This window comes from Leptospira wolbachii serovar Codice str. CDC, assembly GCF_000332515.2.
Lineage (GTDB): Bacteria > Spirochaetota > Leptospiria > Leptospirales > Leptospiraceae > Leptospira_A > Leptospira_A wolbachii.
This window is the reverse complement of sequence record NZ_AOGZ02000016.1, coordinates 171,205-259,627: the sequence shown is the minus strand read 5'-3', so window position 1 is coordinate 259,627 and position 88,423 is coordinate 171,205. Positions and strand designations below refer to the sequence as shown.

Annotated in this window: 81 protein-coding genes and 1 pseudogene (1 of these 82 cut by a window edge); 44 read left to right on the top strand and 38 right to left on the bottom strand. The window is 40.4% G+C overall.

Going from position 1 to position 88,423, the window contains the following annotated elements; genetic code table 11:
• The 13 genes from LEP1GSC195_RS18665 to LEP1GSC195_RS18605 form a co-directional block, all read right to left on the bottom strand.
• On the bottom strand, positions 1 to 1,752 hold a 1,752-nt coding region (locus tag LEP1GSC195_RS18665), incomplete at its 3' end, for a heavy metal translocating P-type ATPase (protein ID WP_015682926.1).
• Positions 1,749 to 2,240 carry a FixH family protein gene (locus LEP1GSC195_RS18660; protein ID WP_232227859.1) on the bottom strand — a complete coding sequence of 164 codons (492 nt, stop codon included), beginning with the start codon at positions 2,238 to 2,240 and terminating at the stop codon, positions 1,749 to 1,751. The genes LEP1GSC195_RS18665 and LEP1GSC195_RS18660, both read right to left, overlap by 4 nt.
• Positions 2,240 to 3,559 (bottom strand): cytochrome c oxidase accessory protein CcoG, encoded by a 1,320-nt coding sequence (gene ccoG, locus LEP1GSC195_RS18655; RefSeq protein ID WP_040507250.1) that lies wholly within the window; start codon positions 3,557 to 3,559, stop codon positions 2,240 to 2,242. The genes LEP1GSC195_RS18660 and ccoG overlap by 1 nt, the downstream gene beginning before the upstream one ends.
• A 2-nt stretch (positions 3,560 to 3,561) precedes the next feature.
• Positions 3,562 to 4,092: a c-type cytochrome gene (locus LEP1GSC195_RS18650; RefSeq protein WP_015682825.1), complete on the bottom strand. Its 531-nt coding sequence runs from the start codon at positions 4,090 to 4,092 to the stop codon at positions 3,562 to 3,564.
• Positions 4,093 to 4,097: 5 nt separating this feature from the next.
• A complete protein-coding gene (locus LEP1GSC195_RS18645) occupies positions 4,098 to 4,247 on the bottom strand; it encodes a hypothetical protein (RefSeq protein ID WP_002991638.1) in 150 nt (49 codons plus the stop codon).
• A 4-nt stretch (positions 4,248 to 4,251) separates the two neighbouring features.
• Positions 4,252 to 4,947, bottom strand: coding sequence for a cytochrome-c oxidase, cbb3-type subunit II (ccoO, locus tag LEP1GSC195_RS18640; RefSeq protein WP_015682919.1), 696 nt, complete (start codon positions 4,945 to 4,947; stop codon positions 4,252 to 4,254).
• Positions 4,947 to 6,377: a cytochrome-c oxidase, cbb3-type subunit I gene (ccoN, locus tag LEP1GSC195_RS18635; RefSeq protein ID WP_040507249.1), complete on the bottom strand. Its 1,431-nt coding sequence runs from the start codon at positions 6,375 to 6,377 to the stop codon at positions 4,947 to 4,949. Before ccoN ends, ccoO begins: the two co-directional genes overlap by 1 nt.
• A 192-nt stretch (positions 6,378 to 6,569) precedes the next feature.
• Positions 6,570 to 7,541: an LA_0442/LA_0875 N-terminal domain-containing protein gene (locus tag LEP1GSC195_RS18630; protein WP_015683037.1), complete on the bottom strand. Its 972-nt coding sequence runs from the start codon at positions 7,539 to 7,541 to the stop codon at positions 6,570 to 6,572.
• A gap of 208 nt (positions 7,542 to 7,749) precedes the next feature.
• Positions 7,750 to 9,192, bottom strand: a complete 1,443-nt coding sequence (locus tag LEP1GSC195_RS18625; RefSeq protein WP_015683022.1) for a glutamate synthase subunit beta — start codon at positions 9,190 to 9,192, stop codon at positions 7,750 to 7,752.
• Complete coding sequence (gene gltB / locus LEP1GSC195_RS18620) at positions 9,185 to 13,762, bottom strand: glutamate synthase large subunit (protein ID WP_015682819.1); 4,578 nt, start codon at positions 13,760 to 13,762, stop codon at positions 9,185 to 9,187. The genes LEP1GSC195_RS18625 and gltB overlap by 8 nt, the downstream gene beginning before the upstream one ends.
• A 407-nt stretch (positions 13,763 to 14,169) precedes the next feature.
• The gene (locus LEP1GSC195_RS18615) at positions 14,170 to 14,706 is read right to left on the bottom strand and encodes a shikimate kinase (protein WP_015682878.1); all 537 of its coding nucleotides are present in this window, start codon (positions 14,704 to 14,706) and stop codon (positions 14,170 to 14,172) included.
• A gap of 37 nt (positions 14,707 to 14,743) precedes the next feature.
• Entirely contained in the window at positions 14,744 to 15,598 is an 855-nt protein-coding gene (locus tag LEP1GSC195_RS18610; protein WP_015682830.1) for an HDOD domain-containing protein, read from the bottom strand.
• A 6-nt stretch (positions 15,599 to 15,604) separates the two neighbouring features.
• Positions 15,605 to 16,108, bottom strand: coding sequence for a chemotaxis protein CheD (locus LEP1GSC195_RS18605; RefSeq protein WP_015683003.1), 504 nt, complete (start codon positions 16,106 to 16,108; stop codon positions 15,605 to 15,607).
• 60 nt (positions 16,109 to 16,168) lie between these two features.
• Here LEP1GSC195_RS18605 and LEP1GSC195_RS18600 point away from each other — a divergent pair, with 60 nt between their 5' ends.
• From LEP1GSC195_RS18600 to LEP1GSC195_RS18590, 3 genes are all read left to right on the top strand, one after another.
• Entirely contained in the window at positions 16,169 to 17,392 is a 1,224-nt protein-coding gene (locus LEP1GSC195_RS18600; RefSeq protein WP_015682940.1) for a TraB/GumN family protein, read from the top strand.
• 41 nt (positions 17,393 to 17,433) lie between these two features.
• Complete coding sequence (locus LEP1GSC195_RS18595) at positions 17,434 to 17,808, top strand: hypothetical protein (protein WP_015682855.1); 375 nt, start codon at positions 17,434 to 17,436, stop codon at positions 17,806 to 17,808.
• Between the two features lie 75 nt (positions 17,809 to 17,883).
• Positions 17,884 to 18,330: a four-helix bundle copper-binding protein gene (locus tag LEP1GSC195_RS18590; protein WP_015682904.1), complete on the top strand. Its 447-nt coding sequence runs from the start codon at positions 17,884 to 17,886 to the stop codon at positions 18,328 to 18,330.
• 81 nt (positions 18,331 to 18,411) lie between these two features.
• Here LEP1GSC195_RS18590 and LEP1GSC195_RS18585 read toward each other — a convergent pair whose 3' ends face one another.
• The gene (locus LEP1GSC195_RS18585; protein WP_015683026.1) at positions 18,412 to 19,260 is read right to left on the bottom strand and encodes an esterase/lipase family protein; all 849 of its coding nucleotides are present in this window, start codon (positions 19,258 to 19,260) and stop codon (positions 18,412 to 18,414) included.
• Positions 19,261 to 19,375: 115 nt separating this feature from the next.
• Between LEP1GSC195_RS18585 and LEP1GSC195_RS18580 the strand changes: the two genes are divergently transcribed.
• From LEP1GSC195_RS18580 to LEP1GSC195_RS20320, 3 genes are read left to right on the top strand one after another with little or no spacing between them, the layout of a single operon-like run.
• On the top strand, positions 19,376 to 19,741 hold the full coding sequence (locus LEP1GSC195_RS18580; protein WP_015683011.1) for a hypothetical protein: 366 nt from the start codon (positions 19,376 to 19,378) through the stop codon (positions 19,739 to 19,741).
• A 1-nt stretch (position 19,742) separates the two neighbouring features.
• On the top strand, positions 19,743 to 21,155 hold the full coding sequence (locus LEP1GSC195_RS18575; RefSeq protein ID WP_015682948.1) for a UTP--glucose-1-phosphate uridylyltransferase: 1,413 nt from the start codon (positions 19,743 to 19,745) through the stop codon (positions 21,153 to 21,155).
• On the top strand, positions 21,152 to 21,409 hold the full coding sequence (locus LEP1GSC195_RS20320; protein ID WP_040507248.1) for an LA_0364 family Cys-rich lipoprotein: 258 nt from the start codon (positions 21,152 to 21,154) through the stop codon (positions 21,407 to 21,409). Before LEP1GSC195_RS18575 ends, LEP1GSC195_RS20320 begins: the two co-directional genes overlap by 4 nt.
• Here LEP1GSC195_RS20320 and LEP1GSC195_RS18565 read toward each other — a convergent pair.
• On the bottom strand, positions 21,399 to 21,989 hold the full coding sequence (locus tag LEP1GSC195_RS18565; protein ID WP_015682882.1) for a TetR/AcrR family transcriptional regulator: 591 nt from the start codon (positions 21,987 to 21,989) through the stop codon (positions 21,399 to 21,401). The two genes, LEP1GSC195_RS20320 and LEP1GSC195_RS18565, sit on opposite strands and share 11 nt — an antisense overlap.
• A 120-nt stretch (positions 21,990 to 22,109) precedes the next feature.
• Between LEP1GSC195_RS18565 and LEP1GSC195_RS18560 the strand changes: the two genes are divergently transcribed.
• Entirely contained in the window at positions 22,110 to 22,541 is a 432-nt protein-coding gene (locus LEP1GSC195_RS18560) for an acyl-CoA thioesterase (RefSeq protein ID WP_015682853.1), read from the top strand.
• Between the two features lie 14 nt (positions 22,542 to 22,555).
• On the opposite strand, the gene LEP1GSC195_RS18555 is transcribed toward LEP1GSC195_RS18560, so the two are convergent.
• Genes LEP1GSC195_RS18555 through LEP1GSC195_RS18545 form a run of 3 tightly spaced genes read right to left on the bottom strand, consistent with a single transcriptional unit; the run spans position 22,556 to position 26,281 of the window.
• A complete protein-coding gene (locus LEP1GSC195_RS18555) occupies positions 22,556 to 24,967 on the bottom strand; it encodes a fibronectin type III domain-containing protein (protein WP_015682856.1) in 2,412 nt (803 codons plus the stop codon).
• A gap of 1 nt (position 24,968) precedes the next feature.
• A complete protein-coding gene (locus LEP1GSC195_RS18550) occupies positions 24,969 to 25,610 on the bottom strand; it encodes an energy transducer TonB (protein ID WP_015683036.1) in 642 nt (213 codons plus the stop codon).
• An 11-nt stretch (positions 25,611 to 25,621) separates the two neighbouring features.
• Positions 25,622 to 26,281: a MotA/TolQ/ExbB proton channel family protein gene (locus tag LEP1GSC195_RS18545; protein ID WP_015682892.1), complete on the bottom strand. Its 660-nt coding sequence runs from the start codon at positions 26,279 to 26,281 to the stop codon at positions 25,622 to 25,624.
• A gap of 122 nt (positions 26,282 to 26,403) precedes the next feature.
• Between LEP1GSC195_RS18545 and LEP1GSC195_RS18540 the strand changes: the two genes are divergently transcribed.
• The 7 genes from LEP1GSC195_RS18540 to LEP1GSC195_RS18510 all read left to right on the top strand — a co-directional run bounded on the left by LEP1GSC195_RS18540 (position 26,404) and on the right by LEP1GSC195_RS18510 (position 35,943).
• A complete protein-coding gene (locus LEP1GSC195_RS18540) occupies positions 26,404 to 28,266 on the top strand; it encodes a hypothetical protein (protein WP_015682950.1) in 1,863 nt (620 codons plus the stop codon).
• A 12-nt stretch (positions 28,267 to 28,278) separates the two neighbouring features.
• Entirely contained in the window at positions 28,279 to 31,482 is a 3,204-nt protein-coding gene (locus tag LEP1GSC195_RS18535) for an efflux RND transporter permease subunit (protein WP_015683001.1), read from the top strand.
• A gap of 73 nt (positions 31,483 to 31,555) precedes the next feature.
• Entirely contained in the window at positions 31,556 to 31,918 is a 363-nt protein-coding gene (locus LEP1GSC195_RS18530; protein ID WP_015682956.1) for a PilZ domain-containing protein, read from the top strand.
• A 49-nt stretch (positions 31,919 to 31,967) separates the two neighbouring features.
• Entirely contained in the window at positions 31,968 to 33,215 is a 1,248-nt protein-coding gene (locus LEP1GSC195_RS18525; RefSeq protein ID WP_015682842.1) for a sensor histidine kinase, read from the top strand.
• Positions 33,212 to 33,850 (top strand): response regulator transcription factor, encoded by a 639-nt coding sequence (locus tag LEP1GSC195_RS18520; RefSeq protein WP_015682891.1) that lies wholly within the window; start codon positions 33,212 to 33,214, stop codon positions 33,848 to 33,850. Before LEP1GSC195_RS18525 ends, LEP1GSC195_RS18520 begins: the two co-directional genes overlap by 4 nt.
• A 118-nt stretch (positions 33,851 to 33,968) precedes the next feature.
• The gene (locus LEP1GSC195_RS18515) at positions 33,969 to 35,246 is read left to right on the top strand and encodes an ankyrin repeat domain-containing protein (RefSeq protein ID WP_015682860.1); all 1,278 of its coding nucleotides are present in this window, start codon (positions 33,969 to 33,971) and stop codon (positions 35,244 to 35,246) included.
• Positions 35,247 to 35,259: 13 nt separating this feature from the next.
• Positions 35,260 to 35,943, top strand: a complete 684-nt coding sequence (locus LEP1GSC195_RS18510) for a hypothetical protein (protein ID WP_015683006.1) — start codon at positions 35,260 to 35,262, stop codon at positions 35,941 to 35,943.
• 492 nt (positions 35,944 to 36,435) lie between these two features.
• On the opposite strand, the gene meaB is transcribed toward LEP1GSC195_RS18510, so the two are convergent.
• From meaB to LEP1GSC195_RS18490, 4 genes are all read right to left on the bottom strand, one after another.
• Entirely contained in the window at positions 36,436 to 37,548 is a 1,113-nt protein-coding gene (meaB, locus tag LEP1GSC195_RS18505) for a methylmalonyl Co-A mutase-associated GTPase MeaB (protein ID WP_015682989.1), read from the bottom strand.
• 94 nt (positions 37,549 to 37,642) lie between these two features.
• Positions 37,643 to 39,781 carry a methylmalonyl-CoA mutase gene (gene scpA / locus LEP1GSC195_RS18500; protein ID WP_015683029.1) on the bottom strand — a complete coding sequence of 713 codons (2,139 nt, stop codon included), beginning with the start codon at positions 39,779 to 39,781 and terminating at the stop codon, positions 37,643 to 37,645.
• A gap of 1 nt (position 39,782) precedes the next feature.
• Positions 39,783 to 41,594: a methylmalonyl-CoA mutase family protein gene (locus LEP1GSC195_RS18495; protein WP_015683051.1), complete on the bottom strand. Its 1,812-nt coding sequence runs from the start codon at positions 41,592 to 41,594 to the stop codon at positions 39,783 to 39,785.
• A 1-nt stretch (position 41,595) separates the two neighbouring features.
• Positions 41,596 to 41,904, bottom strand: coding sequence for a hypothetical protein (locus LEP1GSC195_RS18490; RefSeq protein WP_083901935.1), 309 nt, complete (start codon positions 41,902 to 41,904; stop codon positions 41,596 to 41,598).
• A 65-nt stretch (positions 41,905 to 41,969) separates the two neighbouring features.
• Between LEP1GSC195_RS18490 and LEP1GSC195_RS18485 the strand changes: the two genes are divergently transcribed.
• The 5 genes from LEP1GSC195_RS18485 (at position 41,970) to LEP1GSC195_RS18465 (ending at position 45,352) form a co-directional block, all read left to right on the top strand.
• A complete protein-coding gene (locus tag LEP1GSC195_RS18485; RefSeq protein ID WP_015683048.1) occupies positions 41,970 to 42,638 on the top strand; it encodes a lysoplasmalogenase in 669 nt (222 codons plus the stop codon).
• A gap of 58 nt (positions 42,639 to 42,696) precedes the next feature.
• The gene (locus LEP1GSC195_RS18480) at positions 42,697 to 43,452 is read left to right on the top strand and encodes a ferritin-like domain-containing protein (RefSeq protein ID WP_015682947.1); all 756 of its coding nucleotides are present in this window, start codon (positions 42,697 to 42,699) and stop codon (positions 43,450 to 43,452) included.
• Positions 43,452 to 43,934 (top strand): DUF2505 family protein, encoded by a 483-nt coding sequence (locus tag LEP1GSC195_RS18475; RefSeq protein ID WP_015682920.1) that lies wholly within the window; start codon positions 43,452 to 43,454, stop codon positions 43,932 to 43,934. Before LEP1GSC195_RS18480 ends, LEP1GSC195_RS18475 begins: the two co-directional genes overlap by 1 nt.
• Before the next feature lie 55 nt (positions 43,935 to 43,989).
• Positions 43,990 to 44,850: a DMT family transporter gene (locus LEP1GSC195_RS18470; RefSeq protein WP_015682871.1), complete on the top strand. Its 861-nt coding sequence runs from the start codon at positions 43,990 to 43,992 to the stop codon at positions 44,848 to 44,850.
• Between the two features lie 106 nt (positions 44,851 to 44,956).
• On the top strand, positions 44,957 to 45,352 hold the full coding sequence (locus tag LEP1GSC195_RS18465) for a hypothetical protein (RefSeq protein WP_015683018.1): 396 nt from the start codon (positions 44,957 to 44,959) through the stop codon (positions 45,350 to 45,352).
• Positions 45,353 to 45,573: 221 nt separating this feature from the next.
• Here the strand turns inward: LEP1GSC195_RS18465 and LEP1GSC195_RS18460 are convergent, their stop codons facing one another.
• Together LEP1GSC195_RS18460 and LEP1GSC195_RS18455 are read right to left on the bottom strand one after the other, a co-directional pair.
• Positions 45,574 to 45,963, bottom strand: a complete 390-nt coding sequence (locus tag LEP1GSC195_RS18460) for a DUF302 domain-containing protein (RefSeq protein ID WP_015682928.1) — start codon at positions 45,961 to 45,963, stop codon at positions 45,574 to 45,576.
• Between the two features lie 83 nt (positions 45,964 to 46,046).
• Complete coding sequence (locus tag LEP1GSC195_RS18455) at positions 46,047 to 46,487, bottom strand: hypothetical protein (RefSeq protein ID WP_015682889.1); 441 nt, start codon at positions 46,485 to 46,487, stop codon at positions 46,047 to 46,049.
• Between the two features lie 140 nt (positions 46,488 to 46,627).
• Here LEP1GSC195_RS18455 and speE point away from each other — a divergent pair, with 140 nt between their 5' ends.
• From speE to LEP1GSC195_RS18400, 11 genes are all read left to right on the top strand, one after another.
• Positions 46,628 to 47,473, top strand: coding sequence for a polyamine aminopropyltransferase (gene speE / locus LEP1GSC195_RS18450; protein WP_015682824.1), 846 nt, complete (start codon positions 46,628 to 46,630; stop codon positions 47,471 to 47,473).
• Positions 47,474 to 47,479: 6 nt separating this feature from the next.
• Positions 47,480 to 48,733 (top strand): hypothetical protein, encoded by a 1,254-nt coding sequence (locus LEP1GSC195_RS18445; RefSeq protein ID WP_015683046.1) that lies wholly within the window; start codon positions 47,480 to 47,482, stop codon positions 48,731 to 48,733.
• Positions 48,723 to 49,454: a hypothetical protein gene (locus tag LEP1GSC195_RS18440; RefSeq protein ID WP_015682893.1), complete on the top strand. Its 732-nt coding sequence runs from the start codon at positions 48,723 to 48,725 to the stop codon at positions 49,452 to 49,454. The genes LEP1GSC195_RS18445 and LEP1GSC195_RS18440 overlap by 11 nt, the downstream gene beginning before the upstream one ends.
• Positions 49,451 to 50,320 (top strand): hypothetical protein, encoded by an 870-nt coding sequence (locus tag LEP1GSC195_RS18435; RefSeq protein ID WP_015682838.1) that lies wholly within the window; start codon positions 49,451 to 49,453, stop codon positions 50,318 to 50,320. The genes LEP1GSC195_RS18440 and LEP1GSC195_RS18435 overlap by 4 nt, the downstream gene beginning before the upstream one ends.
• Positions 50,317 to 51,144: an orotidine-5'-phosphate decarboxylase gene (gene pyrF / locus LEP1GSC195_RS18430; RefSeq protein ID WP_015683002.1), complete on the top strand. Its 828-nt coding sequence runs from the start codon at positions 50,317 to 50,319 to the stop codon at positions 51,142 to 51,144. Before LEP1GSC195_RS18435 ends, pyrF begins: the two co-directional genes overlap by 4 nt.
• Before the next feature lie 26 nt (positions 51,145 to 51,170).
• Complete coding sequence (locus tag LEP1GSC195_RS18425; RefSeq protein WP_015682946.1) at positions 51,171 to 52,442, top strand: NAD(P)/FAD-dependent oxidoreductase; 1,272 nt, start codon at positions 51,171 to 51,173, stop codon at positions 52,440 to 52,442.
• Between the two features lie 8 nt (positions 52,443 to 52,450).
• Positions 52,451 to 53,254, top strand: a complete 804-nt coding sequence (locus LEP1GSC195_RS18420) for a DUF1365 domain-containing protein (RefSeq protein WP_015682930.1) — start codon at positions 52,451 to 52,453, stop codon at positions 53,252 to 53,254.
• Positions 53,211 to 54,524: an SAM-dependent methyltransferase gene (locus LEP1GSC195_RS18415; protein WP_015682975.1), complete on the top strand. Its 1,314-nt coding sequence runs from the start codon at positions 53,211 to 53,213 to the stop codon at positions 54,522 to 54,524. The genes LEP1GSC195_RS18420 and LEP1GSC195_RS18415 overlap by 44 nt, the downstream gene beginning before the upstream one ends.
• Before the next feature lie 101 nt (positions 54,525 to 54,625).
• Positions 54,626 to 55,081 (top strand): SRPBCC family protein, encoded by a 456-nt coding sequence (locus tag LEP1GSC195_RS18410; protein WP_040507259.1) that lies wholly within the window; start codon positions 54,626 to 54,628, stop codon positions 55,079 to 55,081.
• A gap of 58 nt (positions 55,082 to 55,139) precedes the next feature.
• Entirely contained in the window at positions 55,140 to 55,502 is a 363-nt protein-coding gene (locus tag LEP1GSC195_RS18405; protein ID WP_015682885.1) for a PLU-1-like domain protein, read from the top strand.
• An 83-nt stretch (positions 55,503 to 55,585) separates the two neighbouring features.
• The gene (locus LEP1GSC195_RS18400; RefSeq protein WP_015682921.1) at positions 55,586 to 56,647 is read left to right on the top strand and encodes a DUF1574 domain-containing protein; all 1,062 of its coding nucleotides are present in this window, start codon (positions 55,586 to 55,588) and stop codon (positions 56,645 to 56,647) included.
• On the opposite strand, the gene LEP1GSC195_RS18395 is transcribed toward LEP1GSC195_RS18400, so the two are convergent.
• Complete coding sequence (locus LEP1GSC195_RS18395) at positions 56,601 to 58,121, bottom strand: peptidase MA family protein (RefSeq protein ID WP_015682984.1); 1,521 nt, start codon at positions 58,119 to 58,121, stop codon at positions 56,601 to 56,603. The two genes, LEP1GSC195_RS18400 and LEP1GSC195_RS18395, sit on opposite strands and share 47 nt — an antisense overlap.
• Here LEP1GSC195_RS18395 and LEP1GSC195_RS18390 point away from each other — a divergent pair.
• The 6 genes from LEP1GSC195_RS18390 to LEP1GSC195_RS18365 are packed head-to-tail and all read left to right on the top strand — an operon-like array spanning position 58,116 to position 64,807.
• Positions 58,116 to 58,763: a hypothetical protein gene (locus tag LEP1GSC195_RS18390; protein ID WP_015682866.1), complete on the top strand. Its 648-nt coding sequence runs from the start codon at positions 58,116 to 58,118 to the stop codon at positions 58,761 to 58,763. The genes LEP1GSC195_RS18395 and LEP1GSC195_RS18390 overlap by 6 nt on opposite strands.
• Positions 58,764 to 58,797: 34 nt before the next feature.
• Positions 58,798 to 60,273, top strand: coding sequence for a nucleotidyltransferase family protein (locus tag LEP1GSC195_RS18385; RefSeq protein WP_015683043.1), 1,476 nt, complete (start codon positions 58,798 to 58,800; stop codon positions 60,271 to 60,273).
• Positions 60,263 to 61,303 carry an NAD-dependent epimerase/dehydratase family protein gene (locus LEP1GSC195_RS18380; RefSeq protein ID WP_015682959.1) on the top strand — a complete coding sequence of 347 codons (1,041 nt, stop codon included), beginning with the start codon at positions 60,263 to 60,265 and terminating at the stop codon, positions 61,301 to 61,303. The genes LEP1GSC195_RS18385 and LEP1GSC195_RS18380 overlap by 11 nt, the downstream gene beginning before the upstream one ends.
• Before the next feature lies 1 nt (position 61,304).
• The gene (locus tag LEP1GSC195_RS18375) at positions 61,305 to 62,027 is read left to right on the top strand and encodes a glycosyltransferase (protein WP_015682898.1); all 723 of its coding nucleotides are present in this window, start codon (positions 61,305 to 61,307) and stop codon (positions 62,025 to 62,027) included.
• On the top strand, positions 62,000 to 63,568 hold the full coding sequence (locus LEP1GSC195_RS18370; RefSeq protein WP_232227858.1) for a hypothetical protein: 1,569 nt from the start codon (positions 62,000 to 62,002) through the stop codon (positions 63,566 to 63,568). Before LEP1GSC195_RS18375 ends, LEP1GSC195_RS18370 begins: the two co-directional genes overlap by 28 nt.
• Before the next feature lie 15 nt (positions 63,569 to 63,583).
• Positions 63,584 to 64,807, top strand: a complete 1,224-nt coding sequence (locus LEP1GSC195_RS18365; protein ID WP_015683005.1) for an AZOBR_p60025 family cell surface glycopolymer formation protein — start codon at positions 63,584 to 63,586, stop codon at positions 64,805 to 64,807.
• Here the strand turns inward: LEP1GSC195_RS18365 and LEP1GSC195_RS18360 are convergent.
• Complete coding sequence (locus LEP1GSC195_RS18360; protein WP_015682854.1) at positions 64,804 to 66,279, bottom strand: PDZ domain-containing protein; 1,476 nt, start codon at positions 66,277 to 66,279, stop codon at positions 64,804 to 64,806. The genes LEP1GSC195_RS18365 and LEP1GSC195_RS18360 overlap by 4 nt on opposite strands.
• 4 nt (positions 66,280 to 66,283) lie before the next feature.
• Positions 66,284 to 67,831, bottom strand: a complete 1,548-nt coding sequence (locus LEP1GSC195_RS18355) for a S1C family serine protease (RefSeq protein WP_015682936.1) — start codon at positions 67,829 to 67,831, stop codon at positions 66,284 to 66,286.
• A 31-nt stretch (positions 67,832 to 67,862) separates the two neighbouring features.
• On the opposite strand from LEP1GSC195_RS18355, the gene LEP1GSC195_RS18350 reads away from it, so the two are divergent.
• Positions 67,863 to 68,900 (top strand): ATP-binding protein, encoded by a 1,038-nt coding sequence (locus LEP1GSC195_RS18350; RefSeq protein WP_015682884.1) that lies wholly within the window; start codon positions 67,863 to 67,865, stop codon positions 68,898 to 68,900.
• 39 nt (positions 68,901 to 68,939) lie between these two features.
• Here LEP1GSC195_RS18350 and LEP1GSC195_RS18345 read toward each other — a convergent pair whose 3' ends face one another.
• The 5 genes from LEP1GSC195_RS18345 to LEP1GSC195_RS18325 all read right to left on the bottom strand — a co-directional run bounded on the left by LEP1GSC195_RS18345 (position 68,940) and on the right by LEP1GSC195_RS18325 (position 74,499).
• Positions 68,940 to 69,473 (bottom strand): adenine phosphoribosyltransferase, encoded by a 534-nt coding sequence (locus tag LEP1GSC195_RS18345; RefSeq protein ID WP_002980766.1) that lies wholly within the window; start codon positions 69,471 to 69,473, stop codon positions 68,940 to 68,942.
• Between the two features lie 95 nt (positions 69,474 to 69,568).
• Positions 69,569 to 70,459 carry a protease HtpX gene (gene htpX / locus LEP1GSC195_RS18340; protein ID WP_015682963.1) on the bottom strand — a complete coding sequence of 297 codons (891 nt, stop codon included), beginning with the start codon at positions 70,457 to 70,459 and terminating at the stop codon, positions 69,569 to 69,571.
• A gap of 85 nt (positions 70,460 to 70,544) precedes the next feature.
• A complete protein-coding gene (locus tag LEP1GSC195_RS18335) occupies positions 70,545 to 72,164 on the bottom strand; it encodes a membrane protein (protein ID WP_015682833.1) in 1,620 nt (539 codons plus the stop codon).
• Complete coding sequence (locus LEP1GSC195_RS18330; protein WP_002980620.1) at positions 72,161 to 72,619, bottom strand: ClpXP protease specificity-enhancing factor SspB; 459 nt, start codon at positions 72,617 to 72,619, stop codon at positions 72,161 to 72,163. Before LEP1GSC195_RS18330 ends, LEP1GSC195_RS18335 begins: the two co-directional genes overlap by 4 nt.
• On the bottom strand, positions 72,616 to 74,499 hold the full coding sequence (locus LEP1GSC195_RS18325; protein ID WP_198012817.1) for a polysaccharide biosynthesis protein: 1,884 nt from the start codon (positions 74,497 to 74,499) through the stop codon (positions 72,616 to 72,618). The genes LEP1GSC195_RS18330 and LEP1GSC195_RS18325 overlap by 4 nt, the downstream gene beginning before the upstream one ends.
• Before the next feature lie 83 nt (positions 74,500 to 74,582).
• On the opposite strand from LEP1GSC195_RS18325, the gene LEP1GSC195_RS18320 reads away from it, so the two are divergent.
• On the top strand, positions 74,583 to 75,062 hold the full coding sequence (locus tag LEP1GSC195_RS18320) for a hypothetical protein (RefSeq protein WP_015682900.1): 480 nt from the start codon (positions 74,583 to 74,585) through the stop codon (positions 75,060 to 75,062).
• Here the strand turns inward: LEP1GSC195_RS18320 and hrpB are convergent.
• Positions 75,044 to 77,509, bottom strand: a complete 2,466-nt coding sequence (gene hrpB, locus LEP1GSC195_RS18315; RefSeq protein WP_015682972.1) for an ATP-dependent helicase HrpB — start codon at positions 77,507 to 77,509, stop codon at positions 75,044 to 75,046. The two genes, LEP1GSC195_RS18320 and hrpB, sit on opposite strands and share 19 nt — an antisense overlap.
• A gap of 119 nt (positions 77,510 to 77,628) precedes the next feature.
• On the opposite strand from hrpB, the gene LEP1GSC195_RS18310 reads away from it, so the two are divergent.
• A complete protein-coding gene (locus LEP1GSC195_RS18310; RefSeq protein ID WP_015683014.1) occupies positions 77,629 to 78,492 on the top strand; it encodes a methylated-DNA--[protein]-cysteine S-methyltransferase in 864 nt (287 codons plus the stop codon).
• Positions 78,493 to 78,508: 16 nt separating this feature from the next.
• Here the strand turns inward: LEP1GSC195_RS18310 and LEP1GSC195_RS18305 are convergent, their stop codons facing one another.
• Positions 78,509 to 79,246, bottom strand: coding sequence for a lysoplasmalogenase family protein (locus tag LEP1GSC195_RS18305; RefSeq protein ID WP_015682949.1), 738 nt, complete (start codon positions 79,244 to 79,246; stop codon positions 78,509 to 78,511).
• Between the two features lie 28 nt (positions 79,247 to 79,274).
• Here LEP1GSC195_RS18305 and LEP1GSC195_RS18300 point away from each other — a divergent pair, with 28 nt between their 5' ends.
• The 5 genes and pseudogenes from LEP1GSC195_RS18300 to LEP1GSC195_RS19635 form a co-directional block, all read left to right on the top strand.
• Positions 79,275 to 79,910, top strand: a complete 636-nt coding sequence (locus LEP1GSC195_RS18300; protein ID WP_015682902.1) for a hypothetical protein — start codon at positions 79,275 to 79,277, stop codon at positions 79,908 to 79,910.
• A 205-nt stretch (positions 79,911 to 80,115) separates the two neighbouring features.
• Positions 80,116 to 81,630, top strand: a complete 1,515-nt coding sequence (locus LEP1GSC195_RS18295) for a choice-of-anchor D domain-containing protein (protein ID WP_040507255.1) — start codon at positions 80,116 to 80,118, stop codon at positions 81,628 to 81,630.
• Between the two features lie 16 nt (positions 81,631 to 81,646).
• Complete coding sequence (locus LEP1GSC195_RS20195) at positions 81,647 to 83,692, top strand: S8 family serine peptidase (RefSeq protein ID WP_015683021.1); 2,046 nt, start codon at positions 81,647 to 81,649, stop codon at positions 83,690 to 83,692.
• A gap of 109 nt (positions 83,693 to 83,801) precedes the next feature.
• Positions 83,802 to 84,047, top strand: a complete 246-nt coding sequence (locus tag LEP1GSC195_RS18285) for a hypothetical protein (RefSeq protein WP_015682952.1) — start codon at positions 83,802 to 83,804, stop codon at positions 84,045 to 84,047.
• A gap of 218 nt (positions 84,048 to 84,265) precedes the next feature.
• Positions 84,266 to 84,464, top strand: a pseudogene (locus LEP1GSC195_RS19635) (helix-turn-helix domain-containing protein); the annotation flags it as partial.
• A gap of 598 nt (positions 84,465 to 85,062) precedes the next feature.
• Here LEP1GSC195_RS19635 and LEP1GSC195_RS18280 read toward each other — a convergent pair.
• The 4 genes from LEP1GSC195_RS18280 to sthA all read right to left on the bottom strand — a co-directional run.
• On the bottom strand, positions 85,063 to 85,608 hold the full coding sequence (locus LEP1GSC195_RS18280) for a hypothetical protein (RefSeq protein WP_015682831.1): 546 nt from the start codon (positions 85,606 to 85,608) through the stop codon (positions 85,063 to 85,065).
• Positions 85,609 to 85,688: 80 nt separating this feature from the next.
• Positions 85,689 to 86,729, bottom strand: coding sequence for a FecR domain-containing protein (locus tag LEP1GSC195_RS18275; protein WP_015682910.1), 1,041 nt, complete (start codon positions 86,727 to 86,729; stop codon positions 85,689 to 85,691).
• A 4-nt stretch (positions 86,730 to 86,733) separates the two neighbouring features.
• Positions 86,734 to 87,231 (bottom strand): RNA polymerase sigma factor, encoded by a 498-nt coding sequence (locus LEP1GSC195_RS18270; RefSeq protein WP_084597436.1) that lies wholly within the window; start codon positions 87,229 to 87,231, stop codon positions 86,734 to 86,736.
• Between the two features lie 125 nt (positions 87,232 to 87,356).
• Positions 87,357 to 88,423, bottom strand: the 3' portion of a protein-coding gene (gene sthA, locus LEP1GSC195_RS18265; protein ID WP_015683044.1) for a Si-specific NAD(P)(+) transhydrogenase. Its footprint extends 337 nt past the window's final position; the window shows 1,067 of its 1,404 coding nt (coding positions 338-1,404); its start codon lies off the right edge, out of view; its stop codon occupies positions 87,357 to 87,359.

Sequence of the window (88,423 nt, the reverse complement as noted above, 5' to 3'; positions counted from 1 at the left end):
ACGCGTAGACTGGCCAGGGATGTTTTCCAAATGGAGAAGTTGGATGGATCCTGCTCTTTTGGTAACAGAGCTAAAAGGTTCTAGATACTTCACAAGTGATTTCGCTAAAGGATGGTTCACTTCTTTTTCGATTCGATAAACAAGTGGTAGGTGGTCATCGGACACTGATACTTGGCGTACTAAAAATTTACCTTCGGTCAGAGTTCCTGTTTTGTCCAAAAAGATGGTATTTGCCTTAGCTAGCGCTTCCACAACAGATGGATTTTTTAAGAGTACACCTTTATCCGCATTGAGAATATGATTGGTGACAAGGGCTGTAGGGACTGAAATACCCAAGGCACAAGGGCAGGCAACAATCAAAACAGAAATAGTTGTGACAAGGCTTTGTTCTAAGTTCCCACCCGATACATAATACCAAACAAAAAAACAAAGGAAAGCAAGACCAAAGACAACGGTAATAAAATACGAAGCAATTCTCTCGGTAAGGATTTGTAGTTTTGGTTTGAGATGCAGTGCTTCTTCTAAGCGAAGTTTAAGGGAAGAGAGTGTGGAGGCGTGGTAATCAGAACCGGCAACAATCAAAGCAGGATTATCCATGGCGAGAGAACCTGCAAGGATATTGTCCCCTTGTTTTTTCCGAATTGGTAAGGACTCACCAGTAAGAAAGGATTCATCCACATAAGTTTGTTCGGAGATCAAGATGGCATCCACTGGAATTCGTTTCCCGGGGGCCACACGGATTTTATCTCCAATTTTGATTTCACTACTAGAGATTGTTTCTTCTCCTGAGTCTGTCACTCGAATGGATGTCTCCGGAAGTTTACAAAGTATCGATTCCAATTTATCGGAAGCAAAAACTCTGGCTTTCTCTTCGAAGTACTTTCCAATCAAAATAAAAAAGTAAATCATTGCCACTGAATCAAAATAGACTTCGCCCACATCAGTGAGTGTTACATAAACAGAATAAAAATAGGCCATAGAAATTCCCAAAAACAATAGGAAGTCCATGGACAGAGTTCTCCGTCTAATGCTTGTTAAGAATCCAGACATAAAAGGATATCCTGAATATAAATAAGCAGGAGTGGCAAATACCCAAGAGGCATAGTGGAAGAGACGTTTGATATCCAAATCAATTCCAGTGAAATATCCTGAATATAAGGCAACACTTAAGATCATAATATTTCCAAAACAAAACCCGGCCACACCGATACGAAGGAGTAGGGTTTTCAGTTGTTTTGTTTTTTCTAGTGTTCCTTCCGTGGGAGAGAAGAGAACGGGTTTATACCCAATGGCGCGGATGAGGGTTAGGATTCGCGATATTTTGATTTTAGTACGATCAAAACGGACTCTGGCTCTCCCAGAGGCAAAATTGATTTGAGCCGAGAGGATTCCTTCCTCTTCATTTAAAACTTTTTCATTGATCCAAACACAAGCAGAACAATGAATATTTGTGATTTGTATTGAAACTTCAGAATGATCTCCTGATTTACGAACGAACTTTTCATATACGAGTTCGTTTTCAAGATCCGCATCGTTTTCTTCGATTCGAACAGGATCGAGTTTGGTATTACCTTTTAAGTTGTAGTAATAACTTCCACCGAGTGAGTTGATGATAGAATAAACGGTTTCACAACCTTCGCAACAAAATACTTTTGTATCGTCCCCGACCTTTGCTTCAATCCGTACCAATCGGATGGGATTTCCACAATGGTCACATTCTGTTTTGGTTAGGACCGAAAGGCTTTCGTTCATCGAACGGAGATCTTTCCTTCTCTTTCAAAGGATTTGCCATCAATATCAGCAACCAATCGCAAATTCCATGTTCCCTTTTCTAAAAGAGGGATTTTGCCACTAAATCCATTGGCATTTGGCTTTAAGTTGTAATGCACTGTGTTCTTTGTAGTTGCGTTTCGTTCTAAATATACAACCACAGACTTTGCAGAAGTAACAGTCCCACCTTTTTCCAGTTGGACTGATATTTCGGATTCACCAAACGGAATGAGGTTTAAGTTGTCCCAATTGGATTTTAAGACATACCCTTGTTTCAAAAGTTCCTTTTGGTTTTCGATGGCTTTTTCATAGTTGAGACCGATTTCGTAATAGTTTTTATCCATTACCGGTTCGAAGTTTTTATAAGTAAGGCGAATAGTATAAAACGTAGCTGCCACAAGAGCAGTGAAACTAAAGAGAACCACATACATGGCATTTCGTAAACTTGGGTGTAATTCTTTAAACATCATTACCTCCTTGGTAATGTTAAGGAGAGTTTTTTCTCCAATCGTTCATCTGGATCTTCTGCATTGTTTAATACAATAGAACCTGGTAAATATCCTTCATTCAACTCTTGTTCTGTGAGAGATTGTGTCTCTAAAACCACAGAGATACTTTTGATTTCGCCTGATCCCAATTTGAATTGGTTGTTTTCTTCACCGGAGCGAATCAGGATTTCTTTTCCATGCCTTGTATCAAAAGCAGAGAGTTGGAATTCCTTTTCTACAGGTGCAATGTTTTGAATGCGCAGAGCAACGAAAGCTCTGATTTTATTATCGGGGATTAAGATAGGTGGCATGGACTTATTGGATGCAGCAATCATCGACATAGGACTGCGAGTGATGAGTTGGATGATCGCACCCGTAATGACGACTGTTAAAAGAATCGCATATACAACAGTTCTTGGACGAATCCATTTGATTTTAGCACCAGTTTCTATTTGTTTAAGAGAGAAGTATCCTATCAGCGTTTTTTTGTTTTCTTTTGCCATGATGGATGTGCATGCATCTACACATTTCCCGCAGGCCACACAACCTACTTGAAGACCATCTCGGATATCAATCCCAGTGGGGCAGACAACAACACACATATTGCAGGAGATACAATCCCCAATTTTTGTTTTTCCATCCCGACGAGGTTCTCCTCGTTTGAAGTCATAGGTAACGTTCCAAGAATGTTCATCCATAAGGAGAGTTTGGAACCTTGCATAAGGGCAAGCATAACGGCAGAACTGCTCTCGGATAAATCCGATGTCGATGAACATCGCCGCTGTAAAGAATGCAGTAAAATAAAAGTAGGTTTGTGAAAATGCCGCAAAACTTAAATAGTCAGCTAACATTTCGTAGGGGCTTACAAAGTAAGCAATCCAATGGAAGGAAGCAATAAAGGACACAACAACCCAAAGAAAATAAACAGTGAATTTTCCATGGAGAGATGCATCCTTCTTTCCATATTTTGAATCCAAAACAAACCGACCAATTCTATCGAATAGATCGGTGTAGATTGTTTGAGGACACCCCCATCCGCACCAAACACGGCCGATGACGGAGGTGAAAAAGAAAAGAGAGAGTCCCATCGTTAGAAGGAAAAACCATAAGATTAGCCCTTCTTGTGGGATAAAAAGACCGCCAAACAAGTGAAACATCCTATGAGGAATGTCCAGTCGAATGAGTGGGCTACCTTCTGGTAACACCACCCAAGGTGCGATTAAAAATAAACCCACAAGAAAACTCATAACGAAATTTCTTCGTGTTCTTACCTTACCTGTTTGTGGTCTTGAAATGATCATCTTTATTTAGCCTTTACCAAACTACTGTTTTTAGTGGCAAGCCATGCCATCACGGCATACACTTTTTCGGCACCTAAACCTTCCCAAGCTGGCATTCCACCTCGGTTGAGTTTTTGTCTTTCTGGGCCAATCCCTTTCATGATGTTGTTAAACACTTCTTTGTCAGTGTTTCCATGAATCCAATCTTTATCAACAAGGCTTGGTCCCACAGCACCTTCTGCAGTTGGGCCATGGCAAGCGGAACAAATTTGTTTGTAAGTTCCTTCACCTTCTTTGATAGCAACTGCGTCATCACGGTAAGGGTTTGATCCATCTTCTGAGTTCGCAACAACTGCTTGTTTGGCTGGAAATTGCGCTTCGTGTTCTGCAACTTCTTTTTCAAATGCAACTTCTTGTGGCCATTCAGAATACCAGTGAAAGTATACAACATAACCGATGGAAACGATGATACTGATCAGCCAAACCAATTTCCACCAAGTGGGCATCGGGTTGTCGGCTTGGAAGATTCCGTCTACTTCTTTTGGTTCTTTCATTCGTATTAATCCTCCTCAAGCATTCTATACTTGGGTTTCTCCATTTCGTCTTTAGTACGTTTTTTATAAACGTAGTAGGTGATGTAAGAGATTGCGATCACGAGGATCGGCAATCTCAGACTTTTATAAACGAGTAGAATGTCTGCATCGTTCATGATTTTACTTCATACCTTTTTGCAACTCTGCGGAATCTTTTCCCAGTTTTTGCAAATAAGCAACGAGTGCTTGTCCTTCGGTTTTGTCCTTTAGAAGAGACGGTGCATTGGCAAAGTCTTCTTCAGTATAAGGAACTCCGATGGACTTGAGAGCTTTCATGTTAGATACAACTTGTTCTACATCTATCTTATGTGATTCTTCGAATAACCATGGATAGGCTGGCATAATAGAGTTAGGTACTCCACCCACAGTTCTTGGGTTGATCAAATGGTTTTTATGCCATTCGTCAGAACGTAACATTTGGGATTCATGAGCTAAGTCTGGACCTGTCCGTTTGGATCCCCAAAGGAAAGGGTGGTCATAAACATACTCTCCACCTTTCGAGTATCCAGTTCTTCCGTAAGCCTTTGTTGGGTCAAAACGATCCACTTCCCATTTGAATGGTCGAACCATTTGAGTATGGCATCCGATACATCCTTCTTTTTGGTAAGTGTCACGTCCTGCAAGTTCCAATGCGGAATATGGTTTTACAGTGGAAATTGGAGTTACCGTTTTTGTTAAGAAAAACGGTGGGATGAGTTCAAATAGTCCACCAATCACAACGGCAATCGTTGTATATAGAGTAAACTTAATACCTTTTGTATCCCAACGGTCTGCAATTTCTGAAAACCAATCTAAGAATTTGTTAAATCCAAACATTATGATTTCACTCCTATACGTAAGTCTTGTTCTACAAACCCACTGTCTTTGTTTTGAATGGTTTTGATAAAGTTATACACCATTAATATAATCCCTGTTAGATAGAGTGTTCCTCCGATCGCACGGAAAAGTCTAAATGGTTTTAAGAACTCAACGATTTCCACCCAGTCTTTATAAACGAGTTCGCCGTTTTCGCCGACTGCTCGCCACATAGAACCTTCAGTAATTCCAGATACCCACATAGAAATGATGTAGAGTAGGATACCGAGAGTTCCGAGCCAGAAGTGTGCGTTTGCGAGTTTTTCGCTGTAGAGATTGGAATTCCAAAGTCTTGGCACTAGGTAGTATAGAGCTGCAGCAGACATAAATCCCACCCAACCTAAAGTTCCTGAGTGAACGTGACCAATGATCCAGTCAGTGTTGTGTCCAAGAGCGGAAACCGCACGAATGGAAAGAAGTGGACCTTCAAATGTAGACATACCGTAAAAAGTTACAGCAGCTAACATCATTTTGAGGGTAGCATCCACTTTGATTTTATCTTTTGCTTGGGTCAGTGTAAGGAATCCATTCAACATACCACCCCAAGAAGGCATCCATAACATGATGGAGAATACCATCCCTGTTGTTTGTAACCATTCTGGAATTGGAGAGTAAAGTAAATGGTGAGGACCTGCCCAGATATAGATAAAGATTAACGACCAGAAGTGAATGATCGAAAGTCTATGAGAGTATATGGGTTGTTTGATATGTTTTGGGAGGTAGTAGTACATAAGTCCCAAAAACGGAGTTGTAAGAACAAAGGCTACTGCGTTGTGTCCATACCACCATTGGATGTTGGCATCGAACACACCTGCATATACCGAGTAGGATTTTAAGAATCCTGCTGGGATCACAATGTTGTTTACAATAAAAAGAAGTGGAACCGTAACAAAAGAAGCAATGTAGAACCAAATAGCTACATACATTTGTTCTTCTTTTCGTTTGATTACCGTCATCAAATAGTTTGCAAAGAAAATTACATACCATACAACAAGCAATAAGTCGATAGGCCATTCTAATTCGGCATATTCTTTTGATTGACTGTATCCAAGAGGTAGTGTAATCGCTGCTAGGACAATTGTTAGGTTATACAATGCCAGGTGTATTTTGGAAAGTGTGTCATTCCACATTCTAGTCCGACACAATCTTTGTACTGTATGGTACGCTGTGGCGAAGATAACACTCAATGCAAATCCAAAAATGGCTGCATTGGTATGTAGAGGTCGTAACCTTCCGAAGCTCGTCCAAGGTAATTCAAAATTCAGCTGTGGATATACAAGCTGGAAGGCAATAATGACACCAAATGTCATTGATGCGACGCCCCAGACTAACGCTGAAATGATAAACCCTTTTACGATAAAATCGTCATATTGAGTTTTTTCCGTAGCCAATGTTTCTCTCCTTAATCTTTATCAGTTCTGTATGTATAGAGAACTAATTCCTTTATACACAAAAGACGAAGAAAAGAAAGAAAAACAGAATTTGGTTCGTTAAATCCCCCTTGATTTTTGTCAAGGGGTTAGTTGAGATTTAGAATGAGTCTAATGAGGGTTTATTGAAAATGTCTTACTTTCTAACAGCGGTTAGAAAGTAAATTCATATCCTAATTGCGTACGGTGTTCGATACCTCGATCACCTGCGATGGCAGTGGGGTGGTAGCCAACACGATCTACAGAAGAATGCATGAAGAATTTTTCTTTGCGAGTGTCGTCCATACTTAACCCAGAACCTGTTGGGTGGAAGTAGTAGGCATCAAATATGTTCCATATATAAACTAAAAGAGTTGCAGCACCAATATATTGCATGTCTTGGTAATGTTTTTCTACAGATTCTCTTTGTCCTTTGAAGGGGCCGAATTGGCTGGCAACGACAGCTTCTGCAGGAGATACCGTTGCTGCAGATTGTGGAGAAAAAGCAGCTCGGAAATATCCGTTTGTAGTATAAGGATTATCTAAATTATTGTAATCGCGTTTAGCATTTAAATACATACGGTGTTTGTCGTATGTAAAAAAAAGTCCGACAGCAATGATGGATGGGTAAACAATGGCTTGTACTTTTCGGCCTTGTTTCCATTGACCCCAACCAGGAAGGACTGCAGATCGCCAAGTGGCACCTGTCCTTGTTAGGTTCTTTCTGTCTGCTTCTGCAAGTCTAGCTTCTTCTTCTTGTTTGCGTTTGGCTTCTGCATCAGCCGATGCATTTTTAGCAGCCAATTCTTTTTCTAAACGAGCAGCTTCCTCTTGTTCTTTTTTCAGCCTTGCAGCTTCTTCTTTTTCTTTTTTAAGTCTTTCTTTATCTTCTTCTGCTTTTCTGAGTTTATCTTCCTCTGCGGCAGTTAGGTGGTCTTTATACACCACCTTAAGGATGTCGGTTTTGTTGAGAACAACGATGGTTCCATCTTCTTTTCGAATTTTTAGCTTATATTGGTCTTGTTCGACCACCTTACCTTGGAGAGTCCCCCCTTTTTTGAGAAGGATGTTTTCTGCGGATAGGTTACCGGCGATCACTACCAAAAGTGTTGCGATTTTTATGAATTGTGTAATAGTCAGTTTCAAGGGTATCTCAGGTGTTGGAATATTATATAACAATCTCAATAGTGTTACTTGCTACGTTTCAATTGATCTCTCCAATGATTTCTGCAATTTGGAAGTTAGGCAAGAATTTTTTTGCCAAAGATGGCTCTAATGTAAACCCACATTTGGAAACAAATTATCCCTGTTACGACAAGGTATGTTCCAAATGTGGTTCTTAAGAAAAGAGGTTCTACCCCTCTACTTCTTGCATTAGAAAGTGGTGTACTTGGTCTGCACACTTCCTTCCTTCGGAAATGGCCCAAACAATGAGGGATTGCCCTCGCCTTACGTCGCCACAAGCGTACACTTTCGGTACAGAAGTTGCAAAAGATCCCGGTTTTGTTCCGAAATCCGCTTTTACGTTCCCTCGACCATCTAGTTCCAGTCCTTCTTTTTGCAAGTCAGCAAGTAATCCTTCTTTCACTGGATTTACAAATCCCATCGCAAGAAAAACTAAATCCGCCGGCCATTCAAATTCAGTACCAGGAACTGGGTTGAATTTTCCATTTTCCTCTTTTACTTCCGATCCGTAAATGGCAGTGACTTCCCCTTTATCATTGGATTTAAAACCCATAGTGGAAACGGCCCATTTCCGATTCACACCTTCTTCATGTGAGGTGGAAGTCCGGAGCATTTTTGGATAAAGAGGCCAAGGTGTGGAGGAGTCTCTTTCTTTCGGCGGTTCTGGGAAAAGTTCAATTTGTGTGACTGATTTGGCACCATGGCGATTAGAAGTTCCAACACAGTCAGAACCAGTATCACCACCGCCTATCACGATGACATGTTTGTCTTTCGCATTTATGATTTCGATATCGTCACCAGCAACATGTTTGTTGTTTTTGGACAGAAACTCCATTGCAAAGTAAACGCCTTTGTTTTTTCTTCCTTCTACGGGGAGATCTCTTGGAACTTCGGATCCACAAGCAAGGACAACCGAATCAAAATCAGCTAATAATTGCTTTGCGGTAATGTCTACACCCACATTGACATTGGTTTTGAAAGTCACACCTTCCGCCTCCATTTGTTTCATGCGGCGGTCAATATGTCTTTTTTCCATTTTGAAGTCTGGAATTCCATAGCGGAGTAGGCCACCAATACGGTCATTTTTTTCAAAGATAGTGACTGTATGTCCAGCACGAGCTAACTGTTGTCCTGCGGCAAGACCTGCTGGTCCCGATCCTACAACGGCAACTTTTTTACCCGATTTGGATACAGGAGTTTGTGGGATGACCCAACCTTCTTCCCAAGCCCGATCAATGATGGTTCTTTCAATAGACTTGATAGAAACAGGCGGTTCAATGATTCCTAAAGTACAAGCAGACTCACAAGGAGCAGGGCACAACCTTCCTGTAAATTCAGGGAAGTTATTTGTTTTAGAAAGATTTTCCCAAGCCTCTTTCCAGCGACCTCGGTATACGAAGTCATTGAATTCAGGAATAAGGTTATCGACAGGACAACCTGTATCCCCATGGCAAAAAGGAATTCCGCAGTCCATACAACGAGCGCCTTGGTCTTTGGCAACAGTCTCTGGAAAGGGTTTCTCGAACTCTTTGTAGTTCTTCACCCGTTCCTTTGGTTCAATCTTCTGAAGGTATTCTTTTTTAAATTCTAAAAATCCTGTTGGTTTACCCACGAGCTGTTACCCCCTCTTTGTTTGGTTTCCCTGATGCATTTTCTTCGGCCATTTTTTCTAGAGCTTTTTTATAATCTCTCGGAATCACTTTGATCATTTCTTTGACGACCGTATCCCAATTGTTTAAAACTTCTTCGGCTCGTTTGGAACCGGTATAAGCTTTATGATCTTCTACCATCTTTTTTACTTCTGCAATTTCTGATGCATCAGTTAACGGATCTAAGTCGACCATCTCTTTGTTGATGAGTGATTCTTTGTTTTTCTTTGGATCCCAAAGGTAAGCAATCCCACCAGACATACCCGCAGCAAAGTTTCGTCCAATGTCTCCGAGGATAATGACTCGTCCACCGGTCATGTATTCACAACCGTGGTCACCTGTCCCTTCTACGATGACATGAGCTCCTGAGTTACGAACACAAAAACGTTCGCCGGCAATTCCATTCACATAGGCATTCCCACTGGTCGCTCCAATAAAACATGTGTTACCGATAACGATATTTTCTTCTGCTTTGTAAGGGGCCGTTTTGGGGGTTTGGAAGATGAGTTTTCCACCACAAAGTCCTTTGCCTACGTAGTCGTTTCCTTCCCCTACCAAACGAAGAGTCATCCCTTTTGTAACAAAAGCACCAAACGATTGTCCTGCGGTCCCTGTGAATTCGATATCGATCGTGTCTTCGGAAAGACCATCCACTCCATATTTTTTAGTCACTTCGTGACTTAACATGGTTCCTACCGAACGATTTAAGTTTACGATAGTAGTTTGGATTTTGACCGGTTGTTTGTGGTCAATCGCAGGAAGAGCCTTACGAATGAGTTCGTTGTCAATTTGTTCATCCAAGTGGTGGTTCTGTTCTTTCGCACGGAATAAACCCGTTGGAAATACGGGAGTTGGTCTATGGAGAACTTTTGTAAAATCAAGTCCACGTGCCTTCCAATGGTGATGCGGTCGTTTGAATTTAATTTTTTCCACTTGTCCGATCATTTCTTCAAAAGTTCTGAATCCAAGTTTTGCCATGATCTCGCGGACTTCTTCCGCAACAAAGGTCATAAAGTTCACAACGTGTTCTGGTTTGCCTGTAAATTTACTTCTTAAGAATTCATCTTGAGTGGCAACGCCGACAGGACAAGTATTCAAGTGGCATTTACGCATCATGATACAACCTACAGAGACGAGTGCAGAAGTAGAGAATCCAAATTCTTCCGCACCTAGGAGGGCTCCCACAACCACATCTTTTCCTGTCAGTAGTTTCCCATCGACTGCCAGATACACACGGTCACGAAGGCCGTTGGCAACAAGGGTTTGGTGGGTTTCAGAAAGCCCAAGTTCCCAAGGGGTTCCTGCATGATGGATGGAAGAGATAGGGCTTGCACCCGTTCCCCCTTCATGTCCTGCGATGAGGATATGATCGGCATGAGCTTTGGCAACACCAGCCGCAACAGTCCCTACACCTGATTCAGAAACCAATTTTACCGATATACGAGCTCTAGGATTTGAGTTTTTCAAATCGAAGATGAGCTGTTTTAAATCTTCAATCGAATAAATATCATGGTGAGGAGGAGGGGAGATCAGTGTCACCCCTGGAGTGGAATAACGTAGCCATCCAATGTATTTGTCTACTTTGTGCCCCGGAAGTTGTCCACCTTCTCCTGGTTTTGCGCCCTGTGCCATTTTGATTTGGATATCATCAGCATTGGTGAGGTATTCCATAGTTACACCAAAACGTGCAGAGGCAACCTGTTTGATCGCCGAACGCATGCTATCTCCATTAGGCAAGGTTTTAAACCTAACAGGGTCTTCGCCACCTTCCCCGGTATTGGATTTTGCACCAATTCGGTTCATGGCAATTGCAAGTGTAGTATGTGCTTCCCAAGAAATGGATCCATGACTCATGGCTCCTGTTTGAAAACGTTTCAGAATGGATTTTACAGATTCCACTTCTTCAATTGGGATTGCTTTGGATCCTTCGAAGTCTAGTTGGAATAAACTTCTAAGAGTGATTGCCTTCTCGTTTTGGTTATCGATTAGGCTTGAAAACTCTTTAAAAGTTTTGTAGTCGTTGTCCTGAGTTGCCTTCTGTAATTTATGTACAGTAATTGGAGTATAAAGATGGCTATCGCCATTTTTACGGTAGTAGTGAACTCCACCTGGTTCCAAGTTATTTGGGAAGAATGTCGGATCATAAGCCGCTTTGTGTCGACGAACCGTTTCTTCTTCTAACATCTCAAGCGACAACCCTTCGATTCTGGATTGTGTTCCTGCAAAGTAAGTATTCACTAACTCGGAATCAAGTCCCACAGCTTCAAAGATTTGCGCACCACAATACGACTGCAATGTGGAGATTCCCATTTTTGAGAACACTTTGAAGAGTCCTTTCCCAATGGATTTGATGTATTTCTTTTTTGCATCCTTGTAATTAGGAACTTCTGGGAGTAAACCTTGTTGGGAAAGATCGGCAATGGTTTCAAAAGCAAGGTATGGGTTGATGGCATTGGCACCATAACCACATAACAATGCAAAGTGGGCCACTTCTCTTGGTTCCCCTGATTCTAATACAATTCCTGCTTTGGTCCTAAGTCCCTCACGGATCAGGTAGTGGTGGAGTCCTGCCACTGCCAGAAGCGATGGGATAGCTGCTTTTTTCTCACCCACACCATGGTCAGTTAAGATAATGAGGTTTACGCCTTGTTCCCGAACGGCTTTGGCTGCATCGGCACAAACACGATCGAGCGAGTTTCTCATGTCATGTTTTTTGGAGGGATCAAAAAGGATGGCAAAGGTTTTGGCTTTGAAATGGCCTTCACTGATTTGTTTGATCTTTTCAAAATCTTCGTTTGTTAGGATCGGATGTTCCAATTCCAAACGGTGAGCATGTTCTGGTTCTTCGGAGAGAAGGTTTCCTTCTGGCCCAATGTAAGTTGTAAGTTCCATCACCAATTCTTCTCGAATTGGATCAATCGGTGGGTTTGTCACCTGGGCAAAATTTTGTTTGAAGTAACGGAATAGGGGTTGTGGCTTTTCACTTAAAACGGCAAGGGAAGAATCTACACCCATAGAGCCTATGGGCTCTTCTCCAGAAACTCCCATTGGTTTGATGATAGTAAATACATCTTCGTGAGTATAACCAAAAGCCCTTTGGCGTTCCAAAATGGTTTCGTGTTGTGGTTGTTTTACGTTTTCAGGATCTGGTAGAGATCCCAAACGAATCATATTGTCTTCTACCCATTTGCGGTATGGTTTTTGAGTGGCGATTTGTTTTTTGATTTCTTCATCGTCCAGGATTTGTCCTTTTTCCATATCGATGAGAAGCATACGACCTGGACGAAGACGGTCTTGGACTAAAATTTCTTCTGGGGGAAGGTTGAGAACGCCTGCTTCCGAAGACATGATCACTTCATCGTCTTTTGTGACGACAAATCTGGCAGGACGAAGTCCATTTCTGTCAAGCGTGGCACCAATGATACGACCGTCAGTAAAGGCAATGGCAGCAGGTCCATCCCAAGGTTCCATAAAGGTTGCATGGTATTCGTAGAACGCGCGTCTGTCGGCATCCATTGCTTTGTTTTTAGACCAAGCTTCTGGAATCATCATCATAACGGAGTGAGGTAAAGACCTTCCTCCCATTACAAGTAGTTCAAGCACTGTATCAAAAGTTGCTGTATCTGATTGGCCTTCCATTACGATCGGAAGCATACGGCGAAGTTCATCCCCGTAAATGGGAGACTGCATCACCATCTGACGAGCGGCCATCCAGTTCATGTTCCCACGAAGTGTGTTGATCTCTCCGTTATGTGCAATTTGACGGTAAGGGTGAGCCAAATCCCAAGTAGGGAAGGTGTTCGTCGAAAACCTTGTATGAGTCAAACAAAACGCAGAAGTTAAATCAGGAGATTTTAAATCTTCATAGAATTTTTTAACTTGGTCACCAAGTAACATCCCTTTGTAGACAATCGTACGTGAGGAAAAACTAGGAACGTAGTACTGAGAACGATCCAGTTTCATTTCTGCACGGATACGTCTGTCGATTAGGCGACGGATAAGGAATAGTTTTCTTTCGAAGTCGTCAGAGGTTTTTATTTTTTTGGATTTTTTACCAATGAATACTTGTTTGAATACCGGGATAGTTTTAGAAGCTACAACCCCCGCGTATTCTTTGTTAATCGGAACATCTCGGAATCCGAGGAACTCCTCTCCTTCATCAACGATAATTTTCTCGATTACGTTTTCGACGGCGGTTCTGACTTCTGTGTTTTGCGGAAGGAAAAGAAATCCTACGGCATAATCGCCTTCTTTTGGAAGAGTGAAGGGAAGATTCTTTCTAAAAAATGCATCGGGAATATTGATCATGATCCCTGCACCGTCTCCGGTTTTTGGATCGGCTCCTTCGGCTCCTCGGTGTTCGAGGTTACACATCAGGCGGATCCCTTTGTCGACGATGTCACGGGAACGTTTGCCTTTAAAATTTGCGATAAAACCAACACCACAGGAATCTTTGTCCATGGCAGGATCATACATACCTTGGGCCTGTGGGCCGAGTGGCGGAAGGATGGGTGGTTGGTTAGATTTTGACATACGTACCCTACTCTAAAGCAATTACTGTACCTTGTTTTTGAATTTGGATGTACTGTCCAATTATTTTGTTTTCAGCAAAATGATTTATTTTTAGGCAAAACCAAACACCAGAAAACGTTCTCTTTGTGTGCGATATGCATATAATATAATCACTTGGATTACTTTATGAACTGGATTGAATTCTGTCTAAAAAATCTTGGAGTACAAGAAACAAGCGAACTGCAACTTCCATAGGAAAATCGCTTAAATCCCAGCACCCTTTTTCCGAAAGCGGTGGGTTACTTTGTTAGTTTTAAGGCAAGGTCCGAGTAGGGGAAAATAGGTTTTCTCCCGAGGTTCCCAGGCGGGTTCGCAATGATCAGAAATCGAAGGTTTTACTTAAACGTACCGTTCCAATATTGGTTCCATTATTTAGATTTGATTCCTAACCAATCTAAGATGTGTTCGGCGGCTTCCTCTTTCGAAAGTTTAGATAAATTCAGTTTGAAATGGGCTGCTTCTTGGTAGATGGGTAATCTTTTTTCCAAAATGGACCTGTAGGAAGTTTCTTTCGAGAGGTCGGGTCTTGTGGAGTCTCCCTTTACTTTTTCGATAAGTTCTTCAAGCCCACGTTCCAAATAAACGATCCTTCCTATACTACGAAGTAGATCCAATTTTCTTTGACTTGGAACTTCGTTACCAGACTCGTCCAGATCAAATAGGATACCACCACCACAATCCAGAATGATCCCATCAGCATTTTGTAATTTTTGCAAAATAGAATATTCTAATTCTCGGAATGCTTTCCAACCAGATTTCTCTACAAATTTGGGGATGGGAATTCCTCCAGCTTCGTAAACAGCGGTGGAATCGGTAGAAACAACTGGAAATTCTGTCTTTTTGGAAAGAGAACGAGAGACTTTGGATTTTCCAGCGCCCCTTGCTCCAATAAAGATTATATTCATAAACTCTGACTCAAAATTGTGAGGCTAAAAATTAAAACTATACGTTTAACAAATCAGCAAGCCCGGCTTGTAAGTCAGGGATGTGAACGAAATAGGTTTCGATATCTGCTTCTGTAACGCCTGTTTGGCTGAGTGCAAAAGGAGAAATAGGAACGGACTCACCACCAATATCGATTCCAATTCCAGAAACGACTATAAGGATACTTGCAATATGTACAACAGAAGTGAGAACAGGATTGTTTTTGGAGTTTTCCGGTGTAAGGTAGTTGGCTACTACGTCAGTCAATTCTTGCGGGAAGTTCCACCGTTTCAAAAGATTTTCAGACACTTCCATATGCGTGTATCCAAAATACTTTTTTTCCAATGCAGGGAAAGGCTCTTGGTTGTCTTTTAGATCCGCTTTGAGCTGCATCATGACAGGGCTAAAGAACTGAGCGAGGACAATTTTACCCACACTGCAGAGGAGTCCTGAAGTAAAGGCAAGGTCCTTGTCTATTTTCAGTTTTTTGTGTTGGACAATTTTACTCGAAAGCTCTGCCACAAGTAGAGAGGAAGTCCAAAGTTGTGCTGCTTCCAATTGATAACTATTTAAGTCTTGCGAGAGGATCCCTTTGGCAGCGGTGAGAAGGACAATTTCTTTTACCGTTTTGATTCCAAGAGTCATAAGAGCCTCTTGGACTGTGCGGATCGGTTTGGATGCCCGGTAGTAAGCAGAGTTGGAAAGTTTAATTACGTTTGCAGTGATTGCTGGATCTTTCGAAATTTCCTGTGCAAGATCCGCAATATTTACGTCGGGTTTTTGGAGTTTTTCCAATACCTTCGAAACAACCGACGAAATGGCAGGTAGTTTATTTACGTCTTGTAATACTTCATCAACCTTTGATTTTAGCATATTCGCCTAACGCACCTTATAAAGGTATTTTTCCATACCAGCTTTTTTTAACAAAACTCGTCCGTCGTCACAGTAAAGACTAATGGTTCTTCCTTCGTTCCCTGCCACATCTTCTACTATGACGGGAATTTTCTTCTCTTCCATGAATTTTTTAACAATAGCGATGTTCTGTTCCCCTATGTTTTGTAAAAATTGGGAGTTGATCCCCTTAAACATGGACGCTCCTCCAAACATTCTGCAAGAATATTGTCCTATGTTAGATCCTTGTTGTTTCATCATTTCGATTAGGATGGGTAGGGCAGTTTCCCCGTATTTATGCGGGAACTTAGTGGCGTCTTTGCCTGTTGGATCTTTGGCAAGCATGATATGGGAAATGGCTCCCACTTTCTGCTCAGGATCATACAAAACGATTCCTATGCACGAACCCAATGTAGTTCGGAGCACATCCGTATCTTTTCCGACCTTGATGTCGGCAATTCCGACATTGATGATTTTGGATTTTATAGACATTCTACTTGTTTCTAGAGAGTGGAACCGTTACTTAGGTATTATAGATAGTAACCTTTCCTTATGCGTTCAATCAAAAAATCAACTCCCACAAGAAAATCTACCAAAAAAGGTTTCAAAACAACGGAACCTTATCTCTTCCAAACCATCGGAAAAACGGAAGTCCACATTCTGGGAACAGCGCATGTTTCCAAACAAAGTGTAGATGAAGTCGAAAAAATGATCCGAACATTAAAACCCGATGTCATTTGTGTCGAGTTATGTGAGTCTCGAATGAAGTCGGTGGAAGATCCCGACTATTTAAAAAAATTAGATATATTCAAAGTATTTAAAGAACGAAAAATGTGGTTACTTTTATCCAGCCTCATCCTTTCTTCTTTCCAGAAAAAAATCGGCAATAAAGACATCAAACCTGGTGATGAAATGCGTAAGGCAATCACCATGGGCCGATCTTTAAAAAAACCTGTAATGGCAGTAGACAGAGAAATCCAAACCACGCTCAAGAGGTCTTGGGGGAACGTAGGTTTTTTCTCTAAAATGTATCTATTCAGCGCTCTTCTTGCATCACTTCTTGTTCGCGAGGATGTTTCAGACGATAAAATCGAAGAGATGAAGTCTGATGACATTCTCAAAGACCTGTTCTCTCAAATCCCAAAAAAATATGAATCAGTCAAACATGTCATCATTGATGAAAGGGATGTGTATTTAGCTGAAAAAATTCGCCAAGCGACAGAAGGTAAGTCAGTTAAAAAACTTTTGGCAGTAGTGGGTGCGGGCCATTTAGCTGGAATTGAAAGAAATCTTCATACGGTAAACGACTTGTCCGTGTTAGACGAAATTCCCAAACGCAATTGGTGGGACAATATTAGTATCATTCTGTATCCTGTGTTCTTCGCTGGACTCATTGGTTATACTACTTGGAGCCAAGGTGGGGAAGCCGGTATGGATTTGTTTTCGAAACTGATTTATATCAAAGGTGGTCTTGCGGCTCTCGGGGCACTCATTGCACTCGCTCATCCGATCTCTATCCTTCTTGCCTTCATCACAGCTCCTATTGGAACTTTTGTCCCGATCTTCAAAGCAGGTTGGGTGAGTGCTCTTTCGGAATCGTATTTGCGTAAGCCCCTTGTGGAAGACTTTGAACATATTGCCGAAGATTCAGAAACTTTTGTTGGTTTTTGGAAAAACCGTGTCCTCCATATCTTCCTCGTTTTTTTCCTCCCTCAATTTGGATCTACGATTGGAACCTTTATTGTTGCAGGAAAAGGCTTGAAGAATTTATTTTAGGAATGTACAATTGGTTCGTCTAAAGGATGAAGAAAAAGAGCATGAAACGAAAATTTGCAATTGGATTCATTCTAATTTTCCTTGCTTATCTGGGGTGTAAATCCTCAGTTTTCGGATTTTGTACCTCTGCAGAAAAATTTGTGGAACGGGCCTCAGTTCCCCCTTGCCACCAAACGGACGAATCTAAAGAAAATGCAGCCGATTCTTGTGAATGCCCACTTACACATGAAGAACTCCAATCTTCCACTGCGGCTGATTTTCCCATTTGGAAACAGATCAAACTTGTTGTATGGGATGGATTTACGGCTTCCGAACAAACATATTCCTTACACACACAATCCGCACGGTGGTTCGTTTCGGGCCTTCGCGGTTCTCCTCCTTTTTCCCCCACTCGCACTGTTCGACTCCTAATTTGAGAGTGCCACACCTAAATGATTAGGTGAATGGATTGTACATTTTATTAGCTACTATTTTAACAGAGGTTATACGATATGAATCGCAAAGAATTATTACAAAAAGCTGGAATGGCAGTTGCTGTTTCGGGAATTTTATCTACCCTTTCCGCAGAGGACCACGACCATTCTACGATGTCCATGCCAACGGCAGGAAAATCAAAATATTCCAAAGCAATGATGGCTGCCCTTCATTGCCAACTTGCTGCTGAGGTTTGCCTAAGTCATTGTCTCACAGAATTGGGAAAGGGAGATAAGTCATTGGCTGCTTGTGCCACAAGTACAAGAGAAGTCATTAGTCTATGTGATTCTTTTGTGAAACTGGCAAGCCAGTCATCTACTTACACAAAGAAGTTAGCAAACTTATGTGTTGAAGTTTGTGAAGCTTGTGCGAAGGAATGTGATAAACATGCCAACCATCACACAGTTTGCAAAGAATGCCGAGACAGCTGTCTTGCTTGTGTCAAAGAATTAAAGAAAGTTTAATTAACTATCAGAAAGACTTGGTAGGCAACTGTCCGCCGTTTGGCGGGCAGTTGTACATAGAAATCTTCTAGGTTAGAAAATTTAACGTTTTTTAGCCTTTTTTTTGGCTTTCGGTTTTGCCGTAGATTTTGATTTTTTGGCTGGTGTTGTTTTTTTTACAGCGGACTTCTTCTTTACTGCTAATTGTTTTTGGTTCTTTTTATAAACCGATGGTTCATACTTCGAAAAATCTACTTCGATCTTTTTAGGGACTGCAAATTCAGGATTTGCCTTGGGAGGAGAGATGATCGCAATACTATCTTTTGGAGTACCCAAAAATTCTCTGAGTGTACGGATGTTTTCATTCCTACGTACTAGGTTATAATTGCCAGGGATATCAAACCATAAGTCACGGCCTTGGCCAAACTCTGTACTTTCTTGTGGAGGAAAGGAAAAGTCTTCGATGGCAGAGAGAGGTTGGAAGAGGGGAAAAGATAACGCATTTTTATAATTTGTTTTTACCCAATCGGCTTCAAATCCCCAATAAGATTGTCTTGTGTTCGTAAACCTGTCAGAACCATGGAAAGGAGTTCCGAGAGTGATGAGTCGTTTGACTTTTCGTCTGGCTTCATCAGGTAAAATTAAAACGAGTAATCCGCCGGTGTTATGAGCAATCAAAGTCACTTCGTTAGGCGCTGTAAGAATCTGGTTGGCAAGGTATTGGACGGCCTCTTCTAAAGATAAAGGGTCACGGAGAGTAGAAAGGATTCCTACTTTGAATCCCAGGTTGTCCAAGTTGGATTTGAGTCTAGAATAGTAAGAACGTCCAGCGCGAAACCCAGGAACAATCAATATGTTTTTGTCCTTATTATTCTCCACAAACAAATGGCTGGGAAGATAAAATGACAACAACGCCCAAAAACGTTCCAGATATTCTATGAATCGAAACATGAATTAAATGATTCTGTCAGACTCAATTCTTGTCTATGAAAATCAATTCTAGCGCCAGAAGAATTCCTGAATTGACCGATAACCGTACTCACATAGGATTGCCTTTTAGAATCGTATGCGTCATAGTTTCTCGCTTATTTTACTTTTAGGGTTTTTTCCTACGGTCCTTTGGTCCAATCCGGGAAATTATGAAGAAGCAGCGAAGCTTTTACCCCAAATTTGGGAAACAAAATACCCCCTTCCTTATGGAAAACTTACGAAAAAGGACCCTTTGAAACAAGGAATTCGGCAAGTGCCCCGTAAGAAGGGAAAGTATTGGATGTATAATTTCGAAGTTTTTATGCCAAAATACGAAAGGAAAGAAACCGTTGCTGTTCCGAAAGAAGACGGCCGTAATATCCTCGTATTTTTTTTGTGGAATCCGGGGATATCGGAAGAACCTCACCGGATTGAACTTGGAGAACCGCACGAAGGGAAATGATATGGAGAAACAAAAATCGGATCAATTGATCACAGAAACCATGAAAGCCGCCGGCCTATCGGATGCATTCATTGCCGATTTTATTACTAAGGTTGATGCTGTTCGAAACGGTGAAACGGGGATGGTGCGTTGGGAAGAAGTAGGAGATTTGGATCCCCAAACCGATGAAATTTCTTTAGAATCCATTCATTCTTCTTATCCTACAGACCTAAGCCTACTGTCCAAATTGGTGGTAATCAAACTGAATGGGGGACTTGGAACGAGTATGGGACTCGACAAAGCAAAATCACTCATTCCCATCAAAGGTTCCATGTCTTTTCTTGCTGTGATGGCAAAACAAATTGAATACATTCGTTCTGAATATGGGATCGATGTTCCTCTTCTTTTTATGGATTCTTATAATACACAAAAAGATTCGCAAATTGAATTAGAGAAAAATGGATTCAAACAAACTTTGCGAACTAGTTTTTTACAAAACAAAGTCCCTCGTTTGGATGCCGAAACCTTCGCCCCTATTCAAAACAAAAATGAAAAAGAAAATTGGTGCCCGCCCGGTCATGGCGACATTTACTTTACTATGGTGCAAGAGGGGATTTTGGATGAATTACTCTCTAAAGGTTTTGAAATTGCCTTCCTTTCCAATGGAGATAATTTAGGTGCCACTGTCGATCCACATATCGTCAGTTACTTATTAAAAGAAGATATTCATTTTGCGATGGAGATGACTCCAAAAACTCTGGCTGATAAAAAAGGCGGAGCCATTTACAGAAAAATTGTGGGTGGGAAATTCATAAAGTATGAGTTATTAGAAACAGCACAAGTTCCTAAAGAACATGAAAATGAATTTAGTGGCCTTGGCAAATTTAGAACTTTCTCCACAAACAATCTTTGGATCAATCTTCGTGCCTTAAAAGAAAGATTCAACCAAGGAAATTTCTCTTTATCTCTGATTGTTAATCCCAAACAAGTCGATGGTAAATCAGTAATCCAACTGGAAACAGCGATGGGAAGTGCTGTTGGAAATTTTCCTAAATTCAAAGGAATCATTATTCCTAGGGATCGATTTGCCCCTGTTAAAAAAACAGAAGATTATTTGATTCGTCGCTCCGATGCCTATATACTCAATTCTGACTTTTCTCTCACCATGGCAAAGGAAAGAAAATCTGCAGGTCTTGGTGAGATTTTAGTACTTCTGGATGAAACTCATTATAAAAAGATACATCAGTTTGATTCTTTGTTTAGGGAATATCCCTCTCTTCTTTACTGTGAAGAGTTAGTGGTTTCTGGTGAAGTTCTATTTGATATTCCCATCACTATTAAAGGAAAAGTTAAATTTCAAAATCTTTCGGGTGGATTAAAAACAATCTCTTCACTTGGTAGAAATGAATTTGAAAACGAAACCATCTCTTTATGAAGTATAGTTTTTTTATCTTTTTTATAATTGGTTTTGTGCATTGTGGCTCGCCACTTTCATTTCGTTCAGCTTGTTACGAACGTAACAAATGTTCTACGATTGAAGGTGCTTGTTTTTTGCGGAACGATGCATTCTATAAAATTGCAACGAATAGTCCAGAATATAGTGCCCCTGACATGGCTGCTCTCGTTGGAAGCTGTATCGGGTTAGAGAAAACTTGTCGCAAGAACTGTGAAAGTGGAACTATTTTTTAGCTCCCAACCTTAATTGTTGGCCCATTTGGGCGAACATACGTTTCAAATAGACTTCGTTCAAAGATATCCGCCAGTTAATAAGCGCCCCTTCATAGATATTAATCAGGTCACGTGCGAGCTCCGTTGGATCAATTGATTCTTCCAATAAGCCATTTGATTGCCATCTTCCAATATACATTGCGAATAGAGTCTCCCATCGAAATACAATAGATTTGAATTCATCACTGAACGGCTGCTCGCCGACTGGGAATTGACATGAAAAGATGGCAATGGGACAACCCTGATAATAAGAGCCATCTTCATTAATTTGGATGGCAACTGCCTTAGACATTTCGGAGATAAAATCATCTGGTGTATTGGATTCCCTGAGGATTTGGCGAAACCAAATTAGGACGTCAGCCCCATAGGCCTGGATGACACGAATTCCCAAATCTCGTTTTGAGGGGAAGTGGTCGTAGAAAGAAGCTTTTGCCGTTCCAGATTCTCGGATGAGTTGGTTGATGCCTGTGTGGTAGTAGCCTTGTTGGTAGAATCTTTTTTTGGCGATTTCAAGGATGCGGTATCTAGGTGAGCCTTTCATGGGATTTGAGTATTGGGGGAGGGGGGAATTTGTCAATCCTTGCAGACCGTTCTGTCTGTTTTTTGATTTACAGACAGAACGGTCTGCGGGAACCTATCCCTACCCCCAGGAGAGCCCACCATGCCTCACACTACCGAAATTCCAGTCCTCTGGAGCCATCTGGATGCCAACGGACACGTAAACAACGGAATCTACCAATCCTATTTTGATGAAGCAAGGATCCAAGCCTTAGAGAACGAAGGATTCTCCATCAAGGAAATGAGAGAGAAAAAAGTTGGACCAGTGATGCTAAAAGCGGAGTTGTCTTACCACAAGCCCCTCCACCATCCCGATGCAGTACGAATTGAAACTGGATTTCGCGATATGTCAAAAATCAAAGGGAAGGTGATTCAAAACATGTATCGGATTTCGGACGGTGCCCTTGTTTGCGAAGCTATTTTTTCGGCTTTATTTTTTGATTTTGAAAAGAACAGGCCTTGGAAAATTCCTGATTCATTCCTTGAGAAGTTTAAAGCAGATGGGATATTAAATCGTAGCCAATCCCATCCTTAATCTTTCGTTTATTTTTATTCTCTAATAAAGGAAAGTTGGCTTTTTTCAGGAACGAGTCCCTTGTCTTCAAATTCACCTGATAAAGATTCATAGTTAGGTGAAAGTTTTATTTTCCACTTACCTTTTTCTTCGAGTAAGTCAGAATCTACAATATTTTTGCCACGGAAGATTTCGTTTTCATTCCATTTCATGATGATGTTTCCTTCCACATCTTCAGCTTCAATGGTCAAACGAACTGGTTTTACTTTGTTTTTTCCATCCCAGTACATAGCGGTCCAAGGACCGATAAACTTTTGTATGGCGGACTCTCCAAAAGTTTTAACTTTTTTTACATCAACGACTGTATCAGAAATGACTGAAGTGACAGGTTTTGAAAATAAACTCTCTCCGACACCTTTAGATACGGACTGAATGGCAAAAAAATAGAATTGGTTTTTCGTTAAGTTCTGTAATTTAAAATTTGATTCCGAAGTTTCTTTGACAAGACTCCAATCTGGATCATTTTTTTTACGCATATAAACTTTATAGGATGTTGCTTTAGGAATCAAATTCCAACTAAATAAAAATTCACCAGTTTTCCGGTTCTCGGAAACAGTCAACTCAGGAGGTTTTAAACCCATGGATCTACCTGCTACGAGAGATGGAAATCCAATGTCCGGCTCTGATGGAAGGCTAAATAATTCTCCTTCAAATTCAGAAGCAACAGCATAAAAAGATTCTTTTTCGTATGTGTCATTATCTTTGAATTGGAGCTCCAACGTCTTTGCAATTTCTTTCCATTGCCCGTTTGTTTTGCGGAATATGTGATAGGATACGGCACTCGGAGAACCTTCCCATTGCAAAATGGTTGCACCAGCATACAATCCTTTTGATGCGGTTAAATTTTTAGGTCTAGGTTTTAAAACTTCGGAAGGATCCAAGTGAGCAGAAACATAATTACTAGATTCCCCAACCAATTGGTTTCTTTCTGGGATTACTTGATAAATTTCACTATCACCGTTGCGGCTGGCTTTTAAATCGATATATGTAGTTTTTTCTGTTTTGCCAAGGAATCGATAGATCCGTGCCACCGGATTCCATTTGTAAACGGTATAGGTTGTGGAGATTGGTTGCGGGTCCCACTCTAATAAAATTCGATCATTTGTGGATGCGACTGAAGCACGAAGGTTTGTTACGGGTAGGATCCCTGCGGGTTTAGTTGGATCGACCGCATAACCATCGTTTGAATCAAGAGACGGTTTTGAAAGGAAGTTTTCATCCAGACTCGCCACTCGGTAATTGTAAGCAGTGTTTTTTTGGATTCCAAAGTCTTCAAAGAATGCTTGTTTGGAAAGTCCTACGAGTTGGTATTTACTGTCTATTTTTCGTTTGCGATAAACTTCATAACCGATAGCTCGTTTCTCTCTAGACCAACTGATCCGAATGCGATCGGAAAAGTCCCCTCGAGAGGCAAAAACTTCTTTAGGAGGAAATAGATTGTGTTCACCATACTCTAACGATTCTAATGCATCATTTAGTTTATTCTGTGTTAGGAGTTCGTTTTCAATTTCCGAATCGGCAACATAAACGGACTTCGTATATTTGGGAAAAGTTTCATAAGAAATCCATAGATACCCTTGGTCTCCCCAGGTTGTTCCCCAAGAATTCCATACTTTGAATGCTTTCTTTTTATCGTTATAACCTAAAATAACAAGGGATTGTGCCCCTAGAACTTCCCCAGCCCCTATCTCGAAGATGGAATCTGGTTTTGGATCTCTGAAATTTTCATAAACCAAATATCCAATGAGAACTGGTCTTTTTTCGGCTAACGCTAGTTTAATAGAAGTTAGATCGTGTGGCTCAATTCTATAAATCCTTCTCAGTCTGGCCTTTCTACCGGCTTCGACAATATTTGCTTTTGGCCTAGTACGGAAACTAGAAGAAGATTCATTCATCTGCTCCATGGAAACAGAACCTCTGCTTTCTGCAAGGATCAGCGCATCCAGAAGAGAGACGGCTTGGTCTTTTCCACTGTTGAGTTGGTTGTAAATAAAGTTAGGCGAGTATAATACCTTTTGCCCATTGGCAGAAGAGGGCCCTACCGAAGAAAGATTGCGGATTCCTTTTTTTTTAGCTTCTAAATAAGAAATGAGTCCATATCCAACCGTATAACCAACATTATCTTTATAGAGTCCTTGGTCTCCTGGTAGCGGAAACTCTGCACTGAGATCGGAACTTCCGGGTAGGTCGGAACTTGTCATTTCGGAGTGGAAGGATGGAATGGTTTGGTAGAGTTCGAAAGGATCGGGAACAAGGCCTGGTTTTCTTGCGGAGGATTTGGATTCTGTTTTTCCAGTAATGGGTTTGGGCTGGAATCCAAAAGTAATAAGGGAAACAGCGATGAAAATGGTTCCAATCGCAATTCGATGTTTGGTGTTCCGTAACATTTCAGTCCTCTTCTAAATCAAAGCTGATTGGGAGTCTATGTGCCATTCGTGTTGGTTTTCCTTTGTCGTATCCAGGAGAAAACCGAGCTCTTTGGATGATCCGAATAGCAGCTTCATCAAATCCATATCCTGCTCTACCAGAAACAATTTTAACACCTTGTAATCCACCGTGTTCATCCACTTGGACCATCACCACCACTGTTTTTTGGCTGATGTTGGCTGCTTTGGCAGCTTCAGGAAAATAAGCTTTCAAATCAAAATCAATGATGGGAGTGGGCGGTCGATCTCCATTGAAAGAAAATAAGTACCCATCTTTGTCAGTCCCATTCCCAGAGAGTTGGTTGGGATTCAAATCTGAATTGTCAGGTTTTTCTTCTGCGTCTTTGTTTGATCCTTCCACCCATTCTTGTTTTTCTACGGGAGCCGGGCTCGATGTTCCGCCGATCAGTTCCGGTGGAATCTCTTCAAAAGAAACATCCATATCTTCCATCGATGTTTCTTGGAAGGCAGCATTGCTGGGAAGGGTAAGTATAAAATAAATCAAATAACAAAATACATGCAAACCCACCGAAGCAAAAAGACTGGCTCGAAAGAGTCCGAACCGCCTCAGTTTGTATTGCAGATACAAGGTAAATGACTTCATAATACTACTTACTAGTGGTGGATATTCGGAGTAGAACTAGAAGACTGGTTGTGTTTTCCGCTAGTGATGAAACTTGCATGGATTTCTTTGGAAAGGATTTCCAAGTGACCAATGATGAGTTTCATTTTACGAGTAAAGTAATTGTTTGCCATCACCACTGGAATTGCAACTGCAAGTCCCGCAGCCGTAGCAAGTAGGGCAGTGGAAATACTACGCATCACCACTTCTGCTCCCGAGTTACCAAGAGTTCCTAATCCATAAAATGCCTTGATGACTCCAAGAACCGTTCCTAGTAGTCCGATGAAGGGAGTGTTATTTCCAAGAGTGTTGAGAATCGGAAGTCTTTCTTCCAGACCCAAACGTTCCTTAAGGATTTTCCCTTCCATCAATTCTTCTAGACCTTTGTGGTTTTCCTTCTCTCGTTCCAAAACGAAATGCATGAACCGAGTGTAGGAATTCTCCATAGGATGGGTTTCCAATAGTTTTTCCGTACCTTTTAGGTCTCGGTGGCGAACAAGAAGAGTGAGCGAATCCAGAAGAGACTCTGACTCTTTGTTAAAATTACGTTTATAAACAATCAACCTTTCAATAAATACGGCAATCGCGAGAATACTCGCAAATAACATAACGAGGAATATGATTTTTTCCCCAAGGTCTACGAAATCTTGCATTTGGAACCTTCTAACGGACAGAATTCTTTACCTTGGACTGCAATCAAAGAGAAAAATTACAGAAAAAGAACTTCGGTTGATTCCAAGTCGACCCCAAAGAAAGAATGATTCCAAGGATTGGTATGAAGGCAAAAGACATTCTTCCCAGTTTTTTGGGGCTCATTTTCATCGTTTTAGGCGTTTCTTTGGTAGTGTTCTATGCTACAAAGTCATGGGAAACATTCCTTGGTCTCTGTCCCAACAAAGATTTTTTGTCTTGGGATGAGAATATCCGATTGAACCAGGTGCTTGACCAATATGTCGACTTTCGGAATGGAAGTTGGTTTCGAGGGATTATGCCTTTTTTGGAAAGTCCCACTTGGCCACCACTTCGATCCCTATTAACATTTGTTACGCTATATTTACCAATTGATGCTTATGAAACCTATCGTGATTCTTTTTTAGGACTTTTGTTTTTGATTTTGGTATATCCTGCTTTGGTTTACATTTCGTACCGGATAACAAAGTCTCTACTTTGGTCTGGAATCATTTCAGGACTTATTTTTATTCTTACCATCCAAACAGGAGAGGTGCCTGCGTATTCTCTTTCTTCTATGTTGGAAACCCAGTCTATGTTCTTTCTTTTGTTTTCTATTTATGCCATCTACCGATTGTATGATATGGATAATCGGGAATCGGAAATTGATTCCGGAACCAAGTGGCTTGTTTTCTTTTCTCTATTCGGATTTTATTTTACGAAATACCCGTATGGGATTTTATTCTTTATGGCATGTTTTGCCTATGAACTCTTAAGATCCACATCCACATACAAAGATGCTTTACTCTATCTATTAAAGAATTATGCCAGAGGCATTCGGCTATTATACCTGATTTTCGTTGTGCTTATGGTTTTTTCTTTACCAGTACTACGAGTGGTCACAAAGATCAATCTAAACCAAAAAGGATTCAAACAGTTTATGTTTGGAATCACCTTTGTTCTGTTTGTGGATCTTTCTGTTTATTTTTTCCGCAAACGGGATGCAATTCAAAAAGTATTTCCGAAAACCGCAGTGGTTCTATGGGTTTATGCCATTTTCCCTGCCTTTTTATGGTTATTTATGAACCCGGACCGCGTGAATGCACTCATTGATGCTCAAATGATTGTGAATGCCTACACTCGTAGTTTTTTCTTAACTCTTTGGACAGAGCCTGGCCTGGATCCCTCCACACCAGGGGTATTTGACTTTATCTGGGGATTTCGAACCCTCATCCTTTTTTCTGTTTTGTCTTTGGTTTACTTTTTATTTCGATCGGGAACCAAATTTCAAACAAAATTAAAAGATCCCCTTCTTGCAGGAACACTCATTCTATTTTTAGAACTTCTGATTTTAGAACTCACTACGGGAAACAAACAACCAAGACATGTTTTACAATTCATTCCTTCCATTGGTCTTGTAGGATATCTTTGGATTTTGCGTTTGTACGAACTCGCTGATAACAAAATGGAAAGATTGGCTTCTGTTTCTGTTTTTTTACTTACTTCCCTTTTTGTATTTTCCAATTCTATTTATTCGCAAGGCATTTTGTCGGGAGAGTTTTATGAAAAGAAAATGTTTTGTTATCGAGGAATGAATGCGAGTGATTTCCAACCAGCAAGAGAGATCGCCGAACAGATATCACCCGATAAAAAATATGTTCTCATCAACGCATTTCATTTTGAGGAAAAATATGGCTCTCGTGGCCGTGTGCTTGCTTCCGATTTCGATCTTGCTATGAAACTAAAGACTTATAAAACAGGGATGGTACGAAACGACCACAAATACCGATGGAAAGAATGGACAGATTTTGATTCCGTTCTTTTATTAAGTGATGTTTGCCCTGATAGTTTTGTAGAAGAAAAATTTGAAAACCGAACAAAAATCTTGAATAGTAAGGCAACGTTACTGTCTACTTATAGAGAGAGTTCCGGTATTGCTTGTCTTCAAGAATATAAATTGCTCAAATAGAGAAAAAGAATTATGAGTATTGCTTCCTTTTCCATCAAACGACCCATTTTCATATCTTCATTAGTCATCATCATGGTGATTACTGGTTTTATTTCCCTGAAACGAATTGGCGTCGATCTTTTCCCCGACATCAACATTCCCTTCGTTGTCGTTTCTACTGTATATCCTGGGGCTGGTCCAGAAGAGATAGAAACATCTATTTCTAAACCATTGGAAGAAGAACTCAGTTCCATTTCTGGCCTCAAACGGATCACATCGAGAAACCAAGAGGGGATTTCTATGGTGTTTGCGGAATTCAACCTAACCACAGACATCAAATACGCCGAACAACAAGTTCGGGATAAAACAGCTCGTGTGAAACCACTCTTTCCTGAATCTTCAAAAGAACCACTGGTGCAAAGGTTTGATCCTTCTGACCAACCTATCATGAGGATCTCACTTTTTGCTGACCTCCCAGAAGGTGAACTCTATGATTTGGCAAAAGAGAAAATCAAAACCAAACTCGAACAAGTCAACAACGTAGGTGCGGTAAAAATCATTGGTGGTTCTCGTAGAGAAATTCATATCGAGCTTGATCGAAATAAAATCAATGCCTTCCAAGTTCCGGCCATCTCCATTGGGAACCAAATCAAAAACTCTGGTGTCAACATTCCTGCGGGAAAAGTAGAAGGTGGCGATAAAGAAACTTCGTTTCGAACGGTTGCCAAATATGAATCGTTATCTCAAATTGAGAACACCGTTGTTTCTTTTGGTGGAGAGTTTGGACGAGGGGTTCTTGTCAAAGATTTAGGGCAAGTGAAAGATACTCTCCAAGATCGCCAAACGCTTGGTATGTTGTATGCGCCAATCAGTGCAGAAGAACACGATGAACCTTCCATTATTGGGAAATTATTATTCAAATACGATGCTCCTAAAAAAGAGAGGGTCCAAAAGAAAGCCCTTTTCTTAGATGTGTATAAACAATCGGGAGCGAACACAGTCGAAGTCGCCGATGGAATCCTAGGCAAAATTGACACCATTAATGCTCAAATCAAAGATCTCAAAGGAGCACCTAAAGTTATTTTAATTCGAGATGGATCTAAATGGATCCGTGCGAACATTGAAGACGTAACCATCGCGATCATCCTTGGGATTTTGCTCGCGGTTATCGTAGTGTATCTTTTTCTCGGGAACGTCCGCTCCACCCTCATCACTGGTATGGCACTCCCTAACTCCATGTTAGGTGCTTTTATCATTATGTATGCCATGGGTTTTACCATGAACGTAATGACCCTACTTGCCCTATCCCTTGCGGTAGGACTTCTCGTAGATGATGCCATTGTGGTTCGGGAAAATATCTTCCGTAAACTGGAAGAAGGGGAATCCGTCATTGTTGCGGCAAGGAAAGGAACAGAAGAAGTAACTCTTGCAGTTATCGGAACTTCCTTAACGGTCATTGCTGTATTTCTTCCTATTGGTTTTCTTTCTGGAATTGTAGGTCAGTTTTTTAAACAATTTGGGTTAACAGTGGTTTTTGCGATGATCATCTCGCTCTTTGATGGTCTGACCGTAGCACCGATGTTATCCGCTTATTTTGCCGGGAAAACAGACATCCATAAAAAGAAAAACATAGTCCTTCGTAACTTTGATAAATTTCAAGATTTTCTGGACAGAATGTACGGAATCATCATGAAGTTTGCTTTGAAAAAACCATGGGCCGTTATTTTACTTACTTTCCTTACCTTAGTTACTAGTATCTTTTCGCTTGCCTTTGTAAAAAAGACCTTCTTACCTGCGAACGATCAAGGTGAGTTTATGGTGAATGTGGAAATGGCTCCAGGAACTTCCTTACATGGAACGTCCGAAACGGTAGAACAAATCCAAAACGAAATCATTAAATCGATTCCTGAATTAGAACTCCTCGCTACGGTTGTGGGAAATAGTGATGGGGAGTCCAATATTGCCACCATTGGTGTTGCCCTCCTTCCTGCCGAATACCGTAGGCGAACCACAGGGGATGTGAAAGACCAAATCCGTGAGTTCTTAAAGGCCTACCCACATGCTAGACCGAAAGTGAACGACTATTCGGCGATAGGTGGTGGGGTACAATACCCATTCAACTTGAACTTAAAAGGGGAAAACTTAAAAGATCTAGAAGCCTATTCCTTTAAAGTAATGGAAGAACTGCGTAAGGTTCCGGATTTAACAGACGTGGATACAACCTACCGAACGGGGAAACCAGAATTTCAAGTGGTGCCAAACCGTGCTAAAATGCAAACAGTCGGTGTGGTTGCTGGTGTGATGGGAGCAGAGCTTCGTTACCATATTGAAGGTGGGGAAGTGGCTAAGTATTTAGAAAACGGAATCGAGTATGACGTTCGCCTTCGGCTTAAAGAGGAACAACGAAATCTTCGTAAGTCCTTCTATGAAACCCGAGTGCCAAACATCCAGAACCGACTCATTCCTCTCAGTGCCATTGCGGAAGGAAAAGAAAGTAGCTCTCCTGCAAGGATCATTCGAGAAGACAGGTCCCGTGTAGTTCCTATCAATGCAAACCTTGCTCCGGGAGGAGCCATTGCTTCCGCATCGGAATCAGCAGCAAAAATTTTAAAAGATAAATTGCCGCCACCTCCGGGAATCACATATTCCTTTGTGGGTCAATCGGAAGACTTTAAGGAGCTTTTACAAAACATAGTCCTTGCTTTCGGTATGGCACTCATCTTCATCTATCTTGTGTTAGCTTCTCTTTATGAGTCTTTTATCACACCGATTACGATACTTTTTGCCATCCCTCCAGCCATCTCCGGAGCATTCTTTGCTTTGGCTCTCACAGGTGAGATGCTGAATTTATTCAGTATGATTGGGCTCATTCTCCTTATGGGACTTGTGGCCAAAAACTCCATCCTTCTTGTGGATCACGCCATCCTTGCCATGAAAGAACATGGAATGACTAGAGATGAAGCCATCTTTGATGCGGGATCTAAAAGACTACGTCCCATCCTTATGACATCACTTGCGATGATTGCGGGAACTCTACCGATTGCTCTGGGAATTGGAGAAGCATCTAAATCGAGAACAGCGATGGGAATTGCAATCATTGGAGGACTTGTTCTTTCGACTCTCATCACTCTCATTGTGGTGCCAGCAGTGTTTGGATACATTGATCGTTTGCGTGAAAAGATCGAAGGAGCCTTCCGCCCCGATTTCGAAATCCGACCAGAAGATTTAGAGGACTAACCAGAAAACTTACTGATTCCCCGGGATAAATTTAAACTTGCCCAAACTTTGAATTCGGCGTTCCCTTGCTTACATGTCCAGCGAACGCCGAATTTACAAACGTATCTCCGAAAAAGTCCATCTCACATACCGGGTGATCCAATCGGGGGCCGGCTCGGCCCAGTTTTTACCCAAAGATAAGGGGGAAGGAGAATCCCAAGACATCTCAGAAGGCGGACTATTGTTTCGAACCAAAGAACCCATGTCTCTTGGAACAAGGTTGGAATTAGAATTAAGATTCCCAGACGTAAAGTACGTTTTGTACCCAAAGGCAAAGGTCGTACGTTTGGAAGAATTTGGAGAGGGCGCTTTTTATGAAGTGGGTCTTGAATTTAACCAAATGTTCGACGATGATCAAAAACTTTTGTTAGAACACATTAGCCGATTAGAAATTTAGAATTCAATGTTCGCCTATCTTGAACAATTGATTGGTGTTTAGGTAGAGCATGCCCGTGTTTCACAGGCTTTTTGTCTTTTTCCGAGGGAATCCTCTCGATCCTATTTCCCTTCTTGCCGTTTATTCCGAAATCATCAGTAAACTGTACTTCCTCGGTTTTGCTTATTGCCTTGCTTACATTCAGAGTGTGTATTTGGAATGGAATGCTCTGGATCAGACCAATTGTATTCTTTCAGCCATTGAGTTGGTATTCAGCATTATCCTTGTTTGTACTTCTTTTTTCTATAGGCATATTTTTCGGATCGCACCGATTCTTGTCCGTTTGACTTTTTTTCTTTTGGTTCTAGTAGAAATCGAAACAGGATTTCACGATCCCGTTATTCCTTATTTTGATCCAAGGAATTGGTTAACCATTACAGCTCTTCTTGCCACATCTTCTTTCTTTTACCCCGGACTTGTATGGCAGTACATTTTAGAATGGTCTTTTGTTCTCTTAATTTATATTTTCCGAGTCTACTTTGCCAACCAAACCGTCATTCCAGAAGAAACCTGGCGAGAGATGTCTACGATTTTCCCTTTGTTTCTTGTGGCTTTCTTTTTGAACCATTGGTGGTTTCGAACTCGGTATATTGCTGCTTATCGTGGTATGCTACTGGAAGAGAAACGCAGAACATTTTTTCAAGATATTCATGATAGTTTGGGTTCCCAACTTACCGACTTGGTTCTACTCAGTCAAAGGATGGAAAAAACTCCATCCGAGATTACACATACGCAGTTACAAAAACTAAAACAACTTTCTGAGTCCGCCCTTCAGTCCTTACGTACTCAAGTTCAAGAAGAAGACCAAAGAGAATTGTTTCAAGAGTCCATGTTAGATGGACTAAAACTTTCAATCAAAAAGAGATACAAACTTGCCGGCCGTGAGATAATGTTGGAATGGAATTCTGTTGGAGAAGAAACCATTATCAAAATTCGAGATCCAGAAATAGCTCACCATATCCTTCAAATCTTCAAAGAAATCACAACCAATGACTTGCGACATGGGACTGGAACCTCCACTTGGCGGATAGAACGAACGAATGAACATTTGTTATTTCAATTTGTTTCTGAATTACAAAAAGTTTCGGAAGGAGAAGAAAATTTTAAACTCACAACATTTAAACAAAATTTCATTGAATCCGGAGTCGGCGAACGAGGGTTACAACAAAGAATTAAATCTTTAAACGGGGAGATCTCCATCCAAGAATCACCTTATCAAATCAAAATGAAACTTCCTATTGGACTCTTCGATCTATGAAACCTATTACTATTGGAATCATCGAAGATAATTTGGATTTTTTGTCATCCTTATGTGGGGTATTAAAAGAAAATCCGAATTTAAATTTAACCACTTGGAATTCTGCAGAAGAGTTTTGGGCCGACGAACCGAAGGAATGGGATCTTCTTATTTTGGACATTGGACTTCCCGGCATGAGTGGAATCGATGTACTAAAAACTTATCATACTGCTGAATCGAGAAAGAGTCTAGTGATATCTTCCTTACAAACCGATGATGCTATCTTTTCTGCACTTCGCAATGGAGCTTCCGGATACATTTGGAAGTCCGAACTGGATTCATTGCATGATACCATCCAAACTTTACTCGATGGGGGGAGCGTAATTTCTCCTTCGATTGCCGCAAAAGTATTGTTATCTTTTCGAAAACCCCAAACCAATTTGGATCCCCTCGGGGTTGGGGTGGAAGTGTTAACACCGAGAGAGAGGCAAATTTTGGAGCTCATTGTAGAAGGGGACAACCCCCAACAAATTGCCTCTTTATTTGGAACGACAGTTGGGACGGTTCGCCAACAAATCAAGGCGATCTATAAAAAACTCCAAGTGAATACAAGAGTCCAAATGCTAAAAAAAGCCCGCCAATTCGGAATCTTTTAGTTCTATTTATACCACTTGGGATATTGAACTAAAAGAATTTTCTGTTATTCTGGTTCGATGTCCCTTTTTCTATATAAATTACAAAGCGTACGCATCTTTTTAATTTTTTTGTTTTTTTTTGCAGGCTTTAAGCAATTGTGCCACACCCATCATAAAGGCAATTGATGCCAATGACATAGCTAAAATCCAGCAAGAACTTGATAAAGGTGCAGATATAAACGAATACAAGGTATTTTATTATACACCCATTATCAGAGCTGTACTTGCAGGCAAAAAAGATTTGGTTGAATACCTAATATCAAAAGGTGCCGATCCCAATGGAAGGGGTTCTGGTCAATGGGGGCCTAACCGGTTAATTCCCACGATTTATATTGCGACTACGTTAGGTGATGGCGATATGGTCAAATTACTGTTGTCCAAAGGAGCAAATCCAGCGTTACGGGCCGAGTATCAATGGACGAGGTCTGAGGCACCTTATCATAATTACGAACCGAAAGGAAATGCTTTGAATGCAATTGTAGAAACCACAAAAGCGTATGAACAATTTGTGCAAAGTGGAAATGTAGCACCTGATAATACTTCCGAATTTCAAAAGGAATTTAAAGTATACCAAACCAACAGTACAGAAATTGCAAAAATTCTGATTCGAGACAAAAGGGTATTGGATGATTCTGAAAACTTAGCTTCCGCTTTTGTGGGCTTTCTCAAAATCAAACAAACTGATATTGCGAATCTGATTTTCGATTCTATCCCCCAGAAATCAATTGATAATCGAATGTACCATCAAATCATTCAAATTTATCGCTCCGATTTTCTCAAAAAATTATTGGCAAAATCGAAACCTCTGACACCACTTCCTGGCGAATTCAATCTATTCGAATATGCAGTCTTTATGACTGGCGGAGGAGACAATTGTTTACCAAACACATCAGGTGGAGCCATCAAATTTGACCATTTCAAAAATGAAGAGGAAAGAATTCGTCACGCTAATTACGCGAATTATCAAATGGTCGTGGAAACTTTGTCTGGAATATATAGCGCTAAAGCAGTGGATAACCATCGTCGAAACTATATTACCCAGCAAATCCTGAAAAACAACTTATACCAATTCTCTTGTCTTACAGCCTTAGTAAAAACAAACAAAATCAATATCAATTCCCCAGATAAATATGGTTGGGCACCAATCCATTATGCCGTCCTTTATTCTTCTTACGAAGAAATTGAAAAATTACTTTTGTTAGGCGCAAATCCAGATATAAAAACTAAAGAGGTTCCAGAAGACCAAAGATCGGTTTACTTAAGAAATGGATTTATCTATCATCCGCGCCCCAATATTTCAGCAAAAGAAATGGCATTAACTACAAATAGCAATTATCAAAGGTTATTTAAAAATTAAAAAGGAAAAACAAATGAAACTTTTGCATTTCATCATTATCACTTTCTCTGTCGTTAATTGTGCATCCAATATGCTTTTGTTTGTGGACAAAACTCCATTGCCAGACGGGGTTCATAAAAATACAAAACCATTCATAAAAGAAAAAGTTCAATTGGTGATTGTACGTAAAGGGGCCTTATGCACGGACAGTCCAGTCGAATGTAAATCTAGTATCACTGGTTTATATCCAGAAAGTTTGTATTCAAAATATGGGGAAGGGTCTTCCTCGTCCGTTTATGGTAGCAAAGCATATTCTGCATTGATGAAACATTTACCTAAAATGGTATCCAATTATGAGATTCGCTCCTTCCAGTCTATTGTAGAATGGGATTATTTTAGAAATGAATATAAACCGAATGTGATGGTGATCACAATTGGAGAGGATCCTTCTATGCATTGGAGTATGTTCGTTTCTGTGGCCACTATTGCGATTGTTCCCGGTTACAATCCCATCCAACCGACTACCGAAATAGTCTATTATGATAAAAATGGAGTTGGGAAGGAAATTCAATATACGACTTTTTCACGAGGGCATGTGTGGCACCATCTTACTTTTTTTGGTTGGGCTTATGTCTATTCACATATTATTTCAGAAGATATGTATGATGCCTATTTTGAAGAAGTTTTTAGTACAGCGGTTCCACTGAAGGAAAAATGAGAGGGACACTGTCTCAGAAATAGGCAGTAGAAGGTGGTGAAGCGGGCGAATGTTTGAATGTACCTCGACAATTTATACCATCTGGTAAATGGACAAACCTCTAGGAATAGGATATCCTAGACTAATCGACTTACCAAAATACAAAGAAACCGGACTAGAGTGTATCGATTGGATCTCTGCTCTTTTAATGAAACTAAGACTGGTTCTGTGGTTTGGAGTCTACTTTGCCCTTGTGTTTTTTATGAACTGGGTTTTCTAGTCTGCATTGATCTAGGAAATCAGAGAACATAAAAAACAAAGAAAAGTCTAAACCATACAGTCCTTTTTTATACTATTTGGTATATAGACAAATTCCTTTCCATCCGGTACAATGCAGTCTGAATGCCGATCTATTTTACTATTGGATCGGTTTTGTAGCGTATGATTTCCATTAACATTCCAGTGCTTGAGGCAGATGCCATTTGCGAAAAGAAGCGCAAGTGGCATTTTTTTTCAATCCATCAGATGTTTGATTTCTTTGAGAAGAGTGGACTTTCCGGACATTAGCTTTTTCTCAGATGCTTTGATGGATTCTTTTTTGCCAGGCCTAGCAAAGAATTGTTCAAGGACTACTTCTTTGAGGGTTTCTTCAAACCACATTCGGGTTTGGTCTGCTCGATTTTTCGCATAATAACCGTTTGTTTTTGTGGTGGAAATATAATCCAAAATCAGTTTCCAGATTTCATCAATTCCCTTTCCGCCAATGCTACTGCAAGTAGTGGCTCTGGGTGTCCATTTGGATTCTGGAGCAGGGAAGAGGTGGAGGGCAGATTCGTATTCGACCCTGGCCCGCATCGCATAAGGTTCATTGGGTCCATCGGCTTTATTGATGGCGATGAGGTCAGCCATCTCCATAATTCCCCGTTTGATTCCTTGGAGTTCGTCCCCGGCGCCGGCAAGCATGAGTAATAAGAAAAAATCCACCATGGAGTGGACCTGTGTTTCCGATTGTCCCACACCGACTGTTTCAATGATGATGGTATCAAACCCTGCGGCTTCACAAAGGTACATGGATTCGCGTGTTTTTCTAGCTACCCCTCCCAAAGAACCGCTGCTAGGCGAAGGCCGAATGAAGGCATTGGCAGACTTGGATAGAACCTCCATCCTTGTTTTGTCTCCCAAAATAGAACCTTTGGTTCTTTGGCTACTGGGATCAATGGCAAGTACTGCGAGTTTGTGATTTTGTTCTAGGAGATAACTCCCAAAACTTTCGATGAAAGTGGATTTCCCAACGCCGGGAACTCCTGTGATTCCAATCCGAATGGAATTGCCAACCTTAGGCATCACAAGTTCTAAAATGGCTTGGGCTTTGTCATTATGAACTTCCAAGTTACTTTCTACTAGAGTGATGGCCTTGGCAAGATGGGTTCGGTTTCCCGATAGAACTCCATCGGCTAATTCTTCTACTGTGGTTTCTTTTCGGGAAAGTGTTTTTCTTTGGTCCCGAATGTAAGGAGAAATGGCAGGGGCATCTGCAACACCGGGATTTACCGAAAGAGCAGACTTTGGATTTGGATCCGGTTCTTTCGTTTTCTTTTTGCCCATATCCTCTTTTGGTGTTTCCATAATGGTTTTATATCTTACCTGCGGAAATTTAAAAAAACACCGACTGTCACTATGGACAAATCGGTGTTTGGTGGATAGAGATCCTTTTGTAACCTTAAGCGGCTCTTCTTTCGCCGAGGAGGAGATTCAGAATTTGTTTGGCAGCTTCTGAAATCACAGTTCCCGGTCCAAAAATCGCAGTGGCCCCAGACTTATAGAGGAAGTCGTAGTCTTGGGCTGGAATCACTCCGCCGACCACCACAAGTACATCTTCCGCACCGAGTTTCTTTAATTCCTCAATCACTTGGGGAACCAAAGTTTTGTGGCCGGCAGCAAGAGAAGACACTCCTAAGATATGGCAATCGTTTTCGACAACTTGTTTGGCGACCTCTGCGGGAGTTTGGAAAAGAGGCCCGATATCAACGTCAAAGCCCATATCCGCAAAACTAGTAGAGATCACTTTGGCACCACGATCGTGTCCGTCTTGGCCCATCTTGGCTACCATGATCCGTGGACGACGTCCTTCCAGTTGCGCAAATTCATCAGCAAGGGACCTTGCTTCCAGGTACCCTTTGTCTTCGGAAATTTCGGAGGAATACACTCCTGAGATGGAACGAATCACTGCTTTGTACCTCCCAAATACTTTTTCCATGGCATAAGAAATTTCGCCGAGAGAGGCACGTTTGCGAGCAGCATCCACTGCCAGCTCTAAAAGATTCCCCTCACCAGTTTCGGCACATTTGGTAATGGCATTTAACGCAGCTTCTACGGCAGAACTATCTCGATCTTTTTTCATTTGTTCCAAACGTTTGATTTGGGCAATACGAACAGCGGTATTATCAATGTCTAAAATATCAATGGGAGCTTCTTTATCCAAACGGAAACGGTTCACTCCCACAATCACATCTTTGCCTGAATCGATCCGAGCCTGTTTTCTTGCAGATGCTTCTTCGATTCGCATCTTAGGAATTCCCGTTTCAATTGCTTCTGCCATGCCACCTAACTTTTGTACTTCGAGGATGAGGCTCCAAGCTTTGTGTACCAGATCGTTTGTGAGTTTTTCTACATAAAAGGAACCACCCCAAGGATCGATCACACGGTTGATGTTTGTTTCTTCTTGTAAGTAGATTTGTGTATTTCTTGCAATCCTTGCTGAGAAGTCGGTAGGAAGAGCAATGGCTTCATCCAACGCATTGGTATGTAAGGACTGAGTGTGGCCAAGGGCTGCGGCCATTGCTTCGATACAAGTCCTTCCTACGTTGTTGAAAGGGTCTTGTTCGGTGAGGGACCAACCCGAAGTTTGGCAGTGGGTCCGGAGCGCCAAAGATTTGTTAGACTTTGGTTTGAATTGGTTCACAATTTTTGCCCAAAGAAGACGACCCGCACGCATTTTGGCAATTTCCATAAAATGGTTCATCCCAATCGCCCAAAAGAAAGAGAGGCGAGGAGCAAACTCATCTACAGTGAGTCCAGAAGCTATTCCTGTTTTGATGTATTCCCAACCATCTGCAAGGGTATAAGCAAGCTCCAAATCAGCAGTAGCGCCGGCCTCTTGCATATGGTATCCCGAGATGGAGATGGAGTTAAACTTGGGCATGTACTTGGAAGTATAACCAAAGATGTCTGCGATGATTTTCATAGAGTGTTTGGGTGGGTAAATGTATGTGTTACGCACCATAAACTCTTTCAAAATATCATTTTGGATGGTGCCGGAAAGTTTGTCTTTGGAGACTCCTTGTTCTTCTGCGGCAACGATATAAAAGGCAAGGACTGGAATGACGGCCCCATTCATAGTCATGGAAACTGACATTTGGTCGAGTGGGATTTGGTCGAAGAGGATTTTCATATCCAATACCGAATCGATCGCCACACCAGCCTTTCCCACATCTCCTACCACTCGTTCGTGGTCTGAGTCGTATCCACGGTGGGTGGCAAGGTCAAAGGCAACGGAAAGTCCTTTTTGGCCGGCAGCTAAGTTTCTACGATAAAAAGCATTGGATTCTTCGGCAGTGGAAAATCCTGCATACTGGCGGACCGTCCAAGGTTTATTCACATACATGGTGGAATAGGGTCCGCGTAAGTAAGGCGGAATTCCTGCAGCATAGTTGAGATGTTCCATTCCTTCCAAATCAGTTTTCGCATAACGAGATTGAATGGAGATTCCTTCTGCTGTTTGCCAAAGGGAAATAGCCTTTGGGTCTGGTTTATTGGAACCGAAAGAAAGAGGGAGTTTTGCAAAATTAGGTTTGTTCATTTTATTTCCCGATCCATTTGGTTTGGGCTTTTTCCATAAATTCCACGATGTTTCGTTTCATGTGGATGAAATCATCGATCCCGAGAGATTCTGCTTCTTTGATGAGGTCTTTCGGATAACCGGCAAGTAACTTCCAAGAGTTTGGCAATTGGGTCTTCATCTCCGAGGTAAATTCGGAAAGGTAGGTCGCATACTCTTCGTCAGACGAACATAAGACTACAATGTCGGCACCCAGTTCTTTGGCCCGAGCAACTCCTTCCTTGACCGAAGGAAATCCAAGCGAATCAATAATTTCATACCCAAGGCAACCGAGAAAATTCGAACTAAAACCGGCCCTTGCTTTCCGCATGGTTAAGTCACCTAGGGTAAGTAAAAATATCTTTGGGAGTTTTTTCCCAGAAGCCACATAGGCATCGGTAATATTTCTCCATTTGTCAAATTCATACGAAAGGCGAATGGGGGCCAAACGTGCGTAAGTTGACTCAGTGGAAAAGTGATTCAGTTTTGTTGTCTCTTCTAAAGATTTTGTAAGCTCAGGATGTCTTTCTGAGGGAAGCGGGTATTGGTTTGTACCAAGTAGGATTTCTTTTTTGGTAGCAAGGGCATCTCTTTTTTTGTCTGCCCGTGATTTGATTTCTTTTTGGATATTTCCTTTTTTTAAGGCCTCTCCAAATCCACCTTCGGTTTCCAAAGTTTGGAATTTGGCCCAAGCAGTTTCTGCTAGTTTTTTGGTAAGGACTTCCAAATAATAAGATCCAGCCGCAGGGTCTTCCACTTTGTCGAGAAAGGACTCATAACGAAGGAGAAGTTGTGAGTTTCTAGCAATTCGTTTGCCTAACTCTTGTTGTGCGGAGTATTCAGAGTCGAATGGCAACACAGAAACAAAATCTGCACCACCCATGACCGCAGACATAGCCGCTGTAGTTCCTCGTAACATGTTTACATAAGGATCGTAGGCTGTGAATTGGAAACTTGAAGTTCTTGCTACGATGAGAGCCGGAACGGTTTCCCCAAGCCCAGGTTTGTAGGCATTTAAAATTTCCGTCCAGAGGATTCTCATGGCTCGGAACTTTGCGATTTCTGTGAAGTAGTCGGAGCCAATGCCCATCCAAAACCAAATGTTGGAGGCAGCATCTTCAATGGAAACTCCAACATCTATATGACGGTTTAAGTAATCCACTCCCCAAGAAAGAGAATAGGCCAATTCCTGTCCGATGGAAGCACCTGCATCACGTAAGTAGTAACTGTGAATTCCCACACCAGCAAATCCTTTGGATCCAGAAAGTGTAGAAAATGATTTTCCAATGTTTGTTTCTTCTGTTCCTAGTTCCCCATACAGAAGTGCAATTCCATAAGGATCAAAATCACCAAGTACAGTGTTATGCGAAGACGTGAGTTTTTTTAGTGAGTCAACAAAGGATACCGTTCTTGTTGTTAGAGAAACTATAAGCGGAAGATTTCCCGTAAGGCCGGCAAGTTTTTCTAGGTCAGTAGATGAGTTGATTTTTAATCCGAATGGATTTCCTTTTTCTTCATGGGAAATAAGGATCGCAGCATCGGCACCTTTTTTGGGAAGGTCGTTCAATTCCGATTCAGAGGTAATTGTTTCCGTGACATTCCATCCGGGGTTTCGTTTGTAAACTCGTGGAATGTCAGTGGTATCTTCTTTGCGGTAGAAGGGTTCGATTTTGAAACCTTCTTCTGTTTCCCAAGTGACTTTGTCCCAAGGGTTGCCTTTTAAATCTTTCAGGATTTGGTTTTTCCAATCCTCAGTCGAAACTTCAGGAAAGTCTGAAAATAGAAATTCGTTCAATTTATTCCTCTACGATTTGGTAATCTTCCATATAACCTGGGAAGTCGCCTAACCCACGTGTGAAGGTAAACTTAGCAGGATAAACAACTAGACGTCTACCAGACTGCAAGAAAGTACCCGACATCAGTGTGAAAGGGGAGGCGACAATAAAGGCAGCGGTCCCAACTAAGGTTCCGGCAAGTCCCATGGGGCGTGCCAAAATCAAATCGATCAACATTTCGCCACCAGAGGGCACTTCTCTTGCGGACAAAGTCTGGGTCCATAAGAGACAAATTAAGAAAAGGATGGACAAGGGTCGTGTTTGTTTCATAGGCTGATCACTCGGGCTTTCATCTGATGAAATCTCGAGAATGATATCCCTGTAAAGTAAGAAATATGGCTAAAGAAATTGTTTTGTTTGTTCTCTATTCTGTTGTGCATCTTTTTGCGATCGCTACGATCACAAAAGAGGATGCCTTCTATCTCCCTTCGAAAATCATTCCCATTCTGATCCTCATTGTAGCGCTCTTTCGCTACTTTCCCCAATTGGAAAAACGAGGGAAATTGATTGCGGTTGGCCTTGTGTTTTCCCTTTTTGGAGATAGCTTTTTAGCCTTACCAAAACAAGGATACTTTGTTTTTGGGTTGGGTTCCTTTCTCATTGCACAATTGATCTACTCTTATGCGTTCACGTTGGACTCAAAAATTAAACCCCTGCTTGCAATCCCATTTTTACTCTTTGGGTCTTCTTTTTTTCTTGTACTGGTTCCAAAACTTGGATCGCTTCTCATTCCAGTTGGTGTATACATTTCAGCAATTTGTTTGATGGGTTGGCGTGCTGCTGCTAGAAATTCTGTGTCCAAACCTTTCTACTTGGGCCTACTTGGTGCATTGGTATTCATTTTATCCGATTCTATTATTGCCTATTCTATGTTTTTAAAACCAGAAATGGACAGATTCACTGCATCTATGGGAATTATGGTAACTTACTATATTGCTCAAGTGCTCATCTACTCAGCTACAAAGGCAGAAGAGTTGGATTTTCAATCTGTGAAAAATACTTGATTCACTTAAAACTCACTAGTATCGTATCTATGGTTTTTAAAAACCGGGGAATGGGATTATGAAATCGCTAAAAAAAACATCCTTTATAGAGGCAGTTGCGGCCGCAATTGAACACGAAGTTCAATGTTTCAATTTTTATTTAAAACTTTCCGAAAGTTTACCGGAAGGCCAAATCAGAGAACTTTTCAGCCAACTTGCGTTAGATGGTGATGAGCATATTAAATTCATCAAAGACATCTATAAAAGTGCAGAAGGAAAAGAACTTCCTAACTTAAAACAACTTTCTGAAATAGAAAAGTTTCATTCTTCGACCATCCAAAAGGTAATGGATCGGTTAGATCGCAATAAAAATGAAGAAGTGAAAGCTGACGAAAGAAAAGCAATAGAGCTTGCTATCAGAGAAGGGGAGGATGCGCGTAATTTTTATGCCACCATCCGAAACAAATTCCAAGATCCAAAAATCAATTTGTTATTCCAAAAATTGGCTAACTTTAACGAATCCAATAATTCGCTTTTAGAAGCACAAGCAATGGCAATGGAACAGTCCACCCCTGCGGACCAAGTTTTCTACTGGGAAGATGAGGAGTTGATGGAAGAGGTCAATCGTTCTTCTAAGCTGTCACCAAAACCAAAAGCTTCTAAACCGCAAACGGCAAAAACAAAACCATCTGCTAAAAAAACTTCTAAACCAGCCAAACCAGCAAACAAGAAGTCGGCGAAGAAAGCTGCAAAAAAGGCACCAAAAAAAGCCGTAAAAAAAACAGTGGCGAAACCAAAAGCCAAACCCGCTAAGAAAAAAGGTAAGAAAAAATAGTGAAATACCAAGTAACTCATACATTTCCCGTTTCCCTCGAAAAACTCCTTCACGCCAGAGAAGAGAGATACAAACATCTAGATCAGTTCCCTGATTTAAAAAATGTAACTCTATTGGAAGAAACGAAAGAAGGGAATATCATTCGCCAAAAACGGAAAGTGAGTTTGGAAGGTTCTATGCCTGCCGTTCTATCGGCAGCACTGAACGACCTTTCTCTTTTGGAAGAATCCACTTTTGATATTACTACCAATACTCATGAATTTAAAATCTCTCCTCCGGGAAAAGACAATGTGTTTGTGATCAAAGGGAAAAGTAAATACGAAGCGGATGGCCTTGAGTCCAAACGTTCTTATGATGTAGATGTGATTTCTAGTCTTCTTTTTGTTTCTCCCATTGTGGAGAAGGCCATCGAAGAAATTCACAAACATAGTTTGGAAAAAGATAGAAAATCCATCGCCAAATTTCTGGGGGTCGAATCCTAAGTAAGAAGTGAAGTCTTCTTCTCCTAGCTTTTTACGATCTGTATTGGAACTCAATTTGACGATCCTCATTATGGGGAACGTCACTTTGTTTGCCAAACTCCTTCCCTTTCCTGCAGTCACGATCATCTCCGGTCGGGCACTATTTTCTGTCATTTTACTCGGACTCTTCTTTTTGCTTCGTGGTAAGTCTGTATCCTACCGAAGTTTTAAGGACTTTTTGTTTGTATTTGGAATTGGAATTTTATTTGCTTTGCATTGGGTGACTTACTTTCACTCCATCCAAGTGTCCACTGTGGCAGTCGGGATGTTGTCTCTTTTCACCTATCCTGTGTTTTCTGCACTCATCGAACCTTTGCTTGGTGGAAAACGCCCCGATCCTTTTGCATTCTTTTTGGCTTGTTTTTCCTTTTTTGGGCTTTTCCTCATTGTACCCGATCTTTCTTGGAACAACCAAATGTTCCAAGGAGTGGTTTGGGGTGTGGTTTCGGCAGTTCTCTATGCGATTCGGAATCTACTGACTAAAGAAATGCATGTTCATTATCCTAGTGCCCAAATTCTTTTCACCCAACTGATTGCCACTACCTTGGTTTTACTTCCCTTTGCCGATGGACTATTTGTAATGTTGGCTGAACCCAAATACCTGTTGTTCCAGGTGGTGCTTGCTGGGATTTTTACCTCACTTGCCCATACTATTTGGATTCGCAGTTTATCAAATTTATCGGTAACTACTGCGGGCACTTTGTCTACCTTAAGTCCGATATACGGAAGTTTGGCGGCCTGGTATTTTTTGGGAGAGGTGCCACCCGAAAGGCTTTGGTTAGGTGGCGGTGTGATTTTGTTTTGTGCAATTTTAGAGGTGTTTCGGAAAAAAGCGGAAAGTGAGAATACCGCTGTTTTGTGGGTTAACGAAAAATAAAATTAAAAATTAAGAAAATATTTAGAATAAAGTTTGACTTACTTCAGAAATTTTAGTCTCTAATCTCCCTTTGTAGAAATAATAAATTTCCACAAAGGAGCAAATTTTGAAAAAAATTAGTTTAATCATCGCGTTGGCAGTTTCTGTATCAGCTTTCCATTGCCAGTCAGGAGAAAAAGTAGGGGCCGATGAAGGTCGGACCATTTTAGAAGGTAGTTGGGTATTAACAAACAATTGTGTCAAAGACCCAAGTTCCAATGTTTCTGCTTGGCTTATCATTAGCAACAATCGAGATATCAAATCTTGTTATAAAAAAACAAGCAGTGTGGTTAAAGGACAGATCACTGGCTCAGAAGGGAACTATAATATCAATTGGCAAGTAGGTCCTGCTTCGACTGCACAGTATCCAGTGGGAGGTCCTTTGAATCTTTTTGGAATGACTACTGCGGGAGTTACGGTTTGTTACACTCGGACAAAAACCTTACCGGCTTTTTGTAAGTGATTGGCAAGGGGAAAAATTTAAGTACCAACTGTTTGTAAAATTAAATCTAAACTTCAGCGCCACCGATTGCAGCGGAAATCCTTTCTGGTTGGATAACTATGTTTGGTACAGGCTACCCTTCCAGAAAGATTGAAGCGTAAAGCGGGATCGCCTAATGGATGCAATATGGATATAAAAATCCATCGGCGAGGCGCACCCACTAGTTTCCCGAAAAATTTAATTCATTCGTGTAAGTGATGGATGACCTGAATTAGTTTCTCTTGTACTTCTTTGGCGATTTTTTCGAGTTCGGGATTTTGAACTAACTTCGTCATGGTCATGGGATCAAAGATAGAGACTTTGGTTTCCCCATTTTTTTCTTCGGTGACAACAACGTTGCAAGGTAATAATAGTCCAATTTCATCGGCTGTTTGGAGGGCTTTGTGCGCAAAACCAGGGTTACAGGCTCCAAGGATGGTATAACGTTTGAAATCGACTCCGATTTTTTCTTTGAGTGTGTGTTTAACGTCGATGGTGGTAAGAACGCCGAAACCTTCTTTTTTTAAAGCTTCGGTTGTGTCGGTGATGGTATCTTCAAAACTCTTTTTTCTGTGAACGGTTAGTCCTAACATAAATCCTCCGTTGTCCTATACCCCATAGGGTATGGGATTCGAAACGAAGTTGCAAGAGATTTTTGGTTAGGATTTGAAAAAGATCATTCTTTTTTCGGGAGTTTTTGCATCTCTTCTACGCTAGGAAGCTGAGTTGATATATGACGAATTTCCCCTGTGGAATTTAAAAGGAAGTATTGAGGGAGAGGGTCGGTTTTTAAAGAAGCAAACCGATCATCCAAAATGAGGGTTTCGAATTCCTGTTCTCTGGGAGTGTAGTTGAGAAGGACATAGGTGCCAAGGTCTGGTTTTCCTTCGCCACATTCGAGCCCTTGCAACATCTCACATCGAGATTTGGTCACAGAAAGGAGAATGAGTTTTCCTTCACGAGAAGCCTGTCCAAAAGCAAAAGATTTGTTATGGCCCCAATGGATTTCTTCACTCACCATTTCATTGAGTTTGATATAACCATAAACCAGTAATAAAATAAAAAGTGGCATGGATAAAAAACCAAGCAGGTAAAAAACGCGGGAATATTTCTGCATACTGGACAATGGAACCTAAGGGTCTGGTTCCCGCCAAGTTGAATTTTTAATCTTTAGTAAACCCAAATTTTCAAAAAAAACTACACCTTCTTCTTCCTATATCAAATCTGGTTTAAAGAGAGAAACCTTAGGAGAAATCAATGGAGATTTGGTATACCGAAAAATTGGAATTAGAAAAAGGCCGTGCTGTGAGTTACCGGGTAACAAAAACAATCGAAAGCCTACAATCTCCGTTCCAAAAAATCGATATTTTTGAAACACAATCCTTCGGTAGAATGTTTACACTTGATGGTGTAACGATGGTTACAAATAAGGATGAACATTCTTATCATGAAATGATTGCCCATATTCCCATGATGAGCCATCCCAACCCGGAATCCGTTCTTGTAATTGGTGGGGGAGACGGGGGTACGGTTCGTGAAGTATTAAAACATCCTTCTGTCAAAGAAGTTGTGTTATGCGAGATTGACAAAGCAGTAGTAGATATTAGTTATAAATACTTTCCAGAATGTGCAGATGCTATGAAAGACCCTAAGGTCATTCATTATTATGATGACGGAGCAAAATTTGCGAGAGAGAACAAAGGCCGCTTTGATGTGATCTTGGTGGATTCCAGTGATCCTGTGGGGCCTGCAGAAGTTTTATTCAAAGAACCATTCTTTCGTGATATGGCAAGTGCTTTAAAACCAACGGGAATCATTGCGACACAAGCGGAATCTTTTTGGTATCATGGAGACGTAATCTCATCTCTCTTTGATTTTATTCCAAAAATTTTTCCTGAGTATGGATACTATTACACGACCATTCCTACATACCCTTCGGGGATTATTGGGTTTACTTTTTTATCCAATGCGATTGATCCTTATTCCGTGACACCTGATCCAAAACGTGTTCCGAAAGGACTCAAATACTATAGTCCTGAAATTCACAAAGCCGCTTTTGTTCTTCCTGAATTTGCAAAAGCTTATATCAAACGAAAAGGATAAATCTTTGTGAAATGGATTCCCGTTTTCTTTTCCTTGCTTCTGGTTTTTATTCGTCCAAATGTTCTTTGGGCCCAGGAAACAAAAGCAACAAAGTTGGAATTAGAGGCAGAATCCTATGAAGAACGTGGGTTCCCAAAAAAGGGAGAAGAGATCCGTTCGAAAATCAAACGGATTCGGGCCGATCAGTTTCGAGATCGAAATCCGCAAACCGAATTTATTTCACCCACAAAAAGTATCCCGGCAACCAATAAGGGTTCTTTGGAATTCCACCAAGGGACTTGGGAGATTGGATTTCGGAGTTTTGACCAATTTGGGATGTTTTCTACAGGGAATGATTCTGCGTCAGACGACGGACGCATTGCCTTTCAAGCAGGATCACCGTATTACCCTCGTTCGCCTATAGGTTACCAAAACATTCGAAGCCTTCCTTTGGCCTATGATATAAAAAATCCTTACGAATTTTCGCGATCTTTTTCGCCGAGGGTGGCATACAAACACAATTCGGCAAAATGGGGTTTGGAATATATATATTTTCAATTTCAAACAACAAACGATTATCTTTCTATAGGATTTGTTGGAGTACCACAATCAGCTTATCACTCTGATCGATTGTATAACGCTGAACATAAGTTAGTGGTAAAAATTTATGAGGAGTATTCTCGTTCGATTGCTTATAGTTGGGATTTTGGCATCCGAACGGGCTCCTTTCATACCAATTCAGTTTTTTCCTCCCAATCTCTAGCGCAAACTGGTATTATGCGAGATTCCATGCGGTATCTAGCTCCGAGTGCTGGCTTTAAGTTTTATCATAAATTAGGGGAAGGATTCTCCTATGAATTGGGAGGGGATTTATTCCTTACTCCTCTCGGTAGGCTCAATTACAGAAGGGATATTTTAACACAAAACGGTGGTGCCACAAGGTTTGGAGAAGGTATCGTCGCAGGTGATGAGGCATATTCCTTATTTTCAGAAAAACCACTACAAACAACAATTGTGGGTTTGGATATACTCGGACAATTCAACTGGCAGCCGTTAGAACACCATAAATTCCATTTAGGGTTTCAGGTAATTCAATATATTTGGAGGGCTAACGAATCTTATGCGCCTGGAATCCGAGCGTTAAATCAGGAGTCTTTCCATTCGGGAGTTAGGGATTATTATTTAAGTTCTGCATTCTATGAAGCGGATGGTCGGGACAAACGTCCTTCCCGAAGTTACTCGATTTCGAATTTATACATTGGGTATACTTATGTTTTTTAAAATTAATTTTTATACGATATCGCTTTTACTTAGCTCATTTTTAGGGATGGGCTGTGGGATTTCTCTTCGAGTGTACAGGCCTTTCCCAAAGGAAACTGCTTTTGAATTTGTCAAAAAGATGGATCATATCCAGATTCAAGTCAAAGATGAAAATCGAATGAAAATGGCCATCTATGACGGGTATTTTTCAGGCCCTGAGGGACTTCCTAATGAATACGGTCCATTGTCTTATTTGATACGCAAAGAACTTTCTATGCGAGGGAATCGTTATCCTTTGTTAATCGACAGAGGAGGAAAGATTTTCGTCGATGAATTTCAGCTAGTCTCTCTAGACAGATGTTCTAAAAACTTAAGTTTTGTGCGTTTGAAGGCGCGGATCCAAATTGTTGGTGGTGCTGAAGAAGTATTTTCTTATTATGATGAAATCGACTCTAGGGTCACCAATTGTTACTTAACAGGGAGTATATTAACAATAGTGCCATTGATTTGGTATGTGCCATACAATGGATTCCGGGGGAACCGAGAAGATCAGTTAAACCAATTGGGTAGAAATTCTTTATCAGAATTTTTTACAAAGTTGGAATCAGTATCAGGGTATAATGGGAGTTCGCCGGTAGAAGAAACTCAGCTACCAGAAACACCACCCACAAAACAGAAACAAACTCCCACCAAACAAGAACCAGTGGATCCGAAACTAAAGGAAATTCTTGAAAGTTTATGAAATCCCAAGTTCTTATCATTCTACTGTGGATTGGTTTTAGTCTCACAAATTGTTACTCTTTAGAGAAACAATATAATTATGGGAATCCTTATCTCCCAAGTCCCGAGTTTACCGAAGAAGATCCACAATTTGAAGAAGGCGAACCAGTCTGGATTTTGGACCAAACGGGGAACTGGATTTTTTCTCTTCCTTCCAAGTTAGTGCTTTGGAATCTAAAGGCAGACAACCACCATATTTCAAAAGAAACCAAAGACTATTTGATTCGTTATATTAAAGAAAATAATTTACGGGATGTAAAGGTTCGTTTCAATCAATATGCCCCCCTTTCGGAATGGAGACGACTTCCGAAAAATAAAAATATCAATCCTGTGGTTCGGTATTTTTTTGGTTCCATTTCTTTACTAGCTTATACATTTCTTCCGGGTCGGTTGTTTGCAGGAACGATTGGCGGAGATCATTATAATTCTTTTACAAATACAATCAATGTGTATTCTGATCTACCTCCTGTTGTCATCCATGAAGGGGGACATGCCAAAGACTTTGCTCAAAGAGAAAAAAGAACTCTCTATGCCGCCGTTTATGCGATTCCCGTGGTGGGAGCACTTTACCATGAAGCAAGGGCCTCTGACGACGCTATAAATTATTTTGCAGAAAAAAATGACAGAGAACAATTAGAATCTTCCTACGAGTTACTCACTCCAGCTTATTCTACTTATGTGGGAGGTGCCATTGGTGATGTCGTGACCAATCCCATTACCGCTGTTACTGTAATCCCAGGTCATATTTACGGTCGTTATAAAAAAAGAGACATTGACCTAGAAATAGAAAAGAGAAAACAAAAGATCCATTTTAAGGAACCCAAGTGAATCATAAATCTCAGTTCATTCAAAAATTCAATGTACGTAGAGACTCGCTAAAGTCTTTACTCTGCATTGGTCTTGATTCCGAGTTGGAAAAATTGCCTAAGGTGAGTTTGGATTCCAAAGCACCACTGGTTCATTTTGCGGAAACCATCGTTCGGTACACACATACTTATGCGACTTCTTGGAAACCAAACGTTGCTTTCTTTGAACGATTGGGTGCAGAAGGATACTTTGCTTTGGAGCATACGGTGCGTGTGATGCAGGAAGTTTCGCCGCAAGTACCCATAGTGATGGATGCAAAACGCGGGGATCTTGCCAATACCTCTAAAGAGTATGCAAAGTACTTTTTCCAAACCTTGAAAGTGGATGCACTGACCGTGAATCCATATATGGGTCGGGATAGTTTGGTCCCTTATTTGGATTTAGGTGGATACATTTTTGTCCTCGGTCTTACTTCCAATCCTTCTTCTACTGACTTTCAAAAACAAAAGTTGGTAGGCAGAGATATCTTTCTGTATGAAGAGGTGAGTGATCAGATGGCAAGACTTGCGGAAGAGTATCCCGACCAAGTGGGGCTTGTTGTGGGGGGAACTCATCCATCGGAGATCCAGTCCTTACGCGTGCGTCATCCAGAAATGTATTTTCTCATCCCTGGGTTTGGTGCCCAAGGGGGAGATTTAGAAGCTATCATTCAGGCATCAGGAAAACGATCGCTTATCAATTCTTCAAGAGGGATTACACTTAGTTCCTTAGAAGAAAACTTCGGACAAGTCGCAGAAAAGAAAGCAGAGGAAGTCCACTTACAAATGAACCAACTCTTTCTCTGACGGTCTAATCACCATCAGGGAAACAAGTGAAAGAAAGATTAGCCATTGTCGGCACAGGAATCGCAGGTTTAGGTTCCGCCTACTTTTTAAAAAATGATTTTGATTTAACCATATTTGACAGCGCCGATTATATTGGCGGTCATACCAATACAGTTATGGTAGAAGAGGATGGAGTTTCTATTCCGATTGATACTGGGTTTATTGTATTCAATCATGTCACCTATCCAAACTTAATTAGACTTTTCCAAACATTGGATGTTCCGACAAAAAAGTCGGATATGTCTTTTAGCGTACAACATGATCCCACCAAATTAGAGTTTTGTGGGTCGGGCCTAACCGGGCTTTTTGCGCAGAAAAAAAATCTCTTTCGGCCTCGGTATTTGAAGATGTTACTAGAGATCGACCGGTTCAACAAATCGGCTCCTAAGATTTTGGAAGATCCCAAATATGATACTTGGAATTTGGGCCAGTATATGGAGGCCTTTGGGTTTGGGAAAGACATCCTGAATTTTTATCTGATTCCCATGAGTTCGGCAGTTTGGTCCACTCCACCTGATTTGATGTTAGAATTTCCTGCCAAATCACTCATTCGGTTTTTTTACAATCATGGATTTTTGGGACTGAGTACCCAACACCAATGGTATACGGTGGATGGGGGATCCCATGAATATAGCAAACGAATCATCGCTCCTATTAAGGATCGTTTTCGTCTGAACACTCCGGTAAAACAAGTGAACCGGACCGCTGGTGGGAAGGTGGAACTTGCGTTTGGTGAAGGGAAAAGAGAAATCTTTGATAAAGTTTTACTTGCGACTCATGGCCATATTTCTGCGAAATTGTTAGGAAATCCGACGAAATGGGAGAGTGAGTTACTCCCACTCTATCGTTACCAACACAATACGGCGACACTCCATACGGATGCGAGTGATATGCCAAAGGTGAATTCTTGTTGGTCGAGTTGGAATTACAAAATCGTCGAGGGGCCAAGTGGGAAACAGGATCCTTATACCATCTATTGGATGAACCGTTTGCAAAACGTTTCTAAAAAGCAAAATTATTTTGTGACCATTAATGATCCAGACCGAGTGGCAAAAGACAAAATCATAAAAAAAATTGATTATGAACACCCACTATTTTCCGTTGAGGCATCACTGGGGCAAAGTCGTCTGCCAGAGTTAAACGAAACAGGTCCCATTTACTACGCAGGTGCTTACTTCCGGTATGGATTCCATGAAGATGGGTTTTTATCTGCGGTAAATGCTGCGCGTAGCATTTTAAAAAGGGATCCATGGACTTAAATTCTTGTATGTATGAGGCGGATGTGTTCCATGCACGAACCGCACCCATTCCCAACAAATTTCAATATCGGATATTTAATTTTTATTTGGATTTATCCGAAATAGACCAGTTGTCAAACAAAAGCTTCTGGTTTTCGAGAAACCGCTGGAACCTCTTTTCCTTTTATGACAAAGACCACATCCAGTTTGGAAAAGAGTACGTTTACGAAAACATAAAGTCCTTCCTCGAAACCTCTGGGGTGACAAGACCTATCGGAAAGATATTTCTACTAACCAACCTTCGTATCTTCGGCTACGTATTTAATCCTGTCAGTTTTTACTATTGTTATGATATTGCTGGCGAACCACTAGTTTCCCTTGCGGAAGTAGGAAATACCTTTGGAGAGATCAAACCTTACTTTGGATATTTTAAAAAAGCCAAGGGGACCATTGCTGATCCGGAAGTGTACATTCGAGAGAAGAAGAATTTTTATGTCTCTCCTTTCATTCCCTTAGATTCCGAATTTGAGTTTCGATTGAACATACCAAAGGAACAATTACAGATTGGTGTCGACTCTTTTGAAAATGGGAAACGGATTCTTACCACTTCCTTTCTTGGAAAAAAAATTCCATTTCATTCTAAATACTTATTAAAACTTTTTACCCGATTTCCTTTCATCACCGTCAAAATAATAACATTGATTCATTGGCAAGCTTTCAAGTTATGGATGAAAAAAATTCCATACATACAGAAAGACCAAAACTTAGAAAAACAAACAGGAGTTCCCCTTGGAGAAATCACAGAACCAGTCCCTCTTACAAGACACGATTGATTCAGAACTTTTTACCGAATTAAAGAACAAGTCTACCGTCGAACAATTTCCTATTTACAGGAAGATATTTTTTAAAGCAATGAGTTCCATGAAGAGGGGATCCCTTCGAATGATCCTCCCTGATGGAGAACAAGTGATCATTGGAGATCCTAATGCTTCTGTAGATTCAAAATTTCATTCAGCACTTGTTCATGTAAAAAATCCAATTTTTTTCAAAAAATCAGTGTTATACGGTGACATTGGATTTTCAGAATCTTATTTAACGGGAGATTGGGACACCGACTCCATTGAAAATGTGATTTCATGGTTTATCTTAAATGTAGATGACAGTCCTAGCCTATCCGGTGCGAAGAAAAAACTATTTCACCTGGATTTGTTCAATTTAGGTAACAAATTCCTACATTTTCTAAGAAAAAACACATTAACGGGGAGTAGAAAAAATATAGTAGAACATTATGATTTAGGGAATCATTTTTATAAATTGTTTTTAGATCCGACTATGACTTATAGTTCTGCTTATTTTGAATCACTTGAAGAAACACTAGAAGAGGCTCAGACTAAGAAAGTAGATAAACTTTGTCAAAAATTAAAACTGAGTCCGGCGGATCATCTTTTGGAAATTGGAAGTGGTTGGGGTTTTTTATCAATTCATGCCGCAAAAAATTATGGATGTAGAGTCACAACCATAACCCTTTCTGAAGAACAATATGCTTTTGCTAAGGAAAGGATTCAGAAAGAAGGGCTGTCTGACAAAATAGAAATTAGGATTCAAGACTACCGCAAGTTAGAAGGACAGTTTTCTAAGATTGTTTCTGTGGAGATGTTAGAGGCAGTAGGAGATGCATTTTATGAAACCTTCTTTCAGAAATGCCAGGACCTTCTCACAAGAGATGGAATTATGGCTCTCCAAGTCATCACTTGTCCAGACTCTCGGTTTACATCTTTCAAAAATGGAATCGATTTCATTCAGAAACATATTTTCCCTGGTTCTCTTTTGCCTTCCATTGGGCGGATGAACCAAGCCATCAACCGCACGGGTGATATGTATCTATTTCATCTAGAAGATATGGGTCTTAGTTATGCGAAGACTTTACGGATTTGGTTAAAGGCATTTGAAGAAAATTTAACTGAGGTAAGAAACCAGGGTTACAGTGAAACTTTTATCAGAAAGTGGAGGTATTACTTGGCGTATTGTGCTGCTGCTTTCCAGATGAGAAATATCAGTGTCATCCAGTCGGTATATGTTAGACCAAACAATCTAAATATCTAATTTGATTCCCGTCGGAAACTACCGGTGTGCAAGTCACACTGGCAGTTTCCTATCCAAAAAACATCTTGCCAAAGAAAACCCAAAACTTTACTACTCTGTCTATGAGAGAAACGAAGTCTGTATTTACCTTTGATGAACCAATAGAAAAATTGTGGTCGGGTGTTACCGTCTATGAAGTGTTAGTCCATTGGTTGGCGGATGAGGTAAGAGGAAGGCCGAAGGTTGGTGGAGATTTCTCATGGACATGGAAATTGGGACTTGAAGGTGATTTTACTACTCACGGAATCTATAAAAAAATTGAACCATTAAAAGAATTGGTTATGGAGTGGAAAGACCATCCTGCAGACCCTGCTGGAACAATCTATTTGCAATTATTATTTGAATCTTTGGGTTCAAATCAATCCCAACTAACTATAGTTAATGGAGGATTCCCGGATGGGGATGGTTCCGATGTATGGATTGATGGGGCAAAAGAGGCATGGGATGGACAGGCGATTCACTTAAAAGACTTTCTAAAACAGAATCCGGATATCACAAAATTTTTTAAAAAGACTTGATCTCTAGGGCCTTTCTAAAATCCTGGTAAAAGTAAGGGTTGTTAAGGAGGGTTGGAAGATGGAATATCCCGAATTGGAAACGTATTTCCAGAAATTAACTGATATAACAGACCGTATCGCAATGATGAACAATCATTTTGATGCGACACCTGAGATCGACATACCACAGTTATCTGAGTTTTCCGCTGACATTCAGTCAAAGGATTGGGAGAATACGGACAGAGAGTATTATGAACTCTTCACCAGTTATTTTACCTTCCATGTGAAGACTGTGGAAGAAATCATTCAAGAAGCACGCGAGATTCTGAATCCAGAAAATCGAGAGTATGTAAAAAAATTAGTAAGCCACATCCGTAACTCAGATGATTGGTTTGTAAATCTCAAAAAGAAACGCAAACTTGCTCGTACGCAAGTTGCTTAAACTTCCTCTCCCTTGACCGAAAGCTCGGGGGAGCCTCTTCAATTCGCTTTACAATTAAATCAGTTTCCTTTCTCCTTTCAGATATGCTCAAGGCACGGTTTCTTTTTTACCCGGTTATCCTTTTACTATTTTTGTTTTTGGTCGATTCTATATTTCGAATCCCCTATATTCAGACGATTACTAAGATTGATTTAACGGCAGTTAACTATAAGGCCAAATCAGATTTTTTAAAAAAGTTGGTTTCTGAAAAACCGGGGGTCAATTCTCCAAAAACAAAAAAAATCATGTTAATTTTGGGATCCTCGCGCCTTCTTTATTTTGATCATGATGAGTTAGTTTCTTTTTATCCAGATTGGGAGATTTATAATCTTTCTTCGGCAGTAACAACTCCTGCCTATTACGACTTCCAACTGACAAAGGTGTTGGATGCAGGGATCAAACCAGATTTGGTCATTATGGAAACTGATCCAAACCAATTTAACCAAAATTCGGTATTTAAAAGTTCTAACCTTACTTATAGTTTCGATCTGCCCTATGTAATTTCGAATTTTACTTTATTTGGAAAGGATCATGTTTCCTTTTTTCTTGGCCGTAAACTTTTTGCCGTAGGAACTTATAAACCTTATATCGATCAAATGTGGAGGAACTATAAAAATCCATTTTTAGAGAATGCCTTTGTCATGCATAAGGATACTTATGATTATATCTTATCTCACAACGGGAATGGGTTGTCCCCCGTAGATAATTATATGGAGAAGGATTCCAACTCCTTACAAATGACAAGCCATAGAACTTTGGATTGGTTATTTGCATCTTATGTTCGTAGTCAGATGCAGTTTGGTTTTTATGAAAAAATTTTGAACCGTTTGCAGGCGGAGAAAATAAAAACCATTATCGTATGGCCTCTTTCTTCACCAGACTTTGAAACCTTGATGGAAAAAGAAACTTTAGTGAAAACTTGGGAGAAAGAAATTGATGACCTTACAGGTAAATATAATTTCCCACTTTTAAAGTTGAAAAATGATCCATCTTACACTTGTAATGCGTTTGCCGATGGTGGTCACGTAGCAAAGGATTGTTATCGCAGTTTGATGCGATCTATTCTACTGGAATACTTTCGAAAGTACGAGCCGAATCATTTGTAAATTCAATTCCGCAAATGGGTACAGGTCCAGTAGTAGGAGTTTCTTCTATTACTGATTTGAGGGACCGAGGTTTTTTGGGAATTGTGGGTGTGGTTGCATCTTCGTTTGTCTGTACATACTTGACACTAACATTGAGTCCTGCAGGAGAATCTGCCCAAAAGAAGACCCCCTTTGTACTCCCCGCTGCCACTCGTCCATAATTCTTTCTCGAACTTCCCGGGACGGTTGGAGTTGCTGTATTGTAAAAGTTTGTAGAGCCTTGTTTGATTGATAAGCGATTGACTGTCGGTAATACTGGATTTGCAATGATTCTTAAGAGGGAAGGGCTGTTTGCCAAAAGGTAATTTCCAGAAGCAGAAGATAAATCGACTGTAGCGGGTGCGGCTCCATCGGCACTTACGTATTCAACAGAAGAAAGATTGTTTGTAAGTCCAAAACTTTGTGCCACAAGTAGGGAATACATTCGAAAGAATACCTCCGAATTTTGAGAGCCGAGTAGGGTAGAATTAAAATTCGCGGAGGATCGAAACAAACTGATTAAATTTCCCGTTGTATTTGCCCGAGTCCCCGCGCCTGAACCAATCACAGTAGCTTTAAAAAAGTTTTGTTTTTCCGCTTCTGTGGTTCCTGAACTATCATACAAGTAGCGCATAAATACATAAGCAAAAGAATATTGTTTTAATATATCGGAACTGCTATTATCCCAGTCTAGAAGTGATACTCCATTGATGCCATCCAAACAACGAGAATCGGTCACACCCGAATAACAATCCATACGGCTGTTTTGCGGTCCATACCCTGCAATGTCGCTGGCGACTTCGCTTGTGCCTTCATTGATCCAAATTTCATCGTTATGATTTGCAGCACGCATTCTTGGGAATCGAAGTAGGTGTTGGAATTCGTGAGCTGCGGTAGAAGCAAAGGCATTTGGATCGCGAGTGAGCGCTGCTATCAGTTCTTTTCCATCCATATACAAAACTTCTGCATAATTAGATCGCACGCGAGACAAAAAATTGTCGGGGAAAAAATTGATAGGATCGTAATATCCTGCCACGTAAGCACTGTTTGCTGTGGCTCCATCCCGGATGTCCATCACGAGAATTTTTACTTTTCCATCACCGTCAACATCACTCGGTGTACCAAATGTTGCAATGAGTTTGGGATAAGTAGTTGTATCAAAATCGCGAGCAAACTTTACTAAATCGTAGTTAACGGATAAGGACCTTTCTTTATACACTTCAACATTGGTTCCAGAACTGACTAAATCCACAGGTACACAGACACTACTTTGTGATACTAGATCCCTGGCCCAAAGATCGGGTCCATTCAAACAACTGCCACCGAGTAATGAGTACAATCCAAGGAGAAGGATAAGATCGTCATTTTTTTCTTTTGGGGAATTTAGCGGATTGCAATACGACGTGAATGATGTTATGAAGATGATAGGAATAAGGATCAGTCGTTTTAAATGCATAAATTCCTAATAGTGGGCTTTGTTGCCCTGATTATCTTTTGGACGAATCCAAACCACGCAAAGTCGTTAGAGGGTCTTTATTTTTCAGAGCAACTGCCAACAGAGAACGGGTATCTAATATTAGGGATAGAGATTTTTACGGAAAAGGGAAAGTCTTTTTATAACGCCCAAGAGCTCCGTTTCCAAAATTCCCGCGGTTGGGAAGAGGTATTGTTTGTCGGAAAAGTCACAAGAGAAGGTCAAGACCTCCTCCTCACTCCAGAAGCTTGTCAAATCCGTGCCACAGATACCTGGGGCAAAAAAATGGCACTTCTACGAAGGTTTGATTGTGATCATTTACAGTTTCGATTGGGAACTCGGGAATCGGGTTTGTTTGTAATCTCGGAATCCTTACTGGGAACTAGGAAAGAAGTTATTTTGCCTTACGTTTTAGATCCAGTCGCAGGGAATCCAGTCGCAGTACGGTTTGAGGCACCCCAGATGACTACAGAAGGCATTTGGGGCTTTCATTTGAATGGACTGGGTGGGAAGAACCCTGAATGGGCCTGGAATCCTTCTAAGCAGAAGTGGGAACCATTCCAAGGCTACCGAACCCAGGAAGGCCTACAATTCTACCGGTGGAAACGAACCTTTTCTAATTGACCCACGGCTTCGTTTCAGGGACTTTCCTTTTACATTGAAAAAGATCAGAATTGGGGTCATTGCGGCTGCCGGAAAAGGAACCCGAGCATATCCCCGAACCAGTTTCATTCCAAAACCTCTCTTCGTCATCGAAGGTAAGTCCATCCTCCACCGAAATGTGGAACTTATGGTAAAGACCTTTGGGATTGAAAAGGTCTACGTTTTGGTAGGTCATCTCAAAGAACAAATCATCGCAGAGATTGATCATATTCGTTTGGTTATCCCTAAAGTGGTGATTGAACCTGTGGATTGGACAGAGAAAGGGTTGGCTTCCGATGTGGCGAGCCTGGAAAAAACCATCCATGAACCTTTTTTAACCATCCTTGGTGATGAATTCTATTACCGAACCGATCATGATATTTTTTTAAAGGTTTTTAAAAAACATCCACAAATGGCAGCTTCCATTGGGATTGTAAAAACATCCTTACTGTCTAGAATTCGAAAAAACTATTCCGTTGTATTAGAGAATGATAAAATACTAAATTTAGTTGAAAAACCAGAGAACCCTCCCAATGAACTTTTAGGATTAGGGAGTTATTTTTTTACACCTGAGTATTTTGAGTTTTTTAAAAAAACACCCGTTTCTCCAAAATCAGGTGTAATTGAGATAACGGATGTTATTGATAAGATGGCAAAAGAGTCCAAAGGAGGGGTGTATGCAACTATGCTTAGTTGTGAATATTTCAACATTAACTCTATGCAGGATTATTATCATGCAGTTTATGAAGTAAGAAATGATTTATTCCATAAGTTTAAAACAAGTTTAGTAATCCCAACTAACAATAACGAAAGATCCATCACAGATGTGATTGTAGACTTTAAAGATAAATTTAACGAAATCATAGTCATCGATAATGAATCGACGGATGAAACTTTGGCCCTCAGTAAAAAAGAAAAGGTCAAAACTTACACTTTTCCTGGTGATGGGGATCCCACAAGATTGGGAGAACAAGTGAGAAGGGGAATTGAATACGCAACAGGTGATATCATTGTTGTGGTTTCTCCCGACGGATCTTTTAGGTCCAAAGACTTCCCTAAATTATTAGAATACATGAAAGATTCCGACATGGTGATTGGAACTCGCACCACAAGGCAGATGATCGAACAAGGATCGAACCTCAAACCACTTTACCGTTTAGTAAATTTACTGATGGGTAAATTGGTGGAGGTGTTTTGGTGGGGACAAGAACCGAGGTTTACCGATGTGGACTGCCAGTTTTTTTCTGTTTGGCGAGAGTCTTATGAACGAGTGAAACCACAGTTGGTTGTGGAAGATCGTAAGTTTATTGTAGAACTTATGATAGATATTGTTAGGTCTCATATGCGTTGTATAGAAATCCCCGTTTCCTATTTTAAACCAGTCGGACAAGTGGAATATCGGTTACGTGATATGATTTCAGATTCATTCCATATAATGAAATTGATTATTTCAAAAAAGTTTTACCTAGGAGAAGATCGCGATGGCGAATAAAGTATTGGTAACAGGCGGATGCGGATTTTTAGGATCCCATGTTTGTGAATTATTTCGTAAAGAAGGTTGGGATGTTGTTAGTTTTGACAACATGACCAAGTATGAATTAAAAAGAACTGGATACGGTTCGGATGCAACTCGTGATTATAACTGGAATTATCTGAAATCGATTGGTGTCACTATGGTGAAAGGTGACATTCGGAACTTAGAACATTTAATGGATCGTTCGGCTGATTGTGATTATATCATTCATACGGCAGCACAACCTGCGATGACTATTTCCTGGGAAGATCCTGAGTTAGATTTTTCAACGAATGTAATCGGGACTTTTAATGTGATGGAAGCAGCTCGTAAACACAAAATCCCTGTTGTGAATACTTCTTCGATTCATGTTTATGGGAACTCCATTAACGATAGTTTAACAGAAGGTAAAACTTCTTATGAAAGAAATCCTGTTGAAATTTCTGTAGAACAACCAACTATGGTGGGCCAAATTTCTCCTCTTCATGCCTCCAAAATGAGTGCGGAACACTATGTTCGCTCTTATACGGATATGTATGGTGTAAAAGCTGCAAGTTTCCGTTTTACGGGTATTTACGGTGAACGTCAGTTTGGTGGTGAGGACCATGGTTGGGTAGCAAACTTTGCGATTCGTTCTGTGTTCGGTCTACCTCTGCGTATTTTTGGAACTGGAAAACAAACAAGAGACATCTTACATGCAGAAGACGGTGCCAAATCTTATTTAGAATTTTTTAAGAATCCGATTCCAGGTGTTTACAACATTGGTGGTGCAAGCCCTCATAAAATCTCTCTTTTAGAATGTATTCATCTGATTGGCGAAATTCTTGGCAAAAAACAAGAAATTCTTTTTGAAGTAGAAAGACCGGGTGACATGCGTTATTTTATCTGCGATATCAAAGAAGCAAAAAAATTCGGATTCAATCCAAAAATCCTACCGAAAGAAGGTGTAACTCGACTTCTTAAGTGGATTGAAGCGAACAAAGACGTATTCAATATCGCCGGAAATTAGAATGTCAAATAAAACTCTGGTTATCATTCCGGCGTACAATGAAGCCGCAACCATTGAAGAAGTGGTTCGTGGTGCTATTGTGTATGCTGATGTTTCTGTAACGGACGATGCCAGTAAAGATGCCACACCGACAATATTGGCCAACCTACAGAAAGAATTTGGGAAACGACTTCATGTCATCCGGCACGAGAAAAATACTCATATCCCAAAGGGAATCCAAGATGGAATGAAGTATGCTGCGGACAAAGGATATGACTGGGTTATTACAATGGATGCCGGTTTGTCGCATGACGCAGGTTATCTAAAAGAGTTTCAAACTTTTCCCAATTGTGATTTGGTCATTGGTTCCAGAACCTCTACTGTGAATGTTCCGATCTATCGTAAGTTTATTTCCTGGCTCGCAGCCAAAGTCATGAACTATTGTTTATCAAAAGGGATTTTTAATCTTTTTGGGGCAAATTTACGAGACTGCACCAGTGGATACCGACGGTATTCGAAACCAATGTTTCAAAAAATTGCAGCGTATCCTTTGGAATCAGTTGCCTTTGATTTCCACATGGAAGCCCTTTCGATTGTTGCAAGAAACGATGGCACCATTAAAGAATTACCCATTCGTTATATTTTTTCTAATAGTAGCTTCAATCGGAAAGTGTTGAAACTGGCCATTCAATTTGCTAAAAAACTTTTGTTACGAAAATGGAAACTGATCCCACAATACCCGTAAACAAATCCCGTTTCAGCTTGAAATGGAAAGTATTCATCGTCACCTGTAGTTTATTAGGTGGTATTTTTTTATTAGATAGACTCCTATTTTTTGAACTTTATTTTATGTTTCCCAATGAAACGGAATGGGATTCCTCTCCTTGGTACAATTTCATCCATAAAACAAAGGAATTACAATCTTCAAAAGACAAACATAGAAGCATAATTGCGGGAAGTTCCGTTGCCTTGTATTCGGTTCTACCAGACGAACTCAATCAAAAAATAGATTCTAAAACAAAGTATTCTTTTTTTTCCCATGTGGCCATGGCTCCCACAGACCTTTATTATTATAAAGAAAATCTTTTGGATTCCCATCCGAACTTGGTTGTCTATATACATAACTTTGCTGATTTGCAATGGGAATACCAAGAACCTAATTTCGGAAAATTTCAATTCAATGAAGATAAATGGGTAAAAGAATTTGGCGAACGGTATCCTGCAAAAACGATTTATCCAAGGACATATTTAGAAGACCATTGGACCGAATTACCGAGAAAAACAATTTCCAAATTGGCCACAAAGTCTTTATTTTATGTTAGCCGGTTTAGAGTTTTCTTTTTGGATCCTATCGAGGTTTATATAGACAACCACTTCCGAAGTGGAAGAAAATATCATCTCTACCAAGGAGAAAAACCAAAAGAAGGAATTTGGTCAAAGGGATGGACAAAAGAAACGGCAACTATTGTTTGTTCTGAAAAAAAATCAAAAGAATCTATCTTTTTCCAGAAACCAAAGACAAAAATAAGGTTTCGTTTTTTTACAGATACAAACTCTTTTCCCAATCAAAAACCAATTCAAGAAATTGAAAGAACCTTTGAACATTCTGGTTGGAATGATTTGGAATGGAGTTCTTTGGTTCAAAATTCAATGGATTGGTCGGTGGTCCAAATCCAAGTATTGTCCGAGTTATCTTCGGCAAAAGAAGTGAATCTGATTCGTTATGGTAAGGATGAGCCTGTTGGCGTTCGGTTGTCTCACTTTTTCTGTAAAACTTCAACGTTGGGAAACAGATCGTACTCTCGCGGTAGTTATTGGGATGACACTCGTTTGGTGACGATGACTGTCCCAGAATTTCAAGCTGACTACTTTGAACGTATGATTCGAGATGCAGGAACAAGAAATGAACTTTGGAGATTGCATTTTGTGCGGGAAGCTAAAAAAAATGTGAATTCTATCACTTTCGAACCTTGGTTAGAATTCAACCGTATCCTTACTGTCTCTGATTATTTTTACCAACATCAAATCCCTTTTGTATTAGTTTTAAGTCCTGAAAATCCTATTGAATTCGATTTTTATAAAAAATCAAAATGGAGAAAGGATTGGATTTCGCACTTAAAATCTCACTTGGAGACACGAGGCCAAACCTTTATTGATCATACGGAAGCCGTAAGCGATGTACGATACTTTTTTGATCCGCATCATCTAACTTACGAAGGTGCTCATTATTATAACTCTATTTTCTCTGCTTCTTTAGAAACGATAATTTCAAAATCAAATCCGTAATCTGGAGTTACACTGATGGTACAAAAACGTTTATTACCAATTTTTTTATTCTTTAATTCAAAACAGTGGCTTACCGTTTTATCTTTTTTTCTGATCTGGGGTGTTTCCACTTTAGGGTACTGGAAAAAATATGAATGGAATCCCACTTCTATGGTAAATTTTGGTTATGAATTCGCAATGCAAAATCAGGCGGAAACACCAGAAAAGGCAGTTCTATTTAAGGGAGAGGCGGGGGATTTGGGTGCAGGTTATGACGGCCAAATTTTTTATTACTTTTCGAGACCCCTTTCTGAATTCAATCTCAATTGGCCAAAAGGATTCGACGAGTCTTATCGGGCACCAAGGATCGGCTATCCGCTGTTAATTGCTTTATTTGGGTTGTTTGGAAAAACAGCTGCCATTTTTGGAATGTATTTTTGGAATATATCTCTAATACTTCTTTCCTACTTCTATTTGCGTAAGTTATTGAATGAAGAAACAAAACCATACGCCATTTTATACTTATTAAGCCCTTTTGCATTGGGAAGTTATTATGTACTTGTAAGTGATACCGTAATGGTTTCGATTCTTATCATCGCCTATTATTACTATGTAAATAAGAACTATCTTCCTTTTATAATCCTTTCCAGTTTGGCAATCCTAACTAAAGAGCCTGCTTTGTTTCTGTTATTTCCTTTGGGTCTTGCCGCGGTTTTTCGGAAAGATTGGAAACGAATTATAATCGTTGGATCGGTCCTAATTATTCCTGTTTGTTGGCATTTGTATTTGGCCTATCGTTTCCCTAATTGGAGACCGGGCCGACTAACAGACTTTATTTTACCATTTGAGGGGCTCATTTCATATATGGAATCCATTTGGAGGTTACTCGGTAGTGGTACGAATTGGAAAGACTTGGCTCGTTTATTCTCAAGGTTCCCGCTTGTCATTTTATTTTTCCTTGGATTATTTTTACCTTTCACTGGCAAAATAAGTAAGGGTTGGGAGTTTCGAATCTCTTTTTTTCTGATTATGTTTATGGTAGGAACTGCGGGGTATTACCATTTTTGGTCTGTTTATGAAAATGTATCCCGAATGTTTACTCTATCCATCCCAGTTTTATTGTTATTACTAAACGAAGACAAAAACATTCGGAAACAGGAGTATATTTTATTCACTCTCTTTATTCTCTTACTTTTTCTTGTAAAGGTTCTACTCATTTCTAAACAATTGAGTTACCAAGTAGGATTTATTGGATTCTAAAAATTAGAATCCTTTTGAATTTGAAAACTTTGTTTTGCTTCTGTATTTATTTTTTGGATTTCTTCTTTTTTAAAAATCACTTCGAATCCATCCGTCATCACAAAACGGATGTATGCTGAATCAGACTCTTTGACCAAACTCTGTAATTGGTCCAAAGATTGAATTTGTGTTCCATTCATTGTTTTTAAAATCAATTGGTGGGCCGTATGATAGGCTTTATTCCCTGAGAGGGGTAAAACTTGTGATAAAAAAACAATTTTACCCTCGTTAGAATTTCGTTTGATACGATAGAAATCATTCAGATAAAGAAGTTCTTTGCTTACGCGGTTCCTCCACTGATTCCCATGTTCTGTTAAATATTGTTCAGATAGTTCTTGGAAAATGATGCCAGCTAACATTAAATATTTGGGAGTTTGAAATCTGGAATTTCCATAAGGAATGCGAATGGCAGACTCCGGCAACGGTTTTAAATCTAATTCAAGAGTCGCAGGCTTTTTATTGCGAAATACTTTCAGTTTGATTTTTTTCCCGAAGTGAGAATCTGCATCATTGGTATTATGAAATAAATAAGATACATTCAGTTTACCAAATTTGGGGTGATCGAAATATCCTTTTGGATCTATTTTGAAATTGGAAACTTCGAGTAGGACGTCCTCTAATTGTAAAACTCCATCAGCAGAAGAACCCGGATAAATCTCAGCCACGAGCACTCCCAAATCATCTTTTCTGAGTCCATAGTGGTTTCTTGTGGCACTGTCTATCAGTGGTTTGAAACGGAATCCTTTAAATGGGAAATTTTTTCCGTCTATAAAGTGTTTGATGGAAAAAGAAGGAATGACTCTGCCAGAATTGTTTTCTTTGAATTGGTATAAAATGCCTTGGGGAATTCTTGCCGTGGCATCTACAATCAATTCACCCACACCGTCCAATTTTTCTTCGGATTGAATTTCAATATAGGGAAGTTCCATATAACCGCTTGAGTAGGAATCCATATCCAAACGAATCATTCTGATTTTTTTTTCTTCCAAAGTTCTTTGGTCTTTGCTTTCCATAACAAGACCAGTTCCCGGTAGAAAAACTTCGTTAGGAAAAGAGACGGCTTTTAAATCTTTAGAAGCATTGGGGTCATTGAATTTTAAGATAGCGAGTCCTAAGTCTGGATCTAATCGTTCTAATTCTGCTGTGTATACTTTGAGAGCATCTGGTTTTTTGATTTCAATACTTGTATAAAAATACACTGCCTGTGCAGGGATCAGAATTCTATTATCTCCAATATAAATTCCAGTTGATTGGCGAATCTCAGGTGTTTTGAATCTCCAAGGTTGGATAAAGTGTGGGTACTGAACGGTTACCTTTACTTGGAGAATAGAGGCATCCGTCATTGCAACGGGAATGGATTTTCCAAATAGAGATCCTGTTAGAAAGAAAAGAAGAACGAAGGTGAATCTATTTTTTTGATTCAAAGACAACATAGTATTAGTTTCCTGTTAGATGGTAGGTTTTTTTGATTTCAAGGTCAGCACGTTCAGCTTCTTCTCGGTCCAAAATCATAGGCAATTGGATTCCATAAAACTGGATTTGTATGGTCTTTTCTTTGGATGACTGTAAAATTTCTTTTAAGTGGCTTAAATTTTTTACCTTAGTTCCATTTAAAGATTCTACCACCATATTCAAATAAAAATCAGAATTGGAATTGATAGGGTGAGGTAACTTACGATACAAAACTACATCTTCCGAATTGGCATCGGAAAGAGTGGTGGCATCATAAAACCTGTAAACAAGTAGACTTCCACCTTGTGTCTGCCCATTTTTACTCCAGGCTTCCAGTAGGTCTCGATTCACGGTTTGAAATACCAGACCACCAAACACAGTATAGTCGTAATTGATTCCATATCTTGCTCTTTGGTTTTCCATTTGTGGCATTTTTTTTGCCGGAAATTTTACGTTTATTTTTTTCTTTTCACGAATGAGATCAAACCGGATCTCTTCGCCAGCAAATTTATTGTCCACAACTTCCAGAAAATCTATGGAATTGGATTCGAGTAGATTCCCATTCCTACCAATTTTACGTCCGTCAATTGCCGTTAAGTAATCCCCTGGTTTTAAATAACCATCAGCAGAACCTGCTTTTAGTACCTTTGTGACAAAGACACCTTCTTCTTGGTTGGGAACCCCATAAAACTGTCTGTGGGATTCAGAAAAAGAGGGTTGTGTTTGAATGCCTAATTCAACGTAACCTTGATAGATTCCATCTTCAATATCCTTTAGAAAATGTTGAATCACCGCTGTGGGAATGATATAACCAATATTTTCTCCTTTTGTGGATGCTTGGAAAGCAACACCAACGACCTTCCCATTTTGAAGGGCAGGTCCGCCGGAGTTCCCTGGATTGATCGCGGCATCGACTTGAACTACTAAATGGCTATCAATTTGTGAATGCGCATAAGTCGATTGCTCGATTCGGGAGACAATCCCTCGGCTAACAGAGATTTTACTACCTCCAATGGGATATCCAACAATATCGACTGGGCTTGCAAGTTCTGGTAAACTTCCTAGTTCTAAATAATTACTGTCTGTATAAAACTCTGGATCTGAAACTTCTAAAAGCGCCAAATCACAATCATGTGCAATAAACAAAACTTTCAATTCATACCATTCAGTTTGGTTGTTCCTTTGGGCTTCCATAAACTTGGCGTTGGACACAACATGGGCATTGGTGAGGATACGGTTTTTTGAGATCAAAAATCCCGAACCAGTGGAGGCGGAAATTCCAGAAGAGATCCAGGGAGAGAAGGGGTCCTTGGCTTGCGAAAACACTCGGATTTGGACTACAGATTTCTTAATTTCGTCAATGGATTGTCTGTATTCTTGGGGGTGAAGAGGACTTAGGAATAAACTAGTAAAAAATAAAATAGTACTCGCAATGAGAGATGGAGAGGAGAGAATTTTTTTTTGTTTTTGCATGAGTTTGTTTGAATCCATCATATTCGGAGTTACCGCCTTTTTTTCATTGATTGCCGGCATTGTTTCATTTAGAAAGAATCCGCGGACAAGAATGAAAACAAGTTTTTCTGTCCTTGCGGCTTTTTTCTGTATCGGAGATTTGACAATACTTTCCAACAGTTTGTTCTTAGAAAATAAAATCCTAAACCAACCCCATACCATAGCTACCTATTTAGTCTTTTTATCTTTTATTCTATTATACTTTGGGTTACAATTTCCAACCTTCTTTCGAAATTTCCCGAGGCTCGTTGTCATCTGTTCCTTTGTTTTGGGGATGGGGATTATGTTGTTATTTGTGGATTTGGGGTTACTGAACGAAATTTATCCAAATACGAGTTTAATCCTATTGAAATATTACTATAACACTTATTACGTGTTAGCATTCTTGGCTTTTGTATACCTCATCATAGCAAAACTTAGATATAACTTTCCTGCCATTCAAAAATTTATGGAATATATTTATTTTGCTACCTTTCTTACTTGTGTATTTTTTGGATCTCTTTGTTTTTTCCCTAATGTTATACCCTTAACAACCAAATATTTTCTACACTTTTTTCTCTTTGTGAATCTGTTGTTTCTCTCTTGTTTTATTGTTTTTTTATTTCATTATTCCTTCACGGAAAATTATTTAACTCATCCATTTTCATTTATCTTTGAAAGGTCTACAAAGATTTTTGAAGACCAAATCCTTGCTACAAGATCCCATTCGCGCCTCATCAAAGAAAAACTTTGGAGCCTATATGATTCAAGAAACTGGCGTAAAATTATGGATAGTTTTTGGTTTCAGATTTTAGTCGACGAAACCTTAGATAATGCCTTGGAACATGGTGGCAAACGAGAAGATGACATCATCACCGTACATGTGTTTGAATCACGTAAATACATAGATGTTTATGTGATTGATAGTGGAAAAGGTTTTAATCCGAGACTCGTTCCAAGCCCTATTGAATCGGATAGGAAATTAGTTACGGGGGGCCGTGGGATCCATATTTTGAAAAAACTATTTGTGGTTCGGTGGAATTTTCTCGGTAACGAGGTGAGTATCCGAGTGGATAAAACAAAGAGTAATGACTGGAAATCCGTAACCTAACCAAAACCCTTTGTTTTTAGTAAAAACTATACTTTTATTTCAGTGTCCTTCAAATTCGCAAATAGAGAATACATCGATTCCATAAGTATCTTTGATTCTTTTTGCTCCACCTAAATCTGGTAAGTTGATGATTGTGGAACATTCATGAACTACACCTTTTAGACTTTGTACCAGTTTGATTGATGCTTCGAGAGTTCCCCCTGTGGCAATCAAATCGTCCATAATCAAAACTCTTTCACCAGGACTGATAGCATCTGTATGGATTTCTACATGATCCACTCCGTATTCCAATGCATAGGATTCAGAAATAGTTTCCCCAGGTAGTTTCCCTTTTTTGCGGATGGGAACAAATCCTACACCCAACTGAAAAGCAAGAGCCGCACCGGGAATGAATCCTCTGGCATCAATGGCGGCAATTTTATTTAATTTAGCATTTTGGTATCGTTCTACAAACATTCCAATTGTCAGTTGGAAGCCTTCCGGATCGATGAGAAGGGAGGTAATATCGCGAAAGAGAATCCCTGGTTTCGGGTAATCGGGAATGGTACGAATCTTAGATTTAACAATGGACATATTAGGATGAAACCAAAGAAGACTAGGCCTTTGCAATAAAAAAAGGCCGGCAAAGTCGCCGACCTTTTCTTCACAAACCTATAGTGTAGGAAATTCTATCTCATTTGTTTGAGAGCGAGAATCCTTTCTTCTAAGGCAGGGTGAGTGGCAAATAGGGAAAGAAATCCCCCTTTGTTGGAAGATATCTTCAAGGAAGCTAAGGCCTCTCCTCTAGGATCTTCTGGCATCTCCACCATCTGGCGTAGTGATTCCAATGCAGAAATCATGGACTCTCTACCCGCAAGTTTGGCACCACCGGCATCTGCGCGGAACTCACGTTTGCGTGAGAAGTAAGCCACTGCCATAGAACCAAGAATTGAGAATGCAATGTCTAGAGCAATAGTGACAACAATTCTTACGATATGTGCCATTTCTTCTTTTACTGCATTCGAAGCGATGTAGGCAATGATACGAGAAAAGAACATGGCAAACGAGTTCACAACACCTTGGATGAGAGTGAGTGTAACCATATCTCCGTTGGCAACGTGTGACAATTCGTGAGCAAGTACGCCTTCCAACTCTTGTGCATTCATACGGTTGAGGAGTCCCGTAGATACAGCAACAAGTGCGCTGGATTTACTTGGTCCCGTTGCAAATGCATTCACTTCGGGAGATTCGTAAATCCCCACTTCTGGCATAGGAAGGTGGGCTCTTTGCGCTAGTGATTGCACACGGCGATAGACGTCCATCTCTGGAGCAGAAGCTTGTTTCGGATCGATGACTTTGACACCCATCGTCCACTTCGCCATCATCTTAGAAAGTAATAGGGAAATGAAAGACCCCGCCATACCCCACATTAAACAGAATACAATGAGTTGCGTTAAATCCAAACCATAGGCACGGATACTAAATCCCATCGAACCAAGCAATGTGGTCACAATAGAGATGGTAGTCATAATCAAAATATTGGTTAACAGGAAAAAACCGATTCGTTTGATCCAAGTCATAGGAAATTATTCTCCTTAAGGTTCTTAGTGGAACCTATTCATTAGACTAGAACTTTACTTGTTAGAGCGAAGATTACAAGCAAAATTAATGCCCCAATTTGTCGGGATTTTCTTTTGAACTATTGAGAAACTGTATCAATAGAAATAAGGCCGCAAGGGAAAAATAAGCAATGGGAAAGTCCAGGTTTGCAAGTTCTGTGAACCGATTGAGTATTGCATTTCCTTGCAATTCGTAAGCATGGATCCAACCAATCATAGAAAGTACCGCTGCAATGAATGCCCAAAGGGCAGCCTTATTCCATTCTCTTTCTAAAATAAAAACCACCATCGCCGACCAAACCATCGAGGTGATAAGAAATCCTTGGGACAAGGCAAGAACACCACTTAACGCATAAGGAAGAAAACTTAAATGAGGGGGAATGTCTGATAAGGAAAAGTGGACTATCTGTTTTACACCTAACTCTTGCAAAGTGGTTTGTAATTTTCCATCTAAGAAAATAAAAACATTTTGAATGATAAGGACTGCCCAACCAGCAAAGGCTGGCAAAAGGCCCACAACAACCGCAGGGGAATGGTGTTTTGGGATGGCTTGGAAAGCTTGGCTTGTGATTACAATCCCAATCCAAAGTACAATTGCCATTCCCGCTTCCACAGGAATCAATGCCTGGATCAGGCCCATGAGTCCAAATAAACTCACGAGAGTCATAAAAATCCCAGAAAGGACCGAATAACTATGTTTAGCTCCTAGTGCTTTCCATCCTGGATGTCCAATGTAGATAGTAGTCGGAAATGGAGAACCAAAAGCAGTACCTGCAAGAGTGCCAAGGCCATTGACAAGTAAGGAGGTCTTAGTATCAAAACTATCGCCCGATGCTTCTGCCGATTCAATGTTTTGGAGAGAACCAATCACATTAAAAATTCCCATCGGAAGGATTACAGAAAAGTAGGCTTTGATATTGGCGTAGGTTAAAGTATCAAGGAGGGGACTTATGGAAAGTTTCGGAAAATAAATCCCCAATGTTTGTAATCCACCTTCAATGGCTCCTGGTTTGTAAATGGGATCTCCCCAAAAGGACGATAAGTAGGATAATAATATCCCAAGGGTAACAGAAAGTAATCCACCAGGAATTCCGAAGGGGAAACGAACCTTTCCAAAGTATTGCAATAGAATGACACCTAGTGGAATAAAAGCGATGATTGGTCTTTCAAAGGTACGAAGTAAAAAATCCATAGAAATAAAGGTGATGGCAATTCCTGCTAAAGCAGAAAGTAAAGCGGCTCTAGGTGTGTATTTGCGGATTTTTGCGGCGACAAAAGAGCCGATCACTTCAATACATCCGGAAACAAAAGATACTAGGAGTCCCGCTTTCCATGCTGCTACATAGTCACCTGTGGCTTGGTAGGTGGGAAACATAACAAAAAATACAAAGGCAAAAAGAGAAACCGTATTGATCCCATAAGGAATGGCTGTAACATCTGTTCGATGAGTTTTTTGTCCTAGTTTCCAAGCCTGCCATGCATAAAATACATTTCCTACGAGTAAGGATACAGCTGCCCCTGGTAAAACAACGGAAGTAACGAAGATGAGGGGGAAACCGCAGACCCCTATACAAAGAGCAGAAAGAACTAAAAGTTGGATGAGGTTGTCTACCATGAGACCAAAAAAACCGTCGAGATCTCCTCGAGTGATGGTAAAAAAATTCATTCGTTTCGTTTCCCTCCAAAATCAACTCGAATCACGTTTCCATCTCCTGTTATTTCCGGTTTAGTCACCTTCGGTTTGGAACTCACTTCTTCTGCATTGGGAGCCACTTCTACTTGGAGAAATCGCAATTGAGTCGCCGAGTTTTGAAACTTATCGTAAATACGGAATACTGCATCCCAAGGAATCATAGTCGGTTCCCATGCGGAACCAAACTGAAGTTCAGCAAATAAATAATCAGGTTTACTATCCAATACTTTTACTGCTTTGTCACCAAACACAAGTACAATGCCAGATTCTTTTTCTGCATTGAGTAACCCTCGTTTTCCAATTTCTAGTTTTGGATGTGGCATAACATGGATATAGAATACACCAAATCGTTCCCAATAAAGATTGAATAAATCTCTTTTAAACTCACGTAATGTTGTGATTTCTTCCTGCGTGAGTTTTTCGCTCATAAATTCCTTTTACCATGTGATGTTTCCCACTCGATGTACTCGTCGTGTATTTTATACTCGGGGATAATGTCTTTAAAAGCCCCGAAGATTTCTCTATTTTTATTGGCCTTGGCAAGAGAGAACAATCTGTTTAGTTTGTTCTGGAAGAGAAGTAGGTTGTAGTTTTCTAACGGAGCAGCAATCCTAATTTTTGGATGGTGTGTTTTTTTAATCCCTTCCTGGTTTAAAAGAAGTTCTTCATATAGTTTTTCTCCCGGTCTGAGACCTGAAAACTCAATGGCTATGTCTTTGTGGGGAGTATAACCTGACAAACGAATCATCTCTTCTGCTAAAGATAAAATTTTTACTGGCTCACCCATATCCAAAAGGAAAATTTCTCCATGTTCACCCATGCTTCCAGCCTGTAACACTAGTTGTGTGGCCTCTGGGATGGTCATAAAATACCGAATGACATCTGGATGGGTCACAGTGACGGGTCCACCACGTTTAATTTGTTCTCTAAAACGAGGGATTACACTTCCATTAGAACCAAGTACGTTCCCAAACCGAACCGTAATGAATTTAGTTCTAGAATTTTGAGAAATATGTTGGAGATAAATTTCTGCTGCACGTTTTGAAGCCCCCATGACATTTACGGGATTCACAGCTTTGTCTGTAGAAATGAGAACAAATCGATCTACTCCGATGAGACGACAAACGTCTGCTACATTTTTTGTACCCATTACGTTATTTAAAACTGCTTCCGATGGGTTGATTTCCATCATTGGTACGTGTTTATATGCCGCGGAATGGAATACAACAGAAGGGCGATGTTCTTCAAAAACAGCAGAAATACGAGATAGGTTTTTTACATCTGCCACTACTGGCCGAACATCAATATTTAAATCGGCAAAACTTTTTCTAAGCTCATAATCGATTTCGTATAACGGAGTTTCGGCGGCATCTAAGATAACCAGTACACTTGGTTTGAAAAGTGCCACTTGCCTGCAAATTTCCGATCCAATAGAACCACCAGCTCCAGTAACGAGAATCACTCGTTTCTCTAAGTAAGACCGAATGGATTCAATTTCTAGGTCAACCGTTGGTCTACCTAAAAGGTCTTCTACTTGTACTTCGCGAAGTTGTGTGATATTTGGTTTTGCTGATAAATATTCACCAAACGTCGGTAAAATTTTAAAATCAACGCCGGCACCTTCACATTCTTTTTTAAGTTTACTCACCACACGTCCGTCAGGTTGGGGAACGGTCATAATGACCTTTTTGACACCATACTGCACTAAAATTTTTCCGATTTCATCTGTGGATCCGAGAATGGGAACCCCTTGGATGTATCCTCCTTTTTTAGAAAGGTTGTCATCCAAAAATCCAATGGGTTGGTAGTCTAAGTCAACATTTCGCCTGATCTCTGTTAAGAAGGAACTTCCGAGTTTACCCGCACCCACAAGAATGATAGGAGTTCCTCTTTTGGATTTTTCAGAACTAAAAATTTGTTCTCTTAGCATTCTCCAACTCAAACTTCGTAAACATAAGAATCCGAGTAAGATGAGTGTATCGAGGATGGGTACCATCCGAGAGAGTTGGTAGAAGCGGTTATAAAAAAGAAGTGCAAGAGTGGAAACTAGAGAGGAGAGAACTGTCGCTTTGATGATAGCTAATAGATCATGTAAAGAAGCATAAGACCAAAGAGATCTGTAAATCCCAGAAAATAAAAAAACTAAACTCCGAGAAACCACAACGATCGTGGCGCAAACCCAAAAGTCTGGATAACTTTCTAAAAATCGTATATTTTCAAAACGCACAAGGTGTGCGAGAAAATACGACAAGAACATAAAGAGTATGTCTACAGGAAAAACCCAGTATCGTCTCGGAATCGATTTCATATCTGATAAATAAAGGTATTTGGAACAAAATTCCTTGTAAATACAGAATCTCTTCCGAAGAATAGAAAAGAGGAAAAACCTGTTTGAAATCACTTCTTTTCCGCTTAGCGGGAACATTTTCTGCGGAAATTGGCTCCGAACTCTATCTAAAACTGAAGGAGGAAACTCGTTCTCCCTCTCTTTTTTGCCTTGATTTTTCGGAAGTCGAAGAAGTCACCGAAGTCGGCTGGGAGTTTATCAGAAAGATTTCTGAACGTTGTCAAGAAACAGGCTCAAAAGTGGCTGGATTTGGACTAAAAAATTCCGTAGCCGAGGAAAATTCCCAACTTCTCTCTTTGTATCCGGCGGAATCGGATTGTATTCATTTTTTAGAATCGCAAATCGTAAGCGAAACTCCTGCAAACGAACTCACTCCTAAATCAGAAGAAAAAACTGTCCACTGCCCCGAATGCCAAACCCTCCTTCGCTGGAAACTTGCGGGGGATTACCTTTGTCCTAATTGTAAAATCAAATTTTTTGTGAATAAAAAGGGATGGGTCTCCACTTACGAACGTTTGGTGTGACTTAGATGTTTGGTAGGAATGGCTTCCCATGGTTTGTCTGGCCAGAGGTGCCTTGGATACCTACCTTTTAATTCTTTTTTTACCTCATGGTATCCATGGTTCCAAAAACTTTCTAAATCTTTTGTAATTTGTACGGGCCTTCGCGCAGGAGAAAGTAGGTGGATGAGAATGCTCACCTTCCCATTGGCCAATTTTGGCAAAGATTTTAGACCAAATAACTCCTGTAATTTGACATGTAACTCTGGTTCTATGTTATCATAATTTAAATGAATCCGAGAACCGGAAGGAACTTGGAGAGATACGGGAGCCCAGGAATCAATTAGATTCATTTTCTCATATCCTACATAAGCTTTGAATGCCTCGAAAAAGGGGAGTTTGTCTAAGGATAGTTTTCCAGAATCCAGATTGATAAAAGGAAATAACCATTCTTTGGAAATTTGTTTTAAATGATTCAGATCTGTATTTGTATCTAATACTCCATGACGTTCTAAAAACCTCACTCGGTTATAAAAACTCTTTAGATCTGAATCCTTTTTCCATTCTTCTTCCCAAAGAGATTTGGCTAAGTATTCTTCGAGCGCCAAACTGAGTATAGTCGGGTTGGGTGATTTTGTTTCTTTGGAATCTAAAACCAAATCTCCTAAACTCATTTCTTCTTTGACAGCAAGAAAGGATTCCCCGCGTTGGTTGGTTCTTTTTTCGGAAACAACTTTTTTCATAATAATCTGGGGAAAGGATTTCTTGATTTGATTTTCATCTATAGGAAGATAATGGGTGATATAAAGATCTTGGCCAAAGGAAAAGGTATCGAGAACTAAGATAAATTCTGGAATTTGAATAGAGGTTGTATTTAGAATTCCTAATTTCCCATTCGAAAGTTTGAAATTTTTTTCATTTAGAACTTTTGCTTTTGCAATCCGATCGGGAAATCCAGAGGCAAGATAAAAGAGTCGGTCTTTTTCTGGTTGTACAATCGAAAAATCCGTTTTTTCCCTGTAAATACGTAAAATTTGATCATATACAGCACGTAACTCATAAGAAAATTGAGAGGAAAAAATTTCTTCAGGAAAGGTTTTTGCCTCGGTTCCAGTGTTTTCTTTCCCCACTAACGAAATAATGTCGGCGATAAGATTTTCTTTATCTTTCGGAAGGATAGCCAAGATTTTTCCCAATCGGATGGGGAGGGGATACCTTAGAGATTCTTTCCCGAGATTGGTAAGATTGGTTTTGTCATCCAAACATCCGAGTAGTTGTAAACGTTGGATACTTTTAATCACCGATCCTTTGTTTGGTGGGTCTAAAAATGGTAACTGATAAATTTCTTCTCCCCAAGACTTAACTTCCAAAACCAATCGATCAATGTCCCCTTCGAGAATTTCAGGTTTTGTTCGGTCTAAAAATGTTTTTTCTTCCTCCTTGGACCAAAGTCGGTACACCAAACCTTTTCCTTCCCTTGCTGCACGCCCGGCACGTTGTTTGGCACTACTCAAACTGATTCGTGTTTTTATTAAATGAGAAACTCCGGAATCAGCATCGAAGAGAGCTTGTTTTTGATAACCTGAATCAAAAACAACGCGGACTCCAGGGATGGTGACAGAAGATTCTGCAATGTTAGTCGAAAGAATGATCTTTTTTTTACCTTGTGCAGAAGGTAAAAAAATTCGTTCTTGGTCTGCCAAATCCATATCCCCAAATAAACCCATAACCACTGCGTTCGATTTGATTTGCGGAATGGATTCCAATCCATTTTGTAAATCGCGGATTTCTTTTTTCCCAGATAAAAAAACAAGAATATCACCTTCTGTCTGTTCTACGGCTTTTGGGACAAGGTCGAATAATCTTTGGTTTAATTTTTTATTGGAATCTCCCATGTGGAAAATTTCCAAGGGATGTGTTTCTGCACTGACTCGGATCGGTTTCGAATGAATTCCTATGGATTCAAAATTTTGTCCATCTAAGGTTGCGGACATAATGAGTAACTTCAAATCACTGCGAAAAACTTCTTGGGTTCTGCGTGCTAAAGCAAAACATAAATCAGAATCCATTCGTCTTTCGTGAAATTCATCAAAGACAATGAGGCCATACTCTTTTAGCTCAGGATCTGCGAGCAAAATTTTTGTTAAAATTCCATCGGTGACAAATTCAATTTGAGTTTCTCTGCCTACTTTCGTGTCGAACCGGACTCGGTATCCTACGGTTTCTCCGACCTCTTCTTTTAGAGTTTGGCTGATTCGTTTGGCAGCGTTTTTAGCCGCAATTCGTCTGGGTTCTAAAATACAGATTTTTTTACCGAAAGAAAGGCCTTGTTTTAAGAGTTCTGTCGGGAGAGCCGTAGTTTTTCCAGTTCCAGGGGGTGCATCCAAAATAGTAACTGGATTGGTCTTGATAGAATCAACTATGGATTGTAAGGCGGTGAGTACGGGGAATGGATCCAAAGGAGGTGACACTTTTATTCTAATGAAGAGGATAGGAGTTTTATGTAAAAAATCAAACAATTTGTATTTTATTTTTTAGAAATCGCAAGAATCGGGTTTTCAGTATCCAGAGAATCCTGTAGGATTCCTTTGTGGATGCAAATCACAAACACTACGAAATCATAAAAGACTCGATCGAATATGTATTGGAACACTTTGAAGACCAACCCAATTTGGATCAGTTGGCCGAACGGGTTTCTCTCAGTCCTTTCCATTTCCAAAAAGTTTTTCGAACTTGGGCAGGTGTTTCCCCCAAGGAGTTTTTACAGTTTGTCACCGTCACTCACGCCAAACGATTGTTAAAAGAATCCACTCTTTTGGATACAACTTACACTTTAGGGTTATCCGGGACAGGACGATTGCATGACCTCTTTGTTAAATTAGAAGCGATGACGCCGGGAGAATACAAACGGGGAGGAGAAGGGCTAGTCCTACAATACGAAGTATTTCCCTCTCCTTTCGGAAACATCTTACTTGTATCTTCAGAACGTGGAATCCAATCCTTACAGTTTGTAGATTCTTTGGAGAAGGGAATCCGAGAAATCAAAAATGAATTTCCTAATGCATTGTGGAAGGAAGGAGATTCGTTAGAACATAAGAAGTTAAGAGATTACTTTCAAAAATTTGTGATTCCCGAAACACCAATTCCCTTGTATGTTTATGGATCGGAATTCCAAATGAAAGTATGGAAATCTTTATTAAAAATCCCACTGGGGAAACTTTGCACTTATGGGGACATTGCTAATTCCATTGGGCAAACATCAGCACAAAGAGCTGTGGGAACTGCCATAGGAAAAAATCCAATTGCTTATCTCATTCCTTGCCATCGTGTGATCCAAACCTCAGGTTTGTTTGGTGGGTATCGGTGGGATCCAGATCGGAAACGAATGATCATTGCTTGGGAACAGTCTAAACTTGTCTCACCAAACAATGATTCATCGATGTTAGTCGATTAGGATTTTCTGGTTTAAGTTAAACCAAATGCCTTGTATGAGACACTAAAAAGAAACCTACGAGTAAAAAACTTTGTGCGATTAGGTAAGTGACCCAAGGAACTTGGAATTCCCATTTGGGGTGTCTTGTTCCATTGATCGTAGTTTCTCCCATCACCGCATCAGAAAGCAGAAAAAAACCGGCTCCGATGGCTAAATAGAGCCAAACTCCACCAAATGTGAGATAGGCGTTAAAACATAAAGAAACGAAAAAACAGAGAATGAGCCCATAAACAAAGGCCGAGGCCATTACCCATTTGGACCTTTCTGGATTATACACCCGGAAAAAAAAGATTAGGGCAGGGAGAATTAACAAAGCCCCAGTGATTGCATAAGGTAAAACGCCTGTATACAACTCGTTCCAACTAGTTAATTTCCAAAATGATAACAAAAAGAAAACTTGTGCGATGGCAAAACTAAAAATTCCGCCAAGGACAGGGTCTTTCATTTGTTTTTTGGCAATAGGGAATTGCAAATTAAACCAATCTCCCAAAAAGGAAAATCCAATGGCATACAAAGGATAAGAGAATCTTGCATGACCCAATTGGAATAATAACCAAGCAAAAAGCAGAATTTGAAAGGAAAATCCGAGATAAATCCCACGCGAATGTTCGAGTCGCTTCAGGGGACTTGGTTCTTCTTGGAGTGTAAACCAATGGATAAAAAAAGCCGAAACAATGGCCACAGGAATGGTTGTGAGAATTAAGTAGTACACCATAACTGATCTTAACATGGTTCAAAAGTAAATGCAATCAGGAAGTTTCACAAAAGGAATCCTTGGCGTTTTACTTCTATTTTTTCTTTTTTTCCCACACTGTATGATTTTTCGGACTGACGAAAGGAAAGAACCCAGTACATCTCCTACTTCTTTCACTGATAAAGAGAGTTATTTAGTTTTACGATTGGTTAGAGGGAAAGACAAAACGATAGGAGTCATCGAGGAAGTTCCAGTGGCTCTTATTTTTGAAGTCCAGTCAGATGGCACAAAACAATCGTTACGTATTTATCCTCTTCCTCTCGCTCAGTCGGCAGAACCTTTCTTTTTGCCTCTAAAATCTAAGACTAAATTCCAAGACGAATTGCTATTAGTGGGATGTTTGTATTTTTTCCCCATTCCCAATTTTTTTAGAGGGAATCTAAAATTAGAGATCCAACATACAAAACTGATATCAAACCGTGAGTTTGTTTTTCAAAAAATAGTTCCTTATGATTGGCAAGGAAACCTCACCAAATACTGGGAATACGACCTTGATCATAGCGAGATTCTGGACAAAACCATTCCCTCGCTCTCGTCTTACAGGCATTTGGAGTGCGAAGATGACATTCGTCATCGTAAGGAAATCCCTAAAAATGGTATAGTCTATCCTAACGTAGAAGATTAGGTATAGAATTTTAATTTGAAGAGAGGTATGTTTCTTACCTATTTGGTTCTAAGAAACATAAAAAAATTCGAACAAACCAGAACCAGCGTTCTAAAAAACCCAATAAAACATTTTTAGCGGTTTTAACCAAGTAATACAAAGAAGGTACGATTGAAAGAAATTCATCTTCGAAAATTATAGGTAAAAAAATATGCGTTGTTTATCCATGAATCAAAAACTGAATTTTCTAATATTCTTAGCTTTCCTCTCTTTATTTACAATTGGTTGTCCAGGCGGTGGTGGCGGAGGCGGGGGTGCGGCATTTGCATTATTCGGCCTTGGTGGTGGAGGTGGCGATGTTCCTGCCCCTAAGTTAGAAATTCAATACAATGGTGTTAGTCGAGAAAGTGGATCTACTCTTGATATAGGTTCTGAGCCGATTGGCACTGCCGATGGAAAAACAGGAACCGTTACCATCAAAAATTCAGGGAATGCTGCGATCACACTTCCTGGATCACCAAACATTGTGGCTCTATCTGGAACGGATGCATCCCAATTTTCCGTGACTCAGCCGGCTACTTCCAGTTTGGCAGCAGGTGCATCGGTTACCTTTACATTAAATTTTAAACCCACCTTAGAAGGTGCAAAAACAGCCACTATCAAAATCCAATCGAGTGATCCTGCTGTCGGTTCGTTTCAGTTGAACCTAACAGGAACGGGCGGAGCAGCAGCTCCTCGTTTGGCGGTTTCTGTGGGCGCTACGCAAATTGCTGCAAATGGTAGTTACGGACTGGGTTCGGTAGAAATCGACTCTTCTGGGACCGCTGTGACATTTACAGTGCGAAACACAGGGAGTGCCACTGCCAACTTAGATGGTCCGCCTGCAGTAACAGCAACCGGTACTCAATTTGTCTTAAACTTGGCTGGATTTCCAACTAGCATTGCTGCCAATGCGACAGCTACTTTCGCGATACAGTTTTCACCCACAGGACTCGCAGAAGTCAAATCATCGAATATTGCCGTTGCTTATGATGGTGGTCTAAGTTTTTTATTCACTGTTACTGGCACCGGTACACCAAAACCTGTACCAACGATTGCGATTTCACATAACTCAAGTAGTTTTACCTCGGGAGGATCGATTCCCACCTTTGGTGTGGTTTGGCCGACTTTAACTTCTAGTACAAAAACGGTAACTATCAGCAATACTGGAACAGCAACTATGACTGGAATTACCCTTTCGAAACCAAGTGGTCACTCTGGTGATTTTACAATCAGCGCTTTTAGTGCCGGTGCAACTCTTGCTGCCGGTGCTTCCGGAACATTTACTATTCAGTTTTCACCTACTGCAACCGGTTCCAGAGCTGCCGTGGTCCGGGTTGCCACAACGAACGGAACCAATGGGGCTGCTTCTAGTGCTGACTTAAACGTATCTGGTACCGGAAAAACGGGTGCAGATGTTTTGGTAAGTTGGACAGGTACCAACGAGAAGGCTCCAAACGATACTGATGGGGGTTATAAGGTTTGTTATAGTAAGAATACAGGATTTAACCCAGCCGATGTCAATGGAACTACTATATTCTGTACCGATGTGCCCAATACAGGTGGTACAACTCCTGTTTCAAAAGTAATTTCTGTTCCAACATTTGGAGATTGGTACTTTAAAGTATATTCCTACGGGAAGCACAATACAGTCGGAGGATCTCCTTCCGGACAATCTTCAGTAAATGTTCCGAACACATAGGATAGGTATTAATTATATGAATCTCAAAAAACAAACGATCTCAAAAATTCTCTTCGTTACAACTATGTTAGTTGTAACAAATATTCTCATTTCTGAACCTGTCTGGAATTTAAATCAATCTCAGTTGAATTCGGATCTATTACTTTCGAAATCTAAAGGTGGGAATACACTATCCTATCTTCCAGGTGAAGTGGTCATTAAATTCAAAAAACAAATTCCTGACTCAGAACTATTACACCAAACTTCAAAGGTAGCTACTATTACGGGAGTTCTTAATACAAGGGGACATTTTACTACAGCGAAATTATTGGATTCTGAAACGATGGAAGAGGGACTTGCTAGAATTAGCAAAGATCCGAATGTGGAGTCCGTTGAGCCTAGGTATTTATATTTTAAACAAGCATCAGCACCAAATGATCCAGGTTTTCCTAGACTTTGGGGACTCAGTAATGCTGGCCAAACACTCGCTTCTCCTAGCTATACAGCTAACGCCAGCAACCCGGGAACTTCCGGAAAAGACATGAATGTCCTTGGTGCCTGGGATGTGACTACTAATTGTCTTGGAAGTAAGGCAATAGTTGCCGTATTAGATACTGGCGTTACCTACGACCACGAAGATTTAGTTGGCAATATGTGGAATGGATCAGCTGGTTGTGTAAACCAAAATGGAGTTACCGTTGGTGGCGGTTGCCCTAACCACGGTTATGATTTCGCAAGCGGTGATAATAATCCACGCGATGAAGAAGGTCATGGAACACATGTTGCCATGACCATTGGTGCAGTTGGGAATAATGGAGTAGGTATTACAGGTGTTTGTCAATCTGCAAAAATTATGGCCGTCCGTGTTTTGGGACTTGGTGGGGGAACTCCCGACAGCATTGCCAATGGGATTTATTTTGCTGTTTATAACGGTGCCAAAGTCATCAATATGAGTTTGGGAGGTTCTAGTTTTAGTAATACAATCAACACAGCGATCGAATTTGCTAGAACCAATGATGTCCTCGTAGTGGTTGCAGCCGGGAACGATGGCTTAAACTTAAGTGGCTCAGGGGCCTCATATCCGTGTGAAAATACAAATGCAAATATAATTTGTATTGCTGCTCTAGACCAAAAACATGCGTTAGCTACTTTTTCAAACTTTGATAGTAACGCAACTGTCGCTAGTCGTGCTGCTGATTTCGGAGCTCCAGGAACAAATATCTATAGTGGTTACGGGCTTGAATCCACTGTTGCTGAGACACCAACATCTTATGCAAATGATTGGGTGAATGTTGGGTCGACTGGAAGCCCTTGGACTTACCATTCATGTGCATTCACAATTGGTGGAAATCCTATTACACTTTCAGGGTTATTCCTTCCAAACGACTGCTCAGTCATTGGATGGAATTATACACCACCTTACACAAATCCTACAATGATGCCTTCTTCTTCAAACAGAACGGTTTATAAAAACTTTTCAATTGATAGTAATGCAACGAATATTACGCTTAACCATGTTTTGATATCAGACGGCGAAGGATACGATACTAATGCATGTTATGATTATACAGAAATGTATCATTCACCGACAGTAGGTAATCCATTTTCGGGAGGTGGTACTGTCATTTCGCTATATGATAACTTGCGTGGCGTTTACATGAATCGATTCTGTCGAAGACATTCTACAGGATATTCATTCCGAAGTACAGAATCAGCCATCTTGAAAAGTTGCGTAGGATCATCCAATTGCTCAGTTGGATATCGATTTGTCTCAGATACTATTGCCAATAACGGAGGAGCGTTAGCAACCGAGATTTCTATATATACTTGGAAGCCATCAACTACAGCATACACTAACTTAAATGGAACGTCTATGGCGACTCCTAATGCAGCTGGGGTTGCAGCTCTCATTCGCTCTTATAATCCAAGTTTTACCTATGCGGATGTTATCACAAAACTCATCGAAGGTGGAGTTACAGAGACGGCTCTCACAGGTACAACGCAGTATGGAAAGGCTATCAATGCTGGTAATTCCATAAAACATCTCAAACAAGTGACAGGAGTTACGGCTGTTTTACAATAAAACCATTTGGCACAGCCTGATATTAGCGGCCCTAACAATGGGCTGCACTTTGTTTGGTGAAACTAAGAAAAATCCACAAATGAGGCCGATTCAGGAGCAAAGAAGTCCTATGTTTAAGGAAGGCGAATACCTCTTTGCTACACAGGAAGGAGTCACTGAGGAAGAGTTAAGGACTTTGTTTGGTGAATATGAAATCATAAAATTGAGTCCCCTCATCGTCCGTGATAGGAGTTTTCTTTTAGTCGTAAAAAATGATCCTGGGCTGGCTGCAATGGAAAATAAGGTCTCTGCATTCGGGAGGATCAGATACATCGAAAGAAACCAGATCCTTCAAAAATACAAAACAAAACCTTAGAACCAAATTCTCGTTAGAGAAAAACACCCTACGCCGACCAATTCGAGGCGTCCAAAAAGTGTAACCCATGTGAGTGATCTAAAGTGTTACCGATGTGCCTTTCCATACAAAAGGGTCCGTATTTGCTTCTTCCCTTACAAATTGATCTCAATACATCCTTTACACACTAGATTTTAATTCTTCGATCCAGAACACGATGTACACACCAGGAGTGTGTCATGGCTTGGAAGGAGACAAACGTGTTTGAAGAAAGAATGAAATTTGTTGTGGCGTGGAAACGTGGAGGTTGGTCTCTCACAGACCTTTGCCATGAATTCAATATTAGTCGGGTCACTGGCTATAAATACTTAGAACAGTATGAGCTTTATGGTCTTGATGGTTTAAAAAGATAAAAGTAGGAAACCCAAACGCCATCCATCGTATAACTTCGTATAATGTATGCTATACGAAGTTATTACGTCTGATAGACATGTGAAGATTCATTTTTATGGAGTCAGTCTTGGAGTAATAGACCTATATACAGGAAAATTGTTGCAATTTAAAAACCCAATGCCATCCTCTTTAACGTCTGAATCAGGATTTTAATCATACTTTTTGTAAAGTATGTACCAAGACAAAACTGTAAAGGATGTACGAGTACACTCAAAAGCGATCCCACCGGTAATGCGACATAAGATCAATTATGGGAAGTAACATGTTTCCTCTTAAGGTAATATCTGAAAGCAAAATAGTGCTCCAGAAGTAAAGGTATTCGAAGCCTTAATTAAACCTTACTTTCCTTCGAGCAAGGTAACCAAAGCAACAGATGGCTCGCTCGGCTACCAGAGACGAGCTCAGGCAAAACAAAATCCAAAACGTGAACAAATCGGGATAAAAAGTTTGAGTTTGGGGATCTCGGTTGCGGAATCGGTGGTTTTATGTTAGGCGTGGTTCCGGGAAAGCCCACGAGCCCACCTCCACCACCCAATTCAGGGCGGGGGCTCTTTAGCGACCATGCGACATAGTATTGTTATGATTACTTTCTAGAACCGTCGCTCACCCGTTTTTGAATCACTTCGTTTAGCACTTCCACAAGTTCTTGGAACTCATCTCCTTTCCGAATTCTGATGGTTTCAATGGGTTCCCCTGAGGCCATCCTTTGCAACGAACGTTTGATGCTAAAAACAGGACCCGCCATCTTATGAGATTTAAAGACTGAAAATACTGTGATTAAAAGCAAATATAATATAGAAAGTGTGACCACCGCATCAAATTGGATGGTATACATATTCAATTGGTGGTCATAACTTGGAAGGTAGATTTCTCTCGGAACAAATTTGTCTTTCGCTTCATTCGGAGCCGAATCTTCATTTTCCACTTTCCAAAACACGGTTTGTGCATCTTGGCGAAGACGAAACACTGCACCACCATCATACTTGGCTTGGTTCAGCCAATATAGAAAACCTAAAGTCACAAGAACCCCAGATATAAACAAAAGAGAATAATGAGCTAAAAACTTTAATTGGAATTCCTTATCGATGAGATAGTGAAAACGAAAGGTTTTTTTGTGATTTTGCGGCATGGCTTCCTTTAAGGTGTTCCCCTAGGGTGTTGGAGATGAGCCTCTCAGAAAAAGACAAAATTGTCAAAAACTTATAGAGATTAACGAATTTTTTCTGTTTCTAATATCTTTTGGATCGGGATTTCGATAAGACCTTCCAATCCTTGGAAGTGAAGATGTGTTTCTGACTGCCCGAGGATCACCCCTCGGTATTCTGTTCCATCTTCCAATCGTACAAGTTCTAATCTAGCATGTTCTTCGTATAGTATCGACTCACGTGCTAGAATGGTTTGCGTTTGGAATGCTTTGAGTTCTTTATCTTCTTTGGAATTTAAAGGGGAAGCTGCTACTGGTAATGTTTCTCCCAATTTTACAACCGTTTGTTGTTGCGAAGTTAAGATAAGATCATCAACAGCAACGGAACCTTCCCGCACTGCCACCACTTCGGACTTCCCATCAAACTGAACACTGAAAATAGTTCCTCTAACCTGTGTAAGATGTTCCCCAGCTTGGACCGCAAACTGACTGTCCTTAGAAAGTTTGGAGACAGAAGCAAACAACTTCCCTTTTTTTACAGAGAACTTTTGAGATTGAGCCTCATTTGTTTTTTCGATTACATCCATAGCCACTTCGGAATTAGGAGTAATCCGCATCCAAGAACCAGTTTCAAAGTCTAAATCGATTTGTGAAGACACTTCGGTAACGACCACATCCCCAGATGCCAATTGGTAGTGTTTCACTAAAGGGACAGGGTGTGAACTACCTTGTGGTAGGACAGAAACCTTTCCTTTTACAGAGGAAACTAAAACCTTCAACGGAGAAACCGACTGCGTGTTTTTTTTAGCAGAAGGAGCCAACGCCAGTTCGGAATTTTTTGTCTGTGATGGATTTAAAAAGAAAACAAAAAACAGAGTCGCAGCAAGCGACAGGGCTGAACCACCAACAAGGGCAAGCCCCATGGGTTTACGGAAAAAAGAAACCACATTGGATTTTGGAATTTGGTTTGGAATGTATTCGAATTGGATGTCTCGTTTCGATACAGTCTCCCAAGAAGGGAATTCTCTGGACTCTGTAACCTTTGCGGGTTTACGTAGAAGTTCTTCCCATTTAGCGATTGTATGTTGCTTATCAAATTCGTTCATTATACTAATCCGGTACCAGATTTTCCCTCTTGGCTATAGCCAACACCTTCTCTGTGGCCCGAATGACCAGACGAGACGCGGTAGAAACCGAAACTCCCAAAACCTCAGCGATCTGGACCAACTGAAATCCTTCCACATTTTTGAGTAACAAAGCCGAACGTTCTTCTTCCGACAACTCTCCTAAAAAGGAATAGAGCCTATCTTCTAAATCTTGGTATTCTGCCTTGATTTCGAGTTTTGGATTGTGGCTGTGAAATTCGATTTCATCGGAGACAATCTCTCGTGTTGTAGAAAATTTTTTAGCATAATTGATAGATAAATTGCGAGCAATCGTGTACAAAACCATCACAGACTTCTCTTCTGAGAGACCGGCTTCGCCGTAGTGCTTATGGAAACTTAAGAAACTGTCTTGCATCAAATCCATTGCCGTGTCCGCGTTTTGAGTGTACTTGTAAAGGAAGTCATAAATACGCTTATGGCTTCTTTCATAAATTTGACTCATAGAGACAGCTTTGTCTGACACAATCTTGTATGTGTTGGTAAAACCGAGTCTCTGACAAGTAAAATCCCGTTCCTCTCTGTAAAAGTAAACAACCGGGGCAGGTCAGATTCTCAGGGAAACTCGAATTATTTTTCTCTCAAAAGGGCGTCATTAGCAGCATTTTTATAGGCCCCGATCATAGTCGGATAATTGAAAATGTGCTCGGTAAAGTACTCAATGGGAGCTTTGAGATTCACCACACATTGTCCTAGGGCAATAAGCTCCGTTGCTTTGTCGGAAATGATATGAACCCCAAGAACTCGTCTTGATTGTTTATCAAAAAGGATTTTTAAAAGTCCTACTTGGTCTCCACTAATTTGAGCTCGGGTAATGGTGTCAAAACGAGCCATCCCCACGCCATAAGATACACCGCGGGCTTTTAATGCTTCTTCCGTTGGTCCAATGGTTGCAATTTCTGGTAAGGTATAAATTCCGATAGGAAACTCTTCGGCATCAACGGGAATAGATGGATGACCAAACATGTGTTTTGCGACATAGGCCCCCTGGTACATGGATACAGAAGCCAAACTAGGGAATCCAATGACATCCCCACAAGCATAAATATTAGGAACATTGGTTTGGTAGTTTTCGTTCACTAGGATTTGTTTTCTATCGTTAGGCATGATTCCCACAGATTCCAAACCTAAATTGTCTACATTTCCCAAGCGCCCACGAGAGATCAATACCTGATTAACACGGACCACTTCACCCTTGTTAGTTGTAAGTTCGAATCCCTCCTCGTTTGGAAGTTTATGATACTTTGTAATAGAAGAATCTACATGGATCGAAATCCCCGATTGCTGCATAATACGAGTCATTTCATTCGAAATATCTTCATCTAAAAAACCAAGAATCCTGTTTTGTGAATCGAATAGATGAACTTGTACTCCAATATGAGCAAAGATAGTTGCGTATTCCGATCCAATGATCCCAGCACCAACTACTGCTAAGGAAGTAGGCATCTTTTTCATAGCGAAAAGCCCATCACTATCGTATACTAAACCATCTTCAAAAGGTATGTTTTCGTTTGCGGGTCTACGAGGGCTGCTCCCTGTTGCAATTAATATGTTTTCTGTTTCGTAGACTTTTTTTCTTCCCGCAGAGTCCGTGACCTCTACATGGTTGGCATCCACTACCTGCCCCCAACCTGTGA

Excerpts from the sequence above, each read along its gene's own strand:
- LEP1GSC195_RS18660 (WP_232227859.1), bottom strand. The coding sequence starts at position 2,240 with ATGATGTTTAAAGAATTACACCCAAGTTTACGAAATGCCATGTATGTG.
- ccoG (WP_040507250.1), bottom strand. The coding sequence starts at position 3,559 with ATGATCATTTCAAGACCACAAACAGGTAAGGTAAGAACACGAAGAAAT.
- LEP1GSC195_RS18650 (WP_015682825.1), bottom strand. The coding sequence starts at position 4,092 with ATGAAAGAACCAAAAGAAGTAGACGGAATCTTCCAAGCCGACAACCCG.
- LEP1GSC195_RS18645 (WP_002991638.1), bottom strand. The coding sequence starts at position 4,247 with ATGAACGATGCAGACATTCTACTCGTTTATAAAAGTCTGAGATTGCCG.
- ccoO (WP_015682919.1), bottom strand. The coding sequence starts at position 4,947 with ATGTTTGGATTTAACAAATTCTTAGATTGGTTTTCAGAAATTGCAGAC.
- gltB (WP_015682819.1), bottom strand. The coding sequence starts at position 13,762 with ATGTCAAAATCTAACCAACCACCCATCCTTCCGCCACTCGGCCCACAG.
- LEP1GSC195_RS18615 (WP_015682878.1), bottom strand. The coding sequence starts at position 14,706 with ATGAATATAATCTTTATTGGAGCAAGGGGCGCTGGAAAATCCAAAGTC.
- LEP1GSC195_RS18610 (WP_015682830.1), bottom strand. The coding sequence starts at position 15,598 with ATGCTAAAATCAAAGGTTGATGAAGTATTACAAGACGTAAATAAACTA.
- LEP1GSC195_RS18605 (WP_015683003.1), bottom strand. The coding sequence starts at position 16,108 with ATGTCTATAAAATCCAAAATCATCAATGTCGGAATTGCCGACATCAAG.
- LEP1GSC195_RS18600 (WP_015682940.1), top strand. The coding sequence starts at position 16,169 with ATGCGTTCAATCAAAAAATCAACTCCCACAAGAAAATCTACCAAAAAA.
- LEP1GSC195_RS18595 (WP_015682855.1), top strand. The coding sequence starts at position 17,434 with ATGAAACGAAAATTTGCAATTGGATTCATTCTAATTTTCCTTGCTTAT.
- LEP1GSC195_RS18590 (WP_015682904.1), top strand. The coding sequence starts at position 17,884 with ATGAATCGCAAAGAATTATTACAAAAAGCTGGAATGGCAGTTGCTGTT.
- LEP1GSC195_RS18585 (WP_015683026.1), bottom strand. The coding sequence starts at position 19,260 with ATGTTTCGATTCATAGAATATCTGGAACGTTTTTGGGCGTTGTTGTCA.
- LEP1GSC195_RS18580 (WP_015683011.1), top strand. The coding sequence starts at position 19,376 with ATGCGTCATAGTTTCTCGCTTATTTTACTTTTAGGGTTTTTTCCTACG.
- LEP1GSC195_RS18575 (WP_015682948.1), top strand. The coding sequence starts at position 19,743 with ATGGAGAAACAAAAATCGGATCAATTGATCACAGAAACCATGAAAGCC.
- LEP1GSC195_RS20320 (WP_040507248.1), top strand. The coding sequence starts at position 21,152 with ATGAAGTATAGTTTTTTTATCTTTTTTATAATTGGTTTTGTGCATTGT.
- LEP1GSC195_RS18565 (WP_015682882.1), bottom strand. The coding sequence starts at position 21,989 with ATGAAAGGCTCACCTAGATACCGCATCCTTGAAATCGCCAAAAAAAGA.
- LEP1GSC195_RS18560 (WP_015682853.1), top strand. The coding sequence starts at position 22,110 with ATGCCTCACACTACCGAAATTCCAGTCCTCTGGAGCCATCTGGATGCC.
- LEP1GSC195_RS18555 (WP_015682856.1), bottom strand. The coding sequence starts at position 24,967 with ATGTTACGGAACACCAAACATCGAATTGCGATTGGAACCATTTTCATC.
- LEP1GSC195_RS18550 (WP_015683036.1), bottom strand. The coding sequence starts at position 25,610 with ATGAAGTCATTTACCTTGTATCTGCAATACAAACTGAGGCGGTTCGGA.
- LEP1GSC195_RS18545 (WP_015682892.1), bottom strand. The coding sequence starts at position 26,281 with ATGCAAGATTTCGTAGACCTTGGGGAAAAAATCATATTCCTCGTTATG.
- LEP1GSC195_RS18540 (WP_015682950.1), top strand. The coding sequence starts at position 26,404 with ATGAAGGCAAAAGACATTCTTCCCAGTTTTTTGGGGCTCATTTTCATC.
- LEP1GSC195_RS18535 (WP_015683001.1), top strand. The coding sequence starts at position 28,279 with ATGAGTATTGCTTCCTTTTCCATCAAACGACCCATTTTCATATCTTCA.
- LEP1GSC195_RS18530 (WP_015682956.1), top strand. The coding sequence starts at position 31,556 with ATGTCCAGCGAACGCCGAATTTACAAACGTATCTCCGAAAAAGTCCAT.
- LEP1GSC195_RS18525 (WP_015682842.1), top strand. The coding sequence starts at position 31,968 with ATGCCCGTGTTTCACAGGCTTTTTGTCTTTTTCCGAGGGAATCCTCTC.
- LEP1GSC195_RS18520 (WP_015682891.1), top strand. The coding sequence starts at position 33,212 with ATGAAACCTATTACTATTGGAATCATCGAAGATAATTTGGATTTTTTG.
- LEP1GSC195_RS18510 (WP_015683006.1), top strand. The coding sequence starts at position 35,260 with ATGAAACTTTTGCATTTCATCATTATCACTTTCTCTGTCGTTAATTGT.
- meaB (WP_015682989.1), bottom strand. The coding sequence starts at position 37,548 with ATGGAAACACCAAAAGAGGATATGGGCAAAAAGAAAACGAAAGAACCG.
- scpA (WP_015683029.1), bottom strand. The coding sequence starts at position 39,781 with ATGAACAAACCTAATTTTGCAAAACTCCCTCTTTCTTTCGGTTCCAAT.
- LEP1GSC195_RS18490 (WP_083901935.1), bottom strand. The coding sequence starts at position 41,904 with ATGAAACAAACACGACCCTTGTCCATCCTTTTCTTAATTTGTCTCTTA.
- LEP1GSC195_RS18485 (WP_015683048.1), top strand. The coding sequence starts at position 41,970 with ATGGCTAAAGAAATTGTTTTGTTTGTTCTCTATTCTGTTGTGCATCTT.
- LEP1GSC195_RS18480 (WP_015682947.1), top strand. The coding sequence starts at position 42,697 with ATGAAATCGCTAAAAAAAACATCCTTTATAGAGGCAGTTGCGGCCGCA.
- LEP1GSC195_RS18460 (WP_015682928.1), bottom strand. The coding sequence starts at position 45,963 with ATGTTAGGACTAACCGTTCACAGAAAAAAGAGTTTTGAAGATACCATC.
- LEP1GSC195_RS18455 (WP_015682889.1), bottom strand. The coding sequence starts at position 46,487 with ATGCAGAAATATTCCCGCGTTTTTTACCTGCTTGGTTTTTTATCCATG.
- speE (WP_015682824.1), top strand. The coding sequence starts at position 46,628 with ATGGAGATTTGGTATACCGAAAAATTGGAATTAGAAAAAGGCCGTGCT.
- LEP1GSC195_RS18440 (WP_015682893.1), top strand. The coding sequence starts at position 48,723 with ATGTTTTTTAAAATTAATTTTTATACGATATCGCTTTTACTTAGCTCA.
- LEP1GSC195_RS18435 (WP_015682838.1), top strand. The coding sequence starts at position 49,451 with ATGAAATCCCAAGTTCTTATCATTCTACTGTGGATTGGTTTTAGTCTC.
- LEP1GSC195_RS18420 (WP_015682930.1), top strand. The coding sequence starts at position 52,451 with ATGTATGAGGCGGATGTGTTCCATGCACGAACCGCACCCATTCCCAAC.
- LEP1GSC195_RS18410 (WP_040507259.1), top strand. The coding sequence starts at position 54,626 with ATGAGAGAAACGAAGTCTGTATTTACCTTTGATGAACCAATAGAAAAA.
- LEP1GSC195_RS18405 (WP_015682885.1), top strand. The coding sequence starts at position 55,140 with ATGGAATATCCCGAATTGGAAACGTATTTCCAGAAATTAACTGATATA.
- LEP1GSC195_RS18400 (WP_015682921.1), top strand. The coding sequence starts at position 55,586 with ATGCTCAAGGCACGGTTTCTTTTTTACCCGGTTATCCTTTTACTATTT.
- LEP1GSC195_RS18390 (WP_015682866.1), top strand. The coding sequence starts at position 58,116 with ATGCATAAATTCCTAATAGTGGGCTTTGTTGCCCTGATTATCTTTTGG.
- LEP1GSC195_RS18395 (WP_015682984.1), bottom strand. The coding sequence starts at position 58,121 with ATGCATTTAAAACGACTGATCCTTATTCCTATCATCTTCATAACATCA.
- LEP1GSC195_RS18380 (WP_015682959.1), top strand. The coding sequence starts at position 60,263 with ATGGCGAATAAAGTATTGGTAACAGGCGGATGCGGATTTTTAGGATCC.
- LEP1GSC195_RS18375 (WP_015682898.1), top strand. The coding sequence starts at position 61,305 with ATGTCAAATAAAACTCTGGTTATCATTCCGGCGTACAATGAAGCCGCA.
- LEP1GSC195_RS18370 (WP_232227858.1), top strand. The coding sequence starts at position 62,000 with ATGGAAACTGATCCCACAATACCCGTAAACAAATCCCGTTTCAGCTTG.
- LEP1GSC195_RS18365 (WP_015683005.1), top strand. The coding sequence starts at position 63,584 with ATGGTACAAAAACGTTTATTACCAATTTTTTTATTCTTTAATTCAAAA.
- LEP1GSC195_RS18360 (WP_015682854.1), bottom strand. The coding sequence starts at position 66,279 with ATGTTGTCTTTGAATCAAAAAAATAGATTCACCTTCGTTCTTCTTTTC.
- LEP1GSC195_RS18355 (WP_015682936.1), bottom strand. The coding sequence starts at position 67,831 with ATGCCGGCAATCAATGAAAAAAAGGCGGTAACTCCGAATATGATGGAT.
- LEP1GSC195_RS18350 (WP_015682884.1), top strand. The coding sequence starts at position 67,863 with ATGAAAACAAGTTTTTCTGTCCTTGCGGCTTTTTTCTGTATCGGAGAT.
- LEP1GSC195_RS18345 (WP_002980766.1), bottom strand. The coding sequence starts at position 69,473 with ATGTCCATTGTTAAATCTAAGATTCGTACCATTCCCGATTACCCGAAA.
- htpX (WP_015682963.1), bottom strand. The coding sequence starts at position 70,459 with ATGACTTGGATCAAACGAATCGGTTTTTTCCTGTTAACCAATATTTTG.
- LEP1GSC195_RS18335 (WP_015682833.1), bottom strand. The coding sequence starts at position 72,164 with ATGAATTTTTTTACCATCACTCGAGGAGATCTCGACGGTTTTTTTGGT.
- LEP1GSC195_RS18330 (WP_002980620.1), bottom strand. The coding sequence starts at position 72,619 with ATGAGCGAAAAACTCACGCAGGAAGAAATCACAACATTACGTGAGTTT.
- LEP1GSC195_RS18325 (WP_198012817.1), bottom strand. The coding sequence starts at position 74,499 with ATGAAATCGATTCCGAGACGATACTGGGTTTTTCCTGTAGACATACTC.
- LEP1GSC195_RS18305 (WP_015682949.1), bottom strand. The coding sequence starts at position 79,246 with ATGGTGTACTACTTAATTCTCACAACCATTCCTGTGGCCATTGTTTCG.
- LEP1GSC195_RS18300 (WP_015682902.1), top strand. The coding sequence starts at position 79,275 with ATGCAATCAGGAAGTTTCACAAAAGGAATCCTTGGCGTTTTACTTCTA.
- LEP1GSC195_RS18295 (WP_040507255.1), top strand. The coding sequence starts at position 80,116 with ATGAATCAAAAACTGAATTTTCTAATATTCTTAGCTTTCCTCTCTTTA.
- LEP1GSC195_RS20195 (WP_015683021.1), top strand. The coding sequence starts at position 81,647 with ATGAATCTCAAAAAACAAACGATCTCAAAAATTCTCTTCGTTACAACT.
- LEP1GSC195_RS18285 (WP_015682952.1), top strand. The coding sequence starts at position 83,802 with ATGTTTAAGGAAGGCGAATACCTCTTTGCTACACAGGAAGGAGTCACT.
- LEP1GSC195_RS18280 (WP_015682831.1), bottom strand. The coding sequence starts at position 85,608 with ATGCCGCAAAATCACAAAAAAACCTTTCGTTTTCACTATCTCATCGAT.
- LEP1GSC195_RS18275 (WP_015682910.1), bottom strand. The coding sequence starts at position 86,729 with ATGAACGAATTTGATAAGCAACATACAATCGCTAAATGGGAAGAACTT.
- LEP1GSC195_RS18270 (WP_084597436.1), bottom strand. The coding sequence starts at position 87,231 with ATGAGTCAAATTTATGAAAGAAGCCATAAGCGTATTTATGACTTCCTT.